The organism is Paenarthrobacter sp. YIM B13468 (genome assembly GCF_042788025.1).
Lineage (GTDB): Bacteria > Actinomycetota > Actinomycetes > Actinomycetales > Micrococcaceae > Arthrobacter > Arthrobacter aromaticivorans.
The window spans coordinates 1-115,343 of the sequence record NZ_JBHZPI010000016.1 but is presented as its reverse complement, the minus strand read 5'-3'; the positions used below and the strand labels follow the sequence as shown (position 1 = coordinate 115,343).

Genomic DNA, 115,343 nt, shown 5'->3' with positions numbered 1-115,343 from the left:
GCGCAGGTTGTCCCATGTCAGAGGCCCTACCGCCCAGCCCTCACCGACAACGGCGCCGAACGCGTTGGCGCCGGGGACAACAAGCGAAGTTACGTCGTAGGTGCTCACGGCCAGACGGTGCCGGTACGACGTCCACCCTGGTGCGAGAACTTCGTCTCCCACCCTTGTGCCGTTGACGTACGGGACCACGATACCGAGTGCCGTTACACGTAAAGTAGCGCGAATAGGACGTTCTGCAAGGTCGAATTCCCTCCGGAAGTAAGCTGCCGGATCATCAGCGTCCGAGGCTTTCGCCGGGCCGACAAAGGTACCGTGCCATCGGCGTATTTTTCCGTCACCTTGTTCGTCGCGGTCGGTGCCGGGAGGTTCCGTAACGTTGCTAGTCATCGAGAGCCTTTCTCCTGCTTCGCTGTGTGTCAGGCGCCCAGTAAGAAACGTTTGTTCTGGGTGCCGGAAATGGTTATTCAAGGAGGCGCGGACCGATGTCCGCGCCTCGATGGATTGTTATCTCGCCCCACGCACCCGGGCAGCAGTGATAGCAGCGCCGAGGCTGAGAAGGCCGCCAACGATGAACAGCGCGGTGTAGTTAGCCCCCGTACCGCCGACGGCCAGGACCAGGGGTGCCATGACGGGGCCCACAGTGCTGGCGAGGCTTCCCGAGAGGAAGTAGATGCCCATCCATTTGCCGTTCTCGTTCCCCTTCGGAACAACGTCTGCTGCGAGTGCCAGGTCTACCGAGTTGAAGGCTCCGATACCTGCTGACAGCACGACACCGCCAATGATGTAGGTGAGGAAGTCTGGGGAGATGGCAATCGCGATGGAACCAGCGGCGATCATTGCCGAGGACAGGTAGATAAATGGCTTGCGGCGCCGCAACCGATCAGACAGGTAGCCGCCGCCGAGGGTGAACAGGAGCGTCCCGAGAAGGCTGAGGCCGCCGACCGTTGCCATCTGCTGGCCTGCGGTCTCGGGTGTGAAGCCCATGCGGTCCAACAGGAAGTAGAACTGGTAGGTCGAGAAGAAGGAGAATCCGATATTGAGTGCGAACTTTCCCACCCAAACCCATGCAAAGTCCTGGTGCTTTTTAGGGTTGAAGGCGAGGTGACGGAAAATGTCCATCAGCGAACCGATGCGGGCTTCCTTGGGGGCAGGGGCATCGGGCACGGTCACCAGCCACAGTGCCGCCGCGACGGCAAACACTGCCACGGGCGCCAGAAAAAGGAGCAACAGGTTGCTCGTCAGGAAGCTGCCCGCCAGAGTTGCCACGACTCCGGCAACTGATGCTGCCACGCCGCTAAGGGAACCCAACCGGCCGCGCTGATAGTCCGGCACGCGTTCGGCGAGGGTAGGATTCAGGGCTGCGCTGATTGAGCCGGCGCCGAGTTGGGCGATGATCCATCCGATGATAATGACCCAGACGTCTGATGCTAGCGCGATGATGACGGCACTTACGAGTGAGAGCGCCAGACCCCCAATGAGGTAGGGCCGGCGACGTCCCCACCGTGTGCGGGTGGCGTCGCTGAGGACACCAAAAATTGGACCTGTCACGAGGCTAATGAAGCCGCCGATGCCAATAATGAGACCAAGAGTCGCCTCTTTGGTCCCGGGGTCTATCAGCTGCACTTTGTACGCGAGGCTGAACAATGTAGGCATGAGCAAGACAAGGAAAAACCCGAAATAGGTCAGCGCGAAAACGGTGGTGAACCACGCCCCGACCTTGGGGATAGCAGGCGCTTCTCCGACTGAATCCCGGGTTTCTGGGCGCTCTGCCAAGGCCTCGGCGGTGAAGCTCTGGGGTAACGAGCCCGGAACGACGTGGCTGGTGGATTCTGACTGATCTTTCATGACGGCTCCGTTGACATCCAAATTCGGGGGCGGCAACTGCCACCACCGGACTATATGAACATTGTAATTGACTCGTGTCAATAGCGTGCGGGAGGTCCCATGGATAGGGGACACCCCCGGTATGACACGTGGTATCGGCGGCACCCGTCGGGGGGCGCACCTCAGGACAAAGGCACACACGGAAAAGGCCTAACTCCCGGCGTCACCCTTACTTGGCTTCCCCTTTGGACCGCAGGGAGTTGCCCGGTTTGACATCACACCGCGCAGTCCGGTCTGGGGTCGCGGCGCTGGTGTTGTTCTTTGGGTGGGCTAAGTTTTGTTGGCTCCGGATGCTTGAAGTTCACGTTCACACCCGGGGGTGCCTGCGTTCTCCAAAGTTAGATAGGAAATGCGTTTGGCGACAATCGCGCCCGCTGTCGGCTCGATACCGAAGGTTCGTCCGGTGAAACCACCTGCTACTTCCGTTGACAGGTAACGACCGTCCAGGGTGGCAAGGATTTGTTCGTCTCCGCCCGCCGTCAGGATGGAAAGCTCAACAAGGTCCGGTTCGTGGGCTGGATAAAGCGGGTTTTCTCCCGGTTCACGAACCGTAATCCGCAGAGTGACATTGCGGCTGTCCTCTACGGCCAGGTGGCCCAGAGAGGCGATGGAGGGGCCGATAGCTGCAACGGCTTCGGCGCTCGTTTCATTAACCACGAGTCCGTACCAATGGGCACTATCGATTCTGAGAAGGAACCGGCAGGAACCGGTACTTACGTCGATGGTCGCTTCTGCAATCCACTCCCTATCGCGCGCCCTGGCCAGAAGCATGCCTTGAGGTTCATCTTCTTTAGGCGCATCGATCTTAATTCCGGCCGGCGTCTGACTTGAGATGAAGTCCTGGAGATGCACGTTCGGCGAAATCCACCGCTGATCCAATTTCCGGGAGTCAAAATTGTCAACGAAGGAGTGCGTAGGAGGCGTTGGCGTGAATCTCTCCTCATCAATAACGGGCCACCCGTCGATCCATGCAACGCCCGCCAGGAACGTTTCGCGACCGTTGACATGGAACATAGGGCTACGGCCCCGCGGCCGGACACCTAGATATACCACCGCCCAGGAACCATCCTCCAACTCCACCAAATCCGAGTGCCCCGTATTTTGCACAGGGTCACTCGTGCTGCGGTGCGTCAGGATGGGATTGCTTGGTGAGGGCTCAAAAGCACCGTCCAGGGTTCGAGATCGCGCGATGGTCGCGACGTGTCCCCGCTCAGTTCCGCCTTCGGCCAGCAGTAAATACCACCATCCATTCAGACGGTAAAGGTGCGGACCCTCAGGATGGGCCAGACCAGTACCCTGCCACAAAAGTCTGGGTTCGGACAGCATGACTCCGGTTTCTGGGTCAACAGGCACGCTCGCTATGCCCTGGAGGCCTGGAACAGATGACACCCACGTCAGGTGACAGAGGCCGTCTTCGTCCCAACACAAATCCGGGTCGATGCCGACAGCTCCCTCGACATAGACGGGATCAGACCAGGGGCCCTCAGGGTCTTCGGCTGACACAAGCAGTTGTCCCCGTCCGCACTCGAGAACGTTCGTGGTTACCAACCAGAACTTGCCGTGATAGCGAAGGGTCGTGGCGTAGACACCAGTGCTGGGCGGAGCCATACGAACATTAAGCTGACTCTCCCTGCTGAGTGCGTTAGTTATCGGCGTCCAGGTTGTCAGGTCGGCACTGCCGTGAATCGGAGCTCCTGGCGCAAACTCGAAGCTGGAGTTGGCGATGTAGTACATGCTGTCGCACCGGCATATTGAAGGATCCGGGTAGAAGCCGGCAATTATTGGCGTACTGCTCATGAAGACTCCTGGAAGTGATGGGAATTACATAAAAGCAGCTCTATTGTCGCGTGTCAACGATAATTGAAACGAATCATATTTGTGAAGCCCTTCGATGGTGCCCTGCCCGAAGGCTCCCCTCCTGCCTTTCTTCTGCCCAGGGGCCACACTGAGTTGCGCGCACACTCCGATCTGAACAAATTCAGGGGAAGGGCAGCCTAGGCCAGCTCACCCCGGTTCCGTTGACTGGAGGCATCAAGTCCTCTTTTCGGATAATTCGCGCTTCGACTGTGCCAGGTAGGACCGGTCGCCACCAGGACGTTTCCGGGCAATGGCTACCTGTCATCGGGAATTGCTGTTCTGTTTGTGCGCGCCGGGCTGTCGCATCTCTTCGCTTCACTTCTGGCCTTGAAGGTGGTCGAGTGCCTGGCCGAAGACGGAGACGATTCCTTCGATGTCGTCTGGTGTGGGGGAGCGAGGTGAGGAAAATTTGTCCCTTTCTGCTGTCCGTAGCGAGGGTGAGCTTCCCGTTCCGCGAGCACGGTGAACGGTCTTAGCACACCTGTACCGTGTAAGTTCCTGCCGGCTCTACCCGCCGGGCCAGTCCTATGTCCCGTCCGCAGAACTCCGAGAAAATCACTGGCCCAGCAAGGCTGAGTTACGCGCCGACTGCCGGCGACGTGGCCAGTTCTGCCATGTGAGGATCGAGCTCATCGCACCACGCGCGATAGCCGGCTCCAGTCAGGTGCAATCCGTCCAGTGAAAACCCGCGCCGAAGGTTCCCGTTGTCATCGGCGAGTGCTGGCCAAAGGTCCAAGTACTCCGCATCGTGCTGTCTTGCTACGACGGCGAGCAGGGTATTTGTAATCGTTATGCTTTGCCGCCAGCGGGGGCCGCGGGGCATGATGCTCTGAACATAGAGCCTTGTGCCGGGGGTGGCCGCCTGAATCCGTCGCAAGATGGCTGATACGTTGGCAGCAACCTCTTCCGGAGTGTATCTCAGCACAAGATCGTTGGTGCCTATCAATATGAAGACTGCACGCGGCGCATTGATTGCTGTGTCAGTCCTGGCGAGAACCTGCTCGGCAGTTTCCCCGCCGATTCCACGGTTGATGGTGTTTTGGTTTGGAAACCATTCATGCCATTCACCACCCTCAGTGATGCTGTCACCCAGCATGACCACAGAACTTGGCTGCGGCACCAGCTCCGCAAATTGTGTTCGCCGCATTTCCTGCCCTTGACCCATTTGCAGGCGGGAAATGTGAAGCGCGATCCTCTTGGCCAGTGTCATTTGCAGCTCTCCATTCCAGTGTGTGCCGCGCTCATCGGATAAACGGCCCTCGCAGCAGGGTCCGTATGTTGAGCAATAAGTGGAGCACGGCGAATTGTCACGCGTCAATGAGCATGATAAGCGATACATCTTGACTGATGGACTGTCGAGGGCCGGTCCTACGCGCTACCAAACGAGGGGTAAGTTCGAAAATGCGCGTGGAGCGGGGTGAACCAAAGATGAGCGCCAGTCTCCCACCTCCGAGAACTTTCGAACGCCGATAACGGATGTTCCGTAAAGCTAAGCAAGACGGGGGCTCATGGCATGTCGAGGTTGTTCTTGCAGGCGGTGGTTTTGTTGGTGTTCCATCCTGCGATGATGCCTGCGCCGAGCATGTGGTCGGTGAGCCGTGCGAAGCGGTATCCGGGGTCGGTGTCGAGGGCGAGTTGGAGGTATTGGTGGGCTTTGGATCCTCTGCCTTCCCACCAGTTGATGTAGCCGATGGTGGTGAGGATCGGCGCTGCGTGTTCTGGTGCAGTGAGGGTGTAGGTGTGGGTGAGGAGTTGTTTGGCCCATTCGATGCGCGACCAGTCCGGTGCTGTGGTGGTTTGGGCGAAGAGGATGCGTTCGGGCGGTTCGTCGATGCCGGGGATGTCTGCCATGAGCCGGTCGCGGATGTGCGGGAACTGGAAGTAGGCGATGAGCTTCAGGACGTCTTGGTCGGTGGGGTAGTCCTTGGTCTCCAGCATTGTGGTCCAGAGTTGGTGTCCGTCGTGGGTGGCATTCGCTGGCGGCCGGCTGAGGATGGTTTGTTTGTGGTGTTCGACGGCGGTTGCGTGCTCTTGCTTGTGGGTCGCCGCTGGGAGGAGCAAATGGTTCGAAGGTTCGATGGTGCTGCCGCGGTAGATGAATTCGGCGTTGACTTGTGAGTATTCGGTGGTGCTGAGGGGGATGGCGATGTCGGGTCCGGGTGGGGTGTCGTAGGGGGAGACAGCTGTGCTGGTGACGTAGATGCCGTCGCGGATGGTGATGCCTTTTTGGGCGAGGACTCCGGTGAGGGCGGCAATGGTCTTGCGGTGCGGACGAGCTTCTCCTGGTTCCGGGAGTTCATTGGTGTAGAGGGCGAAGACGATGCCGTTGGCTCGTTCATCCGTCGTGAGGTAGGCGGCGACTGTTCGAGCGAAGTGGACCTCCAAGCCGGGTTATTGGGGGAGGTCGATGCGGAGGGTCGCGCCGACTTTGTCGTTGTCGAGGGTGATACAGACGAGGCTCGCTGTGGGCCAGAAGCCGAGGGTGTGGCCGATGAAGCTGAGCATGTCGGCGGGGTCCTTGATGGTAAGCGAATTCATTGTCCTGTTCCCTTGTCCGTTGTCTCACGTGACTCTCAGTGGTGGCCGCTCGATGGGGACCAAAGTGCCGATCGCGGCGCCACCAATAGGCTCAGCGAAGCGTGCGGCTATTCAGAAAGCCCTACAGCGGATATGCATCTGGTAATTCATGCGGATCCATAGCCGCGGCACCATGACCGTGGACGGTCCAGGTTTCATGCGACGGCAAAAGGTCGCTGCCAGGGAAGGAGTCTGGCTGTCCAAACGCGCCAGGGCGTCGAACGCAACCCGGCGGGATGCGTTTAGTAGTCCCAGGCACTCACGGGACCTACGGGCAAGAGGTGCTGGTCGTACGGTGGCGCGACATATGCGCCGTTATCGGCGGCTCACCGAACCGTCAGGATTTATACGCTTGCCGAGTACGAGAAGTTTCCGGTGTTGATCCTCGAGGAATTGTTGCGTCACTTGTTGTTTGAGGAGGACGTGCGCGGCAGGACTGTTGGTCCAACAATCCGCTGATCGGCAGTCCGTTGACAAGACGTGAATAGAATTTCTACTTACGAGGCAAAGGCACGGTAGCTGCCCCGACAGTGTTGACCCCCTTCGGCGTACCGCTCAGGGCGGGACGTTGATCGTGGCTCCAACTAGACATAAAGCTCATGAAGGAAAACGGTTTCAGGATGATCCTGCGTGCTCCGATAGCGCGCGAAAGCCCACTGGGCCCCTTCGAGTCGGCGTTGGCCGCGGCGATGAAAGAAGTCAGCTCCGCCAACACGTACCCCGAGGCAGGCCATGGCCAACTTCGTCAGGAATTGGCCACCCATTTCGACAGTCCTTTGGAGCATGTGGCCGCCGGCGCTGGCGCAAGGAGCCTGATCCACCACTGTCTGTTGCCCTCCTTGATGAAAGAGCCAACATCGTCACTTCCGGCCCTACGGTCGCCGCATATGAGCGCGAGGCCCTGAAGCAAGAGGCGGTCGCGCCGCAGGTCCCGCTCAGGACCGACGGCGCGAGTAACCTCCTGGCCATGCTCTCAGCAATCAACAACAAGACACGGTTGGTGTACATCCGTAACCCCAACGACCCGACCGGGGCAATTGTTGGTCGGGATGACCTGCTGCGGTTCGTTGAGGTAGTCCCGGAGTCCATATGGATTGTCGTCGATGAGGCCTCCATGGAGTATATCCGCGAAGGGCACTTCCCCGACACGATCAAAGAGATTGAGTTCCGCCGCCCAAATCTCGTAACACTGCGGCCCTTTTCCCGTGCCTACGGCATGGCCGGGCTTCGCATCGGCTACATCGCGGGTCCGCCAGGACCAATTTCAGCCATCCAGAAGCTTCAGAGCACCGACCGGATCTCCTCCGTGGCTCAAGCTGCGGCGAAGGCAAGCCAGCAGGATAGGGATGAGCTTGAGCGAAGAGTGGAGCTGAACCGCCGCAGTCTTTTTGACCTGCAGCATGGTCTGGACGCGCTCGGGCTGGATTACTACCGGCCCCACGCGAACTTCGTGGAAATCCAAGAACCCCGACCCTATGGCCTACGCCAGAAGGCTGCCGTTCCGAGGCGTGCTTGCGCAGCCCTATGTAGGTGACCCGACGGGGGTGCGCATACCAGTCGGTACACCTTCGCAAGCAAACACAAAGCTTCTCGCCTTGGCCAGCATCCCGTCTGCCAGTTCCCCGGCCTCCGACGGCTGAAAATCGTCATCAAGCGGCAATCTGCCGGAAACTTCCAAATACCACTATGAACCTGTAGGTTTTCCTATACGAAATGAGATAGCATGATTTGCATCACATCGACGTGGCCCTTGGTGGGCGCGTCCCCACAAGGAAGGACTTGAGATGGCCATCAGCGACAAGACCGAGAATGACTCCCAGGAAACCGCGACCACTAAGTCGAGCGAGCATCCTGGCCGTCGAGGCCTGATCGCCGGCGCTGTAGCCGGTGCCGCTGTTTTTGGAGCGACGCGACTCATTCCCGTTGCGGATGGGGGATCCGGCGGGGGAGGGTCAAACGCCGCTGACAAGGAGGCACTGATCGATAAATGGCGCCGGACCAAGGAAGCGAATCTGGGCTGGGAGTTCTCAACGCCGTTGATGCAGTTCCGTAACTCGGCGGGGGAGCCGGACGGATTCAGCGTCGAGATGGTGAAGCTGATGATGGCCGACCTGGACAAGGACATCAAGATCAACTTCACCGAAATGCCCTTCGCGCAACTGGTACCCGCCCTGGCGTCGGGCAAGGTTGAGATGCTGGAACCAGTCACGAACCTGCCCGCGCGAGCCAACGAGGGACTGTTCGCCGACATTCCTGCAAACTACGCACCCATCTATGCTGTGCGCAAGCCGGGCAGCACGCTCGAAAAAGACGAACAGCTGAATGACCCTGCAATCAAAATCGCCGTGATCCAGGGCTCCTCTCAAGCTGCCATCGGCGCCCAGCGCTATCCCAAGGCCACCTTCGTCGCACTGGCGGACGCCACGGTCGCGATCGCTGAAGTAGCTTCCGGTCGGGCCGATGTCACGCTCGCGTCCATTTTCAATGTCATGAACGGCATTCGGAACAATCCGGGGCTGAGCGTTCTTCCGGGCGACCCTCTGTACGTTGACTTCAACACTTTCCTGCTGCCCCAGGGCGACGTCAAGTCGCAGATGTGGATTTCAAACTGGCTGCGCTACCAAGCCGCACGCGGAACGATCGCAGCACTTTGGAACAAGTGGGTTGGGGATGCGCTCCGGAGCGAATTCAAGCTCCCGGTCGTCACGGTTGGCCCGGGCGGCGCCCTCTCTCAGGTCTAGCCGGATCCCGGCAACCGAATAACCACTTAGGAAAAAATGCCTGATATGAAATGGGGCGAAGTCCTCAGCCGGTATGACCTGTTCCTTGCCGGGGCAGCGGTTGATATCTACATTGCCGTGGCCAGCTTTGTGCTTACTGTTCTCATCGGACTGAGCTTGGCCTCGATGTCCCGCGGAAACAAGTTCTCCAAAACGGTTTCCTACATCATCGTCCAGATAGTCCGCGGGGCCCCGTTATACGTTTTGCTGCTTTGGGTGTACTTCGGTGTGTCGCAGCTGGCCGGATTTAATATTCCTGCGGTGGCGGCCGCGATCATTGCCCTCGGGCTTGCCACCTCCGGCGTGACGGCCGAAGTCTTCAGGTCCTCCTTCCTTGCATTGGATAAAGGGCAGGCCCTGGCGGCAAAATCCTTTGGAATGACTCGATGGCAGGCGTACACGGCCGTGCTCTTCCCCCAGGCTATCCGGATAGCCCTGCCCCAGTTGGGCAACGTCTTCGTTATGCAGCTCAAAGGCGCCACCTACGCGGCCGTGATCGGCGTTGCTGAAGCTGTTTTCGTTGCCCAGGACATCTCAACCGGGCTGTTCCTACCCTTCGAGGCGTACGGTGCCTTGGCGGTAATCCTTATCCTCATGGCGTTTGCAGCGTCCTTCGTCTTCACCCTCACCGAAAGGAGGCTGCGGATCAAATGAGCGAATGGTTCGATAAACTCTGGGCCACCTGGGGTCCAGTCCTGGGGTCCACTGGAGCCATATCCGAAGGAATCTACGTCACTCTGGCAGTGACCTTCGCGTCGTTCGGCCTGGCTTGCATCGGTGGGCTGATACTCACTCTCATGCGGCAAAGCGGGTTATCTTGGCTGGAGAAGGTGGCCTTCACGCTGACGCAGGTCTTCCGGTCACTATCGGCCTACGTGTACGTTCTGTTCATTTACTTCGCCCTTCCGGCCTTCACGGGAGTGTCCATCCCACCCATTATGGCCGGCATCATCGGCCTCACCATCTTGAATAGCGCCTACATCGCAGAGATCCTGCGTTCGGCACTGTCCAGCGTCGGCCCAGGTCAGCGCGAAGCGGCCGCAGTTCTGGGCATGACCACCACGCGCACTTACACGGACATCATCCTGCCCCAGGGCGTGCGCGTCGCCATTCCCTCCCTCGTGAGCCAGCTGACGATCATCCTTAAAGACTCTTCGATCATCGGCGTCATCGGCGTCGCCGACATCATGTACCGGGCCAGCCACACAGCAGCGAAGACGTTCCAGTACTTCGAGTACTACACGCTGGTCGGGCTCATGTACGTGGTTGTCGTGTTCATCATGACGATCTTCAGTTCTTGGGTCGAACGGAAGCTTCGCATCCCGTGACCCTGCCCGACTAGCTATCAGCTTCCCGACAGCCAAACCGGGCCGTCGTGAAGCTTGAAACAAACCCACTGCCCTGTGTAGACCACATGTCACCATCAAATACGGAAGGTTCCCATGCGTTTTCAATCAAAGGTAGTCCTCATCACAGGAGCTGCCGGCGGCTTGGGGGAGGCCTCCACCCGGCGCTTTGCCTCCGAGGGCGCAAACCTGATTCTCACCGATCTGGATCAGGAAAAAGTGGAAACCCTCGCAGCGAAATGCCGGGCAGAATACGGATCCACCGTACTCACCTCCGCAGGCGACGTATCCGAGGAAACCGTAGTCAACGGGCTGGTACAGGCAGGACTAGAGGCCTTTGGGCGAATCGACATCCTGTTCAACAACGCAGGCATCAACCCAACGGGAAACGTCGTGGATACGCCCCTGGCTGTTTGGGATCTGACCATGAAAGTAAATCTCCGCTCGGCCTTCCTGATGACCTCACGGGTAATCCCCTCAATGATCGAAGCAGGAGGTGGAGTCATCGTTAATACGGCGTCCATTGCCTCCTTCAAGGCCTCCACCAACGAAGCGGCTTACAGCGTTTCGAAAGCCGCCCTGTTGCAGCTGACGAAAGTCACAGCACGTGACTTCGCAGACTTAAACATTCGGGTCAACGCCGTCTGCCCGGGAATCCTCGAAAACTTCATGGCCGACCGCAAGGTCATCTCCTCAGAGGAAATGATGGCAGAGCGCCGGGCCCGGGTACGCGAAATCGTCCCCTTTAAAAGGGAAGGCCGCTATGAGGAAATCGCCAATCTGGTTGCTTTCCTCGCCTGCGACGAATCTTCCTACGTCACTGGCGCCGCCTTCACGGCCGACGGCGGCCTCACAGTATGAAAGGGTCACAGGCCATGAACGATCCGCTGGTTAAGAACGGCGAAGAACTCCTCACCACCGGAACCGCCGCAGAGGGCGAAATAACTTCCGCGCCGGAGACAGCGCTAGACCCTGGCGCCACCCCGGAAGAGACGCCGATCATCTCCCTCCGGAAGGTCTCCAAAACCTACAACGCCGGCACTGCCAAGGAAGTCAAAGTCCTCAAAGGCATCAACCTCGACATCTACCCGGGTGAAGTGGTAGTTCTCGTCGGCCCCAGTGGCTGCGGCAAGAGCACACTCCTGCGCTCGATGAACCTCATCGCCCCGCCGGACACCGGGTCCATCACGTTCAAAGGCAAAACCTGGTCAAACAGCCAGATCGATTTCTTTGATTTCAAAGCCCGGAAAGCGGAGGCCCAGGCCCTTGCGCAATGGCGGATGTCCATGGGCATGGTGTTCCAGAGCTTCAACCTCTTCCCCCACAAGACGGTCCTCCAAAACGCCATGATTGGCCCCCTTCGGGCCAGGAACATCAACCGTGACCAAGCTGAACGGCTCGCACGGGCAGGATTGAAAAAAGTGGGCATGGACCAGAAAGCCGACTTCTTCCCCAGCGCCCTCTCAGGCGGACAAAAGCAGCGCGTGGCCATTGCCCGGGCCTTGGCCATGGAACCAGACGTCATGCTTTTTGACGAAGCCACCTCAGCCCTTGATCCTGAACTCCGCATCGACATTCTGGAGGAGATGAAGCAGCTTGCCGCCGAAGGAATGACCATGATCGTGGTCACCCATGAACTCGCTTTCGCACGCGAAGTCGGCAGCCGGGTCATCTTTATGGAGAGCGGTCAAATCGCCGAAGACGGACCTGCCAAAGAAACCATCGACAATCCCACACACCCCCGGTTCATCGAGTTCCTTCGGGCCCTCCACCACTAAGACGGGCGGCGGGCGGGCGCCAGTCCCGCCGACCAAGCAAAGGACAACACATGATCACTGTTAAGGACATCTCCAAGTCCTACGGAGACGTGGAAGTGCTGCGGAACTGTTCCCTGCAGGTAGAAAAGGGCGAAGTCGTCGTCATCTGCGGCCCCTCAGGCTCCGGCAAAAGCACATTCATCAAAACCCTCAACGGGCTGGAACCCATCAACTCCGGTTCGATCGACATCGCCGGATTCACCCTCAATCCTGGGAAAAAGGTTCCCCGAAAGCTCCACCTGGAAGTTGGCATGGTTTTCCAGCACTTCGAACTGTTCCCGCACCTGACCGCCGCGCAGAACGTCGCCCTGCCGCAGGTCAAGGTTCTCCGTCGAAGCAAGGCCGAGGCCATGGAACGCTCCGCCCAGCTTCTGGCACGCGTTGGTCTGCAAGCGCACAGCAGCAAGTACCCGCAGAACCTCTCCGGCGGCCAACAGCAAAGGGTGGCCATCGCCCGTACCCTTGCTATGGACCCCCAGGTCATGCTGTTTGACGAGCCCACCTCAGCCCTTGACCCCGAAATGGTTAACGAAGTGCTCGCCGTCATGACCGGTTTGGCGAAAGATGGCATGACCATGCTGTGCGTAACCCACGAGATGGGCTTCGCCAAAAGAGCAGCCGACCGGGTTGTCTTCATGGATCAAGGCAAGATCCTCGAAGACCTCCCGACGACCGATTTCTTCGAGAACTCCACAACCCAGCGTGCCCGGGACTTCCTGTCCAAGATTCTGGTGCTCTAAACGCTCAGTCCATTGACCACCACCCCGTTCGTGACCATACCTATTGCATACGATTTCATATCTTGTATGGAAGGGGTGGTTCGTGACAGTGGACCTTCCATTTTCCTCCCGATTTCATTATTGAAGGATCTCCTATAGGATTTCCAATAGCATGATGGTCGTCACGGCCCGGTGATCCAGACAACTATCTGCTTGGCCGTAATCAGCCGCGAAGGAGAACAAGCCCGATGAGATCCGCAACGAGCATGATGGTTTATCCGTCGACCTCGCAGCCATGGACGGGGGCGTGAAACCTATGAATCGCTTCTTCTACGATGTGGCGATTGCCGGTTCAGGCGGAGCCGCGCTCGTTGCGGCCTGTGCCGCGGCCGATCGTGGTCTCTCGGTCACCGTGTTGGAATCGACGCAGTTCCTCGGCGGGACGACTGCGCTCTCCGGCGGCCAGATGTGGATCCCGGGTTCTGCCGCCATGCGCAGGGCGGGGTTGGAAGATTCGGTTGATGAAGCCCTGCAGTACCTCCGGCGCCTGTCCCTGGGAACGACCTCTGAGGCTGCACTGCACTCTTTCGTGGTCAACGGCCCCCGGTTCATCGCTTACCTCGAAAACGAACTTGAAATGCCGATAGTCAGCATCGACCGTCCCGACTACCACCCCGACTGGGACGGGGCGGCCTGGGGGCGCTCCGTGGAACCGCTGCCGGTGACCACGGACGAACTTGGTGAGTGGCGTCATCGCGTCCGGACGTCGCCGACACGAGGTCCGATCACCGGCCCGGAGTCACGCACCGGAATCCCCGAACCTGTCCTTCGTGAACGCACAGCCAATGATGTGCGGACCCAAGGATCAGGGCTTGTTGCCGGATTGGTAAAGGCTGCGCTCCGCCGCGGCGTGGACTTCCAAGTTCAGGCCGCGGTCCGCGCCGTCAGACGAGAGGGCGGCCATTTCGTACTGGATACCGCCAAAGGGCAGATCAGCGCAGGCAACGTAGTGCTCGCCGCAGGTGGGTTTGCCCGGAATGCAGCCCTTCGCTCAGCATTCCTGCCACCAGTCGACATTGCTCCCACCGCAGCACCTGGCTCGCAGGGCGATGGGCTGAGGCTGGGCACCTCTTTGGGGGGTACCTTGCGAAGCATGTGCGAGGCATGGTGGACCGCTGCCGTGTCGATCGCCGGGGAATCCATCGACTCAGCCCCTTTGCACCGAAATGTTGTGCGGGAGCTGGCCTACCCGGGGTCCCTTCTCGTAAATGCGGCAGGGAAGAGGTTCGTCAATGAAGCCAGTTCCTATAACGACCTCGGCAAGGCCTTCTTCACGTTCGATCCCACCAGCCACCGATTCCCCAACCAACCAGCATGGCTGATCTTCGACTCCGCCTTCCGGAGTCGGCGCACAGTTGCCGGGGTAGGACCCAATGCGTCCCTTCCAGATGAGTTCATCCAAGCCGAAGATCTCCAAACGCTTGCACAACAGGCCGGCATCGACCCCAACGGGCTGATCACCACCGTCACCGAGATGAATCGTATGGCCGAAGCAGGCACCGATCAGCAGTTCGGCCGGGGTCATAATCCGCATGACGGGTTTAACGGCGACGAAGCACATCACCCCAATCCCTGCCTGGGTCCGATCGACCAAGGTCCCTTCTTCGCCGTTCCCGTTGTCCTTGGCGCCAACGGGACCAAGGGTGGTCTGGTCACGGACCATATCTCACGGGTCCTCGACCACGACGGAGTCCCGATTGAGGGCCTCTTTGCTGTCGGCGAAAACGCGGCGGCACTCATGGGTCCGGGATATGCCGGTTCCGGAGCGTCTCTGGGGCCAGCCCTAACGGCAGCCTTCACACTCGCCGAGCACTTGGGCAAGGGCCACTCCGCCCGAGACGACAACGACAGCAACAATTCAAAAGCCCGCCAGGCCACACGCTCCTGACGGGGCTGTAGCATCAGAAAGGAAGGCCATCCATGGCCACCCCAACCAACACTTTGCCTCGCCCCAAGCCGAGGATTATCTTTGCTGCGTGCTTCGGGCACGCTGTGGAATGGTTCGAATTTGGAGTCTACGGTTACCTCGCCACGGTGCTGGGTAAGGTCTTCTTCCCGAGCAGCGATCCGACCACCTCCATCCTGTCCGCGTTGGCTGTCTTCGGGGTAGCCTTTCTTGCCCGTCCTGTCGGAGCGGTCATCTTCGGCAGCCTGGGGGACAGGCTGGGACGCCGGGCGGTGCTTTCCACCACCATCCTGCTCATGGGTGGTGCCACCACTGCCATCGGCCTGCTGCCCACTTATGAAGCCATTGGAGTTTTCGCTCCGATTTTGCTCATTTGCCTCCGCCTGCTCCAGGGCTTGTCTGCCGGCGGTGAAACCTCGGGCGCGGCGGCCTTCCTGGCCGAGTCAGCCCCCAAAGGCCGCCGCGCATTGTGGACATCCAGCATCCAGGCAGTTGGCATCGTGGCCTTCGTCGTGGCTGCCTCCCTCGTGGCAGGCTTGACCGCCGTACTGGGTGAGGCCCAGCTGATGGCATGGGGCTGGCGGATTCCGTTCCTGCTCTCCCTGCCTTTGGCCGGCATCGGCCTTTACCTCCGCTTCAAGGTCGAAGAAACCCCCGCTTTCCAGGCTGCTGTGGCCAAGGAAGAGGGCGAACACCAGCGCGTTCCGATGAAGCAGCTGTTCGGTCATCACAAGAAGGCGCTCCTTCTTCTCATCTGCATCGTCATGGTGGAAGCCGTCGCGTCCTACGTAGCCAAGACCTATGCCTCCACGTACCTGATCTCCACCATCGGACTCAGCTCCGGCGCCGCGCTGCTGTCCACCTCGGTAACCCTGCTGCTGGCCGCCGCCATGATTCCGTTCTATGCACTCCTGAGCGACAGGATCGGACGTAAGCCTCTCCTCATCGGCGGCACCGTCGGCCTCATGGTCCTGGCCGTCCCCGCCTTCCTCCTGATCGGTTCCGGCAGCCTTGTCGGGGCAATTGTCGGCCAGATCATGGCCATCGTTCCCGGCACAGCCATCTCGGTAGCCGTAGTCGTTGCGCAGACCGAGCTTTTCCCGACCGAGGTCCGCTACTCCGGAGCTTCCCTGGGCTACAACGTTGCCTACGCCCTATTCGGCGGCACAGCACCCTACGTGGCGGCATTCCTCGTTGCTTCGACCAGCCTGAAACTGATGCCGGCGTTCTACCTGATCGTGATCAGCGCTGTCGGACTCATCGCGATGTGGAAGCTGCCCGAGACCTTCAGGAAGAACCTCATCGGCGCATCGGCTGAACCCGCACGCGTCCCAGCACATTCAAAGTGAGCCCGGACGCAACGATGCCGCACATGGGTGAGGCGAATGCCCCTAAGCAGACGGCCAGTAGAAACGAGCTTGTCGTGCTTGGCTCAGCTGGCGGCCCGACGCCAAAGCCAGGCCGACGGCCCGTCTCTCATGCCCTGGTGGTGGACCAGAACATCTCTCTCGTCGACTGTGGTAACGGAACCATCAGCCAGTTCGTTAGCGCCGGACTGGACCTTGGCAGCCTTCGCCGGATTCTGATCACGCACCACCACATCGACCACGTCGCAGATGTGGCCATGTTCCTGCACCTTGCATGGTCACAACTGCGTGCACCGGTCGAAGTCATTGGCCCACCACCGGTGGCCCGTCTTTTCGAACTGCACTACGAAGCGTTCGACTTCGATATCCAGTCGCGCATGAACGATGAAGGCCGCAGGCACCTGCGCGAGTTTGTGCGCGTGCATGAAATTACGGGCCCTGAAATCTTCGACGACGGCTCTGTCACGGTCACGGCCGCGATGGTTGAACACCCGCCTGTCGAGTTTGCCTTCGGGTACCGGATCGATCAGGCAGGACGGAGCGTTTGCTTCTCCGGCGACACAAGGCCTAGCGAATCCTTAAGCACCCTTGCGCGCGGATGTGACCTGTTGATCCATGAAACGACCTACCTCACAAACGCCACGGACTATCTCAGTGCTGAGCGGGCCACTCTCGTTTTGCCCCGGATGCGAAGCGTCCACAGCGATCCCAAGGGCGCTGGACAGGTCGCTGCCGCTGCAGGGGTCTCAGGGCTTCTGCTGAGCCCGGTAGGGACCTTCGGCCCTGCTTCGGACGAAGAGATCCTCGCCGAAGCAGCCGCCGAATTCACCGGCGAGGTCTGGGTCGGCCGAGACTTCCTACGCATCCCACTTCCACAACCAGGAGAAAAGTAATCCCATGACCACTTACAACACCGGCGGCGAGGCCGTCGTCAGCAGCCTCAAGGCCAACGGACTCACCACCGTCTTCGGGCTCCCCGGCGTTCAGAACGACTGGCTTTACAACGCCTTCTACGATGCCGGCGATGACATCCGCATCATCCACACCCGCCACGAGCAAGGTGCCGGTTACATGGCACTTGGACACACCATGGCCACGGGAAAGCCGAGCATCTGCAACGTCGTGCCCGGCCCCGGGGCGCTCAACGCGGGGGCAGCCCTCGCCACGGCCTACGGCCTGAACGCCAAGATGCTGTTCCTTACCGGTCAAATTTCTCAGAAAATGATCGGCCGGGAAATGGGAACGCTCCACGAAGTCCCCGACCAGCCAGGGATGCTGCGGTCGCTGACCAAGCACTACGACCGTGTCACCCATCCAGCTGAGGCCGGCCAGAAAATCGCCGATGCGATCCGTGCCATGAACTCAGGACGTCCCCGCCCGGCAGCGCTGGAAGTCCCCATGGACGTGCTCGAACAACGAGCTCCGGTCTCCGATACCGTCCCGGTGGCCGACGCGCCCGAGGACATCATCGACGAAGAAGGCATCGAAAAGGCCCTGAACATCCTCGCCGAGGCCAAGAACCCGATGATTTTCGTGGCCAACGGCGCCCAGGACGTCTCCGCGGAAGTCACCAGGCTCGCCGAGATCCTCCAGGCCCCGGTCGTTGGCTACCGCACCGGACGTGGAATCGTTGACAGCCGACACCCGTTGAGCGTCTTCCTCCCCGAGGCAAAGCCACTCTGGGCCGAAACGGACGTCGTCCTCGCCCTCGGAGGCAGCGCCCGTTCTGCTCTTCAGGGATGGGGCAAGGGCAAGCGTAAGCTCATCCGCATCGACGTCGACCAAACCGTCCATGGACGCTACGGACAGCCCGACGCGGCGATTACCGGCCGCCTTGAAGCGCACCTTCCGGTCTTGATCGAAGGTCTGGAAAAGCGGGGCATCCAGAACGCGGACATCACCGAACAGATGACACTGGTCCACAAGGAATGGAAAGAGCGCAGCGCCGTTCTTGACCAGCAGACGGCATACCTTGCCGTTATCCGCGAAGCACTAGGCGTCGACGGTGTCTTCGTTGACGAATTGACCCAGATCGGCTTCGCCAGCCGTATCCTGCTCCCCGTCTATAAGCCCCGTACCTTCATCTCCACCGGCTACATGGGCACGCTCGGTTACGGTTTTCCCACAGCTCTTGGAGCCAAGGTGGCCAAGCCGGACACCCGTGTGCTGTCCGTAACGGGAGACGGCGGTTTCATGTTCGCAGCAACCGAGCTGGCCACAGCGGTCCAGCACAACATCGGTCTGGTCACTGTCCTGTTCAACAATTCCCAGTACGGCAACGTCCAGCAGATGCAACGTGACCTCTACGGCGGCAAGGTGATTGCCACCGACCTGGTCAACCCGAACTTCGAACAGTTCGTCACGTCCTTCGGAGCGTCATACGGTCGTGCCACCTCCCCGCAGGAGCTTGGACCGGTCCTCGAAGATGCCTTCCGGTCCGGCCGGCCAACCGTCATCGAGGTCGTGGTGGGAAACATGACCAGTGTGGACCAGTTCCGGTGAGCAAGGCACTGAAAAGCCCACCAGCGCCATACCTGAAAGAGCTGTGGACAAAGCTCGAAGTTCTCCGCTGCGTCGTGGTCGTGGGCCTGCCCGGGACGGGTAAGAGCCTGCTGGTTCGGGAAATAGCCGCTGCCGCAGCCGCTGCCGGACGAAACAGCAGTCTCCTGCAATGGGACGTCTCCCGAGAGAGTTGGGACTCCCACCCCACCGCATCGGCACTCTTCCCTGAGATCGACGGCGTCACCCACTCGGGGATCCGCCTGGCCATGGGCTCCTGGGTTCGAACCACGGTGGGGAAGTGGTTCAGTAACCACGCCGGGCTTGAGCAACTGCTGATCGTGGAGGCCCCCCATATCGGAGGCAGGTTCTCTGAGCTCTCCCACATCGTCGATGACCAGGCTGAACAACCATTGGCAGGCGCAGAAACCCTCTTCGTCCTGGTGGCCCCAACCAAGGAACTGCAACTCACACTCAAACGCCAACGCGCCGCTGACATGGAAGCCGGGCAGGGCACTTACGAGAGCAACAACGCTTCCCCTGACCTTCTTGATGAACTGACTAACTCCCTTCGTGGTCCGGCAGGAGAGCTGGGTATCACCGGTTCAACCTCCACCGGGTATGACCCCGGTCTTTACGCCGGACTCATGCAACATGTCCTACGGCACCGGCATGTCCTGCTAGTCCAACCGGACGAGCTGATGGAAGTCACCGGATCCGTCTATTCCCTGGGGAACAGCTCGGAGAGGCTTTGGGCAACGGAGGAAGAGGTCAGCGCATCGCTTGACCCCGTTGCATCACTGTCTCCAGATGAACTGTTGCAGCGGACCGATTCCTGGTTCAGGTTCTAGCCAAATCCCGGAACAAAAGAAAGGTGGTACAGGCCGACCGGCCTGTACCACCTTTCTTCTTTGGCTTCGCTCGAGCTAGAGCACCCTGTTATCGGTCATGCTGCCGGACGGGAATTCAGCTTCTCCTGGACACGGCGGACCAGGACCAACGTGTGCTCTCGGCTGATCTCTTCGAGGCTGGCGTCAGCTTCCCCGTTTTCGATGGCGTCGATGATCCGGGTATGGAAACCAATGGTTTCCTTGCCCGCTGACAAGCCCAGGGTCTGAATGATGATGCCGCGTTCCCGGGCAAACACCAGGCTGCTGACCGTGTCCGTCCATTGGGACAGGCGCTGAAGCTCCTGAATAAGCAGCGCGTTGGGGCAACGGTCATGGATCATCTCATGGAACCGCCGGTTCAAGCTGGTCCAGGATTCGAAGTCGAATTCTTCCAGGGCACCCAGAAGGCTGTCGTTGGTCTCCCGTAATGCAGCGATCTCCTCAGCCGTCAGCAAGGGAGCCGCGGCGCGGGTCGCGTACGCCTCCATGACTGCCTTCATCTCCATAAGATTGAACCAGTGGGTCTTGTCCAGCTGCACGATGGAGGGACCGGAGTTCGCGCCGTACTCGACCAGCCCCTCGGCCTCAAGCCGCCTCAACGCTTCCCGGATCGGTGCTTGGCTGACCCCGATATCCTTGACTAGATTGTCAATGATCAGCCTCTGCCCCGCGGCGTACTGCGAGCCGACAATGCGGTTACGCAGGATTTCGTGGGCATAATCGACCTTGGACTGGGTGGCTGAGGCTGGTGCTGTAACTGACATGTCTCCCTCTCGGAGCGGTAACGACAACATTCGAGGCGTGGGGTGCGCCTTATCCCGCAACGGTCGGGGGAGTTCATAACAGCCCGCGATTCCGTATAGCTAATCCTATGCGATCGACTGAGGTTTAACTCACGCTTCCCCGAAGAAATGGCCTAGGCGCTTTGCTTGGCAGCGTTCGTAACCACCCGGTCGAGGGCGGCGATCGTTGCGCTGACTTGGTCGGGTGTTCCGACGGTGATCCTGACGCTTTCAGGGTCTCCCATGGCGTTTCCCGGGCGAACGATGACGCCTTCACCTTCAAGTGCCTTGGTGAATGCCTTGGCATCTCCGACCTTGACGTAGACGAAGTTGGCATGTGAATCCAAGGGTTCGAAGCCGAGGTCGCGGAGACCGTTCGTGAGAGCGTCGCGGCCCTGCTTGTTCAGGCCGACCCGGCGGACCAGTTCGGCTTCCTCGTTCAGGCTCGCCAGCGCTGCGGCCTGGGCGACGCTGGAGACTTCGTAGTTGCTTTGCACCTTCTGGACGGCACCGATGATTTCCGGGGAGCCAACGAGGTAGGCCACGCGCAAACCGGCCAGGCCGTATGCCTTGGAAAAAGTGCGGAGCGTGACGAGGTTGCGGCGCTTGAAAGCGGACTCCGCGACCGTGTCGGTGTATTCCTGCGACTGTGCGTATTCGAAGTAGGCCTCGTCCACCACAATAGTGACGTATTGCGGAACGTCCCGGATGAACTGGAGCAATTCGTCGCGGCCAACGATGCCACCGGTGGGGTTGTTGGGGTTGCAGACGTAGACGATGCGGGTGGCGTCGTTGATCAAGCCGAGCATGGCCTCGAGATCATAGCTGCCATCCGCACGGACCGGCGTGCTCAGCGTCTTCGCGCCTTGCTTCCGAGCGTCGAGTGCGTAGGCGTGGAAGGTCGGAGTGGAGAGCACAATGTTCGTGCCTTCGTCGAGCAATGCGACCGACAGGTGATGGATGAGTCCGATGCCCCCTGCACCGACAGCGACCTCGGTGATGTCAACGTTGAGCATCCGTGCCAGTTCAGCGCGGAGGGTTCGGAACCCCGACTCGGGGTAAAGGTTTGCTTTGGCCACCTGCTCCAGGGCCGCCTTTGCCGCAGAAGGGAAGGGGCCATACGGGCCCTCGTTAGCGGCCAAGCCCAGCAATTCCAGAACAGCGCCTTCCCCGGCTGCATCGCGGACGCTGCGCCCCGCACTGTAGGGCGGCAATCCATCAATGGCTGCCCTGATTGTCGGGCCGGATCCGTTTTCGGTGGCAGGGGTTTGCATATTTACCTATCCTAAGTTCTCCTATAGACTTTCCTATATGATTCTATACACGCTAGAGGAAAAGGGCAATGGCTGAAACTGCGCAGTTGAAAGGCATCTTCGTCGGCAACCACTGGCAGCCGGCCACTGGCTCGGACGTCATGGGCGTGTACAACCCCGCCAATGGCAAGCTCATCGGGGAGGTAGCCGCAGCGGGCACTGCAGATGTAGAGCGCGCGAGCCTGGCCGCGCTCGGGGCATTTCCGTTATGGAGCGCAACACCGGTAGGGGAGCGGGCTGCGATCGTCGCGAGGATCGCTGACGGTCTCGAAGCCAAGGCGGAAGAGCTGGCAGACGGCATTACCGCCGAAGTGGGCACACCCCGCCACAAATGCGTCCGCATGCAAGTGGCCCCCGCCGTGCACAGCTTCCGCAGCGCCGCGCGTCTCGGCCCGGAAGCCATGGTCACGGAGCAGCTGGATGCAACCCAGGTTCACAAAGTCCCGGTAGGTGTGGTCGCTTGCATCACCCCATGGAATTACCCGCTCTACCAGATCGCATCCAAGGTTGCTCCAGCGCTCGTGGCCGGATGCACGGTGGTGCTGAAACCCAGCGAGGTGGCGCCTAGCAATGCCGCAATCCTGGCCGATGTTGCTGCTCAAGCCGGTCTGCCGGCGGGCGTCTTCAACGTAGTCTTCGGGGACGGCCCAACAACCGGTGAGGCGCTGATCAGCCACCCTGCCATCGACTTCGTCTCCTTCACCGGCTCCACACGCGCCGGGGCAAGGATCGCAGGAGTGGCTGGCGGCTTTATCAAGCAGGTCTCCCTCGAACTGGGCGGAAAATCTGCCAGCCTGGTTCTCCCGGGAACCGACCTCGGGAATGCCGTCAGCAACACACTCGAAAAGAGCTTTCAAAACTCCGGACAAACCTGCGCCGCACTCACCCGGCTCTTGGTTCCATCAGAGGCACTGGATCAAGTATCAGCAACCCTCCGAGCGCGGGTGGCGGGCTATTCTGTTGGTAACCCTGAGGACTCCTCAACGGTATTGGGCCCTGTGGCCACGGCAGCGCAACGTGACAAGGTTCTTGCCATGACAACGGCTGCGAAAGCATCCGGGGCGGAAGTGCTCGCGTCCGGTCCCATATCCGGCGACCCAGAAGGGTATTTCGTTCCCGCCGAAGCATTCCTCACCGGCGCCAACGACGAACTCGCCCAGGAAGAGGTCTTTGGTCCCGTCCTTGCCGTCGTACCCTACGTGGACATTGACGAAGCGGTTGCCATTGCCAACAACTCACCCTACGGGCTCAGCGGCGCAGTTTGGGGTCCGACTGCCGAAGACGCCGGCAAGGTCGCAACACAAATCAGGACCGGGAGCGTCTCCATAAACGGCGCACCGACCCATCCCGACGCGCCTTTTGGCGGTTTTCGGATGTCCGGATTCGGCCGGGAACGGGGCGCCCACGGCATTGAAGAGTTCCTGACAACCCAATCAGTGCACTACTAGACCAACCAACTCCGATCCCACCCTTATGAGGAACCAGATGCGACCATACAGGCCACTCGCCGAGCGCTCGTTCCGGCAAGACGAGCGCTGTGATGACGATTGCCACTTCTGCACTGGCCCGGAGACGGACTAGGACTTCCGGGGCGAGGGGACTTCCCTCTCACAGGCCCCCCTTTCCCATCCAACCGGCAGAGAAGGCCCCGCAGGCCCTCGACGCCCTAACCCCAGGGGAATAATGAACGATAAAGACTCCATGGGCGTGGAGCTTAGGTTCCACGACCCGCTGGCGGCGCCGGCGGGGACTGGTTCCGCCCCGAGTTCTTCATTATCAGAGTCGGGCCATCACCGCACGAGAGCCGATCGTCGCCCAAGGCCTGCCGCACAGGGCGTCCCAGCACTGCGCTCACAAGCCCTGGCCGAAGTAGTTCAGGACCTGCAACGACTCATGAATGCCCGTGAGGGAGCCACCTTGGGCGACGGACGGCGAACGCGTCTTTCCACTGGAGCGCCAGTCATTCGCGCTGGGCGCGACGGGCACCAATGCCGGTCCTCGCGGCCAGACACTGACTTAGGGAAACACTGCATGCCAAGGCATGGACGGGACTTCTTGCAGCTACTTTCTACTCCCGTACTCTAAAAGCCGATAACCGTGATTCGGTCAACTGGCTAGTGGGTTATGCCCGCCTAGGGATTCGGCGCGTCGGCCACGGTGAACGGCAACTGCCGCCGTGGTCCGCTGGTGTCAGAATAATGCCAAATTCCGTTTCGCTGACAGTTGCTAGTCACTCTCGGTGCGGGTTGTTTCTCCGGTTGCCTGGGGGCGCACTTCTTCGGGGTTCACCAAGCTCGCGGAAGCGGCCATGGCAGCCCCTTCATTCTTGATCTCGCGGACCTCTGATTTGAAGATACGCATCGATTGCCCGATGTTGCGGGCCATGACAGGCAGTCTCGGGGCCGCGAAGAGCAGGACAGCGACGGCAATGATTGTGCCGATAACCCAGGGCTCAGCGAATAGTCGTCCCATTGTGAACTCCTTCGTTCATAGAAGCCGACGCCCCAGAGGGTCGTCGATTCAGGCAAAGGTAGCAGCAGCAACGATTACGTGTCGAGGCTTTGAAACTAGTTTCTGAAACTAGTTGCAAAGGTTCTTTGACTCCAGTAGATTCCCTGTGACCGGCATCACGGTTTGGCGAATACGCCCTTTTCCTTTGTTGAAAGTGAGAACATCGATGTTCCCTGACATGCGACGACGATCGATCCTGAAACTGGTGGCGGGCACCGCGGGCGCTGCCGCGGCGGGTTGGTTGTGGAGTGCTCCTGCTGCTCAGGCCGCTCCGAATCCCCGGGATACGACGGCCACCAACAAGTCCGGCGCGTTGGATGTGCTCGTTTTTGGAGATCCCGCCTCCGAAACAGCACATAAGGTAACAGCAAACCTTTCTGACATTGTCCCGGGAGGGTTGGGGCAGAACGCCCGCGTCCTTAACCCGGCCAGCGGCTTCTGGGGCGGCACGATTGCTGCGTCCATGGCCTGCAGGCCGAAGGGCGCAACGTACGTCACGATCAAACTGTGGGGTTCGGATCTTGGGGAAGAGATGGGCCGACTGCAGCTTTTCGTTGACGGAAAGCAGGTTGGGCATTACCACTTGGGTGCCGTTGACCCCTTGGACATTGCGGGCCACGATGCGAGAAGCCCGGGGCGTTTCTTCCTCCACACGCTCCCCCTTCCTGCCACAGCCACAGCTGGCAAATCCACGGTTAACGTGGAAATCCGTTCCATGGGATCCATAGCCGGGTACGCACAAACGGCGGATACGTATTACCAGGCAATGAAAGCACCAACCCGCGGAATCTACAGCCTGTACACGCACTCCGATCCGTTCTTCAACCTCGCCCTGGATGACGTGGTGGGTACCCGCCCACCGGAGACGCTCCGACCCACGCCGGGTAAGGAAATTCTGGATACCGTCATGGCGAAGGTCATTGCACAGGCTGACTCTGAGGCCGGCCGGACTGTTCCGCAGCTGGATTTGTGGTATCTGGAGTTCCTGGCACGCGCCTACGATGTTCAAGCCAGCAAGGCTTACAAGAATCCTGCGGTTCCGGCGCAGGTTGCCAGCAGCATGGACGCCATCTACTGGCGCTCCCGCACGGATCCGAAGATCATCCGCGACTCCACCCAGCAGTGGATGGGCTTGGGACGGCTGGGCCTGGTGATGCTTCAGCTCAAGGAACAGATTGTCAAGCTTCTGGATGAACCCGTCGCAGGTTCCCCGGGAGTCATCACCAACGCCGGCTTCGAGGCCGGAGGTGCCTTGCCCAGCGGCTGGAAGCAGACGATTTGGACAGGCAGCGGCGTGGCCTCCCGGGATACGACCGTTTCCCGCACCGGCGGCGCTTCAGGAAAGGTAACCGTGCCCGCTACGGGCGGCGTCGTGGGATTGGGTCCCACGGCCAGAATCCCTGTAGGCCCGGGAACATACTCATACGGAACATGGGTCAAGACAGAGGGCGTCAAAACCGGCGGCGCCTACTTGGATGTTTTGTTTTTTGATGCTGCCGGCAAACTCGTCGGGGGTGACAACAAATACTATGCAGCAGCCGGAACCAATGACTGGCACCAGGTAACGGCCAGCCTTGCCACGCCGGCCAATGCAACACAGGCCGAAGTGCAGGTCCGTGTTGACGGCGCAGGTACCGCATGGTTTGACGATCTGACTCTGCAAGTTCCCGCCGGTTCTGCTTTGGCTCCTGTGCTGCGGCGTGATGCCTGGGCAACGATGCTGTTGGAGAGTCGCGAATACTGGCGGCAGAACTTCCCCCAGTACACCAATCAGGCGATGATTTGTGCCATCGGTCTTTACCTCGCCGACCGGGGGCTGAGCCTCGTCGGTTCGAAAAATGCTTGGGGAGAGACCAAAGCCCGGGAGTACATATACCAGTCGGTCGGACTCAAGCCCTGGCTTGGCCCCGAGAACGCCGACGGTACGCCAAAGAAACCCCTTGGTGGCTCCTACTTCCAGGTTTCCAAGAAGGGTATTTCCCGCGAGCTGGGCTTCGCCGGTAACTACGGTGAACTGCAGGACTGGATTGCCCTGATGTTCGACGCTGTCATTGGCATCGGTGGTGTGGACGACCAGAAACTCCGCGAGCATCTCGTGACCATGACCAAATCCCGTATGGTTTTCCGTTATCCGGCTGTGGACAGTGACGGGTACAAAGCCGTTCGGTACGAAGCTATCGTTGGATGGCGTGACACCGAGTACCCCGGCCGCGTCGCGTACGACGAAGGCAATAAGTGGGATGGTCACGCCCTTAAGGTCGTGGCACTGCTGAAGGACCCCGATCTGACGGCTTATGCCCGCCAGTCCTTGGACGACAACCAGTTCTTCCACATTTTGAAGGACGGCTACGACATGGGTATGCAGGCCCGCACGTTCCTGCATTTCCTGAGCGCGGCTGATGACTATGCCTACGTCAGTGGCGCTCCGGCAAGCAAGGTCCGGCTGCCTATGATGCCTGACCAACCTGACTTTGTCTTCAGCGACGAAGAAAACGGTGTACTGGCAGTCAAAAACGGCAACGAGATCCTCTACGCCTCCCTGTATTGGCGCGCCAGATGGGGCGTTAACCGGCTGGCGCGCATACACCTTATTGGTTCGGACGGCATCGAACGTTCCGGGACGGTCTGGCAGAACGTGCAGTTCATCCCCGACGGACGGACGCACAAAGAACCAAACTGGGTTAACTGGGAGTTCGGAAACGCGGACATGCCCGGGATCCCTGGTGGCGGCTTCGCTCCTCCAGGACCGGCGTTGGAACAAGCGTTTGCAGGGCAGGAGCTGCCCCTGGCAGCGGCCCCAAGCGACGCCCCGACCATCCCGGTCGGCACGGAAAGCCCGTTTGCCGGCCGTGCCGATTTCTACGAGTGCACCTACGGTCCGTACTTGATCGCCATGAACACATCGGCCACGAAGTCCTACACGGTGACCCCTTCTCCAGAATTCGGTGTCGCTGTGAATCTTGTGACGGGACAGAAGGTCCAGCCCAACACGGCTTTGCAGGTTGCCCCCGGGACTACTTTGGTGCTGCGGCGCCGCTAGGGCTCAGGGTGCCCCGCGCAGACTCCTCCTCGTCCGGACGGGGCACCCCATTGCTAGGATCAACACGTGAAATCGACGATCACACCCGTACCCACCGCTGACGTGACCACTGCATCCAAAGCGCGCGGCCGCGGACCCATGCGTTCCGGTGTGGTGAACATGAAGGACGTCGCCGAGCGGGCTGGCGTGTCCACATCGACCGTGTCCCGCGTCATCGCGCAGAACCCTGCGGTCCACGAGCAGACCAAGGAACGGGTTCTGGCAGCAATGGCGGACCTCAACTATGTCGTGAATGGATTGGCTCAATCCATGCAGGGACGCGGAAGCCGGGCGGTCGGCTTCCTGGTAAGCCACATGGTCGGTCCAACCTTTGCAGATGTTGCACAAGGCGTCGAGGAAGAAGTCGCCAAACTGGGTGATCTTTTGACCATCATCACCACCCACGCAGATCCCTCCGGTGAAATGAAGGCCTTGCAGCAGATGCGCGAACAGCGCGCCAGAGCTGTCTTGCTGGTCGGGGCCAGTCCGACGGGCCAGGACTACGAAGAACGGCTGCGGAAATACCAGGAATTCCTGTCGGCGACGGACACGCAGCTGATCCTATGCGGACACCAACATGTGAGCTCTGTCCCGGGGCTGCAGAGCGTCGATTACGACAATATCGGCGGGATACGGGCGGCCGTCGAACACCTGGCGGCCCTGGGGCACCGGCGCATCGCCTACCTTGGCGCCGCTGAGGGCCACAGCACTGCTGAACAACGGCTTCGAGGATTCGAGCTGGCGATGAAGGACTCCGGCCTGGACCTCGACCCGGCCATCATCCCGGCGTCGACCTTCGAGGTGGAGCCTTGCGAAGCCGCTTTGGAGAACCTCGTCTCGACAGGGGCAGATTTCACCGCGGTCATAGCGGCACGAGATGAAATCGCGGTGCGGGCGCTGCGGGTCTTCAGGAACCACGGCCTGAGCGTGCCGGACGATGTTTCCCTGGTGGGTTTTGATGACATGCCCTTTATGGGCGATCTGACGCCTGCCCTGACAACGGTCCGGGTGCCCTACCGCGAACTCGGCAGACGAGCCGGGATGCTCATCACGGACAGCGGCCCGGATTCACCTCAAGTATTGCCGGTGGAACTGGTGGTCAGAGCCTCGACCAGCGCCCTCCACGAGTGATCAGCCGTCCCTGCCGGCCACTGACGGGCGGGTAGCGGAGTCTCTGAGAATGAGCTTGGGTGCGGCTACGGTGTCTTTGATGTCTCCGGCACCCGAAATCCGCTGAAGCAGAAGTGAGAATGCCCGCGCCCCAAGGCCCCCGAACCCAGGTTCCACGGTAGTCAGTGACGGCAAAGTGAATTCGGTGAACGGCTGGTTGTCCCACCCGACCAGCGACACTTGTTCAGGAACGTTGACTCCGCGGTCATGAAGCGCGCGCAGGGCAGCGTGGGCGAGCCCGTCGTTGGAACAAAAAACAGCCGTTATCTCCGGAGAATCGGCGATCCGGAGTCCTTGCTCGTAACCAGAGTGCACGGACCTCGTCGCAGGCAGCACTGGAGGCGGGGTCAGCCCGGCATCTGCCAAGGCATCAATCCATCCCTGATAGCGCCCGGAGAACTGCGTAAGCGGGAAAAGCCCCAGGTGATGCACGGTTGGATGGCCCAGAGCCAGGAGATATTCGGTGACGGCGCGACCGGCCGAGTACTCATCGATGAATGCGTAAGGGTGGCCCGGCTGGCCCTTGGAAAACCCGGACGCTGCGACCGCGGGAACGTGCGCGGGCAGTTGTCGCAACAATTCCGCGCCGGCCGGATCGAAGTCAATGACAATGGCACCGGCAACCTGCTGCTCCAACGCCGGGCCGATTGCCGCCAGCGCGTCATCGGGGTCAGGTGACTTCACCGTGGAAATGACGACAGAGTAGCCCGATTCACGTGCGGCCCGCTCAATACCTGCGATAGTGCGGGTATAACCGTAGAACTCGGTGCTGGCGGTCAGGATGGCAATCATTCGCCGCTTGCCTGATTTCAACGCCCGAGCGAGTGAACTCGGCCGGTATTGCAGTTCCTCGATGGCGTCAAGGACCCGCTGGCGTTTCTCCTCGCTGACAGGAATGTTCCCTGTTAGGACACGGGAGACGGTAGGCACGGAGACCCCGGCCAGTCTTGCCACATCGGCGATGACAGGTGCTCTTCCGTCACGCGGGCTCCTGGACCCCCCCGCCATGACGGCGCTCTTATTGCTTTCAAGCATGGCATGCCCTAACTTTCGGGACGCCCGGTTCGGGCAGGTCCTGAACGGGTGAAGTGATCAGGGACGTCGGTATCGTTATCTTAACGTCACGTCTGCTTTGCAGCCGTATGCGCACCGCAGACGGCTCGCGAAAGGTCATCTGGCAACCAGCCCAGTTGCGGTCAGCCATTCCCTGATCGTTTGAACAGTCCAATCCTCGTGCTCCAGATGAACAAAATGCCCTGGGCAAGGGGCCACACGAATCGTCGAGGCCGGAGAGATTGCGGCCTCAATAGCCGCTGCCTTTTCCGTCGAATAGATTGCCAAAACCGGACCGGGACGGTTCCGAAGCCACAGCCGCGCCTGCGGCAGAGGACCCAAGGCGTCCGGAGTCATGTACATGCCGTCGAAAGACTCCAGGAGCACGCGCCCGTCACTTGCCTCCAGGTCCTTTCGGATGGCTTCCTTGTCACTGGCCGGCAGGGTGGGGGAGTAGGCCTCGCTGAGGTCCCGCACCGCCGCGGCCGAACCCAAGGCGGCCAAGTCCCGGCGCCGCTGGGGCAGCCCCCGGCACTCCTCTTTATCAGCCCCGTACGCAGGATCGATGACGATCAGGCCAGCGACAAGATCCGGTCTGGCCAGCGCCAGGTGGGAGACAACACTGCCGCCCATGGAGTGGCCCAGGGCAATAATTGGGCCCGTCTCGCTGGCCAACTCGGCCAAGTCCTGGGCCATCTCGCTGATGCCATGCCTTCCCCGGACCGGGCCTGTCGCGCCGAATCCCCGAAGGTCAACGGATATCGCGCGAGTCATGTCTGCCAACGCCGGCTGCAGGCGGTCGAAAGTTGCGTGTGACGAGCCCCACCCGTGGACAAGAACAAGAGCTCTGCCTGTTCCCAGACTCTCAGTGTGGATCTTCATACAGGGCTCCTGTCGAGGTAGAACTACTGGACACCAGTTTATGATATCGATATCAAGTCATGAATCCCAAGGCTTGATACCCTTCGGCTCCATTCGCAGACCGACCTTGAACGAATGGGCGGGGGGTTATTGCGCGACAGGGAGGCAAGCCCTATTCTGATATCGATATCAGTGAGCGAGATCTCATCACCAAGAACTTTCCGCCCCGCCGAAATGGCGGCAGGAGGGGCAAGTTTCGCCAACGGGCCAAGAATCCGGGCTGGCTCCGAATGACCAAGGAGCGGGTCGCATATTGGCCGGCAAGAACAATCGAAGGGAGGGTGTCATGCGCAGAGGCGTGGCTACCCGCGACAACGATCTGACGGTTGACACCACACAGCCGCCCGCAGGGACTGTGATGACAGGTGTCGCCACCATCAAGGACCCGGGCCAACCGGCCAAGACGCGCGGACCGGCCCGCAAAGCCGGAAAGGGCTCTTGGGCCTTGCTGTTGTTGGCTGCACCAGGGATCATCTGGTTCTTCGTGTTCAGCTATGCGCCAATGGCTGGCCTGGTTGTAGCGTTCAAGAATTTTAGTGTGAGCAAGGGGATTTTCGGGAGCCCCTGGAACGGGCTGGACAACTTCAAGTACTTCATCGCCAGCGGTGATGCTCCACGGATTGTTACCAACACTTTGGTCTTGAATGTCCTGTTCCTGGCTGCGTCACTGGCCGCAGGGCTGTTGTTGGCGGTTATGCTCAACGAGCTCAGGGCCCGCTTTTTCAAGCGGTTCATGCAGTCAGCGATCTTCTTTCCCTACTTCGTTTCCCCGATCGTCATCAGCATCATGCTGCAAGTCCTGTTGTCAGGTGCCCAGGGAAACGGCGGGGCAGTCAACGATATGTTGGGTATTTTCAATCTCCCTCAGGTCAGCTGGTACACGGAACCTGGCCCTTGGCCCTGGATCCTCACCATCGTCAAAGTCTGGCAAATGGGCGGATACATGTCAGTGATCTTCCTGGCAGCAATCACCTCCATCCCTGAGGAAGTCTACGAAGCCGGCATGCTCGATGGCGCCAGTCGTACAAAGATGGCCGTATCCATCACGCTGCCCCTGCTTCGACCCACTGCGGCCATCCTTCTCGTCCTTGGCGTGGGGAGAATCTTCTACGGTGACTTCGGCACCATCTACGCGATTGTGGGCGATAACGGCACTCTGTTCTCGACCACTGACGTCATCGACACCTACGTTTTCCGTTCGCTGCGCACCATTGGTGACTTCGGCACCACAGCGGCCATCGGCCTTTTCCAGTCCATTGTCGGCTTCATCCTGATTACCGCTGCTGTCCTCGTGCAGCGCAAGTACTCCAAAGAGACGACGATCCTGTGACCAGCACACGCGCCAAGACGGCCCACCCGAATCCTCAGCCGGGACCGCTCCCGGAAAAACCAGCCACAACACAGGACTCCACTATGTCAGCACTCACCAGGACATCCCGAGTTTCGAACACCTCGAGCAAAACGGCCAAGCCCAAACCGGAACCCTTTACCGTTGCGAGCTACATCGGAGTCAGCCTCTTCGGGCTCTTCTCACTCATTCCGCTGTGGATGATCATCGCCGGGTCTTTCACCAAGGAATCCGTGCTTGCCCAAAAGGGGTACAGCTTCTTTCCCAGCGAATTCTCCCTGGAGGCCTACCAAGCGATCTTCGGCGGCACTGCTTTACTCAAGGGGTACGCGGCCACGCTGTTCATCACCATTGTCGGGACGGCTCTCTCTCTTTGTGCCACCGCCGCCCTCTCCTGGGTCATCGCACGACGCATGCCGCGGATCAGTCGACCGCTGACTGTCTTCGCCTACCTGCCCATGCTTTTCAGCGGTGGCCTGGTCCCGCTCTACCTGCTGGTCACCCAGGTCCTCAACCTGCAGAACAGCTGGTTCGCTGTGATTCTTCCGCACATGATGGCCCCATTCCTGGTGTTCGTTGCTGTCAGCTTCTTCCGGCAGCTGCCCGAAGAGATCCTCGATTCGGCCAAGGTGGACGGGGCAGGGGAGTTGCGGATCTTCTTCCAGATCGTGCTGCCGCTTTCCAAACCCATCCTCGCCGTCATTGGGTTGTTCTACGCCGTCGCGTACTGGAACGAATGGTTTACCGCGCTGCTGTTCATTTCTGATCCAGAGAAATATCCGCTGCAACTGATGCTGCAGAACCTCATCGCCAACGTCACCAGCGCCGCGCAACTGCCCAGCGCAAGCGCAGCAGCAGCTCCGATCTACCAACTGCGGCTCGCCCTGACCGTAGTCACCATCGGACCGATCCTTCTGGCCTACCCGTTCGCGCAACGATACTTCGTCAAAGGCCTGACACTCGGCGCCACCAAGGGCTAGGAACCTTTCATCTCCAGCTGTAAAAGCATCGCTTAACCAACTACAAAAGTCCCGCCCCGGGACGCCACAAAGGAGTGCAACATGTTCGAAAACAACCGATTCTCCCGCCGAGGCTTCCTCGGTTTGGCAGGCGGGCTTGGGGTAGCCATGGGCCTCGCTGCCTGCGGCACCTCAGGATCGTCCGCAGGAGGAGCTGTCAAGGGAACAACTTCCAAAGCCGTGCTGCCCAGCGCCGCACCTGGCAATTGGAAGGAAGTCCTCGACAAGGTCAACACCAAACTTCAGTCAGACCTCGGCTTCAATTTCGACGCCCAATTCATCAACTGGTCCAACTACCAACAGCAGGCGCTGCTGAAGTTCACCGCAGGAGAAGACTTTGACACCGCGCTGCAGGCGCTATGGCTCAACATGGCCCAACTGCAGCAAAGCGGATCGCTGACCGACCTGAGCCAGGAAATCTCCAAGTACAAGAACCTCAACGCGGCATTGCCCGAAAAACTGCTTGCATCCAACACCTGGGATGGCAAACTGTGGGGCATCCCGCAGGTCAACAGTGCAGCGCGAGTACAGCACTTCGCAATCCGCCAGGACCTCGCCGACAACCTCGGTTTCAGCACCATTGAAGACTACGACCAGCTTGAGCGATTCTTTTACGCCGTAAAGGAGAAGGGCAACGGCGTCGTGCCATTCGGCGCCAATGCCAGCAACACCAACCTCCTGGCCGTTCCCACGCCCACCGCAATGTTCAATGCCGAGTCCTGGGAAAACCCGGACACAATCGCCTTCGCGTTCAGCGGCAAGGGTGTGTTCTTCATCTTCGACAAGGACGCCAAGCAAAGCGGCTCCTCCAAGCCCGTGCCCTTTTGGGAAAACGCCGGCGTGGTCGACACTCTCCGCCGAATCCGCAAGTACCACCAGGACGGAATCATTAACGCGGATGCGCTCAACGCCGACGCGGCCACCATCAAGAGTCAATGGACGGCAGGAAAGTTCGCCACCACCTGGGCCATCACCGATGGCACCAGCAGTGCCGCTCTTCCGGCGCTGCAAAAGGCAGTCCCGGGCGCGGCTCTGGGCAACATCATGCCGCTCAAGGGCGGTCTGTCCGCAAAACCGAACCAGACATTCCAGGCTGACAACCTCGTAGTGGTCAGCTCCAAGTCGGGCAATCTTGACCGAGCCCTGCAGCTGCAGGACTGGCTCTCCATCAAGGAAAACCACGATCTCCTCTCCTACGGCGTCGAAGGCAAGGACTGGGAAGCAGTCGGCGACGACAAGTTCAAGCAACTCAGCGACTACTCATTTCCCGGCTACGCCCTGGCGTGGCGAACGTCGCTGGAGCGCAAATCTGCCTCCATCTCGGCCACGGAAGAGAAGATCTTCGACTGGGCCCAGAACTACGACAACTTCACCACCGACCCGTTCGCATCCTTCATCCCGGATGCGACCCCGGTCAAACAGCAGTTGGCGGCCCTGGCCAATGTCGTCACCGAGTTCGCCAACCCGCTCTACTACGGACTGGTCGATGTGGATTCCCAGCTGGACAAGCTGAAGAAGGCCGCAGACTCCGCCGGCCTTCCGGCGCTCCAGGCAGAAATGGAAAAGCAGGCCGACGCCTACTTGAAGAAGTCCTAAGCCCACTGTGGCCCGGGACGTCCCGGGCCACAGTACTTCTGCAACGACGTCAGCCAGGATCTCCCTAACCACAGCACAGCCCATAACGCCGGGAACTGCGCTGGGGAGCATGTCATCAAGTCTCCATGGAGAAGAAACCATGATCCGCAATCCAATCCTTCCGGGCTTCAATCCCGACCCGTCGATCATCAACGCCGAAGGCCGCTACGTAGTTGCGACCAGCACGTTCGAATGGTTCCCCGGGGTTCGCTTCCACACGTCCAACGATCTCGTGTCATGGAACCCGGCAGGGTACGCCCTTACCGATCCTGCCCAACTGGATCTTCGCGGCATACCCGATTCGGGAGGCATCTGGGCACCCTCCCTCTACTTCCATGGCGGCCGGTACTGGCTCCTTTTCACCATTGTCAGGACCGTTGGCAAAGCAAAGGACGTCGACAACTACGTCACTACCGCACCTTCACTTGAGGGGCCATGGAGCACCCCGGTGTACGTTGGTTCACGCGGATTCGACGCCTCGCTGTTCCATGCCGCCGACGGAAAGCTCTACCTCGTGGGCCTGCGCTGGGACCACCGCATTGGACATCCAAGTTTTGGTGGCATCCAACTTCAAGAACTCAACCCTGCCACCCTGGCCAGGATCGGCACGCCACGGATCATCTACCAAGCCGAGGAACTGACCGAAGGACCCAACCTCTACTTCCGCGATGGCTGGTATTACCTCCTACTCGCCGAGGGTGGAACTGGTTGGAACCACGGAATCCGTCTGGCACGATCACGCAACGTCTGGGGGCCCTACGAGGCTGATCACCAGCCCGTCCTCACCACCCGAGACCTTGACCCCATCGCCGTCGCACGGGACGGCAAAAACGGGGTCTCCTTTGGGTTCCACAAGGCCGGCCACGGCGAACTGCTCGTAACCGACGACGGCGACTGGTACATGATCCATCTGGCATCCCGACCGGTAGAGGCCAACGAGGGAGCCGTTTGCCCGCTTGGGCGCGAGACATGCCTTCAGCAGGTTCGATGGACCGATGATGGATGGCTCCGGCTGGCCCACGGCGGACATTGGCCCGCCCTGAATGTGCCCACTCCCGCAAGCACCAAGGGACAACCCCAGCCACCGTCCAGATATCGCAGCATCCTCTCACCGGCCACTCTTGGCCAGACCTGGCTGACGCTACGAGTCCCTGCGACCGACACCTGGAGCACCTGGGCCATAGACAATCCAGATAGCCAAGTTCTGCGCCTCACCGGCCGCGACACACTCCGCTCGCTAGATAAGCAATCGCTGGTCGCCCATCCCGTCACCGAACGGAACGCCCGTCTTCGTGCTGTTGTCCATGCCGACCCTCATGAGCCAGCCCACCGTGCAGGTGTCGCCGCGTACTACGACACAATCGGGCATGTCTTTTGGCATGTGACAGCCACGGACGAAGGAAAGAGGGTCCTTGCCGTCGAACGCCGTGACCATAACGGCGAATACGGGCAGATGCTGGGCTTCGACCCCGGAGAGAGCGGCCCCGTGCACCTGGAAATCACGTTCCACAAAGGAACCGTGAGCGCGGCTGCTTCCCACGACGGCGAACTCTGGCACCCCTTGGGCGAGCCATTGGACATCAGCTTTCTCAGCGACGACCATGCCGGACTACTTCGTTTCACCGGATGCTTCACGGGGATCGCAACGAGCGACGTGGCAGAACACTCATGGAGTGCCGAATACGAACACGTCGAGTTCATGAGCTGAAAGACAACCCCGGTAGCAGCATGACTCTTACTTCCAATAACAACCACGGACGCCATGGGCCGGCAGAACGGCACTCGATAAATGGGTTCGCCAGCACAGAAAGTGAAAAGGACGTCAATTGAGTGCAGTACAGCACAGCTCTGACACGCCAGGAGACCCCCGGTTCAGACCCAAGGTTGCCCTGGCCATGCAGGACATCGAGCTGCGGGACGCGCTGTTCTCCAAGCGACTGCGGGCCAGACTTGAAGCCGTGGCAGACTGCGACTTCAGCCATGTCATTCAAGACTTCTCTCGTGTCCAGGACGACTATCTTGAAGACGTTGATGTCCTGCTCACGGGATGGTTCTCACCGGTCATCGATAAAGAGGTCCTGCGCAGAATGCCGCGGCTGCGGCTGGTCACCCACGCTGGAGGCAGCGTCAAAGGCCACGTCATGCCCGAATGCTGGGAACAAGGGATCCGCGTCACCACGGCCGCCGAGGCAAACGCGCTGCCTGTGGCTGAGTTCACGCTCGGGCTAATCCTGCTCGCGGGCAAGTCAGCGTTGGCAGCAAGCCACCTCTACGTTCAGCGCCAGGCCAAGATTGACCGGGAGCTGGAGTTTCCAGGTACAGGGAGTTACGGCAGAGTAGTGGGCATCGTCGGGGCTTCGACCATCGGGCGCCTTGTTTTGGATCGTTTGCAGCCCTTCGACTTCGACGCGCTCCTCTACGATCCGACGCTTTCGGACGAACAAGCGCGAAGACTGGGCGCCACTCGCGTCCAACTCGACGATCTGATGGCAGGTAGTGACATCGTCTCAATTCACGCACCCGTCCTGCCCGAGACCATCAACATGGTCGGGCAGGCACAACTTGCAGCCATGAAAGACGGAGCGACACTGATTAACACGGCCAGAGGTGAACTGGTCGAATCCTGGGCTTTGCGACACGAACTCATCACGGGCCGAATTAACGCCTATCTTGACGTCACAAGCCCCGAGCCACTGCCCACGGGAGATCCGCTGTACGGGTTGCCCAACGTCCTGCTGACCCCGCACATCGCAGGCTCAATGGGGACCGAACTGCACCGCCTTGCCGCTTACGCTCTGGACGAGATCGAACTCTACGCGGCAGGCCTGCCACCGAAGTTCCCTGTTGAGCTGACCGACCTTGCAAAGATGGCATAGCGATGACTATTTACTGACGCGCCGGCGCTATCGGTATCCTCCGGCAGGCCCCGGTGCATGGAGCCGCTCGGCTCGCCGCTGACCTTGCGTCGCACGATCAACACCCCAGAAGACTAAAGCCCCACGGGCAAAGGAGACTACATGCAAATCACAGACGAGAAACTTCACTACGCTGCGCCGGTGACACCAAGCACTGGAACCTTCTCACCGCTACCGTTGACTGCGGTCCAGCTGGCGGGAGGCTTCTGGGGCGATCGGCAACAGTTGAACCAAGAGGCAATCATCCCCCACGGAACGGATTGGGTCACCCGTCTGGAATGGCTCGGCAACCTCGAAAAAGCGGCGACCGGCGAAAGATATGAACACCGCGGCCGCGAGTTCGCGGACTCCGAGGTGTACAAACTCATCGAAGCTATGTCCTGGGAGCATGCCCGCACCGGGCAATCTGACCTCGACGGGACATTGGAATCGTTCATCAACAAACTGGCAGCAGCGCAGGATCCAGATGGGTACCTCCACACACTTTTTGGCCGCCCCTGGCAGCAGCCCCGCTATTCCGATTTCAAATGGGGCCACGAACTCTACTGTTTCGGTCACCTTATTCAGGCTGCGGTCGCCAACTACCGTGCAACAGGGACAGAGAAGCTCCTGGCTGTAGCCATGAAGCTCGCTGATCACGTGTGCACTATGTTCGGTTCCTCGGGCCTCAACAAGGTGTGCGGTCATGCCGAAATCGAATCCGCCCTCGTTGAGCTATCCAGGCTCACCGGGGAGCGTCGCTACCTTGATCAGGCGAAGATATTCATCGAGCGCCGCGGTACAGGGACACTGCCACTTATTGAGTTCGGCCAAGCATACTGGCAGGACGACGTTCCCGTGCGGGCCGCCACAGTCCTTCGTGGTCACGCAGTTCGGGCGCTCTACCTGGCCGCTGGCGCCGTAGATGTAGCTGTCGAAACCAATGACCAAGAGCTGCTCAATGCCTTGAAGCAACAGTGGCATAACACTGTCGCCCGACGGACGTACATCACCGGCGGCATGGGTTCGCACCATATGGACGAGGCATTTGGGGACGACTTTGTGCTCCCCCCGGACCGTTCGTACTGCGAAACCTGCGCGGGCGTTGCGTCGGTGATGTTCAGTTGGCGGCTGTTGTTAGCCACCGGAGAGGCAAAGTACGCAGACCTCATCGAGCGGACACTCTACAACATTGTGGCGACGTCACCTGCCCCCGACGGCAGATCGTTTTTCTACGCCAACACGCTGCACCAACGAACCAGCGTAGGCGAGGCCCCGCTGAACGAAGACGGGGTGTGCATCCGAGGCGGATCAAGTGGCCGGGAGGCGTGGTTTGAGGTGTCCTGCTGCCCGCCGAACGTTGCCCGGACGCTGGCCAGCCTCGGATCCTACCTGGCTACATCGGATGAGACAGGCGTTCAGATCCACCAGTATGCTGCCTCCCGGATCCGTGCTGACATCATTTCTGGCCCCGTCGAACTTGCCATCGAGACGGATTACCCTGCCAGCGGCAGTATCAAAGTCACCATCGTCGAAGCACCGGCGACCCCCTTCACCGTGGCATTACGGGTACCGGACTGGGCCCACGGTGCAACCATTGCTGCAGGAGAGGGTGTGCAACGTGTGGCACCCGGAATGGCGACTGTGACCCGGTCGTTCCAACCCGGTCAGCAGCTGCTCCTCGAGCTGCCTATGGAGCCACGGTTCACGATGCCAGATGATCGGATAGATGCAGTCCGCGGCTGCGTGGCAATTGAACGAGGGCCAGAGGTTTTCGCATTGGAATCCGTCGATCTGCCTTCAAGCGTTGCGCTTGAAGACGTTCTGGTAGACGTCTCATCCGGCCTGACCTACTCCGATGGAACAGTCAACCTCACGTTGAGCACAGTGGTGCGAACGCCTGCACGACAGAGCCAATGGCCGTTCGCCTCAGAAACTGCCGCAAGCGCTGCCAACGAACGAATCGCTGCTGAAGTGCCGTTAGTCCGCTACCACTCCTGGGCGGAGCGGGGAGCCTCCACGATGCGGATCTGGATCCCTGCCCGGGCGTAGCAGTCGAGTTTGGACAGACCACCACTCCTACAGCCGATGAAGGACTTCCACACTTTCTCCGCAGAAAGGCAACCATGGCGCACTTCAACGCTGCAACCTTGCTCGCCGACGTTATTCGCGACCCCGCGGCTTTCCAGATCATTGCCAACCACATCCCTGAGCTGACAGCAAACCCCATCCTGCACACGCTGTACCACTACGAACTGGGCCTGATACTTGGCACAGAGGAATCCCTGCGCGACAACCCGGCGAAGAGGGATGAAATTCTAGCGATGATCGAGGCGTTGCAGCCCTCGCCATCGGTGGACCGGACAATAGCGCGGAAACCGCTCGCTGCCATCGAGGACTCTGGATCACCGGTCCTCGCCGGCCGCCACCCAGAGTACGCAGCCGAAGGACGGAAATGGGAGAAGTATGAGGTGCGACTTCACGGCCCGTCCCATGGCAATCCGTTTACAGACGTCGAACTGTCAGCGGAGTTCACCTCGGATAATCAAACGCTGACGGTTTCTGGCTTCTATGACGGCGACAGCACATATCGGATTCGTCTGCTCGTCCCCGCCGAAGGCGAGTGGACGTTCACAACCCGTAGCAACGCCAAGTCCTTGGACGCCATTTCGGGAAGCTTTACGGCAGCTGCCCCGCTCCCGGAATCACGCGGACTCGTCCGCGTGGCCGACACATTCCACTTCGCATACGACGACGGCACCCCGTACCTTCCGGTTGGCACGACATCCTACGCCTGGACCCACCAAGGCAGCGAACTGGAGGAGCAGACTCTGCTCACTCTTGCTTCCGGCCCCTTTAACAAGGTGCGAATGTGCGTGTTTCCCAAGTCGTACATGTTCAACGAAAACGAGCCTGAGATCTACCCCTACGAGGGGTCGTTCCAGGACGGATTCGACTATTTTCGACCCAACCCACTCTTTTATCACCGTCTGGAAGGGCGAATCGAACAACTTGAAGAGCTGGGCGTCGAGGCCGATCTGATCCTGTTCCACGCCTACGACAGATGGGGCTTTTCGCGCATGAACGCCACGGCGGATGACCTGTACGTCAAGTACATAACTGCCAGGCTGGCTTCTCACCGGAACATTTGGTGGTCCCTAGCCAATGAGTTCGACCTCCTCTTCGAGAAAACCGTCGAGGACTGGGAACGTTTTGCTGTTCTGGTGCAAGAGAATGACCCGAACAACCACCTCATCTCGATCCACAACTGCAGGGAGATGTATGACCACTCAAGGCCCTGGATCACGCACTGCAGCATCCAACGTATAGATGCCTACTTAACCGCCGAGATGACAACAACGTGGCGGCAGGAGTGGCATAAACCCGTAGTCATCGACGAATGTGCCTATGAAGGGAATATCGACCAAGGCTGGGGCAACATTACAGGTGAGGAAATGACGCGCCGTTGCTGGGAGGGCGCGGTGCGCGGGGGCTACGTCGGTCACGGGGAAACATACATCGCTCCGAACGACATCCTCTGGTGGGCCAAAGGTGGACGGCTGCATGGAACGAGCCCGGACAGGATTGGATTCCTAAAGCGCGTAATGGAAGAAAGCCCCAAAAAGCACCTTGAACCCCTCAAAGGTTACGGGGATGCACCCAGCGCCGGGATAAAGGATCAGTACGAATTGATATATCTCGGATTCAACCAGCCACGGTACCGACGCTTCGTAAAGCCCTCCGGTGTGCAGTTCGAGATCGACATCGTAGACACCTGGAACATGACAATTGAGACCCTCCCCGAAACTTATGAGGGTAGGTTCAGCATTGATCTACCAGGCCGGCAGTACATGGCCATCCGCCTTCGTGCCATAACCGAAGAACCCGCCAGCGGCAACGTTGATCCGCAAGCCTAGACGAAATGGGCGAGGCACTGTTGTAGTGCCTCGCCCACTGGTGTTCCAGACCAATCGGCTAACGGGTCTGCATATTCAGGACTTTCCTACCTGATGGTCCATTTCTGGTTGGTCTGGCCGTTGCAATTCCAGATCACCACCGGGGATCCGTTGGTTGTGCTTCCTTCTTTGACGTCGAGGCATTTGCCGGACTGCTGCCCGATAAGCTGCCGGGTCAAAGGACTGTAGCTCCACTTCTGGTTCGTTCCGCCAGTGCAGGACCATTGCTGCACAAAGGCACCATCGGCGACTGATTGTCCGCTCACATCGAGGCATTTCCCGGACGAGGCGTTGACGAGTTGCCCTGAGGCGTCGAGAGTCCACTTCTGGTTCGTGCCGCCGTCGCACGTATAGATGTCCACGACCGCGCCGTCCCGGGGATCGAACGACTTCAGGTCTAGGCATTTCCCTGATTGCGCGCCCAGGACTGCCTTGGCCTGCGGTTGCTGCTCGGCAACGAGCTGCCATTCCTGTGAACCATCGGTCGCAGAGTTCTGGAGTGTCAGCGGTGAGCCGGCTGTGGAACCGGTCAGGTAGACGTTCGTGTTCTTCGCTGCCTGGAAGCGGTAGTAGCCGTTGCCGTTGTCAATGACGTTCCAACTGCCTGACGCTTTGTTGTCCACCCATTGTCCGATGCGTTGCCCTGTCGTCGCGTTTCCGGTCCAGATGGAGGCCTCGCGTCCGCCGGATTTATTCAGGAGTGTCTTCTTGCCGTCGGCTTTGGTGACCATGTGCCAGTACTGGGTATCGGGGTTCTGCGCCGCGCCTGTCGGTTCAAGGACGACGTCGGGGACGTCTGCGTTGCCGATGTTCGCGTCATTGGTGTTGTTTCCCGTGCCCATCACTTGGCCGGTTTTGCGGTTTACCACCCTGTAGTAGGTGCCATCGGATTTTCCGAGGTCCACCTCGCCGTAGCGAATCGCGGCCTGGCTGCCGGCGCCGCCCCAGCTCGCCTGCAGTATGACGATCCGGCCGGTGCCGTTCACGTATTGAAGGTTGCGGGTGTATCCGGATCCGACCGGTGTCTGGTACTCCGTCCAAGCGCCGTCGCTGCGACCGCTGTTATTGACCCACACGTTTCCACTGCCCGCGGCGTTGTAGGCAATCCGCCCGTCGGGGAGGGTGACTAGAACGGGACTGCCGCCTTGAGCCAATGAGTGGGAACCTGCGTCTACCGGTAGTCCGGTGATCTCTTCGCCGTCGAAATCGCTGGCAGAGCGGAACTGCAGGGGGTCATCGGCAATCTTGAACCTGACGTTGGTTCCGCCGCCCCAGTATTCGTATGTCAGTAACCATTTGCCGTCCGTGGTCTGGGCGATCGTGGTCATCCCGGGGCGTCCGCCGCCGATCTCGGTCTTGCCGCTGCCCATGTTCTGCGTGGACCCCGAGACGTCCACGACGGGCGCGCTCCAGGAAGCGCTGGTGCCGTCCCAGGTCTTGTGGACAAGAATCTGACCCTCCGAGTCCGGGGCCGCGGCGTTGTTCGGGTCAAGGATCGGCACGCCGGTGACCGGATCAAAGCCCAGATAGTCATTCTCGTCGGAATAGTAAGCCACGAGCTTGCCGGCATGCACCATCAGAAACGGCTCCCAGATGGGGTCAACCTGCCGGGCCGTGTTCTCCGCGGCGATATTCGTTCCGGTCGCACCAGCGCTGCCGCCCTGCCATCCAGCCGTCGCGATGACGTTCAGGACGTTCCACGTCATTCCGCCATCGGTGCTCGAGAAGAGCGCGAGCGCCATGTCCTTGCGGTCTCCGTCATTTGTCGGCACCCAGTTCGGATCGGCGGCCTTGTGCTCTTTGTAGTAGGCGTCCTCACCAGTCACGGTGCTTGCCAGCAGGAGAGTACCCGCCGTGAGGTTTCCAACATCCTGCGGCAGCGTGTAAAGGTAGGGGCTCGCCCAGTTGCTGGTGTACTTGGCGAACTGAGGGTCGCTGGAAAGGTAAGCCGGTGCCTTGACCTCTGACAGCGGCTGCCATGACGTTCCCTGGTCATCGCTCTTATAGACGGGGAGCGTCTGTCCGGTAGCCCCTTGAGACTCGGCAACGACGGTTGACTTCTCAAACGTCGCCACCAGACGCCCGCTCGGCAACTGGGTCGACTTCACATAAATGGCACAGTTGCCGCGACCTTTAAGGCAGGGCTGATCGGCGGGAACCTGGTACATAACCCCGCCCTCGGGTGCGTAGGCCTGGGCACTGATCGCGGGCAGGTACAAAAGTGACACTGCGGCAACGAAGACTCCAAGAGCCTTCACCAGCCTTCTTTCCTTCATAGCCCCTCCTTTGGGGTTGGTGGCAACTGTTTGGCCCCGCCTTGGTGTATTCACCGATTTCGCGGATTCCGAGGCGCCGTTGTACACGGCGACGATCGGGAAGGTGGGGATGCGTTCATGGAGCCTTGTGTTTCGTTGGCACCATGAAGGACTGTGAGGAACGCTACAAGACAGTGTTACCGGAAACAAGAGTCTGCAGAACTTTGTGCCACTGAAGGCATGGCGTCCCATTCGATGCGATGTTTCCGGTAAACTGGCTGCGATACGCTGAACCCAAGGTTTCGGCTCAGAGGCCCGGAAGGGTCCGATGTTTCTGGGGGTTACACATGGAGTTGGATTTGCCCAAAGACCTGGAGCAACCCGGTCTCGATCCGTCCAAGCCCGCAACAATCTACGATGTGGCCCGCTTCGCCGGCGTGTCACATCAGACGGTGAGCCGTTTCCTTAGGGGCTATGAAGGAATACGCCCCGAAACCCGTGACAGGGTCATCAACGCACTCCAAGAACTGGGCTACAGGCCGAACCTTGCTGCCCGCTCATTGACGACCGGCCGATCCCACCGTATTGGTGCTTTGACGCACGAGATTGACCAAGTCGGCCCCAGCAAGATTGCGCAGGGGGCCAGTCTTGCCGCCCGTCAGGCAGGGTATTTGCTGGACATCGTGACACTCGACATGAGTAACCGTGACGCGATTAACGAAGCCTTGGAGTTGATCATGCAGCACGATCTGGCCGGTGTGCTGGCGCTTTCATCCACTGACGAGATGACTCAGGCCTTCGAAGCTGCCGACTTCCGAGTACCGGCATACGTAGCTGCCGAGAGCGATGACGCCCGCGGAGGGCATCCCTCCGAACTTTCTTCTGTAGGGCTGCCCGCACTGGTAGGGCACCTCGCAAGCTTGGGTCACGAGCGAGTGCTGCATATCGCCGGGCCCACCACTTATTCCGCGGCACGCAACCGCGTTCGGGCTTACCAGCGGGCAGCTGCGGAGTGTGGGATGAGCTCCCAGGGTGTCCTCGATGGGGACTGGTCGGCCAAGTCCGGTTACGACGCCATCATGGCCTTGTCGGGTCCGCTCACGTTTACGGCTGTTGTGGCCGCAAACGACCAAATGGCGTTAGGTGCAATCCTTGCGCTGACTGAACGCGGTTATCGTATTCCCGACGACGTCAGCGTCACGGGCATTGATGATATCCCTGAAGCAGCCTACTTCGCGCCGCCGCTGACCACACTCAGGGTTGACTTCGCGACCCAAGGCCGCATCGCCGTCGAACAACTCCTGGCACGGATAGAGCACCGTGTGCTGCCGCACAGTCCGAGCCTCCCGTCAAGTCTGATCGTTCGGAAATCGACAGGTCCGGCAAAACGCTGAAGCAGAACGATTACCCTCCAGCCCCGAGCGCCCATTGCTATGCCCGAACTTCTGGGCTCCCTCGCGGGCTGAGGAGATCCCACGCTGCACACGGCCATCGGCCGGAGCGTGTAATCAGCTTGATTGCCGGTAGACCATGCGATGTCTCAGGGTTCGTTTGGCTTCCATAGCACCGGGGGAGATCTTTCCGTCAAGGAGGTCCTCGACAAGTTGAACAGTTGTTGCCCCAACCTCGTTGAAATCGAGCGATAGTGTGCTGAGTTCCGGCGTCAACAACTCACCTATAGCTATGCCGTCCATTCCGATGACGGAGCACTCTCGCGGAACCGATTTACCGGCGGCGGCGATGGCTTTCATTGCGCCAATGGCCATGACGTCGTTGAAGGTAATGAGGGCATCCGGAAGAAGATTCGTTTCCATGAGGGAGGACACCGCCGTTCGTGCGCCCTCCGCAGAGCCTTCGGCATTGAGGAAGGTTACGGGAACACCAATTTCACCTGCTTGCCGAGCGAACGCTTGTGCACGGACCGACAGTCCTAAAGGGGGAGCGGAATCGAGGTAGGAAATTCTCGTTCGTCCCTGGCTGATGAGATGGCTGAGCGTGAGCTGGGCCGCATGGACGTAGTCAAAGGACACTTCTCCGGCGGCACCGGGGTACTCCGGGTGGTCCAAGAGGACCAGCGGGCGCCTTCCCAAAACCCTTTGGCAGGTCGCAAGTCCGCTGCCTGACCATCCGATGACTGCGTCAACCTGTGGTGCGATTTGCTCGATTGCCAGCATCATAGTGTCTGGATCGGAAGCGGACTCGTTGAGCGTGATTTGCCAACCTCGTCGGGTGGCGTGGTGGACAACGCTGGAAACGACGGCGGGGAAATAGGAGTTTGTTAATTCGGGCACCACCATACCGACGCACGTCCCGGCACCTTGCACAAGCCCTTTGGCAAAGCGGCTTGGTGTGTAGCCGAGTTCTTCGGCGAGCTTGCGGATCCGGTCTTTGGTGTGAATGTTAATGCCCGGCATGTCGTTTATCGCCCGGGTAACAGTCTGCGTTGACACGCCACCTTCTCGGGCAACGTCCTTGATGGTGACGCGGCGGTTTTTGGAATCGGGGGAGGGCGCCATCATTTTGACGGATTGGGTGGGAGTTGGTTCTTCAACTGGGGGACGGCCCGTGGTTTTGACACCGATGCATGTATTGCCGAAGCAAGCTGTTCGGCCTCAACGAGGCAACATGACTGTCCAGCCGCCGTCTTCATCGTGGCGACGGCGGCTGGCGGTACCGTGTCTGGTAGGGGATTCACGAAACTCATGTTCGGGTTTTCAAAGCATTCGTTGTTGCGTTATTCCATAGGGGACCTGGTCAGAGAGTTGCACGGTGTATCTGCCGGGAGCGTGGCGGGTGACGAGAATTCCATGGGTTCTGGTGTGCAGGGCCAGAGCTTGGAGTGACTGGTGGGCATTGTCGAGTTGTTCGTCCAACGCCGCAGGGTTGGTTACCTTTATGTCGATGGTTGCTGGTGCAGCCGTCATGGGTGATTCCTTTCTATTCTTTGACGCCGCCTGTGGTGAGGCCGGCTTGCCAGTAGCGCTGGAGGACCAGGAAGGCGATGATCAGGGGCACGATGCTGACGAGTGAGCCGGTGATGACGGTGGAGAACAGGGCTTGGGCTCCGCCTCCGGCTGCGCTGGCGGCCTGTTGCTGGGCGAGTCCGACGGTCAGCGGGTATAGCGATGAGCTGTTGAGCATGATGAGGGGGAGGAAGTAGTTGTTCCAGGTAGCGACGAGCGCGAAGAGGAAGACTGTAACGACGCCGGGACCCAAGAGCCTGAAGCCGACCTGCCAGAAGATCCGGAATTCACCGGCTCCATCGACGCGGGCGGCCTCGATGAGTGAATCCGAGATAGCGTCGGCGGCGTAGACGCGCATGAGGTAGACGCCGAAGGGGCTGACCAGGGAGGGCAGGATGACGGCCCAGGGGGTATTCGTGAGTCCGGCCGTGTTGAAGAGCAAGTAGGTGGGCAACGCCAGGGCAGTCAGGGGGATCATGATCGCGCCGAGGATGATGCTGAAGAGCAGTTTGTCGCCGGGGAACTGGTACTTCGCGAAGGCGTATCCGGCTGCTGTTGCCAGGATGGAGGCGATGACGGCGCTGACACCTGCGTAGAGCACTGTGTTGATGACCCATTGCAGGAACAGTCCGTCCCGTACCGTGAAGACGGAGACGAGGTTGTTCCAGAGTTCAAAGGTCTTGCCGAACCAGAGTCCGAAGGTGGAGAACAGGTCCGCGTTGGATTTGGTGCTGGCAACGATCAACCAGAACAGGGGGAGGATAAAGTACAGGGCGCACAGCCACAGCAGCACCGTGAGGAGCGTACTGCGCTGGCTTTCCCGGGGGCGGAGCTTTTTGCGGGGTGCCGGTGTCGTCGGGGGTGCAGGTTCGTTGGTGGTGTCTGATGTGATGTGCATGGTTGTCATTTGCTGGCCTTTCGCTGCCGTCGTTCGCCGCGCTGGGTCTGCAATTGAACGACGTACGAGACAATGGCGATGACGATGCCAAGAAGGAACGCGATCGCGGCAGCATAGTTGACGTCTTGGTTGACGAACGCCAGGTTGTAGGCATAGAAGTTTGGGGTGAAGCCGTTCGTGACGGCGTTGGGTGCTATGGCGTCCAGCAGGCTGGGTTCGTTGAACAACTGGAACGTGCCAATGATGGAGAAGATGACGGTCAGGATGATGGCTGGTCGGATGGCGGGGATCTTGATGTTCCAGGCAATGCGGAATTGACTGGCCCCGTCGATTTCCGCGGCTTCGTAGAGTTCCCCGGGGATTCCGCGCAGCGCCGCGTACATGATGATCATGTTGTAGCCGACGAACTCCCAGGTGACGATGTTCATCATCGAACCAAGGATCGATTGCTGGCCCAGGAAGTTGGGCGATTCGAGGCCGAAACTGTGGAACAGTTGCGCGAAGGGGCCGAAGTCGGGACCGTACAGGTAGCCCCACATGAGGGTGGCCACAACTCCCGGAACGGCATAGGGCACAAAGTAGAGCAGACGCAGGGCCTTCGAGCCCCGGGCCCTGCCACTGTCCAGGGCGAGGGCAAGGAACAGGGCGACTGCCAGCATGATGGGAACCTGCACGAGGAGGAAGACGCCCATCCGGCCGATCCCTGCAAGGAACTCAGGGTCGGTGAGGGCCTCGACGTAATTTGAAAGCCCGGCGAAGGAAAGCCCACCGATGAGTTGACTCTTGAACAGGCTCAGGTACCCGGCGTAGCCGAGGGGGATGACGAGCATCGCGATGAACACGATGAAGAACGGGAGAACGAACAGGTAGGCCGCTGTGACCTGGGTGCGGCGGCTGGATGTGGATCGCCGGACGGTGGATCCTGCGTTCCGGGTGGCCGGGATGATGGTGTCGCTTGCCACTGGAATCCTCTTGTTGGGGCTGATTTGGGAACCGGGAAGCGGGGACAGGGTCCCGCTTCCCGGCAGGGTGTTACTTGACGGTGAAGCCTTGGTCCTTGGCGTAGGAGACGAGCGTTTCCTGCCATTTGTCCAGGGCGGTGTTCAGGTCGCCCTTGGCGCCGATGGCCGTGCCGACAATTTCATTGAACTGCGAGTAGGCGTATTCGGTGAAGGGAAGCCATTGGAAGTCGGTGTCTACGGTGTTTGAGATCTGCCCGAACAGCTTGTTGACCTGCTGGCCGCCGAAGAACGCGACCTTCTGGTCAGTGTAGGAGGAGTCTTCCAGCACGCTCTTGGCGGCGGGGAACAGGAACTGCTTGGTTGCGAACATCTTGGTGGATTCTTCATCGTGGTTGATGAACTTGGCCAGTTCGGCTGCGGCGATCGGGTTCTTTGTGGTCTTCAGCACGGCGTCAGAGGAGCCTCCCCAGTTTCCGGAGACCTGCTCACCTGCGCTCCACTGCGGCAGCGGGGCTGCGGCCCATTTTCCGGCGGTGTTTTCAACCGTGCCTTGGAGGAAGATCGGCGCCCAGGCTGCGGTCAGCCAGCCGGCGTACTTATCACTGGCCAAACCTTGGTAGTACTGGTCGTTGAAATCTGCGTCCACCGAGATGAGGTCCTTCTGGATCAGGTCCTGCCAGTAGGCGAGCACCTTTTTGGCCTCGGCGCTGTTGACGTTGATGCCGACCGTTTTGTCACCGTCATAGCTGAACGGCTTGACGCCCGCCTGCCACAAGAGCCCGATCACCTGAGCGGGGTCGTTGGTGGGCAGGTTCGAGATGTAGGAGCCGGTCTTTTCTTTCACGGCCTTCGCGTCGGCCGCGTACTCTTCGTAGGTTGCCGGTGCTTTGGTGATGCCCGCCTTTTCAAGGATGTCGGTCCGGTAGAGGTTGCCCATCGGTCCCACATCCTGGGGGACGGCCCACACGCCCTTGTCGTTCGAGACTTGCTTCCAGGCCCAATCCACGTAGTCACCGGATATGTCGTCTGCCCCGTACGGGCGGAGATTCAGCAGGGAGTTCGTGAGGTTGAATGAGGGAATGTACTGGTATTCAAGCTGGATCACGTCAGGGGCACCGTCGCCGGACTGCAGGGCGGTGCGAACCTTTTGGTAGTGCTCCCCGCCCTGTCCGACGTTCTCGACTGTGACGTCGATTTGGGGGTACTTTTTCTCAAACAGGGCTACTTCATTCTGGACGTCCGGAAGCCAGGTCCAGAACGTGAGCTTTGTCGGGGTGCTCATGGCCTTGTCGAAGTCCTCCTGCGACATGGCCGTGGCTGACTGTGCGGGGGATGTGCCGGCTGGGGAGCAGCCGGTGATCATGAATCCGGTGATACCGGCCAGCACGGCCATGGCCGCCGCTGTTTTTGACGCCTTCTTCATCGTGGCTCTTTCTTTGGTTGTTGGTGGATCAATGATCCGGATACTCACCGGCTGACGAACGTGCTGGTGCCCCACGCGTCAAGTGAGAGAATTGTGCCCGCCTCGTGGCTGATGCCCGAGACAGGATCGAAGACGGGCAGGGCCAAGGTGATCTCCTGCTTGTCCCATCCCCAGTTGAAAACGAACCATGCACGGCTCCCTCCGGCCACCGTGCCGGAGGACACATACAAGGGCAGCTTGACCTCCCCGGCAAGTTCAGTGGCGACGGGAGTCGGTGCCGCCCAGGCAAAGATTCCCCGTGCCAGTCCCGGAGAAGGAACGCAGCCGACCATAGTGACCCGGCCACTGCCCTGGGACATCGTGGTGACGGCCGGGAAATCGCCGAACCTCGGATGGTCGTATTGGGCGAGGACGCTCGCGCCTTCGGATCTCAACCCGTCAATCCAGGCCTCCGCCGAAGCCGATTCGTCCAGGACCAGCCCGTTGGGGCTGGGGACAACGCGGACAGCACCGTCCAGGTTCGAGTACTCCTCGTACCAGACCCCTGCGAGGTCGTTGAGCTTATCCGGTGCTACTGCGACCCGCGCCCGGGCTTCTTCGTCGGCGTAGCCGGTGCGTGGTCCGATGATGAGGTGCCCGCCTTCTTTGACGTAGTCGCGCAGTAGGTTCAGGTCCTCGTCGGTGGTGATATAGATGCCGGCGGCAACAAGAATCGGAAACTTGCGGGCAAGCTCCGAAGCGCCGATGGCATGGGATTGACTGATGTGGAGGATGCGGACCTGGCCCCCGGCGCCAATTACGCCACGGTGAAAAGCGTCCACGATGCGTTCGTAGGATTCCTCATCAGGGGCACCGTTACGGTGAAGGGGCGGCATGTACTGCATCGCGTAGCGGCTGGGGTTCGACCACAGGATCGCTACGTCGGCGTCTGGTTCGTAGCCGTCGAGTGCCAGCCCGATTTGCTTGAGTTCGGCGCCGATTTCCGCCACTTCGGTGTAGACCCTGCCTGGCTTGAGGCTGTGGGGCAGTAGCCCGCCCCAGTACGTTTCGGTGCCGTAGGGGAGTGTGTGCCAGTGCCAGTATTCGACCATGGCGGCGCCCCGGGAAATAAGTGCGAAGGCAGACTGTTTCAGTTGCCCCGGGTAGGACGGAAAGTTCTGGTCTGCCGTGCCGATGGACTGGGCGTTGGTTTCCGTCACGAGGTACCGGGCTTGCTTGGATGAATACATCCGGTCCGCTTGGCGGAACAGCCCCGCGACGCCCGTCGTGGTCCAGTAATTCGGCTGCGCAAGCTGCTCGTGCGCGTCCAAGTGGTCCTGCATGCCGTAGTACGGGTTGCCGGCCCCGATGTTGAGATTGGAGAACAACTGCTCGTCATCCAGCGCCCGGCGCGGGTACTGAAGACAAGTGGTGACAAACTGTCCGGGGAGGGCATATTCGCGGACCAGCCCTGCCTGCCAGGAAATGAAATTGGTGGTCAGCTCCGCCTGGAACCGCCGCCACGCCAGGTCGTACTGCGGGAAAGTGTTTCCGTCCGGCCGCCACAACTCTGACCAATCACCGATCCGGTGGGACCAGTACGTCAAACCCCATTCCCGGTTGAGGGTCTCGACGTCCTGGTACCGTGCCTTCAACCATCGTAGGAAGCGCACGAAAACACCGTGGTTGTGGAAAATCTCCAGTCCAGGTTCGTTGTCTACCTGGAAACCTACGACTGCTGGATGGCCAGCGTAGCGACCCAGTACGGCACGGATGACACGCTCAGCATGGAACAAGAAGCCGGGATGAGTGTAGTCAACCTCCTGCCGGGCGCCCCACGCTATGGGCTCTCCGGAGCGGCGCTCCGCCGCGATTTCAGGGTGTGCCTCCTGCAGCCAAGGCGGAACCGCGTAGGTCGGGGTCCCAAGGACGACCTTGATGCCGCGCTCTTGGGCGGCATCAAGGACCGGAGCCAACCACTCAAGATCGAATTCGCCGTCACGGGGTTCCCACGTTGACCACACCGATTCCCCTACACGGATGACATTAATCCCTGCGTCGTGCATCAAATCGAGGTCTTGGTGCAATCGATCCGTGCGGTGGTACTCAGGGTAATAGGCAACACCGAACAGCAGTCCGGACGGTTCGTAAACTGAAGGGCGAAGGTTCATTGAGACGTGTACTCCGTTGTCGTGCTCGAAAGGTATGTGAGGTACGTTACGGGAGGATGTTACCGGAAACAAGGCTATTTGGAATTTTCTGTTACCGGAAACAAACATCGCGCTTCCGCGGCGATGTTGCCGGTAAAGTAGTTTCAGTACGCACGAGACCGAACGTCTCGGCACCAAGGCCCGGAAGGGCGGATCAGGGGGCCCGTATGGAACTGGAAGTGCCTAAAGGCATGAATCAAGCTGGATCCGAAGACCCAACTGACCGTTCTGATGTCGACCCTACGAAGACCCCGACGATCTACGACGTGGCGAGGCTGGCTGGGGTCTCCCACCAGACGGTCAGCCGCTTCCTGCGGGGGTACCAAGGAATCCGACCCGAAACACGGGAAAGGGTCCTAAAGGCCCTCCATGAAGTGGACTACCGGCCGAACCTTGCTGCACGCTCCTTGACGACCGGCAGATCCCACCGCATCGGTGCCCTGACCCATGAAATTGACCAAGTGGGTCCCAGCAAGATCGCCCAGGGTGCCAGCATTGCCGCTCGCGAGGCGGGCTACCTGTTGGACATCGTCACGCTGGACATGAGCAACCGGGACGCCATCAACCAGGCCCTGGAGCTGATCATGCAGCATGATCTCGCCGGCGTCCTGGCGCTGTCATCAACCGATGAAATGACGCAAGCTTTCGAAGCGGCGGACTTCCGTGTACCCGCGTACATAGCTGCCGAGGAAGATGACGCCCGTGGTGGGCATCCATCCGAGATCACGTCCGTGGGACTGCCTGCCCTGTTGAGCCACCTCGCAGGCCTGGGACATCTGCGGCTGCTGCATATAGCCGGGCCCACTGCGTGGTCAGCCGCGCGGAACCGCGTCCGGGCTTATGAGCGCGCTGTGGCAAAGCACGGACTGGGCTCCCATGGCGTTTTGTATGGCGACTGGTCGGCCAAATCCGGGTACGACGCCATCATGAGCCTCAAAGGGCCCCTTCCTGTCACCGCTGTGGTCGCCGCAAATGACCAGATGGCTCTGGGTGCGATGCTTGCGCTGACTGAACGCGGCTACCGCATTCCCGAGGACGTCAGCGTGACCGGCATTGACGACATCCCCGAAGCGGCCTACTTCGCGCCGCCGTTGACCACACTCCGGGTTGACTTTGCCACCCAAGGCCGCAACGCTGTCGAACAGCTCCTTGCCCAGATCGAGCACCTCGTACTTCCTCCCAGACCAGCCCTGCCATCCCGCCTCGTCGCCCGGAAATCAACGGGCCCGGTAGGGCGGAACTTATCCGACTTGTCCGGGCAGTAAAACTAAAAACCCGCTGGCAGGCGCCTCAGCACCGCAGGCTCTCCCACACCGCCGCCCCGCTCGCTACATGCGCAGCGGAAAACTGAACAAGGAGCATGGACATGACCCTCGAAGCAGCAGGGCTCCCACCCCTGACCTGGACGAGCGTCGAAGGTCAAGCGGAGTACGAGCCCACATCTGCGACGCTGACCCTGACAGCTGCGCCGGGAGTCGATTGGAGTAACGATTCCCTCGGCGGGCAGCAGCAACATCGGGCCTCGGCACTTGGCTTCACCGCGCCAACATCTTTTTCGCTGTCCGCCAGGGTCAGAGTGGAGGCACCCCGGACGACGTTCGACGCCGGGGCGCTGAGCCTGTGGGTGGATCAAGACCACTGGGCCAAGCTCTGTTTCGAGCATTCTCCCCAGGGCGAGGCGATGGTGGTCAGCGTTGTAACAAACAACTATTCCGACGACGGCAACTCGACTGTTGTCGCAGAGCCATGGGTCCACCTCCGCGTGAGCCGGATAGGGCCAGCCTGGGCCTTCCATTACTCCGCCGACGGCAAGATGTGGAGCTTCGTCCGCTTGTTCAGGTTGGGCACGCCAAACCACGTCCATGTCGGGTTCCTGTCACAAGCACCACTGGGCGGGAGTTGTGTGGCGACGTTCGACATGATCCACCTGACGAGGCAACCACCCTCCAACCTGCGGGACGGTAGCTAGCGTCGCGGCCGGGATAGCGAGGACTTGTCCACATTCGAGTAGGCGAGGCACTGTTTCAGTGACTCGCCTAGCCCGTGGCTCAGTTTATTCGTTGATGATTTTCACATCCATAGCGCTTCTACCTGATGGCCCATTTCTGGTTGGTCTGGTTATGGCAGCTCCAGATAATTACACGTAAGCGCGTCCGGAACTGGCTTGTGTTGGATTTACCTGTCCGGCTGCCCCCGGCTTCCTCGCTGCAGCTTGGCTCGGACGAACTGCAAATGACAATGCGCTCGGCATGCCGATCGCTATCTGAAGCAGGCAAGCATTGGCCTACAGCTGACGTGGAAAAACGTAGAAAGATCCTTCAGGACGAGTTAACGCAGCAGCTTCCACTCCCGTGCTCTGAATGCCGATAATTATCGTTTCGTCAGTTAGTCGATAGCGATCGCCTTAGGCTACTCGGATCTATCCTCATCGACTCTCGCGTTGGTTAGGCCCACGATCACTTCGATTAGAGCGGGACTGTCCGATAAACGGTGTGTGGGCTCCGGCGGTTTTCATTGTTTGATGCTTCTTTCGAACCGTCCGGCGAACGTTATGGCGAACGCGTTGAGCGCGGGCTTCCACCTCATGGTCCAGCGTGCTCTTCCGCCGCCCGTTGGATCAAGGGATCTGGTGACCAGATACAGGCATTTCAGGGCAGCATTCTCGTTCGGAAAGTGACCTCGGGCCCTCACGGCCCTGCGGTAGCGGGCGTTGATCGATTCGATCGCGTTCGTCGTGCAGATAACCCTCCGGATCTCGACGTCGTATTCCAGGAACGGCACGAACTCCGCCCAGGAGCACTCCCAAAGCCGCACGATTGCCGGATACCGTTGTCCCCACTCTGCCGTGAATTCAGCGAACCGGTCTTTGGCTGCCTGCTCGGACGGGGCGGTGTACACGGGTTTGAGTGCCTTCACGATGCCGTCGCGGTGTTGGCGGCCGGCATAGCGGAAGCTTTTTCGGATCAGGTGAACGATGCATTGCTGCACGATCGTGCGTTCCCATGTGGTCGTGATCGCTTCCGGCAAGGCCCTTGAGCCCGTCGCAGACAGCGATCAACACATCTTCCACACCCCGGTTCTTCAACTCGGAGAAGAACTGCAGCCAAAACCGGGCACCCTCGCCACTGTCACCGGCCCAGATACCCAGGATGTCCCGTTCCCCGTTCGCGGTTACTCCCATGACGACATAGAACGGGGTATTGCGTACCTGCCCGTCACGGACCTTGACCACGATCGCGTCAACGAAGAGCACCGGATAAACCGGATCCAGCGGCCGGGAGGACCATTCGGCCAGTTCGGCTGCGACTTTCTCCGTGATGCGGCTGATGGTGTCTTTAGAAACTCTGGCCCCTAAACCTCCTCGAAATGCGCGGCGATTTCCCCGGTAGTCAGCCCACGTGCCGAGAGCGAGAGCACGACCTCGTCGATCCCGTCCAAAAGCCGTCTCCGTTTCGGCACGATCATCGGCTCAAATGACCTGTCCCGGTCCCGGGGCACCTCAATCTCAACCGGGCCGATCTCGGTCAGCACGGTTTTTGATCTCGTGCCGTTACGCATGTTCGCGGCGACCGGTTTCTGGCCATGCTCATGCCCGAGGTGCTCGGTCAGTTCCGCGTCCAGTGCCGCTTCCAGGACGTTCTTCGTGAGCTGGTTCAGTAGTCCGCCAGGGCCCACCAGGCTCACGCCCTGTTCCTTGGCCTGCGCGAGCAACCGCTCCGCAAGCTCCTTCTGGTCAATGATTTCTCCCGTCACAGGATCGATCATCATCCCTGTCATCTCGGTCGCGGATTCTGACACGGCCGTCTCCTTCGGATCAGGCCGAACCCCACACACCGTTATTCAGACAGTCCCGTTTCTGCTGGCGAAACCGGCGTCGTTTGCCGGAACAGCTTCGCCGTGGCGTTTCGGCGTTCGAGGATGTCATGGCAACCAAGATCGGGCAGCTCAAGCCAGGTTAGGCGTGCGATGTTTTCTGCTTGTTGTACATGAGGAAGCAGATCGCAGCAGCGCGATCAAGGGCATTTCCAGAACCCTAGTAGTGACTGGTGAGTTGGTCAGAGAGACGTCCAGGCCGACGTCGGTGAAAGAGCGGTCGTTGGAGTTATCGGATTAAGTCATGTCGGGAGTGTTTGAGCGAACCATAGAAGTGTGAAAGGAGGTGGCACTATGGAGGATTCTTGCCCCCGTCCGGCCCTTGAAATTCCACTACATCTAGCCCTCGATTCGGGGCGGCTACCCGTCCGCTGCGCCGTCTGGGACGTCCTGCGTGGCACTGGTTCCATGGAAAAAGAGGGTGTGCACAATGTGCACACCTTTCGCCTCGGATTGCCTCGTACAAGCGCCGGGCTGGCCCGGATTCCGCAGGTTTCCGCGACTTCCCAGCAATATCAAGGCCGGGAATCGCGTTCGAGTCCCACCTCGGGCACGGCATAACCCCTCGTCAGAGGGGTTTTTGCTTTTAACTGTTGACAAACGTTGACAAGTCCCGCTGACTTGTTGTTCCGGCTGGTGCCTGGCCGCCGGAATCGGCCTGTTCAGTTTGGATGTGGGAGCGGGGTTGGCGTCCTGGCTGGTGGGCGCTCCGCTGGCTCTATGCTGCGGTCATTCGAGTTCCTTCTTTCGGTTCTGTCCGGTAGGTCTGGGGCGGCCTACACCTGTTCATGGGCTAGGGGATTAGGTACGACATGACTTCCGCAGATTTCCATCTCGTCGGTTTCAGCCATGAGATTTCCGGCATAGCACGGCGCCGAATACTTGCTTTGTCGGGCCAAGAGAGGTGTGCACGTTGTGCACACTTAAGTCTGTTTTGTTTCTGACCACGGTCTGCTCTCTTTCTTGCCTTCATGTGTTCATTTCGCCCGCCGGATTCGGCGACATGACAAGGCAAGCACCCATGGTGCTGTCCCGGCGCTTCGTCTCGTTCTTGGTGAGCAGCTGCATTCCAGCGACGAGGGTGACGGGGCTGTGCTGTCTCGAGACCGTCGGGCTGTCAGGTTTGGGTGTGGTTCAACGTGACGGGATTGGCATCTTTCGCATAGGGATCACGGCGGGCCCTTGGCTCAATCCCATCAGGGTAGCGGGCGCGGCGCTATGTCGGGCCCAACCGAAAGACTAGTCACGCCACAACGCAAGGACTGCCGCTGAGATGCCATCGTTCCCAACGGGTCTCGGGCGCCTCTCACGTCACAGTGCGTCCAGCCAGTAGCGGTCACGGGCCAAAGACCTGAGTGTGAGCGCCTCCTGCGGCACCCGAATGCCGGAGCGCAGCATGTCGGCGGCTTCCAGCATCAATCTTGCGTCCTCAAGCCATCCGACGAAGGCGCCAGTCTGTTCAGCGGTGAGGGGTGGCTGGCCGCCCTGGCGTATGCCACTGCCCAGCAGGGCGCGATACAGATCGAGCGCCGGGGTAACGGGCGGCAGCCTCTCTCGTGCCGCGGTTTCGGCGGTATTGCGAGGGATGCGCAATCCGGCGGCATCTAGATCGCCAAAGTACCGCACACGCTCCAGGCCGGGCAGGTCGCCGACCGACCGCACGGAAGCCTCGAACGCGCCTCCGGCGCCCCATGCAACGTGGCCGACGGGCCCCGGATTTGGCGCCAGAACAGTACGAATGCTGTGGAAGGTGTTGTCGTTCTCGACCACCAGCAGTACGGGCCCGTCTCCGATTCGAACGACGGGCAGGGGTGGGTGGGTGCGGAACGTTCGCAGCAGAGTGAGGCTGAGCCGTTCCGGCGCGAACACATTCGTGGTCAGGAGGCCATCGAGCGCCTTCTCGTGCCCGAGAACCTCCAGCGATCGCTCGCGCAGCGGTATGACGTCGGCTTCGCGGCCGTGGTCTCGGAGCCAGTTGTTGACCAGGCGGAGCTGGGCGACCTGCCCCAAGGTCAGGCGGGTGCGCAGCACCCAGGCAAGTTCAGGGCGCCAAGCGACGGTGCGGGCGAGTGCAGCCGCGGACTCAGAGGGCGCCGGCGGCGCCAGCGTGAGCCTGGACGGCAGGTGTGGCCAGGCGTGGATGTCCTGCTTCTTCGATGGAGTCACCAGCCCGGCTGCCGCTAGCTGCTCGATGGCTTGCGCGAGCCCAGCCCGCCGGTCGGGCCGTCCGGCGGAAGCGGGGTCGGCCGTGGCCCACAAGGGCCACAGGTCCGTCAGGGTTACTGTCCGCCCAGTGACACGCTCAAGCAGGGTCCCCAGCCGGACGGCGCGCGGGCTCAGTTGCACTGCAGTGCCATCTCCCGGCTGGCCGGGTTGACGACTGTCCCTAGCGGTCACGGCATCTCCATCGGCTCATCGGCGTCGCGCACTTCGCGGGCAGGAGTGGCCGGGTGGCGGTGGACACGGGTCGCGGTGACGGTGCCTGGCGCGGACGGACCGCCGTTCTGGTCCCCATTGGCGGCAAGTTCGCCGTCAGAGTATGGGGCTGGCAGCTTGCGGCGCATGACCTCGGCGACCCGAATGTGCTTCAGCCCGGCGCGCAGGTCGGCGTCGTTGCGCAGGCGCACCCACAGCGGGAACGCGGCGAGCACCCGGTCATCGGAGATGCCTGTCGTGTAGATCAATTGGACACCCAGAGAGCGGGCGACGGACTGTTGCAGGTCGATCAGGTAGGAGGCGTTCGCGCGCCCGATCGGGTTGTCGAGGAAGAGAACGCCGGAGTGCTTGGACCGCATCTGGCCGCGTTCGTTCGCGGCGAGAGCAGCCAGAGTGCAGTACAAGACGATGGCTGCAGTCAGCTCCTGCCCGCCCGAGAACACATCGTTCATCTCCTCGATACTGACCCGTTCGTCGCGGAGCACGGAGTCTGGCTTGAGGACGTCTACGGTGAACCCCGTTGGAACCGAGGCGTTGAGGGCGTTAAGCAACAGCGCCATCCCGTCGCGGCGCATACTGCGGGACTGTGTGCCGACAGCGCGGGAAGCGTACTCACTGGCGACCCGGTCGACAACCTCTCCGACGCGCACGCTGATCGCGGTGCGGTCCGGCTCGCTGAACGCGATCCGCAGGAACGGGCGTCCGCCCCATTCAGCGAGGTCCTCAGGTAACCGGGACAGTTTGGTGGCCCGGCGTAGGGTCTTGAGGGCCTGGTCGACCAGCGCGCTGAGCCGGTCGACGATGGTCTTGCGGTGCCTGTTGGCGTTCTCCAGGTCGCTGGTCAGGGTCGCCAGTCGAGCCTGGAGAGAGATGGACCACTCGGCAGCACGTACCGGGAGCGTGTTCCGGTTCGACTCCAGTATGCTGCGCCGCGCCTGGGTGGCCAGCGATTCATACCGGGCCAGGCTGGCGTACGCGACCAGCTCCTGGGCTGCGTCCGCGAGCTCGTTACGGCAGCTCTCGAGCCGGTCCTTGGTGTCACGCAGTCTGTCGACCGCGACGGATGCAGCCTGCTGGGCAGCGGCCTCGTCGGCGGTGTACGCCGTCGCAGCAACGCCTGCTGGGACACCCTCAGGGACTCCTCCCAGGAGGGTGACCAGTGGCAGCAGCGCCTCGTTGATGCCGCGGGCGGCGTCGTCAGCTGCCCGGCGCTGCTGCTCGAGCTTGCTGACGATGCCGGTCGCTTCGTCGAGGCGCTGCTGAGCCTGCCGGGACTCCTGCTGCGCTTCGACCTGGAGCTCACGGCCATGCCTGGGGTTGGTGGGCTGCCATTGTTCGCCAAGGCTGGTCCACGATCGCCGGCCAGGCTCGGTCGGAGAAGCATCCAGAACCGCCTGTTCCAGCTGCCCGGCGCGCTTGCCGAGGCGGTCGGCTTCGGCCCGCAACGTCGAGACGGCGCGGCGTGCGTTGTCGGCGCCGACGCTCCACGACGCACGGTCGGCACCCGCTGGTGTCGCGCGGAGCCGTTCGGCCTCGACGACGTGCCCGGCGTCGCGCAGGGCAAGCGCAGAGCGCTTTGACTGGACCTTCTCGGCGGCCTCCTCGGCGCGGCGGCGCAGGTCGGCGTCGACGGCTGCGGCCAGGTAGGTCTGCTGGGCTGCGGCTGCTGCCGCCCGCAGGTCAGCCAGTGACGTCGTCGGAACTTCCTGCGAGGGCTGCCCGCTTGTTGAGGGCACTTCGTCACGGGCGGCCCGGTGGCGTCGAGCCTGCCCACGTGCCTGCTCAGCCAGACGGGCGTGTTCCTCCTGTGTCTGCTGGGCACGTTCACGGCGGTCGAGTGCGTCGCTGGCGGCTGCGTTTTGCCGGTGGACCTCTGCCTCGTGCTCTGGTAGGAGCTGCTGCACCTGGGCGGCGGACTCGACGAGGTAGGCGAGGCCCTCCAGCTTCGCAGCGCGTTCTGAGGCGCGCCGCTCTTGGCCCGCTATCTGCTCGACGTCGGAATCCGCCCGCTCGTGATCGGCAGTGGCCGTCTCCAGGTCTCCCTCGGCAGCGTCGAGACGCTCCTGCGCGGCGCTTGCGCGAGTGGCGGCGTCGGCTGCAGTCTCGCGGAGCTTGGCAAGGTGTCCCGGAGGGTTCGAATTCCGCCATCGGTCGAGGTCGCTGCATGCGGTGGTTACTATGCCCAGCTGCTCGGCGCCGAACTGGAGCTGCTCGCCTCGGCGGGTCATCTGCTCGCGCAGTTCCTCGCGCCGCTGGGCGGCGGACTCCTCGTCGAACAATGCCGGGGTCGGGTCTACCACGAACACGTCCGAGCACTCGTCTCCGTCCCGCACGGCGGGTGCGTCGACCTCTGAGATGCTGGCGTTGATGCTGAGCAGATCGGCGCCGGACCCGACCGCGACTGCCGCTGCCGGAAGCAGCCGCGCCTCGGTCAGGGCCTGACGTGCTGCGGGCATCTGGTCGCGGTCGATGACCACCACCCCGTCAGCCAGGGCGGGGTGTTCGGCGATCAGCTCAATGCGCTGTGCGGCCGGAACGGCCTCGTGCAGATAGCGCCAGCCGGCGTGCGCGACGACGCTGGCGGCGTCCAGGACCTCCAATGCCCGTTCGACTTCTTCGCGCGGAGGGAGCAGCCCGCCCGTGCCGAGCGCCTCGACAACCCGTGCATCCTCGCGCTGGGCTGTCCGCGACTCATCGAGGTGCTCGGTGTGGTCCACGATGTCGCGGGCGAGCTGGGCAAGGAGTCGGTCGCATGACTCCTCGAGCTCATCGACGCTCAACGCGTCACCGGACTCCGGTCTGTTGTCCTTGGTGGGGGCGGACTCTGCTCCGGCGGCCTCTGCGAGCACGGTGAGATGGCCCAGTCGCGTAGCCTCGTCCTCGACTGCGCGCAGGTCACGGGAGGTGCTGTCGGCGGCGGCGGTTCTGGTCCGGAGCTCCTTCTCGGCTTCCTTGACCGCGCCCGTGGCTCGTTTCACCTTCGTTTCCGCGGCGGCGGCTTTGTGCTTGGCCTCGGCGAGGCGCGTGACGATGGTGGCGTGGACGCCTTGGGCGGTCTCCACGACGTTGGGCACCTGCCCGGGCGTGGTCCCGGCTGGCACCAGCCCGGCAGCGGCCTCGGCGGTGAGCCTATCAGTCGCCGCGCCAACCGTCTGGACGGCCGCCCGGTGCCGCTCACTGGCGGCGGCGGCGGCCCCCAGCGCACGGCTGCGGGCAGCATCGGCGTCGGCCGCTGCCTGCTTGGCGGCGGCAACTTGGGCGTCGTTGTCGGAAGCCTCCCGGTCACTGGCATCGGCCTCGGCCAGGTACTTCGCAAGCAGCCGGCCAGCGGCTTCGTCGCGTCGTGCCAGCGCGGGCGCGGCGTCATCGTCGGCGGCCGCGACCTGCTTGGCCAGATCGTCGGCGGTCGCGATGGCTTGGTCACGTTCCTCAATGGCGGCGATGGTCTGCCATCCGTGCAGCTCCAGGTCGGCGGCAATGAGCTGCTCCTTGGTGTCTGTCGCCTGCGTCTCGGCTTCGTCAAGCTCGAGCTGGAGCGTCTGGCGGCGGACCTCGTTGAGGAGCGCGCGGGCGGCGTCACGCTCGGTAGACCGGGTGACGACGGCCGTCTGTGCGGCTGCGTATTCTGCGGACAGCTGGGACACGTTCTCCCGCTCGAACCGCAGGCGCAGGTCGAGCTCAACGGCCAGGGTTTCGGCGCCACGGAGAGCGGCTGCCGCGTCGTGTGCGGCCTCCTGGTGGGCGATGTACGCGACTGAGAGCGGGTCCAGGCAAGCGATGACCCCCTCGAGGAAGTCGCGCTCTAGCAGCATCTGCTCGCGGTCGGCGAGGTTCGCTGCCCACTGGCTGAACGTCTCGGCGACCGAGGAGGCGTCCTTGGGATCGGTGACGGTCGTCAGCAGCCAGTCGACAAACTCCCTGGAGGAGGCGTACTTGAACGCCTTGGCGGCTTCGCCCTCGTCGACGTTCATCCGGCGCTGGATGTCGAATAAGTCCGGTTCGATACCGCGCTCGCGCAGGTGTGCGCGCCACCGACCCTGGTCGTCGCCGAGCCAATTTAGCTCGGTGGTCGCCTCGAGCCGGTCTACTTCCTGCACGGCCTCGCGGAACCCTTCGAGCCGTCGTCGGTGCCCGTCGTGAGCGACGGGAAGCGTCTCGAGGTCTAGTGATTGGCTGGGCCGGAAGGAGTACCAGGCCTCGGCGACCGGGTACTTGTCACCGCTGCGAGTTCGCCGCTGGTATACCTTGGCGGTCACGAGCCGTTCCCCGGTGGTCACGTGCATCCATTCCAGCGCTACATGGCCGGTGTCGCCGTCGAGGACGAACTTGTCGAGCGAGGCGCCGCCGACGGTGTTGCGGCGCCCGGGCAACACCACGCTGAACAGCAGCTTGAGCAGGACCGACTTGCCGCCGCCGTTCTCCAGCAGCAGCAGCGAGAAAGGCGAAGGCCGCCGCGTGAGGGCGTCGAACAGGCTCCGCGGAGGGACTTGCTCCCCGAGGCCGGACAGGTCAATGGTGACATCGGAGTAGCGGGCACCGCGGGGGCCGATGCTAACTAGGCGAGCTCGGTTCAATTCGTACATGGTGGCGTTCAGCTCCCGGAGCGGATGTTGCGGATCGTCGCGATGGATGTGGCAGTACATGTGGTGGTCACAGCTGGCTCACCGTCTGGTCGGTCCACTCGACGGGCGTAAGCGTTCCGGTGCCGTCGGTGATCTCGGTGATGCCGAGGGAGAGTAGCTCGGCGAACATGCGGCTGCCGGCCTCGGCAACCTGGATGCGGTACCGGCTGGTGGTGGCGTAGGTGCCGCCGTCCTCTTCGCTGCGCTTGACAAGCATGCCTTGGTCGGCCAGGAAGGTGAGAGCTTTGCCAACTATGCCGATGGTCGAGGACGCCACCCGGCGTCCGTCGCCGGAGCCGGGTGTCGCGGCACGGCGCTGGTAAACCCGCCAAGCTGTTTCCAGATCGGGGGTATCCGCTGACGGATCGACGTCGTCGCCGGCTTCGGCGGCGGCCTCACTGAGGCGGCGGCAGGCTTCACGGACAAACGCCTCGACGCCGTTGACGGTGACGCGGCCCACGTAGGCAGGGTTGGAAAGGTCGGCGGGGCGAGGATAGGCCAGGGTGGCGGCGCCGAGATGCGCGAGTGCGTGCAGGACGCGTTCTGCGGCCTTGCCTTCCCCACCGGAGCGGCGGGCGTAGCCAGTCATCCGGACTGCGAAGACGCTTTCCTCGCTGCTGGCGACGACGAGACCGTGCCGGTCGTCCGCGTCTAGGATGACGAGATCCAGCCCCAGGCAAATGGCTTTGACGAGTTCGGCGAACCCGTCATCATGGTGGAACCGGCGGACGAGTTCGGCGTAGGTTTCGTCGCGCGCTGGGCGCAGCTTGGGGCGCAACGCAAACGCCACCAAACGGGAGGCATCGGCGACGGCCCCGACGGAGCTGGCAGTGGTCTGACCGGTTGAGCTCATGGTGCGTTCTCCTGGATCATGTTGCTGTTCATGTTCCCCTCCGGTTTTACGTTCGTGGGGCCGGCATCAATGGTCTCGGTCCCATCGCTGGCCCAGTGGCTGCCGTCGGCGGTTTCGAGGACGATAGGTTGAGTGTCGCCGGACCGGGTCTGGAGGACCTCGGCGCGGGCGACCAGGAGATCGGCGCCGGCGAACGCCGGGTCCTGGAGCACGGTCCCGTCATCAAGGGCGATTAGCACAGTTGCGTCGTGGTGGCGTCGTGCGACACCGATCTCCTGCGCAGCCAGGGCAAGGACTCGGACCACGACCAGCAGCGGCAGGTCTTCAGCGTCGGGGTCCTCGGACTGACGTGCGCGTGCGTCGGCCAGCAGCCCGGACAGGCGCTGTGGCGCAGCGGGGTCGAGATCCAGGAGGGATGCAAGATGTTCGTAGCTAGCGCCTGGGAACCGCGGCGGTTCCTCGTCGAGCTCGATTTCGGGATCCTCGATGAGGCCGCCGAGGGGGTCTCGTTCGGCCGGCGGCGTGATGAGTCCTTCGAAGAGGTCGACCAGACGCAGCGCGTGCGGGACGATGAGGCCGGCGGCAGGGCTGAAGAAGCGCAGCAGGGGCACGTCCGCTTCAGCGACGGGACGGGTTAGCACCGGCTGGAGCAGCTGGGCATGCAGGTCAAGGGCGGCCCGGATCGGTCCGGGGGCGAAGGTCTGGCGGTCCTGTTCGGCACGGAACCGGCGGCCGGCGGTCTGGAGGCCCGCTTGGAGCTGGTCGTGGCGGCGGAGGCAGTCACTTACGAGGTCGACCAGACGCGCTGCGTGCGCCTTGCGGGCGGGGGTGTCGGCGGTGTCGCGGACTTCGGTGAGGTTGACCAGAATGGCGTTTTCGGCCCGATAGCGGCCTTCGATGTGGGCGAGGGCTTCGTCGATAAACGCCGGCATGGCCTGGGCCCAGTCGACGTTACGGACATCACGGCTGGTGGCCTCGAGCCGTTGCCGGAGCATCTCGCCGTACTGGATGGTGCGGTAGCGGGCGTTTTGCGCCGCGGCTTGTGCTTCGCTGAGCCGGCCACGCTTTATGAGGATATCCAGGCGGACGTCGGCAGCTATATGCGCGGCTTCGAGGTCAACCTCGAGCGCGCCGACGAGGACATTCACAGCTTCGTTCGACGCGCGCAGGTAGAGGTCCCCGTCGAGGCCGCGCGTCTCCTCAAGCAGCTTGAAGTCGAAGGTGCGGCGCTCGTACCCGCCCGGCCCGGTCAGGCCATATACGGTGCGGAACCCGCGGTCAGTAGATCCGACGTTGAGGAGGTTCTCCAGCACCCAGCTCGCAACACGCTGATGTTCCGCGAGTGCGCGGTCTGGAGCTTGTGCGGTGACACCGGCGGCCAGATCTTTCAGCACGGACACGGGGCGGGCACCGGTGTCGAAGTCCATCGCGATGGTGACTAGGTCGATGGCGTGCAGCGCGAGCTCGGCCATCTGGTACACGGTGTAGTCGGCTGACTGTACTTGGGCCTTGCGGGCGTCAAGATCATGCAGCGGTGCCGTCGTCGCAAGCGCTTTCACCCGCTGGGCGAAGCCGGCCGAAGTCAAAGCCCTATCAGAGATAAGGTCACTTGCGGCATCGTCAAACGGGCGGCCTGGCTCGAATTCGACTTCCATACAGGTCAGGGTAACGGCGAGCGGTGACATTATGGGCCGAGTCACAGGGAGCCCGCTAGTTCTGACGCGGAAGGTAAGCGATAACGGAAGGTCAGTATACTGGTGATGACCCGCTTGTCCCGGTCCAAGTGGTGCGGCTCTCCCAGGTGAACCTTCGGGCCAATAGCGGCCCCTCCTTCAGAAGGAGGGCGATGGGCTGACCAAAGATGTAGTCCCTTTATACCGGCTGACAGTGCGAGTTGTGCCTTCGGAGATGGCTCTTTGAATGACTTGCAATGCATATGCCTTCAAAGTCATAATTGCCTATGGAACTTTTCTGGCCGGACAGCTTTGACGAGCAGCTGGACCGACTCGAAGAGGAGGCCGAAAGCGGTGATGAGAGGGCTAAGGCTGTATTCGAATATGTAGCCGCAGAGATGGACTATCTGCGGCGCCTGAGCGCACCACCCGCCGAAGAGACTCCGACACTCAAAACGGTGCGTCAGGCGAAGAGGTACCAAGTATGGCGGGTTTCTCACCCGTACCATCACGGGATCGCCGTCCGATTGATCGTCTGGTTTCCACCCGATGAGAACACAGCGGTGGTGGCCCTGTTTTCAGGTGATAAAGCCAACATGGGCGATGTCTTCTACGACAGTGTGGGAAGCAGAGCTGACCAAATAATCGATCAATGGATCAGAGAAGGGGAGGTTGATGAAAATGGTGAGGAAGACATTTAGGAAGGGCGATGACCGGCTCGGACGTATCCTGGCAAAGCCGGGTATGACAGAACGCGTAGCCGAAATTCGGGAAGCTTCCGCACGCGAGGACCGTATTTACGCCCTTAACCTAGCCACAATTCGCAAGGCCGCAGAACTGACACAGGATGACTTGGCCCAGAGGCTTGGAATAGATCAGAGTGTTGTTTCGAAGACAGAGCGCCGCGAAGACATGCTTCTGTCAACGCTTATGGACTATTTGTCAGCCGCGGGCGTAGAAGACGCAAAGATGGTGGTGCACGTTAACGGCCGCGAAATTGAACTGGACCTCCGCAGTCTGCAGCATCAAGTGCAGGGCTGAGAACGTTTGCGGAAGGACCCGGCATCGCCATCCGGAGGGGACTCCGCATAGTCGAGCTTGCTTCCGGTGATGTGGCCACTGCTCGCGCGGCTGGGGGAGTGCGGCCGGTCTCAAGAGTCACGTGAATGGGGCAAAAAGGAAGTGTGGACAGTAATGATGAAATTGGTTGTGTCGCGGCGTGGCTCTAAGTGTGGCTGACGCCCTGTGAGGGGTTTGTCTTGACATTGATCTGTCCGCCGCGACACGACCGCACTAAACGCGGCGGCCAGGTGGACATGACCTTATAGGAGCCTGTTCCGAAGAGTCCCATTACTGTCTTGTCTGCCCACCCGGCCGGCGTGCCCTTTTCTCATCGCATGCAAAGGTCAGGGCAGTTTCATCATGGCAAACGAACATCTGGAAGTCATCGCCGGGATCGACACCCACGCCGGTACCCACCACGTCGCCCTCATCACCGACACCGGCCGGCACCTGGCCGACAGGCAATTCCCTGCCGCGGGGTCCCGCTACCAGGGCATCATCGAGTTCATCGCAGAGTTCGGTCCGGTCCTCGCCGCCGGCGTGGAAGGGACCGGCAGCTACGGTGCCGAACTCTCACGCGTACTCGTCCGCGAGGGCATTCACGTCGTCGAGGTGATGCGCCCGAACCGGCAGGCCCGCCGGCTGCAGGGAAAATCCGACCCGCTCGACGCCTATCAGGCCGCCGAATCGGTATTGTCCGGCCACGCCGGCGCCACCCCGAAATCCCGGGACGGAGCCGTGGAATCGCTGCGGGTACTGCGCGCCGAGCGCGCCACCGCAATGCGCGCCCGGGTCGCCGTGATGGCCCAGGTCAAGGCGATCCTGGTGACCGCACCGGAAACGATCCGCGCCAGATACCGGGCCATGACCAGTCCCGCTTTGATGGCCGCGCTGGAAAAGACCCGGCCCGCCGGACCGGCCTCCGAGCCACTCACCAGCACCGCGACCGTGCTCAAACGCCTCGCCGTCCGCTACCGGCACCTGCACCAGGAACTGGCACTGATCGACGCCGAACTCGACGCCATCCTCGCCCTCCACGCACCGATGCTCCGCGATCTCCAGGGCGGGCACCGACGTCGCCAGCCAGCTCCTCGTAACGGTGGGAGACAACCCCGAACGCGTGAGCTCCGAAGCGAAGTTCGCCGCACTGGTCGGCGTCGCCCCGATCCCCGCATCATCGGGAAAGACCGCCCGTCACCGGCTCAGCCGCGGCGGCGACCGGCAGGCCAACAAAGCCATCCACCGCGTGGTCCTCGTGCGGATGAGATACGACGCCAGGACCAGGGCCTATGTGGCCAGGCGACACCAGGAAGGCAAGAGCACCAAGGAAATCATGCGCTGCCTCAAGCGCTACGTCGCCCGGGAAATCTACGACCAACTCCTCCACCCGCGACCCGGCCCCGACGCCGGAACACTCCGGACGGTACGCACGACCAAGCAGCTGACCCTTCAGCAAGCCGCCGACGCCCTCCACGTCTGGCCCACCGCACTGTCCCGCCTCGAACGCGGACTCACCCACGACAACGACTTCCACCAACGCTACGAAACCTGGCTCAACTGCCAGTCCCCGGCAACCGTGCACATGCCGGATCCCGGGTTGGCCCGCGTGCTGCCTGCCTGACCATGGCCGCGCAAGCCCCGGGGTCAAGGGCGGCCGCATGGCCGTCGCGCAGCGATCGCAGGAGCGACCCTTGAGGCCGGAGCGGCGGCCACGGTAACCTGCGCGGCCGCGTGGCTCAACAACCGTTGACAACAATAGGAGCATCAATGTCCACACTTTGGGCTTCGGTCTCAGTCGTACGTTGGCCGGACTGGCTCGGATTGGCGATGTTTCAGGTGTTCCCAGTGTTGCCAAGGCCTTGAATGCAGTTTGAGTCCCACCTCGGGCACGGCATGACCCCTCGTCAGAGGGGTTTTTGCTTTAATGTGTGTACAAAGCTTGACATTTCCCTCTGTTTTGAGGTCCCGGGTGGTGCCTGGCCGCTGGGTTCGGCCTGTTCAGTTTTGGGTGGGGGAGCGGGTTCAGTGCCTTGGCTGGTGGGCGCTCCGCCAGCTGGGTTTTGGGGTCATTCAGCCCTCCTTTGCGGGTGTTGCGGTGGTTGCTGTTGGCCGTTCACTGCTTCATGGTTGTCGCGTGTGCCGATGACATGACTTTCACGGAAATTTTTGAAGAGTTTTTCCGGATCCGGTTCAACGATGCTTCCTGCCGCCTGCCGACTCGTCGTGTTTGTCCGGCCAAAGGTGGTGGGTACAGTGTGCACGTTTAAGTCTGCTTTGTTGGTGGCCACGGTTTGCTCGCTTTCTTGCTTTCACGTGTTCATTCCGCGTGCGGTCATCGGCGGCATGACTAAGCGCCAAAGCTCAGAGGCTGGGGTCGGCACTTGGTCCCATGTCTTGTTAGCAGTTGCATCCGAGCGACGGTGGGCGGCGAGGCTTTAGCTACCTTTCGTCAGCTACCTTTCGTCGCGGTCGACTTGTCAGCTTAGGGTCTATGGCCTTGGGCGTAAGCCGCCCAGATATCGGCGACATGCGCGCTAGTCTGACGCTATTTCGGAGGGGATCTGACGACAGGTTGAGGTGTAGTGCGGCCTGACGCTAGCACCGAATCGTGCTGGCCCCTGTGCTGCTATCCATTCGCTGGCGAATCGCAGCCCGCGAATCAAGGGCTGATGGGAAATCCGTGCTTGTGCTCGAAGGGCGCGACCGCCTCGGCGGGCGTACCTGGTACAGGAAGTTCAAGGGAACAGATCAGGGAGTCGAAATCGGCGGAACCTGGATTGCCCCCGACCAGCAGAAGTTCGTGCAGGCGGAGTTGGAACGCTATAAGGTACAGACCTTTCAAAGCCCGGTAGCATCAAGCTTTGGCTGGGGCCTCGACGGCGAGATGCTGAACACTGGATTTCCGATCCCAGCCGACGAATGGGCGGCGCTGGAGCATGCCATCGTACAGATTGACAAGGATGCCGAACGAATCCGCTTTTACGAAGCACCCCTCGGGCAGACTGGCCTGGAAGACTTGGACATCCCATTCTCGGCATACGTCGACGCCCTCAACGTCCCGGCCAAGACGCGGGACTTCCTTCTTGCGTGGCCTACGTTCTACTTCGGGGCTTACCCTCAAGAGCTTTCAGCCCTTCACGCTATTTCCTGGGTGAGCGGTTTCGGAAGCTCCGTGGGGTGGTACACCCTGTTGTCCGACAAATTTGTGGGAGGAACGAAGAATCTTATTGAGCACATCCTCCACGAAGCGAATGCTGACGTGCGGTACGGCTCTGCAGTGGAATCGATCGTGGACGAAGATTCGCAAGTGCGGGTCCTCACCCAAGATGGCCAGACAATCCTCGCAAGGTCCGTCATCGTAACTGCTCCTGTCAACACCTGGGAACGAATCAACTTCGTACCCGAACTGCCCCAAGCCCACCGGGCCATGGCCACCGAGAAGCAGGCAGGGCAGTCCGTAAAAGTCTGGGCACTCGTGCCCAAGTTGGAAAAGGACTTTTACGGCATCGGGATGGACACTACGTTCAAGTGGATTGCGTCGGAATACACAACCGATGACGGGACCTACCTGTGCTGCTTCGCCAGTGCGGAAGCAGACATTGACGCAACAGACATGGATGCCGTTACCAACGCCGTGCGCCAATTCCTCCCTGAAGCAACGGTCCTCGCACTGGACTCGCACGACTGGAACAAGGACGAGTTCTCTTTGGGAACGTGGATGGCCTACCGGCCGGGCCAGGTCATGAAATACTCCAACCAGCTTCAAGTACCTCACGGGCGCGTTCACTTCGCCAATTCTGATCTGGCGTCCGGATGGGCCGGTTGGATTGACGGTGCAATAGAATCCGCATTCACGGCAGCAAATGCCTCAAACGACCTGTTAGCCTCCGAAAGTGCTCACATTCCGGATGCTCCAGAGAAGGCAAAAGTATCCAAGTCGTGAGCACAACGTAGGTCACTACGGCTCCGGTATTTATGCTTATCTACTGCATTTCCCATTTAGGGGAAGAGAACCCGGATCAGATTCTTCACCTGATCCGGGTTCTCGACCTTAGTGACATCCAGGGGAAGTATTAGATTCCGTGTCCCCTGCTTCTCGCTAGCCCTTGAGGCAGGGAGCTCGGGACACAGAAGACGTGAGTGTGACGGCCGGTCCAGGTTTGACGGTTTTGTGGGCAGAATGGGCTCATATGCGGCAGATACGTGATGTCCAAAGCAAACGAGTGACCTTCTGAGCCACTTCGAGGCAAAGGAAATTGAAGGCACCCCACCACGGCGGAGCTGGAACGTGGCACCGACCCAGAAACGTGCCGATCGTGGCAGAGCGTTTGGATGAGGGCACAATCGACAGGCGTCTGCTGATAGCCCGCTGGTGCCTGATTCCTTCCCGGGCAAAGGACGCCAAGATCGGCTCCAAGCTAATAGATGCTCGTAGCGAATCAATCTTGGAGAAGCCGTCCTTCCGTTCTGCTGCCAGCGGTCAGTTTAAAGTTGAAGTTGACAACCACGAATGGCAAGGTCGAAGCCGACAACACCAACGGGAGGACAAACCCTTCACGGGCCTATGGGCTCAGGCGTGTGTAGGCTCGTTATACCGAGTGCGTAGTAGACCGCGACAGAAGTGGGCGTTTCCCTCGATTGAGATTCGTGTTGCCTTGGCGAACCTTATTTGAACTGCCAGGTCGGTGGTGTCCCAGGGGGAACCATCGGCGTTGACGAGGAGGAACGCGTTGTCGTCTATGCTGATCCCGAGATCGCTTCGGCGCCGCACCAGAGCTTCTCGTTCCTGCATAGGCGGCACATCCTTGAGCCGAATCGACGGCAGCAATTCTGGGACGACCGCATAAATGGATACGAGTCTCGCGATCACGCGCTCAAGGGATGCGAGGTGGGCCTTCGATCGGAAGATGGCGCGAAGGTCGTCCAGGCCGCTTGATGCTTCGTCCGGGTAGGCGTCGGCAAATCCGACTCCCGCGGCCACAGCCGAGTTGATGCGCTCGGAGTCAGCATTACCCTCAAGCTCAACCCGAGTGGACATTTCGGGAAACTCCGTCCGCAAGGCATCAGCGGAATCGGCCGCCATCATGAACGCGAAGTTAGGGGAGCAGAAGGCCGTCGGTAGTCTGAGGGTGGCTGTGACGACCCTGCCGTCCGTCTCTACCTTCCCGACGAATCCGAGGGTCGTGAGCGGCTCATCCAGTTCCGGGTCAGTGACGGTGGAAAGTGCCCGCCATGCTCGGTCTTCGATCAAGCCAAAACGCGTGCTTGTCGCGGTCATTTTTCCAGCGCGCCCACGGGTTCGGCTTCGGTCGTTGCGGGATTCAAGCGGAGGTGCTCGGGCACCTCTATGTGCGGATAGAGTGCGGCGGCGTTGAGGCCCAGAATCTTCTTCTTCTGTGCCACCGTGATCTCGCCGTATTCGCCCTGCATATCTTCCGGAATCTGGAAGTCGACGAACTTCTCCACCAGCCACTTGGGCTGCCAGAGGGCATAGTCGGAACCGAACAGGATCTTGTCCTCACCGATCCAGTAGAGGAGCTCGCCGATGATCTGAGCCCAGTAACGCGGTCGGGTATGGATGAAGGGCATCGCGACTGCGAGTCCTCCATAGACATTGGTCTCCTGCGTCGCGATCCAACAGAAATCCTCGAGTCTGGGAAGGCCGACGTGCTCGACGATGAAGTTCAGATCCGGGAAATCAGTGGCGCAGTAGTCGATGTCAGCGACGTCGAACGAGTCGCGGTCGAGTGGCTTTATTGTCGGTCCCTTGTGAACGTGGATGTTCTTGATCCCGAGCTCCTGGCACTTCTCCAGATAGCGGTAGGTTTCGCGGTCGCTCATCTTGAACCCGCGGCTCTCACCATGCCACTCCGCCGTATAAACCTTGACGCCCTTTAGACCGAACTCGTGGGCGGCGTCCTCCAAACGGCCAAGCCCTGCCTCACCAAATCGAGGATCGAAATTATGGTTGTAGGTGAGGCGCTCCGGCGACCGGCGAGCCATGTCCTGAGCAAGGTCGCGACTGAATCCGTTCTTGTAGAACGCTGGGAGTGCCGCCGGGTTGAAAATCGCGTGATCGACGTAACCATTTTCGAAGATGTCTGTCATGAAATTCTGTTCGGTGTACTTCTGATACTTGCGGAAATCCCACACGTACTCCTCGGGAGAGAGGTTTCGGTGGTAGGCGTAGAAGCACTCAATGAACTCCGCTCCGTGAATGTTCCGCTGGTTCTCGTCCGAGCCATCCCACATGTGGACATGGGAGTCCACTACGAAATAATCTTCCCCGTCTTTGGAGTACATCTCGACCCTCGTTCTCTATCCCGCGACAGCTGCGTCGCGGTATTGAATACTGCATGTCAAAGGCAATCTACCAATCATATGTTTGATACTGCAAGGCACATCTGAAGACATGCCCGGCTATATCCTGAAATGTGGCCCCAGATTGGTTCAAAACTGGACCCGTCAAAGGGGCGCTTGCTCCGGAAGGGCGGGTGGCAAGCCCCCGCTAGCCAACCAACCACTTGTTTGTTAGCGTGGTCACCACGTGATCGACAGTGAGGTAGGAAAATGAAGGCGCTTCGTCTCCACAGATATCAGCAAGCACCCTCGATGGATGAGATCGACGAGCCAACGGTCTCTGGTCCCTGGGATGTGATCGTCGAGATTGGCGCGGCAGGCGTCTGCCGCACGGATCTACACATCATCGAGGGTCAATGGGCAGAGATCCAGAAACCCGATCTGCCATATACCCTCGGGCATGAGAACGCCGGTTGGGTGCGGGAGGTGGGCAGCGCCGTCGACAATGTAAAGCCGGGAGACCTGGTGATTCTGCATCCGCTCGTGACCTGCGGGCTCTGCGCCTCATGCCGCATCGGACAGGACTCGCATTGCGAGCGTGCAAGCTTCCCCGGCATCAACGCAGACGGCGGTATGGCCGAGCTGATCCGGACAAACGCCCGGGCAGTGGTCAAGTTGGACCCTTCGCTCACCCCCAGCAAGGTGGCGGCCTTGGCGGATGCCGGCCTAACGGCCTACCATGCGGTGAGAAAAGCCGCCCCCGGGCTATTCCCCGGCTCGCACGCCGTTGTGTTCGGCGCCGGTGGGCTGGGCCACATCGGGGTGCAGGCTCTGGCTGCGATCACTAGCACCGAGATCACCGTAGTGGATCGGAGTGAATCGGCTCTTGAGCTGGCGAGGACACTGGGGGCCCACCATACGATCCTCGCCACAACGGACGACGCGGTGAGGAATGGAGTGCGGGATATCACCGAGGGCGGGGCGCATGTCGTGTTCGACTACGTCGGGGAGTCGGGCGCAGAGAAGATTTCTCCGCAGCTGCTGCGCAACCAGGGATCGCATTACGTGATCGGCTATGGCGGGGCAATCGAGCTACCGACCATCGAGGTCATCTCGAAAGAAATCAGCGTGGTAGGGAATCTGGTCGGCACCTACACAGACCTGGTCGAGCTGATGACTCTTACGGCCAAGGGTCTCGTCACCCTTCACACCTCGGAGTATCCGCTCGATGCCGCTCTTGATGCGCTGGACGATCTTCACCGCGGGCGGGTCGTTGGACGCGCCATTCTCGTGCCCTAGACGACTGGCGGGTGTGCCAGGCGCGCCGAGTGCATGGCTGGGGTGTCTGTTCTTAACAGTTCATCTGTTGTAGTTGGCTGTTGCTGTTCCCGGCGGGTGCCCCGCCGTCGTTGTTGGTGTGGGGCGGCCTGCGGTCATCGAAGACCTCGGAAGTAGCGCTCGGTCGCCCGTCGGGCGGCCTAGCGGCTGGCGAGACTGTATTCGCTGCGGGAAGTGGCATCAGCATCAGAGTCAGGTGTTACTGGCCATTTCTTAGCGCGTCCGGGTAAGGGAGGCACGGTTGTGGTCGGTCATAGTCCAGCCGATGACCATGCGGGTGTGCAGGTCGATGACGGTGGTCAGGTAGCGTCAGGCCTCACGGGTGCGCAAATAGGTGATGTTTCCGATGGGCTTCGTTCCGGCGGCATCAGAGGCAAGGGGTGGAGTCCTGGCTGAAGGTGGTCCAGAAGGCCTTCTCCGGGTCCGATGGTCCGTGCGGTGGCAGAAGATCCCGACGGAGGAAGCGAGGGTTTCAGCGATGCTGACCAGTGGAGAGCCACCGGTCAGCATTTTCGTCGAAGACCGCGTCCCTGTACTGGATGGGTTTGCAGGCGTCCTGGGCTGTTCCCGCGATCGGCCGTGTGATGGTGGGTCTATGAGGCTGCGATGGAAATCACGGCGCCGGCTTTGGCCGCGGTGCGTCCTTAGAACGCCGAATCGGGACCAAAGGAGCGCGTTCAGCCCGAGCGCTCCGGAATATCCGTAGCCCGAGCCCCGCTTCTGGTATTCGTGGACTTCGACGATCGTGGCGTCCACCTCCACCAGTGTATATCCGCCCGTGCCGGCCTGAAGCCGAGGGGGCCCGGGCCGGCCAGGTTCAGCAGAACCTGGAGTCGACCGCATCCAGTTGGCGGAAGTGCCCGCAGGTGACGGATCGTAGGAACGAGCCCGCGGTCGAGAGCGCATAACGGGCCTGGAAGAGCCTGCGCACCTCGCCGTCGTCGGAATTGCACCCGCGGTGGTCCCGACAGAGCGGCCCTGAGCCCGAATAGTTCGAAGTACAGGAAGCGTGTCGGCAAGTCCACTAGGCGGTTTGGTGTCGGAGATCGAGTTGGTCCGTGTGGCCAAAGGGGACTGCACTGCTGAAAGCGACAATGAAGTGCCCATCGCCAAGCCGGGTCAGTAGGATGCCATGCGTCCGTTGCCCCTTGGCGCTGTCGATCATCTGGTCGACCGCAGCGGCGAGGCAACGGTCCATTGAGGCCCTGTCGTGGACTCTAATTTCGATGGGTTCCAGCTCTTGGACGGTCATTCCTGGTCTCCTTAGTGGTTGGTAGCAGCCGCAGGCGATACTGGGCCAGCCTTGTGCCCCATGAGGTGTGCCCCATCGCGGGAAATGTAGTCCCGCTCTAGGAACCGCCCCGTCCGCCCGAGAGAACCGTTGCGGGGTTCATATGCGTCATCTGGTACAGATCGTCGTCAGAGATTCCCGCTTCCTTCAGGTGATCGATAACGGTGTTCGGCACGTACGCCAAGTTCCAATCCGGAAGATGCTCGGCGAAGTAGTCACCTGAGATGACATCGCTCCAGGTGACTGAATCACTGGAAAGCACCATCTTGGATGCGTAGCCGAGGCGACAGAGCTCGGCCACAACCTCTACGCGTTGGGAGGTTGTCAAAGTGGCACGTCCTGGCATGGTGTAGCCGAACCTGTCCATCCCGAGATACGAGCCCCGGTCTGCCAGAGCTGTGAGATAACTCAGGTCCGTACTGTCGCCGCAGTGTCCGATTATCACGTGACGGAGATCGACACCTGCGTTGGCAAAGACGTCCTGTTGCTGGAGACCCACCTGGTTGCCCGCGTGAGTGTGGGTACAGATCGGAGCACCCGTGCGCAGATGAGCGCGCGCCGCCGCCAACAAAAGCCGTGTGTTGTTTTCGTCCACAACTGGGTCGGAGCCGGTCTTGATGATTCCCGCTTTGATCTCGGTTCCATCCATGCCCACTTCGATGTCGTGAACGAACAGATCGGCCAGCCGGTCTGGATCGATACCATCCGCAGCATCTCCAACCACTCCCTGCAGATAGAGCGGCAGCGGTTCGTGAGGGTGCGCCCCGGTAGCGGCGACGATGTTCACATCGGTGAGGCGGGCAACTTCCGTCAACAGCGACAGATCCCGTCCCATGTTGGGCGTTGTCATGTCCACGATCGTCTTCACACCGAGACTTTTCGCCCGAGAGACCTTGGCTGCAACGGCCGCGACGGCAGCATCGCGGTCAAGGAGGTGCGGCCATCGCTCGTACATGCCCACTGACAGCATGAACAGATGTTCATGCATGAGGGTGAAGCCAATTGATGCTTCCTCGGCGGTACCGCTTACCGTGTGGATGCTCATGACAGCCCGAACGGCTGGGATCCGGGGGAGGGGCAGAGCCGGGTCCGGTCGACGCGGGAAATGAGTCTTAGAGCTGTGATGAACACTGCTATACCTTTCTGTTCTGTCCAATATTGCGGGTGCAGGGGTTGGAGAGCGAACCAATGCCGTCGATGGTGGAGGTGAGACGCTGGCCCGCTTCCAAGAAGCGGGCGGGATTGCGCGCAGCTCCGATTCCACCGGGTGTTCCCGTAGCGATAACATCACCGGGGACGAGCGTAATGAATTGACTGATGTATGACACGATCTCTGCGGGGTTGAAAATCAGCTTTGAGGTGCTCGACTTCTGCACGACATCCCCGTCGACGTCACATCGCACTTCCAAGTCACGTGCGTGGTCGATTTCGTCCGGCGATACGAGGTGTGGTCCGATCGGAGTCGACGACTCGAAAGTCTTTCCCTGAAGATACTGCGACGTTCGAACTTGCCAGTCGCGCATAGAGACGTCGTTGACGACTGTATACCCGGCGATGGCATCCCAACTCTTTTCCGGGGGGGCACTGCGTACCTGCCGGCCAACGACGATGCCGAGCTCAATTTCCCAGTCGACCGCGTCGGAAGCATCGGGAAGCACCAGCTCATCGAACGCGCCGATGAGGCTCCGCGAGTACTTGGCGAAGAGGGTGGGGAATTCCGGGATCATTTGTCCAGTCTCGGCTGCGTGGTCTTGATAGTTCAGGCCGACGCAGATGATCTTCTCCGGATTCGGTACAACAGGCGCGAGATCCACCTGGTGTTCATCGAGCACGAGACCTATGTCGGTCTCTGCGGTCTTCCGCCAGTCCCCGCTCGATTCCAGGACGCTTCGAACGTCCGAGTACGGGAGTACGTAATATAGCCCGTTCTCTACTCGGGCTGCCGCGGTGCTGCCTTCTAGCCTGATCGTTGCAAGTCGCATGACTGCTCTCCTCATGATTGTCGCAAGCCAGCACCAGGGCTGACTTACGGGGTGGACCACTCAGGCAGAGGCCAGCCGAACGCGTGTCAGCTGCTCGGGGGTCGCCGTCAGGTTATGTTGTTAGTGCTGGTTTCTACCGGAGTCGATGGCGCATGACCTTCCCGCCAACATTTCGGGGGAGAGCCGACGTGAACTCGATTCGACTTGGCTGCTTGTAGGAGGCGAGCTGCCGTCTGCAAACAGCCTCGAGTTCGCCCAGAGACGGCGATACGTCCGAAGCCCGAACGACGTATGCGACGGGTGTGGAACCCCACTTCTCGTGGTGGACGCCGACGACGGCGCATTCGATGACGCCCGGAATCTGAAGCAGGACACGCTCGATCTCGCTCGGATAAATGTTCATGCCGCCGGAGATGATGAGATCGGTGCGACGGTCCAGTACTTCGATGTACCCCTCCTCGTCGATTCTGCCGACGTCGCCAGTGTGATACCAGCCATTGCGAAATGCCTTCGCTGACGCCTCTTCGTTGTTCCAGTACCCGTCAGCAAGAGAGCCGGAGCGGACGATCAGCTGACCGACGGAACTGCCGTCGTGAGGGAGCTTGTTTCCGTGTTCGTCGATGAGTCGGACGACGGTCTCCGGTACGGATCGGCCGGTCGATGAGAAGATTCCTGGTCGGCGCTCTGAGTAGTCCAACGCCGATGTGGCAGCCACGAGTCCTCCCGAGTTTTCCGTCATGCCCCACCCCTCGACCAAGCGGGGGCCGATGGCGTCCACGAGGAGTTCCAGGTGTTCCTCTGGTGCCTTGGCCGTGCCGTGGAGCAGACTCTGCAGCGATGGCAGCGTTAGCCCTTGCTCGCGAACAATGGTGCAGAAGTCGACGATCGGCGGACCAGGCAGAGTAGTGAATGTCGCGTGGTGCCGATCGATCGCATCAACGAGTCGCGGTGTGTCGAAATTGCTCATGAGGATCGTCGTGCCACCTACTGCCAGATGGGGCAACACATGGGCGGGAATACCCGCGGATGACGATAGTGACAGCGCAAATATCTGGGTGCTGCCGATGCTGTAGCGGTTTGCGACTTGATTAGTTTGGACGATCGAGCGAAGTGAACGATGGGTCAACCTGGCTCCCTTAGCGAGACCTGTGGTGCCGCTTGTGTAGGCCAGAACAGCCAGGTCGTCGGGAGCAGGGCTGATTGGCGTTGGAGGGGTCGGCTGTCCGGAAGCGCGAAATCCCTCGTACCCGCGTGTGGCGGCATCGCGATTGGCCCCTGTCGTCACCGTCAGCCGAATGGAGTCGCGGTTTTCGAGTGCCTCGACCCGCTCTGCCGTACTGTCGTCGATGAAGAGAGCGACTGCTCCGGAATCGTCGAGCATGTGTTGTGCCTCGAAGGATGTGTGCCGCACATTGCATTGGACGACCACCATACCGGCCTTCAGGCAGGCCAAATATGCCTCCATATAGCGGATGTCATTTTCCATCCAGATCGCTACACGATCCCCGGACGAAATGCCCGCGCCCAGCATCGCGTTCGCAATGCGGTTGGTGTTGTCATCGAGCTCGGCGTAAGTGACGCCGATTCCATCCAGCATGCGGATCGCAATGCGGTTAGGCGCCCGTTGAGCACCAATTCGCACGAGAGAGCCGAGGTTGTATGCGGCGGGGTTAAGGAGTGTCTGTGTGGTGGTCATCGTTGCCCTCCGAGCATTGGTCCTGGTGTGAAAGCGATCGAACGAATGCGATGATCCGATTTCCGCGTCAAGCAGCATGTTGGTCGAATGCAACCATCATGTACCCCGATCGCCTCCCGATCGAAGATAAAGTCCGCCCACTTGCCAGCTTGGGCCTGCAATACGGTATGCTACCAAACAAACGATCGATTTGTAGAGCTCGCGAGTAACCAAGTGTTCGCGGGCCTGGCTGTAAGCGAAAGGTGGCACCATGACGACCGTGAATAATGATGTCTGTGCAGGCGACGCGGACTTAAGCGATTTTGCGCTGCGTGCCGAGGAATGGCTGCAGACTGCGGTGCCCGTTGAGTGGCGGGAGTCCCGAGGTGCTCTCAGCGGCGAGGAATCAGATGCAATCCGGCGCGAGTGGGACCTTCAGCTGTGGCGCGGAGGATTTGCGGGGATAGCTTTTCCCAAAGATTTTGGTGGCCAGGGCCTAGGTCTGGCCGAGGACGTGATATTTCACGTGCTTGCAGCCAAGGCGCAGGCTCCCGACGGCTTCTCGCGCGTTGGCAAAACGCTTGTTGCCCCCATGGTGGTTCGCAGCGGAACCGACTGGCAGAAGGAACGCTATCTTCCGCCCTTGTTGCGCGGGGAGGAATTGTGGTGCCAAGGCTTCTCCGAGCCGGACGCCGGATCTGACCTTGCTGGCGTGCGGACCCGCGCAGTGCGAGACGGTGACGGCTATCGAATCACCGGGCGCAAGACCTGGACCACGTTTGCCCAGCACGCCGACCGAATATTTGTTCTGGCAGTCACTGATCCCGATGCACCGCGCTACAAGAACCTGAGCATGTTCCTTGTGGACATGCGCGCACCGGGCGTGTCCATCAACGACATCCGGCAGATTTCCGGCGCCATCCACTTCGCAGAGACACACTTCGACGGCGTATTTGTTGCGGAACGAGATCGTGTGGGGAATGAAGGTGACGGGTGGAAAATAGCCATGGAGTTGCTCGGTGATGAACGGGGTGGCTCCGAGGCTGCTGCCCGGTATGTCGAAATCAGATCCGATTTGGACCTGCTGTTCCGCACCTGCGGCGATCGGCCGGAATTGGCGAACGCACTGCAGGAACTGGACGAGCGCACCGAGACTCTACGCTGGCATCTTGCCAAGGTGATTGATCTTGAGGGCATGGGTGGTGAGGCATTCGCGCGGGCAGTATCAGTCCTCAAGGTTCTATGGAGCGAGCTATGGCAAGTCGTGGCGCGGGTGGGTTTCGAGGCTCACGTTCCTGCCGACAGGGAGCATTGGCGCTACCAGTTTTTCGAGTCGAAGGCTGTATCAATTTACTCAGGCACGAATGAGATTCAGCGTAACCTCATTTCGGAACGAGTTTTGGGGCTGCCGCGATGAACGTTCTCATTGATACAAAGGCCGGAGAAATTGGCGAGCTTGCGTCTGAGGCGATAAGCGACATCATCGAACGGGCCACCGCTGGAACAAGCATCACCGCCTACGCCGAAGGCGAATCGCCTTTGTCGTGGAACGCGCTTGAGGAAGGGGGGTGGGACCTCGTTGGGATCCTTGACGATGGGGAAGGAGCTCAACTGCGAGATATTGTCGCCATCGCTCAAGTATGGGGAACTCGCCTGATCCCCTTACCGTACCTGGAAACTGTGATCGCTAAACGTCACTCGGAGATAGCCCGAAGTTGGGACGGTCCCGTGTCCTTCGCGTTACCCACTTCGACCCTCGGGCCTGGAAAGCAGCGGTATGTCCCATTTGGACAGTTCGCAGGCCTGCGTGTGGTTACAGCCCTTGGCGGCGATTCTGGTCAACTCATTGAAATTCCGGAAGGTCGCCCAGCCGGACTGGATCTTTGTGCTCGTGGTCTGGAAGTGGATGTGATCCTGACTGATTTCTCGGAAACTGCAGCTCGGGAGCTCGCCGTCGTCTATGCAGCCAGCTCAGTTGGAGCTGCGAGGCGAATGCTTGAACTCGGTGTCACCTTCGCGAAGGAACGCCAGCAGTTCGGTCGACCTATCGGCTCGTTCCAGGCAGTCAAACATCATCTGGCAGATGCGTTGATCGCCGTAGAAGAGGCTGACACCGCAGTCATTCGAGCAAGTCGGACCACTGAAGGCGTACGGCAGACTACGGAGTTCGTCGTCAAGCGCTGTATTGATGCGGCCGAACTCGTCCTCCAAGTGCACGGTGCACTGGGGTTCACCTGGGAGATGGGTCTGCACTACTACCTGCGCCATATGCTCACGGCACAAGAGATTGTCGGTGGATTACGCAACTGTCCGTGAACTACGCGTTCGGGGTTGCTGAATCCACGAGCGACCCCGAACAGACCCCGATCGCTAATCTCTGTAGGCCTTCGTGGCAGGACCCGGACCGTTGACGGTCAAGCATTACCTTTTTACGATAATACCAATCGGTTGTTTGATTAGTTCTTAATGCCGATGAACTGTGAACCTGAAGGGTGTAATTCTTGTTCCCCTTCTTACTGCCTGTTGTGGCCACCTTGGCCCGACTCCGACTGGCTCTATTATGCGACTCAGTCAAGGGCACCATCTCAACCCGGAGACGGGTTCCGACCTTTGCGAGTCACCTGTGTCATATGAATGCATACTTCTAGAGCACGATGGCCCAGTTGCGTGGATCACACTCAACCGGCCACAACGTCTCAACGCGATGAACGATCAACTGTTGACCGATCTCGACAGTGCGCTGCAGAGCCTGCGGGGTACGAAGAATCGGGTAGTGGTCATACGCGGCGCCGGACGTGCCTTCTGCGCCGGCTACGACGTGTCCCCAGATTCCGAAGAGATAGGGTACGCCTCAGCACGCGGGCCCGTGGGTGACCGCGACAGGCTGCTGTCCAATATCGAATTATGGACCCGAATCTGGCGCCACGAGCAGCCGGTCATCGCGGCAATCCACGGGCACTGCATTGGCGGCGGCACCCAATTGGCATCCTTATGCGACATAACGATCGTCGCCGATGACGCATCGATTCAGTCATCTCCCTCCCTGCCGATCGGTGGCGGATATCTTTCCCCTCTCTGGGTGCACCTGGTGGGACCGAAACGCGCGAAGCTGATGTCCTTCGATGCAGGTCGACGCATCTCGGGCACGCAGGCCGTGGATTGGGGTTGGGCCACCGAGGCAGTCCCCGCCGATCAACTCGAGACTTACGTGCGCGAGTTGGCCTATTCGATTGCAAGGACGCCGGGTAACCTCCTCCGGCTAAAAAAGGAGGCGATCAATCGAGCGGCCGAAATGGACGGACTGTTGAGCTATGCGCGGACGGGTGCTGAGACCGATGCACTGCTTCACCTCACTCCGGAGGTGGCTCTCGCCCAAGCCTGGATCAAAGAACTTGGTCTCAAGGGCGCGATCCAGCGGTTCCGTGACGACGGTCTGCCTGATATCGAAGACGCGCAGTGAACATACTGCCACCCTATTCGGACCTTCCGAAACTTGGGGGACTCGACATCAGGCATTCCTGGGACGTTTTGTCCTCGCCCATGGGGACGCTTTCGTTCGTTGAACCGGAGGACATCGTACGGGCGGGCAAGCTCGTCTCGGCCGGCGCTACAATCCCTCTGAACCTCCCCATCAACGCCTTCGATCCACCGCTGTTCGGGCGGGCGCCCATTGGCCATACAGTGCTGCAGCCGACCGGTAATGAGGCCGAGGACCTGATTGATTCGTTCAACCCGCAGGCCTCTTCTCAACTCGACGGCCTTGCGCATGTTCGTGCCCGTGAGTTCGGGTACTTCGGCGGACTCCTTGAACTCGCAGAAGCCCGCGAGCGAATCGGTATCCAGCATGTCGCATCGCGAGGTATCGCAGCTCGCGGTGTCCTACTGGATATCGCTGAAAGCGATGGCGGGGAAGGCCTCACACCATTCGACGGGCGTATGTACGACACCAAATTGCTCAACGACGTGGCCGATGCGCAGGGGGTCGAGATCCAATCAGGCGATGTTCTGCTCATTCGGACGGGGTGGGCGCCAGGGTATCTGCAGCTGCCGGCGTCCAATCGGAGGCCCCCCTCGAGCTGGAACGGCCTGAGAGCAGATGAGGCCATGGCTGCGTGGCTGTGGGATCACCGAATCGCCGCGGTGGGAGCAGACAACCCCGCTGTGGAGTGCGCGCCCGGCGCCCGTGATATTGGTTCTCTGCACCGTCGTCTGCTGCCCGCACTCGGAATGTCAATGTTCGAGCTACTTGACTTGGAAACGCTTAGCGAAATGTGCAAGCGCCTGGGGCGATGGGAATTCCTCTTCGTCTCTGTACCCCTGCATCTCAGCGGAGGGGTCAGTTCGCCTGCGAATGCGATGGCGATCCTCTGACTAAGTTGAACTCCCTAGCCCGCGGCAGATCTGCACGGTGCTCAACATCTGGAAAGTACATCATGCCCGTTGAAACCTCGTGGTCTGGGTCGACAGCGATCCTGACACTAAATAATCCGCCCATGAATACTGGAGACGCAATTCTCCGCCGCGACCTTCGGGACGCTCTTCTCAGCGCTGCGGCTGTTGCGGACCTCGACGGCGTGGTCATTGAATCGTCGGGACGCCACTTCTATGCGGGGTCAGACATCGGTGAGCTTGATCATCCAATCGAGGAACCGCAGCTGACGGCTGTTATCACCCTTATCGAGGCGATGCCGGTGCCCGTTGTCGCGTCAATCAACGGGTTTGCACTTGGCGGAGGGCTCGAGCTCGCGCTCGCCTGTGACGCACGCATAGGGGACACTAGTGCGATAGTGGGATTCCCCGAGGTGACACTCGGCATAATCCCCGGAGCTGGAGGTACCGTCCGGGCTGGACGTCTCATCGGGCCTGCCTCTGCGATTGATCTCGTCGGATCTGGGCGGCGGGTTGACGCCAGGGAGGCAAAAGAACTGGGTATCCTCGACCGGGTCGTAGAGCCTCGCAGGCTGCGCGATACCGCCATCGAATATGCATCCACCATGGGCACTAAGCGGCGGGTTCGAGACCTACCTGTTCCCGCGTTCGATCCGGCGGTGATAGAAGACGCGGCTCAACGCGCTGCAACGCGCGCACGGCCGAATGTGCTCGAAGCCATCGCCATGGTGCGCCGCGGCCTAACTCTGGGACCGGACGAGGCGCTTTTGGAAGAGCGTGCGATTTTCGACAGACTTCGACGTACTGATGAGGCAGCGAATCTTCGCTACTTGTTCTTCGCCAAGCGGACGGCCGTCAGGAGCCTGCGCGCCTCGACGAGTGAACGGAGAATCGATCGGATCGCAGTGGCCGGGGCGGGCACTATGGGTGCGGCGGTTGCGCGGCTCCTTAACGCTTGCGGATTTTCCGTTATCGTTTTCGATCTAAATGCGACTGCCCTGGAGCGAGTTGGTGCAACGAGCGCGATTGTGACTACGGACCGGCTGCAGGATCTCGCCGATTCGGACGTCGTTATTGATGCGATCTTCGAGGACATGCAAGTTAAGCGGCAGTTCTTCACGGATCTGGAACCACTGGTATCCGATGAAGCTATATTCGCCAGTAATACGTCCTATCTCGACCTCGATCAGATTGCCAGTGTTCTCAATCGTCCGGAGCGGTTCGCCGGGTTCCATTTCTTCAACCCGGCTGATCGTAACCCGTTGATCGAGGTGGTGCGCACGGCGTCGTCGAGTGCGGAGACCATCGAAGTACTCGCGGGGTTGGCGCGCAAACTAGGAAAGACGGTGATTCCAGCGCGTGTGGGTGACGGGTTCGTTGCCAATCGCGTGTATGCAGACTACCGCTGTCAAGTCGAGTTCTTGATGGAGGAAGGTGCGAATCCGCAGGAAATCGATGCAGCGATGCGCGACTTTGGCCTCCCGATAGGTCCTTTCGCGGTTGGCGATATGTCCGGCCTTGATATCGCCTGGGCGCGCCGGAAGCGCCTCGCGGCGACCCGCGACCCTCTTCAGCGCTATGTCGTAGTTCCCGATACACTCTGCGAACTCGGCCGCTTCGGCAAGAAGACGGGTGCAGGGTGGTATAGCTATGCGGACGGTGCGGCTCGAGGGACCCCCGATTCACAAGTCGCGGCCATCATAGATGCGGCTCGTGCTGAAAAGGGAATTACTCCGCGGGCGATAGCTGCCCGGGACATCCAGTTGCGGGTGCTCGGATCTATGGTGTGCGCGGCGGCGGTCGTGCTGCGGGCCGGCGTCGCTGACCGGGCCAGCGACATCGACATCGCTTTAACGGAAGGATTCGGATTCCCGCGTTGGCTGGGTGGCCCGCTCCGCTACTTTTCCAGCTTCAAGGACGACGACGTCGTTCGTGTCCTCAAAGCGGTCTTTGAATCCGACCCGATTGCGTTCGCAATTGCCGAACCCGCACTTCTGGGCGAGGTGCCACAGGATATTCGCGTTGCTCTGGACGCTGTCCGGGCTCCGAATCGCTGATTTCTACGCCGCTGAGGCTTAGCCACACGATGCTGGAATCGGGAGGGGAGTTGCTCGGCGAAGAAGGATAGGGCCATATAAAGGCCCAAGGTCGGCAAAGTATGGAACTGTCGTAATTTTGATGCTAATCTAACAACCAGTCGTTTGATGAGCCGGTATTTCCCGCTCTCGCGAAACTACAAAAGACATCGGTGTCTAGCTCCGTGGAGGAAGCGCACATATGGAAACCTTTGACGTTATCGTCTCTGGCTACGGTCCGACCGGGCAGGCTTTTGCATCTTTGCTCTCTCGGCTTGGTCATCGTGTTTGTGTCATAGAAAGGTGGCCCTCCCTGTATGGCCTTCCCCGGCTATGCACCATCGACGGCGAGTCCGCGAGGATCGTCCAGGCTGCCGGCAACATCGATGAGGCACTTCGTGACTCGCACCAACTTAGGCGCACCCTGCTCCTGAATGAGGACGAGCAACTCATTTTGAAGATGGATCACGATCGCATCACCACCAGCGGTTACCCGAGCCATATTTCGATGTATCAGCCGCATATCGAGGACGCCATGGACGCGGCGGCCCGTGAGCACGGCGCTACCGTCTACCAAGGATGGGAAGTGCAGTCTTGGACCCAAAGCGAAGATGGTGTCACGGTCGAAGCGCGGCAGACCGGGTCCAATGATCCCGCAGACACCATGACTCTCCAGGCAAAATACCTTATCGGCGCGGACGGAGCACGAAGCGCCGTCCGGGAAGCCGCTGGCATCGCGAGGGAGGGCTCCGATTTTCGCAGTGCCTGGATCTGCGTCGACGCCGTGCGCAAACGTACTCTGCCGAAATTCTGGGGCCTGTCGGAAGACATGCGGGAGTCGGTTATCATGGCGGCACCCGAGGGCCGGGCGTTCGCGGTTATCCCCATTGGTGACCGACGGCTTCGATTCGAGTTCTACGCCGACCCGGCGAGCGCGCACGACGAGCGGATGGGCTTCGATGCTGGCTATGAGGTGCTTGAGCGCGTGCATGGATTGACGCGGGACGATGTCGAGATCTACCGGACGGTGCTCTTTCCCTTTGAGAGCAGACTCGCCCGCACGTGGAGGAAGGGGCGGGTTCTGCTGGCGGGGGACGCCGCCCACACCATGACGCCGTTCCTTGCCCAGGGAGCCTGTTCCGGATTGCGCGACGCGGTGAATCTTTCGTGGAAACTTGATCTTGTTCTGCGCGGCGCGAGCGATCCTTCATTGCTCGACATGTACTTCGTCGAGCGCTTTCCGCAGGTCAGCGAGGTGGTTGCCGTATCCGAGCAAATCGGAGCTTGGGCGATGGAATTGGATCCGGTGAAGGCTCGAAAACGTGACAAGGACTTGCTTGATGGAGCTGTGTTGCCGCCGCCGCCACCAGCCGCCGACATCGATGAGGGAATCCTCTTCAAGCATGACATTGAACCGGCAGTGGGCCAGCTCGCCCCCCAAGGACGTGTGTCCTTTGGTGGGCGTGAAGGAAAATTTGACGACGTCTTTGGCTGGGGGTTCCAACTCATCGTGCGGGACGCGGACGTCTCCAGAAGCTTCTCGGACGAGGACCGTGCGTTTCTCGAGGCGATTAACTGCTCCGTCGTCGGTGTCGGTGACGTAGAGAGAAACGGCGTGGCAGTCGACGTCGACGGATCGTATGCCGCCTACTTCGACGAACACCGCATCGTGGGAATTCTCGCTCGGCCGGATTTCTACGTCTTCGGAGTTATGCACGAGATCGAGGACGCGGCTGTCGTCGTCGGCGAGCTGCGCCGGCAGCTGAGTGGATCGCACGAACAAGCGGTGCACGAAGCAGCGCACGCCGGCTAGCCGCCAAAAGTTATTCGACACTACGAAGGAGACAAAAGCTTATGTCCAATCTGAAGTCTGCGCTCTACTACGATCCGACCGCGATGTTCGAAGTCGACAGCCGCGACGTCGAATACCTCAATGTGGACGGAGTGACCCTCGTCGCTACGGTCTTCCAGCCGCGGGGCCAGGGTCCGTTTCCCATGCTCATCGACGTCCACGGCGGCGGGTGGCGTCTTTTCAGTCGCACACGACAGCGTCCTATCGATCTCGAACTCGCCTCGCATGGCATCGTGGTCGTATCGCTCGATTTCCGCCAAGCGCCCCCGACGTCGACATTCACCCGCGTCGATGGTCCTTATGCCCCCTATCCGGCTACATTCAGCGACGTCAATTTCGGCATCCGATGGTTCAAGGCACACGCCGCAGAGTTCAACGCAAATGCCGAGGGTGTCGGTGCCCTGGGGGTCTCCAGCGGTGCACACAACGTTCTTATCAACGCAATGTTGGGGCACGAGGCACCCTTTACGGCAACGACTCTTCCCAATGCGGATTCGGTCGATGCCAGTCTCGCGTACATCGTCTGCTCCGGATCCCCAGTCGACCTGGTCGACATGATGGTGGACGCGAATGTCACCGAAGCTGCTCCCGGTATCGAGGTGGGTGAACCTGACTTCTACGGCTTGCACGAATACTTCGGAGGCGTGAAGGAGGTCACTGCGCTGAGTCCGTTGCACATCGTCTCTTCGCGCACGGACATCGCCACTCCGCCATTGCTTCTCATTCATGGCGATGCCGACGATATGGGAGGCGTTTCGACAGACCGTCAGGTAGCCTTCGCTGGCGCTTACGCCAAAGCTGGCGGGATCGTGGAACTCGCGATCTACCCCGACGCGCCGCATATCTTCCTCAATCGGGGTCTCGCTCCCGAGAGCGAAAACCTCGTCAGGGCCCTCGCTGGGATAGCAGGATTCATTCAGCGCCAACTGGCCTACACCGACCAACCATTCAACCCTGTCGCCGGTTCGGCTACGGATACCGTCTAAAACCAATAGGAGTAACTGCTCATGCTTATCGCCGACATCGGACATATCGCCTTCCGCGTCCCGGACGTCGATGTCTCTGTCAAATACGTCACGGAAGTACTCGGGATGCTCGAAGTTGAGCGCATCGGAGATACCGCGTACGTAACTCAAGGAAGCCCCTACCCCTCCGTTTGGCCGCAGTGCAACCACCACATCATGGAGTTCATTGGCGGATCCGAGGGACCGGAGTTCGACCACATCGGTCTCATCGCCCAGGATCAAGCTGCACTGGACGAGATCCGTGCGCGAGCCATCGCGATCGGGGCGACGATTGACTCTTCTGTTACCAGTGAGCCCGGAATTCCGGAACTTCTGCGCATTATCGCACCCACTGGACACGTCATCGACACCTATGTGGAGATGGAACAGGTCGAACGCGACTACCAACCCAAGGGGGTCATGACACACCGGCTGGCACACGCGTTCATGTGGACCCAGGATGTTAAAGGGTTGGTCGAATTCCTTATCGACGTATTCGGATTCAAGGCGTCCGACTGGATCGGGACACCCGAAGATCCCTACATCGGCTTCCTGCGGTGCCACCTTGAGCATCACACGATTGCGGTTGGACGCGGACCGATCGAGGGCGTTCACCACTACGCCATGGAAGTACCCGGCACGGCTGACCTCGGACGCTTGGGCGACCAACTCGCGCGCTCGGGTCTCGGATACATGTGGGGACTTGGACGGCATGGTGGTGGGGACAACATCGCGAGCTACCATGTAGCACCCGATGGGTTGCTCGTAGAGGTATACGCGGACATGCAGAAGATCGCCGGAGATGGATGGAAGCCACGCCACTGGAGCGTCGAGGACCCTCGCGGCGGTAACCTCTGGGGCGAAATGCCCGGGGATTTTCAGAAGCTCATGGCCCCGCACGCACCGATCGCCAAGCGCTAGCCTTGCCGGTCAGGGGGCGAAGCCGGATGAATGAAACTACGACCCGATATGGGGGACATGTCGTCGACCAACTCGGGGTGGCTCCGGGATGGTCTTGGACGCAGGTCGCTCCTCCAAGCTCGCTGGTCGGTGCAAATGGACTGGTGTTCGGGCCGGATGGAGACCTCTATGTCGCTGAAGGGCATGGAAGCGAGATAAGTGCGATCAACACTCGTGACGGGAGTGTGCGGAACATCAGTCGTTCTGACGACCCCATCGAGTGTCCTGACGACCTCGCGTTCGGCGCGGACGGCACGATGTACGTCACCGAGTTTGCTCTCGGAAGGGTCAGTATGCGGCATCCAGGCGGTGAGGTTAGCGTTCTGGATGCCGACGTGCCGTCGGCCAACGGCGTGACGACCCATGGTGACAGGGTATTCGTCGATGAGTTTCGTCCGGGCGGACGCATCATGGAACTCTACCCCGACGGACGTGAGCGAAGGGTGATCGCCGAGGGCGTCGATTGGCCCAACGGCTTAGCGGTGGGACCCGACTACCACCTTTACTACCCATCGGTCTTCGCAGGGGAGCTGTGGAAAGTTGGCATCGACGCAGGTTCACCCGAGCGCGTAGCCTCCGGATTAAGCAGTCCAACCGCGGTCAAGTTCAGCCCTGAGGGCGAACTCTATGCATCACTGGCTGGAGGCGATGTGCTGCGGGTGGACCCGCGGTCGGGTTCAACCGTCGTCGTGGCATCCCTGCCGCAAGGAACCGACAACTTGGCGTTCCGCAGGGACGGCTGGCTGTTCGTATCCAATCAGCTCAACGGGAGCATAGTCGGAATAGACCACGACGGCGCGTCGGCGGTCCTTATCAGTCCTGGTCTCGTGGGTCCGTTCGGGATCGACGTCGCACCAGACGGCACAATCTGTGCTGCAGACGCTCTGAGTTACGCGGTCTTGAGACAAGATGGCGTCATCGATCGACCAGCATCTGTAAGTATCCCTGGTTTTCCAGGGGTCTTGCGTTCAGTCACGTATCTCAGCGACGGACGGCTCGCCCTCGGAACGACAGCCGGCGGCATAGCGGTCTACCGTCCGGGAAGCGACGCGCAGTTTCTGGCAAAAGGAATCAATGGGCTGATGGGAATCACCAGCACCCGAGACGGTGCGATAATCGCCGCGGCATCGGAGAGCGGTGAGATCCTGCGAGTCGATACTACCGGCGTGGCCGTTCTCGCAACGGGCCTTGCGCGCCCTATGGGCGTCGCGGTGACTGAGGATGGGGGAGTGATTGTGTCCGAGTCAGGGTCAGGACAACTACGATATTTCAATCCGGACGGGTCCTCGAAATTGCTGCTAACGGGCCTTGGTGAACCTCACGGCGTCGCCGCTTCCGGCGACGACGCATACGTGATCGATCGCCAAACGCGGGAGCTGCATCATGTAGCGCTCAGTGGTCGTATACCGAGCTCGGTAATCGCGAATAACGTCCCTGTCGGACCCGCCGCTGGAGTGGGCGAGACCATTGTCGCCGGACTCCCGGGGCTCGCTCCCGGTCCATGGCTTCCCTTCGCCGACCTGGCCATTGCTCCGGACGGTTCCGTCGTGGTGGGTTGCGACGGGTCAGGCGGCATCATCGCAGTCAAACGCGAACCTGAAAAGTCGAGTGTCGATTGAAACGAATGGAGAAGCTATGACGTCGAACCTGTTGACTGGACGAGTTGCGCTCGTTACCGGTGCGGGTGAGGGAATCGGGCGCGCTTCCATGCTCGCACTGGTGGAGCACGGAGCGAACCTAGTGGGCTGCGACGTGGACGAGGACGCCCTCGCGGAAACCTGTCGCCTTGCCAATATCCTTCGGCCGGGCTCGTCCCGATACATGCGAGGAGACGTAACCAATCCTGACGACGTCGGGGCGGTCGTTGCCTTTGCTGTAGCCGAGTTCGGAAAACTTGACGTCGTCCATGCAAACGCTGGAGTTTCCCAGCCAGCCTCAGTTGCCGGCGATATCCCGCTGAATCTGTGGAGGCGTGTGCTCGAGGTCAACCTGACAGGTCTGTTCGTGACATTTCAGGCGGCGGTACCCGAACTCGTGAAATCGGGAAGCGCGTCCTTTATTGCGACAGCATCGGGACTTGGCGTCGTAGGCGCACCGGGGCTCGCCGCCTATGTCGCGAGCAAGCATGCTGTGCTTGGATTCGTTAAGTCTGCCGCCCTTGATTACGCCCAGAGTGGGCTTCGCGTCAACGCCGTAGCTCCTGGCATGACCGACACGCCGATGCTCTCGTCGTCTACCACCGCCGAAATACGATCTGACATGGCTGCCTCAATCCCTGCTGGCCGTTTCGGAACGCCGGATGAGATCGCAAACGTTGTTGTCTGGCTAGCATCTGAGCTTTCCAGTTACGTCGTCGGTACCACGATTGTGGCCGACGGGGGAAACTCGATCTGCTGAACCAGTCCGCTATGCTTGTTTAGCAAACAAGCGTTTGGTAGACTATGTTTCTAGCCAAAGTTGGGAGCGCATATGAAGATCGTCGTCTTGGTCAAGGACGTCCCGGATACCTATGGGGATCGAAAGCTAAATCTGGAGACGGGACTGGCTGATCGTGACACAGTGGAAATGGTCATGGACGAAGTCTGTGAGCGTTCGCTCGAGGTCGCGTTGAGCTATGCAAGAAAGAATGCAGGGACTGAGGTAGTGGTGCTTTCCATGACTCCGTCGGGGGCAACTGCCACGGTGCGGAAGGCTTTGGCGATGGGGGCGGCCTCCGCCGTTCAGGTGGTCGACGATGCGCTAACGGGGGCCGACCTGGGGCTGACAGCTGAGGTACTCGCGGCAGCACTCACCCGAATCGGGTTCGATCTGGTGATCGCGGGAAATCAGTCCACAGACGGTTCGGGTGGCGTGATCGCTGCCATGATTGCCGAGTTGTTGGATACGCCACAGCTCTCGTCGTTGAGCTCGGTTGCCATATCAGAAGGTGCGGTGTCCGGCCTGCGTGCCTCAGACGGCGCGTCCCTGCAGGTGTCCGCCGAAATGCCGGCGGTAATCTCCATCACTGAGGCCCTGCCGGAGGCGCGATTCCCGAGCTTCAAGGACATCATGTCCGCCAAGAAGAAACCCATCGAGACGTTGTCGCTGAAGGATCTCGGCGTCAGTGCGGAAGATCCAGAAGCATCCCGGTCGATTGTGATTGCCCTATCGGAGAAGCCTCCGCGCGCCGGGGGCACGAAGATTGTCGACATGGGCGACGCGGGCGAGCAGCTTGCGGATTTTCTCATCCAGAACCAGTTGACTTAAGGAGATCGAAATGGTTGCATACGCGGAAGATGCGATCCTGGTGTATCTCGATGTGACGCCGACGGGCGAGCTCGCCCGTTCCAGTGCAGCGTTGCTTGGGGCCGCCGCCGTTGTCGGCACCCCAATAGCGCTGATTGTGGCCGACGGGACCGAGCTTGCCTCGGACGCCGCGGCGTTGGGTGCGGCTTCAGTCTTGGTCGCCCCTATTGGCGCCGGACTCACCGTACCCCTGGTCGACGCACTGGTGGCTGCGGCAGGCCTGGTTCGTCCCGACGCCATCCTCGTGTCCAACTCGATTGAAGGACGCGATGTAGCCGCCCGATATGCAGCACGCACCCGGTCGACGCTCGCCGTGGATGCCGTCGGTCTTGCACGAGACGCAGAGGGGATCGTCATCCAACATTCGGTGTATGGGGGCGCCTACAACGTCGAGTCTGCGGCCACTTGGGGTACGCCTGTAATTACGGTACGCCAAGGCGCCATTGAGGCGCGGGCCGAGGCAATGCCACCGGCTGCGGAGCAACTTGTGGTGCAGCCATCGGGGCGGCGCTCGGCGTCGATCGGTTCGGTGGACATCGCGGTGGTCGCCACGTCCCGCCCGGAATTACGGGGAGCGGTCTCCGTAGTGTCGGGTGGTCGGGGACTGGGTTCGAAGGAACAGTTTGTGCTCGTGGATCAATTGGCCGACGCCCTTGGTGCCGCGGTCGGCGCGTCGCGGGCCGCTGTTGACGCGGGTTACGTGCCGCAAGCACATCAGGTGGGCCAGACCGGTGTCTCGGTGTCGCCCCAGCTTTATGTCGCACTGGGTATATCGGGGGCGGTCCAGCACAAGGCGGGAATGCAGACAGCCAAGACTATCATCGCGATCAACAAGGATGAGGAGGCACCCATTTTCGAGATTGCGGATTTCGGTGTCGTCGGCGACGTATTCACCGTAGTGCCGCAATTGATCGCGGCTTTGCAAGCGCGGAAGGTCTAGAGCCCATGGGGATGTATAGGGGAGTTACACGCCGTGGTCTGCGACGGCGCCTGGGTGGTGAGCCATGGCCTATCTCTGTGTCGGCTCCTGAGCGCGGCCAGGCCGAGGGGAATGCGGGGGCTGAAGAGCCTTTTGAACGCTTGGCGGCAGGTTCCGCGGCGTCGGTAGACTCCCCCGTCGGTATTTCATCGACCGCTGTTGTGTCGACCACCGGCTCGGCAGTCCTTGCCCCCCGCCGCGGGCTCCCACGCGTTTCCGGAGGCGAACCCTGGCCTTCCGTACCCCACGTCATCCCCGAAATTCCGGGATTACTCGAGACAAATTCAGCGATCGCAGACAAACCGGCACCGAAACCGTCTTCGGTAGTCGAGGCCGTCCAGGGGTCAGTCAGTGAACCGGTCGCCGGTCCGACACCGCTGCGTCGGGGGCTCCCGCGAGCTGTCGACGGCGAGCCCGCGATGGGATCCGCACCGAAGCCTAATGCGTCGCCCTTGCTGGCCCCCCAAGCGCCGAAGACCGTCTTCGACCACCCTGCTGCGGCTCCAACAGAATCCGTCGATGCCGTGCCAGCGGTACCGCACAAGCCGGGAATGCCTACCTTGGGTGTGTTGCCGGCGCCATCGTCGAGCAGTAAGGCCCCGCCATCCGAGCCGAAGCGCCGCAGATCCCGCACAGGTGTTCAGTGGTGGCGGTCGGGCCTTCTAGGTGGCGGTGGGATGCTTGTTGCCATGGCAGCGCTCGTGCTTGCAGCACGATGGTTCGTCTCGCTTGATGATGTACAGGATTTCCTGACAACTTATCCGGGGGAGTCGCGTCTGCCGGATACTGCGTCGGTGGGGATTCCCGGCTGGCTGGGTTGGCAGCATTACTTCAATACGTTCTTCATGGTGCTGATCATCCGTACCGGATGGCAGGTGCGCACAGATAAGCGTCCACGCGTGTTCTGGACGCCTCGATGGTCCATGAATGGCGGAGGCAAGGTCAGCCTTTCGCTGTGGTTTCATCAGTCCCTTGACCTCTTGTGGCTGATCAACGGCCTTGTCTTCGTCGTCCTGCTCTTCGCGACTGGCCAGTGGATGCGGGTTGTTCCTACCGGCTGGGATGTCATTCCGAACGCTGGCTCGGCAGCGCTACAGTACGTATCCTTGGACTGGCCGACCGAGAACGGATGGGTCAACTACAACAGCCTGCAGGTGCTCGCCTACTTCCTGACTATCTTCATTGCTGCACCGCTGGCCGCCATCAGCGGTGTACGCATGTCAGGCTTCTGGCCCAAGAACGCTTCCAGGTTGAATAAGTTCTACCCGCTCGAATGGGCGCGCGCGGTGCATTTCCCAGTGATGCTCTACTTCGTGGTTTTCATTGTCGTGCACGTCACTCTGGTCATGGCGACGGGTGCCCTTCGCAACCTTAACCACATGTACGGCGGGCAGGATGCCGTGAACTGGTTTGGGTTCTGGGTATTCTTCGGTGGTCTCGTGCTGATCGTTGTCGGATGGTTCGCCGCGCGGCCCCCAGTGCTGGCGCCCGTAGCCCAACTCTTTGGCAAAGTCAGCGGGCGCTGAGCGCGTCACAGATTTGCAAAATCAAATCGGCGGGGGCGTGATCGCACATGGCTGGTTCTTCCTTGCGACCGGTCGGAGACCGGTGCCGCTCGTTGTGGTCGAGGAACGAACCAACTGCATCTCGCTAAGACCTTCGCGCATCAGTTTTACCGAAAGTCATAAGACGCGAGCCGTTCTCGGTGCGTCTGCACGGCACGAGCTGTGCCCGAAATAGAAGGAGAGAATGATGAAAGCCTGGCGCTTTAGCGATACGGATGCCCCACTCGAGTTGGTCGATTTACCGAACCCCGAACCCAAAGCGGGGGAGGTGCTCATCGCCGTGGGTGCCTGTGGTATCTGCCACTCCGATGTCGGGCTGTTCGAAGACAGCAAATGGCTTGGCATGATGAATGTGCCCGTCGTCCCCGGCCATGAGATCGCGGGTAAAGTTATCGCTCTCGGTTCAGATGTCACGGGGTTCTCCAAGGGGGACCGCGTGGTTGTGTGGTCGATTGGGGAGCTCCACGGCTACCTGAGGAATGGTGGATTCGGACAGTATGTTGTGGCGCGCGCCGAGAATCTGGTTCGCATTCCCGATGGCGTTGCGCTGGAGCGAGCTGTGTTCGCGGAACCTGGGATGACCGCCCACGCGGGCATTGTCGGTGCTGGCCAGGTTAAGAGTGGGCTACGCGTTGGGATCATCGGGTTCGGGGCGCTTGGACGGATGGGTGCGCGCATCGCTGTGCTAAGCGGTGCCGAGATTTACGTCGCCGAAGTAAACCAGGACGTGTGGGAGGATGCTCGAGAGATCGGTGCGCGCCGAGTGGTGCGCGACGTGTCCGAATTGGCGGACCTGGAGCTGGACGTCATCGTTGACTTCGCTGGGTTCGGGTCTACTACGTCAGGTGCGATCGGTGCTGTCCGTGAGCGCGGACGAGTTGTTTTGATTGGAATGGGCCGCTTGGAAGCGACGATCGACACCTATCAACTGGTATCGAAGAACGTCACCCTTGTGGGCAGCGGTGGAGGCAGCAAAAGGGATATGGAAGCTGTGCTCGCTTGGATCGCTTCCGGTGACATCGAGCCAGTAATCTCCCCCACCGACTTCGAAGGTATCCCGGACGGGATACGCCGGCTCGCCAATGGGGAAGTTACGGGGCGCCTCGTCGCGGTGTACTGAGCCCCGAACCCTGAGTCGTTGGGCACATCGACCGGCACTTTGTGAGATAGCCGCCAAACGTACGGTAGAAGAGATGCTCATTGAGGCTCTCGGCTTCCCGAAGTCATCACCACTGGAAGTGAAATCACGTTCTGAAAGGAAAGAATAATGAACCCAGATCGACAGAAAGAGCGCATCCGCGAGTTCATCGCAGCACTTGACCGAAATGCTACAGCAGACTTGGCCGACATGATCGCAGCAGATTTTCAATTTGAAATCATCACCTCTGCACCCGGAAGCTCGCAAAAAGTGGACAGGAATCAATTTCTCGAAGTAATGCCTGGCGTGCTTCGCGAAATGTTCCCCAACGGTTTCAACTACACCTGCGGCCAAGCTTTGGCTGACGGCACCCACGCGTCGATGCAGGGCTCATGCGAAACGGTGACAGGGTCGGGAAAGCGCTACTCCAATCGCTATCACTGGTACTTTCGCTTCCAGGGCGACAAGATCAATCTCTTCCGCGAGCATTTGGATAGCTACGCAGCCTTTGAAGCCTTCCAGTCATAAGGCCATGACTACTGGGTTCACGATGTCGCCGGTCCGAGACAAATTCGGGGTGCAATGCAGCCGTCTACGTGGCCATGCGTCGGCTGGCTTCCGCGCTCTTGGCCTTGTTGCCGGGCAGCACGGTTCTCTCTGCTGCCCGGTACGCGGTGATCTCAACACGCGTGGGACCAGCCCATAGTAATTCGATCGTTTGTTTGACAGGAGATTGCCACTTCTGTAAAATTGAGGATTCTACATCCTGTTCGGGAAAACGTCGAGAGGAGAATGGCTTGGATGATGTCCAGCGGCTGATCGCAGTGGAAGAAATCAAAAGACTCAAGTCGCGGTACTTTCGAGCGCTCGACAAAAAGGACTGGGACGCGTTTGCCGCGAACTTTACTGACGACATCATCTTCGACTTCACGGAGTCGGATACTGGCCAAGATGTCGACGAACTCGTTCAGCATGTCTACCGGGTTGAAGGCGCCAAGGAAGCAGCGGCGTGGGCCAGGGATGCCCTCGGTGACGCCGTAACGTCGCACCACGGCCACATGCCGGACATCGATATTTTGGATGATGAGTCAGCCATCGGTACGTGGTCGTTGAACGATCAGATTTGGTTTCCACCCGGCTCGGAATTTCGCTTCTCCAAACTGGAGGGCTACGGTCATTACGAGGAGACCTACAAAAGGGTGGACGGGGCTTGGAAGGTCGCTAGCGCCAAATTCATTCGCCACCACGCGGTCTGGACCGTGAGGGGAGATGACTAGCTGGAGTTTCAACCTGCACCTCATCACGGCAGTCTCGTAACTGACAAACGGGGGTAGTGGCACTTCGTTGATGTTCCTGGCGAATCTGCCTGAAGCCATAATCTTGATAATTCTCCGCGCAGCCAGTCGCGTGGAGCTGATCCTAGGAGGAATATGCCGACCGTCAAGACTACCCAAGGCGTGCCAGAGAAAGCCGCAAAAACGCGCGAACGCTTTAACCGGGACGACAATGTGATCGCTGCAGCTATCTCGGTCATGTCCGATAAAGGTTACGCATCGACGTCGATCCAGGAGGTCGCGGAACGGGTCGGCGTTCTTAAGGGCAGCCTCTACCACTATTTCAGCTCCAAGGAAGAGCTTCTCTACCGCATCCTGGAAGAGTCCCACGAGCAGTCGAGGGAAATTCACCGTGAAGTGATCGAACTCGACTTGCCGCCGCTGGAAACCCTCCTCCTCTACGTTCGCAGGCTAAGTGTGTGGTACTTGGCGAACGTCGAGCGCGCGAACATCTTCTTCACGGAGATGAAGCACTTGACCGGAGATCGGCAGGTGGCGGCTGCAGGTTGGGGCCGCGCGTTCGAACGTGACATCAGCGATCAGGTGGTCGCTGGTCAAGCCGACAGAAGTATCCGCAACGACATCGATCAGCGCCTGCTGACGCGCTTCATACTCGGCGCTGTAAATAACGTCAGGTTCTGGCCGAGCCGGCGTTCGAGCCGTCAGTTTGACCACGATGCCATTGTTGATGCGCTCGTCGCTCTTGTCGGCGACTCTATCCGAGCCTCTTAGCTGCGAGAGTCCCGACATTCACTTTAGTCTTAGGGCGACTGCCCGTCTTCAGCAACTCCGTAAAACAGCGACGGGACCCACCCCCTTTTCAAACAACTGTAGGGTAGAGTATCGCCTTAGCATACGCTGAATGGGCTTCATTACCTGGGCTGTGGAGAGGACCTGTCGGGATGAGTAGCGTAGAGGATTTGGTGGACTTCGCAGTCGCTCGAGGTGAGGATGGCTACGAGGAAGCACGTCGGGGGATTGTGTGGCAGGAGAACGTCCCTGACCGTTTTCCTGACGTGATTGTGAAAGTCAAGAATCAAATAGAGGTTGCCCAGGTGGTCCGATGGGCCGCAGCCAATAATATGAAGGTTTCCGCGCGATCTGGTGGCCACGCCTGGGCCGCCTCGAGTCTGCGTGACGGAGGCGTGCTCATCGATCTCTCTGCTTTGAACTCGATTGAAGTAGATGTTGAATCACATCTGGCCCGTGTAGGGCCGGGAACCAAGGGAGAACAGCTGAACGGAGCTTTGGCTCCCTATGATCTTTTCTTTCCCACGGGCCACTGCCCTTCGGTGGGTCTGGGCGGTTTCCTGCTGGGTGGCGGTTACGGCGTGGCAGGGGGTAAGCGCGAGTCGTGCATGAGCGTACGTGCGATCGACGTCGTCACTCCACAAGGCGAACTAATTCGCGCTGACGAGACCCAGAACGTTGACTATTACTGGGCAGCACGTGGTTCGGGCGCCGGATTCTTTGGCATTGTTACAAGCTTCCATCTCGAGGTCTATCCACGGCCCAGTGTGGGGATGAACTTGTCCCTCACGTTTCCGTTATCGCGCTGGGAGGAGGCGCTGCGATGGAGCCTGACCATCTCGGACAAGCTTGACAACGATGTCGAGTTATACCTGCTGATCGGCGGCTACCCCGACAGTGAGGACCCTTCGGTTATTAACCTCGGAGTATTGGTTGCGGCAACCATCTTTGCCGACAGCGAAGAGGCCGCTCGTGCCGCTCTTCAGCCACTCAAGGATTGCCCGGTGGCGGAAGCTGCCATTGGTGAAGCCGCGCCTACTTCTATCGAAGAGATCTACGCGCTTAATGACCTCATCGACCCGCCTGGTTACAGGTATGCCGTCGATAACATGTGGACAAGTGCGGGAATCGATGACCTTATTCCCCAGCTGGCGCCTATCATCGACAACCTGCCGTCACCAAGGTCATATCTTCTGTGGTGGCTGTGGACCGCTGACGACGAGGAGACCGCTGCCGTTTCCTCTCCTGGGCCCTCGTTCTATTCCGCGTACGCGATCTACGAAGACGCTGCGGACGATGAGAGAGCCATTGCGTGGGTAACTGAGAACATGCGGGCCCTTGAGCCTTGGTCAAATGGGGTGCAGCTCAACGACGAGAACCTCGGGCGTCGCTATTTCCGACCGCTTTCAGAGCCGAAGCTCAAGAAGCTGAAGGAACTCCGCGACAAGCACGATGGGTCGAGGCGGTTCTTCAATTTTCCCGGTTTTGAGTAGCCAATACCGTACTACGCCGGCGTCCTCGTGACCAAGCACCATAAAGACGTTGCCACTGATCTCTGAACTCCTCGACCGCTAAGGGGACGGGAGGCCTCATATCGGCGTTGACCCCGGAGTCCCGTGTGGATGACGGCTGTCTTGAACTCCGTGAGGACGCTTGTGCGCGGGAGCGGGGAGCGCAGAACGCCGGACGATTCCGGTATGGAAATGGGCAGCGCTGGCGCCGTCAAAGGCTTCCGTTAAATGAGAATCGCCAGTGTATATCATCCCGCCGAATGGCGGATTCCATGCCTAGCCAGGCGAGGCGGAAACATTACCGCGCTTACAACCAGGTCAACGACGTTGAGCATGAAGCTGGGTGCCTGTCGGCGCAGGAATAAACGATTTTGCGTAATAGCTCAGAAGTAGGGTCCCGAGAATCTGTCGCAAAATTTAACTACCGTACGATTGTTTGATACATCTTTCAATGCTAACTTGTGCAAAGAGCCTGGCAGGACACAACAGCAAGGGAGCTGGAAATGTCCTCGACTCTGGTGTGCACGGCAGCGGTCCCGCAGGGCGCTGGCTTCAGTAGGACGAGCACACATGGTGCGGACGCGCCGCTGCCGCCCGTAGCGCGGTACCGAGTCAGGCTTGGGAAAGTCATCCAAAACCGGAGCGGGCTGGAATAGGCGCGAAGTGACTCCGGCGGCGACCCTCTCACGGCAACTTTTAACTACTCATAGATTGGAAGCAAGATGAGATTCACGAAAGCGCGGAGGCTGTCTACGGCCATCGCAGTGATGGGAGTGCTGGCCATGCTGGTGGTGGGCTGCTCGTCAGCATCACCTGAGGCTGCAAATATCGGTTCATCCTCCGGCGGCGCCGGCACTGCGGATTTTCCGTCGCTCGCCGAACTCTACAAGGGCACCTCTGCAGAACCGCCCTCCGACGGACCGGCAGCCGCAAAGGGCAAGTCGGTGTGGGTCATCAATTGCGGTTCACCCTGCAACTCGGGTGCGGAGGCTGCCAAAGAAGCCGCCAAAGCGTTGGGTTGGGACTACAACTACGCGGACGGAAACCTGAACATCGCCGGCGGGTATGCCACCGCGATTCGCACAGCGTTGGCATCCCACCCTAATGCCCTCTACATCCAAGGCTTCAGCTGCACGGTCGCGCAGCAGCCCTTGCAAGAGGCGAAAGACCAAGGTGTCCCTGTCATCAGCGTTGACGGCGTGAACTGCAATGGTGCCGACGGAACCCCCTTGTTCACTGTCCCGAACGCCGTCAATAAGTCCGTCGGTGACAATATCGAGGAATTTTGGAAGGACAACGGCAGGAGGGCTGCATGGTACCTCATTGCAGCAACCAAAGGAAATCTACGAGCTATCTCAACTGATGGGCCGGATCCGCTTGAACATGCGATCGCCGAAGGGTTCCAGGAAGAGATCGCAAAGTGCTCGGGATGCAAGATTCTTCAGTCGATAAATTCCCCGGGGACAGACCTCATCCCAAACGGTCCGTGGATCCAAAACTTCAGGACCTCACTCGTGACCAACCCCGACGCCAACGGCGTGTTCCTGCCGTTTGACTTCATGTACGGCACGCTTGGCGGAGCCGCGGCGATGAACGAAGCGGGCAGTAAGGCAACCATGGCCGGAGGGCTCGGCATCGCCGAGGCGACTGAACTTGTCGGCAACGGAAAACTAACGTGGCCCGGCGCCGCAGACGACACTTTCAAGGGGTGGGCTGCGATGGACAACCTCAACCGGTACTTCAATGGGGTGGCTGCGGCCCCTCAGGGGGTGGGGCAGGCGGCCGTGAACACAGATAACCCGGACGCCATTCCGCCAGCGGGCAAGCCGTATCAGGTGCCGTTTGACTACAAAGCCGTCTACAGGTCGGTTTGGGCCGGGAATTAGCCAAATCATGATCCAGGGTAGCCGAGTGCTACGGGTTGGTAATCCTACGCCCGGTTTCCTGCAGGCAAGGAGTCCGAGGCAACTGACCTGGGGACGGGCTGCTACGCCAGCAGAAGGGATGGTCTGGACATGGGCCGCACGTATGTAGTCACCGGGGCCGGTTCGGGTATAGGTAAGGCCACCGCGGACCGCTTGCTTACACAGGGAGCGACCGTCGTGGGAGTGGATCTGCGGGGCGCTGATATCCAGGGGGATCTGTCGACGGCTACCGGCCGGGGGGCGGCAGTGAAGGCTGCCGTCGATGCAGCGTCTGGCTCCGTGGATGCGGTCATCGCCTGTGCGGGAATCGCGTTACCGAAGCCGTTGACGGCTTCTGTGAACTATTTCGGCATGACGGAGTTCCTTACTTTGATCCGCCCCGTTTTGGCGCAGGCGTCAGCCCCGCGTGCCGCACTCGTCTCCTCCGTGTCGTGTATCCACCCGAATCACCCGCAATTGGTGGACGCGTTGGTGGCTGACGATGAGGGCGCTGCGCTCAAGATTGCATCCAACATGACGCTGGATGAGGGCTCGGCGAATCTCGTTTATCAGTCCACCAAACGCGCGATATCTCTGTGGCTACGTCGCGAGGCCCCAACCGCTGTCTGGGCAGGCGCCGGCATTCCGCTCAACGCCGTGGCACCTGGTCTGGTAATGACCCCGATGACGGCAGGGTTGCTCGGTACGGCTGATGGCGCGACCATGATGAACGCCATAGTGCCGACTCCGCTGAACAGCCACCAGCCGCCAGAATCAATTGCGGATCTGCTGATCTGGCTTACGTCTGAGCAGAACAGCCATATGTGCGGGCAAATGCTCTACTGCGACGGCGGCGCGGAGGTGGTGTTGCGCGGAACAGATGCGTACAGCTGGGCAGACGCAGCAATGAGCACAACCTTTGCAGAAATCTCCGCGATGGTGTCTCCCTGACTAGCGCGTCCTCTATTCAGTTACTGGTTCTTCAATCCAACAAACAATTGATGGGAACACTATGTTGCAGATGCCATATCATGCCGGATTCATCGTTGCCGACATCCGCGAGGGCATCCGAGATCTCGAAGAACGTCTCGGATACCGATTCAACGAACCCACCCAGGTGAAAGCTCAGGACATGGAGGACCGCGTTAGCGGATCCAGAGGCCCGATGGATCTGTGGATTGCCTATACGATCGACTCTCCGTTCCGGCTGGAGGTTATAGAAAGTACGGGCGTGGGCATCTATGGGAAGGACTTCCTTGGGTTGCATCACTTGGGAATTTGGGAGCCCGACCCCACTGGGCGCTTACGAGCATTGGAGGAAGCCGGCGATCCCGTGGATGCTGTCTTCCGCGAGGAGGACGGTTCTGTATCCATCATCTATGCGCGGTCGGCCAGCGTGCCCGGGGCGCGGGTCGAATACGTCGCCGATGCTCAACGGGCTTCCTTTGAGCATTGGTTCGATACAGGCAGCTTCGCCTGAACCTGTTCTTGTCGTTTTGCGGTAGACAGCGTGGGCCACGGGGACGCCATCAAGAAGAATCCGGCCAAGGTGCTTGCGCTTAGCGACAAGCGAATCTACCATACAGTTGGTAGATGAAACCTCGCGAAAGTGGCTGAGGCGATTCAATTTGGATTACAGCGCATGGTAGCCAGTCTCAGAGAGGAGACATTGTGTTCGACGCAAACTTTGATTTCGTGGTGATCGGTTCGGGAGCTGGAGCCTTCGCCGCAGCCATTGCAGCCCGCAAGCAGGGAATGAAGACGCTGATCCTGGAAAAGACCGATAAGGTCGGTGGCACTTCCGCCATTTCAGGTGGTGCTGTGTGGATTCCAAATAACCACTTACTCCACCGGGCAGGACAAGGCGATAGCCGCCAGGACGCGCTCACCTATATGAATGCTGCAGTCGGACCGGAGACGCCGGCGACGAGCATGGACCTTCGGTTGGCATTCCTCGATAGTGGTCCGGAAATGGTCCAGTTCCTCGAAGCCGAGGGCATGCGCTGGCGGGTCATGATTCCGTATCCCGAGTACTATTCATCGTTGCCCAAGGGCGATGTCAAGGGGCGCTCTTTGGAGGTGGACAGCTTCGACATGAGGACGCTTGGGCCTTGGGAGCAGCGTGTCCGCGGAGCCCAAGGCATGCCGGGGCTTGTGTTGTATAACACCGAAGCCCGCGACTTTTTGATGATTCGGCGAACAATTCGTGGCTTCTATACAGCCGGCAAGGTTGGCCTTCGGTCATTCATTCAGAAGATCATCGGCCGGCACACGGCTGCCGTGGGACAGTCGCTCATCGGTCAACTGCTGAAGATCACGTTGGACCGGGGGGTCCAGGTCTGGCCCTCCAGCCCTGTAGGCGAGCTGATCGTCGAAGGCGGGAGCGTCGTCGGGGTCGTGGCGGACCATAACGGCAAGAAGATGCGGATCGGCGCCAGCCGGGGTGTACTGATTGCTTCAGGAGGCTTCTCGCGGAACACGGGCATGCGCCAGGAGTTCCAGCAGGGCCCCGTTGACCTCAACTGGAGCCTCGTTCCTGAAGGTGCCGACGGAGATTTCTACCAGTGGGTGACTGAACTTGGTGCGGAGACAGCGCAGATGGACCTCGCTTGGTGGATGCCGACGATGATCGATGACAAGGGTGTGACGCGGTTCAATATCTGGGAACGATCGCATCCCCACGCGATTGTTGTCGATTCGACCGCTCAGCGTTTCGTGAGTGAATCCACCGGATACCTTGAGTTCGGTGCAGCGATGGAGGAGCGCAACAAGACGGTTCCTGCCCTGCCGTCGTGGCAGATCATCGATAGTCAGCATCGCCGCTCATACCCATTCGCCTATATGCCCCCCGGCGTGACTCCCCAGTCGGCGATCGATGGAGGCTTCCTGATTCGCGCGGACACCATCGAGGAGCTTGCCAACAAAATTGGTCTCGATCCTCGGGCCCTCCGCACTACTGTTGATCGCTTTAACGGGTTTGCCAAGACCGGCATCGACGAGGACTTCAACCGCGGCTACAGCGCCTTTGAGCGGCACTACAGTGATCCGCGTCAGAAGCCGAACCCAACGCTCGGGACGATAGAGTCCGCGCCGTTCTACGCCATTAAGATCGGGCTAGGGGACCTCGGGACAAAGGGTGGCGCGATCACCGACTGCGACGGCAGGGTGCTGCGTGAAGACGGCACGACGATCCCGGGGCTTTATGCGGTTGGCAATGCCACGGCGTCCATGCTCGGGGACTCCTACCCTGCGGCCGGTGCAACCATTGGAGCAGCAATGGTGTTCGGTTATCGGGCTGCCCTCGCGGCGGCAAATTCGGCGCCTTAAGCCAAGAGTTGCGCGTGCAGGTGGTCCGGTCGCGCCGCGCAACCCCACCAGCTGCGCGCCCTCCGTCTTGCGCCCCAGGACCTCCAAGGACTCCCTTGGCGAGTAATTCATAAGAAAAATACCGGTTAGCCGATGTCAAACGATCGGCCGGTTGGTAACATTAGTGGACGTTAGTCGGGCCTGTGCGGGCGACGGAATGACGTCCAGACAACAGGCCGGGCAATGCCGCCCGGCATACGAAAGGATTCCGATACTCATGACCTCAGATCAAAACGTCTCCACCCGAGGACTCGGCACGGCCGTCGTCATCGGTGCAAGCGTCGCGGGCTCCAGCGCCGCGGCGGCGCTCTCGACCAGGTTCGGAGAGGTGATCGTCATTGATCGCGACACTCTCCCAGCCGAAGCCACTAAACGACGGGGCGTACCCCACTCGGGTCAATTCCACATCCTTAGCGCGGGCGGCAGGCTGGACCTTGAGGCGATATTTCCCGGGCTAACCGATGATCTGACGGCAGTCGGTGTGCCGTATGCCGATCCGACCGCGGTCTTCCGGTATGGGTCGAAGTTTGGCTGGTTTCCGAGGCACTCTTCCGACATGCGCATCCTGCTTGGCACGCGACGCTACCTTGAGTGGTATCTCCGGGGCCGCGCTGCCAAACTAGGCAACGTGACGTACATACAGCGTACTCCCGCGAAGGGCCTCGTCATCGAGGACGGCAGGGCTGTCGGCGTTGAAGTTGAGGACCTCGACACCAAAGAGCTCCGAGTCATTCGCGCCGACCTCATCGTGGACGCGAGCGGGCGCCCGTCAATCGCCCCCGATTGGTTTGCTGAGGCCGGTTACGCGAAGCCTGTCGAGACGGTCATCAACGCACGGTGGGGCTATGCCACTACCTATGTTCGCGTACCGGAGGGCTTTGACCCGGGGTGGACTGCCCTTTACGTCGGGCCCACCGTCAGCGGCGAAGGCTACGCGGCAACGCGCGGCGCATCCATGTGGCGCCAGGAGGATAACCTCATGGTCGTCACAGCGCAGGGGTGCGCCGGTGACTTGCCGCCGAGCGACGTCGAGGGTTTCCTTGACTTCATCTCCAGTTTTGGTTCGTCAGAGTTCCGAGATCTGATCGAGCAGTACGGCCGGGTGAGCGGCATCGAGGCCTGGCAGAACACCTCCAACCGGCTCCGTGACTGGTCAAACCTTAAAGAGCGTCCCGAGAACTTCGTGGTCGTCGGTGATGCGGCGGCAGCTTTCAACCCCATTTACGGACAGGGGATGACCGTCGCGGCACGCGGCGCACGAACGCTGGACTCTTCGCTCACGGACTTCCTTCAAGATTCCGCGCCGGAATCGGGTCTGGATGGTTTCGCCGAGCGCTTCCAGAACGATCTTCAGGCCGTCATTGAGCCGTCCTGGATGTTCTCAACTACTTCTGATTACGGCATCCCGGGGGTGGAAATCAACGGTGTAACCCAGGAGTCGTCCAAGTCACCGGAATCCGAGTACGCCGACCGCGTGATCGCCCTCGCAACAGAGGACGAGTCGATTTCGCTCAAGTTCATGGAGACGATCAACATGGTGCGGTCTACAGAATGGCTGGGCGACGAGGCTCTCCGGGATCGTGTGCTCGGGGACTGGGATCGTCTCGGATCCCTTCGCCGCTCTGATGTTTCAAGCAACGTTTGAGAGGGGACAGTGATGATGGAGTTCCGACCCTTTAGTGTCGACGTTTCCGACGAGGTCCTTGCTGATCTGGATCGTCGTCTCGCAGGCACCCGCTGGCCCGACGCTATCCCCGGCTCCGGCTGGACCTACGGCGCGGATCTCGGCTACCTGCGGGAACTCGTAACGTATTGGAAGGACCATTTCGACTGGCGCGCCTTCGAGAAGCGGTTCAACGCCTTCCCGCAGTTCACCACGATCATCGATGGGCAGCATGTCCACTTCCTTCATGTGAAGTCGCCGGAAGCTGAAGCTAAGCCACTGTTGCTACTGCACGGCTGGCCCAGTTCTCCGCTGGAGTTCCTGAAGGTAATAGGACCACTAAGCAATCCGGTTGCGCACGGCGGGCGTGCCGAGGACGCTTTCGATCTTGTCATCCCGTCGGTTCCGGGTTTTGCCTTCAGTGGGCCGACGACTGAGGCCGGCTGGCATCCGGGCAGGATCGCCGACGCGTTCGCTGAGCTCATGACGGGACTTGGCTACGACACGTTCTTTGCCCATGGCGGCGATTTCGGCTCGGTGCTCGCGGGTCAGTTGTCAGTTCGTCATCCCGACCGGGTTGCTGGACTACATGTTACGTTCCTGGTTACAGGTGGCCTTCGGCCGGAGGATGGCGACCCGACGGCGGAAGAGGCGCAATTGGCTGCCGACCAGGCCGTATACAACATGGTAGAAACGGGCTATTTGGCACTGCAGGCGACCAAACCACAGACTATCGCCTATTCGCTGGTCGACTCCCCGGTTGGACTCGCGGCATGGATCGTCGAGAAGCTCAACACTTGGACTGACAATGGCGGCGTCCTTGAGTCAGTACTCAGCAAGGATGAGATCCTGGCCAACATCATGACGTATTGGGTCACCGCGACCGGTGGGTCGTCGGGCCGGCTCTACTTCGAGACCGGCGCCGCAGGGATGATGGGTCCCTCATCAGAGCGGGTCGAGTCGCCCGTTGCCGTGGCAATCTTTCCGCACGAGCTCTATCGCGCAACGCGGCGGGTGGCGGAGCATCATTACAACGTTGTGCGGTGGACTCCGCAAGCGAAGGGCGGTCATTTCCCGGCGTTGGAACAGCCACAACTCCTGGCTACCGATATTCGAGAGTCGCTCCGTGCAATGTCAGGCGTGCCTGCCGAGAGGAGCGTCGGATAGGGCGGAAGTTTCTCTCTGCCTGTATGTAGTATTTCGTGCGGAACACCGGCGCGGAGCGATCAGCTCCGCGCCGCTGTTCTTTCAGGGACCGGCCACCGCGTAGTAGGTCCGCGACGAGCCGGATCACCCAGCCGCGGGCAAGCCCACTAGCCTTCGGGGGCCTTCAGCTTGGGGCCCTGTGATCCTGCCCCATTGTGGGATTCTGGGCGGCGCCGTCCGCTCTCAAGGGAAAGAGCCCAGGCCAGGTTCTTCGCCGGCGTCGGGACTAGCCAAGGTGACCGACTGCCGCCAATCCCTACCCGCGCCACGGGTCTAATCAACCAAATGAATGGTAGACTAAGGGTACTCAAGCGCAAGCGATTGCGTGACCCCACCGCCAGCTCGCCGGGACGTGCTCGCCTCCAGGCGGCCAGAGAACGTGCGACGGCCCAAACGATGAGGACATAATAATGACGCAGATCACGTATGTGTCAGTCGATGACACCGAGCACACAGTAAACGCCACGGACGGTGAATCCCTCATGCGGGCGGCCCTCCAAAACGACGTGCCTGGGATCGTTGGAGAATGCGGCGGGGAACTCACCTGCGGAACGTGCCACATATACGTTTCCAACGAGTGGAGCGACCGGGTCGCCCCGCAATCGGAGGGCGAGCGTGAGTTGCTTTCCATGATGGATGATGTGAGGCCCGAGAGCCGGCTCGCGTGCCAGATCCGCGTCCACCCCGACATGCATGGCTTTACCTCGCGAATCTCTGATCACCAATGAGCGGGGAGTCTTCTGCTGGCGGACCCCGGTCCTACGATGTGCTTATCGTCGGTGCCGGGCAAGCCGGAGTGCAGACAGCAATGTCTCTTCGCCAGGGTGGATTCAGCGGTTCCATAGCAATAGTGGACGCAGAGAACGAATTGCCATATGAGCGACCGCCGCTTTCGAAGGCGTACCTCCGCGGCGATGCAGAGGTGGGAGAGTTCCGCTTCAGGTCCGCCGATTACTGGACAAAGAACTCAATCGACTTGATCTCCGGTATGACCGTTGAATCTGTCGATGTCGAAGCGCACGAGGTCCTGACTGGTGTGGGTCTACGGATCGGCTACTCGCACCTCGTCTGGGCGGCCGGCGGGCGGGCGCGGAGGCTCACCGTACCGGGAGCAGACCTTTCCGGCGTCTTTAGCTTGCGCAATCACGCTGACGCTGAGCGGTTGCGGGGGAGCCTCGTTGGTGCACGGAACGCCGTTATCATCGGTGGAGGTTACATAGGCCTGGAAGCTGCGGCAGCGCTCGTTCAGCGAGGTGTTAGCGTGACTGTTATCGAAGTGCAGGAACGCCTGCTGGCACGTGTAACCTGTGCTGCGGTCTCTGACTTCTACTCAGACCTCCACAGGGCTTCCGGCACCACAGTTCTGCTTAGCTCGGGCGTTGAACAGATTCTCGGCGAACACGACCACGTAGCAGGAGTGCAACTCAGCGACGGCCAGATCTTGCCTGCCGACTTGGTTATCGTCGGTGTCGGTCTGATTCCGAATGTCGAGCCGCTTGCAGCGGCCGGCGTCGTCTGCTCTAACGGCGTCGAGGTAGATGGTGACTGCCGCACCTCGGTTCCTCACATCTTCGCTGTCGGGGACTGCGCCAACTACAAGAGTCCGTTCGCCGGTGGGATACGCGTTCGTCTGGAATCCGTGCCCAACGCCGTCGAGCACGGTAAGGCCGTTGCGAGCGCGATTCTATCGACGCCTAACGAAGGTATGACTCCACCGTGGTTCTGGTCACATCAATTCGACACCCGGCTGCAGACGGTGGGTCTGCAGGCTGGCCACGACGAGGCAATCCTTCGAGGCGAGCCCGGGCAGTCCAAATTCAGTGTCATCTACCTTCGCGGTGGCAGGGTCGTCGCTCTGGACTGCATCAATTCAATAGCGGACTTCGCGCAGGGGAAGCTCCTGGTCGCGCAAGGCACGCCAGCGACCGCCGAGGAGCTTGCCGACACCTCGATCCAGCTCAAGAGCTTGACGACAAAAGTGCCTTAGAACTGTTGCGGAAGGCGCAGAATATGCAGCGGAGCGGTCGAGCGCCGGCATCATACTTGGGCCCAAATTCGCTATTAGGTTGAGGGAGCCTGTACGGCGGTATGCCGGTGTGGCGCGCAGAGTGCCGGGCCGGCGTTCCGCCAAAGGCGCATGGGGGACGAGGACTCTGGTGTACGTGTCCTTGAGGACAATCGGCCCATGGCGCTGGCGGGAAGAGTATTTGTTTCGCATTCAATGTGAACAGCACTACGAATCTTGAGCGAGCCTTCCGGGGTCGCAGCGGAAGCTGCGACCCTTCTTTTCTGCCTGCCCGACTACCGCGTTATCTCCACCACCGCCGCTGCAGGCCAGCGGGAGGTCTTCCCGCCGCTGAGGGGTATTCCTGCGAGGAGCGGGCGTGCGAGAGACATCGTCCGCGGATCCTGGGCATTGACGGGCATCGCTCCCGGTCCGTGCGCTATTTCCCGGACCCGTCAACGAGAGCACGGACCGGGTCCGAACCCTGGATGACTACCATCGTGGATCTGGACACCAGCCCGGCCAGTGGGACACAACTAACGACATATCCGCTCGGCTCGAGGTTCCGGAAGCGCTCCGATTGTGCTGCGGGCAGGCTGCAAAGATCCAGTTCCCGTCGTCGCCGTTCGGACTTCTCGCCTCGGGAGAAGGCGGTATTGATGGTCAGGGATGACTCGCAGGAGGCAGCGCGGGCCGTTAACCCTGCTGCTGGTTCGGCTACGAGGAGTGTTGCCATCGGCTTGCCCCTAGGCTGCGCGTTCGGCTCCTGAAACTAGGTCTCGTGCGTACAGCCCGGTTGAAGCCTTAACGCTGCCGCCGGTCTACCGCCTGTGCTGGAATGCTGGTGTGCGGCGCCAGGAGGGACCCTCCGTAGAGGCAACAGCCGCTTAGGTGGCCTTCGCAGACTGACCGACAGCGACCGTTTGTGCTGATATTTCGTCCATAAAGAAGCCCTTAACGATCCCTGCGGCCCACTCGATGGCGAGATCATCACTGATGCTCCAGTCGCTCGCGTCGTGATGGCAGACGTCACCGAAGCGTTCTGCGCCCAACTCGGCGAGCAGGCTGTCGATGATGACACTGCCTTGCGCGAAGGTCTTGAGGTAGGTCTTGTCGCCCCGGCCGAAAACAGCGTATCTCAAGCCCTTTAGATCGGGCCGCGCGGATTCGAGCGCATCGTGAAAGGGTTGCGCACCCATGGGCAGTTCGCCCTCCCCATATGTTGAGCAAATGACGAAGAGGAAAGCCCCGTCGGTCAGAGTTGCGACATCAACGTCAGCCATACTTTCGATCCGCGCTTGGAACCCTTCAGGGAGCGACTCCGATATGTCTTCTGCGGTAAGTTCGCCACCACCCGATTCCGATCCAAAGATGATGCGAATGTCATAAGTGGTCTGGGTCATCATTAGTTCTTCTTTGCTCTCGGCGTGGCTATTGACAGGGGGTTATGTATGATTCGGACCGCATCAAGAGGTTCACCAGCGGAGTAGACACCGCCGAAGACCTTGACGCCAGAGGACGCCAACGTCGCATCGTAAGTAATTGAGCCGTCCACTTCGACCCGCTCAACGAGTTCGGCGACAACCGTTTGGCTCCCTGCAGATCCGGAGTATTGTCCCGTGATGACACTCAGTAAGATCTGGTCGTCGCCGCGTTGAATACACGGGTCCGCGAGTATGACGTTAAGCAAACCGCCGTGGGCAGTGAACTGAACGTCGCCCTCAAACTTCATTTCGCCATGCCCGGTGGGCGGGAGAAGATCGACTCCGACTGCCGCAGGGAACAGGAACTCACTACGTGCCGTGGAGGCAGCTCCACCGCCAACGGTGGCCTCCGCACCAGGCTGCATAGCGAGATACCGCCTGAAGCTTGCTTTGATGCCCCACAGGCAAGCGAGCGAATCCACAGCGACACCTTTCGACGGTGGCCAATTTCAACGTCCTCGAACTAAGGACCATGGCAATAACCATTTGATTATTTCAACCAACCGACCGGTTGTCAACGGGAACGCTCGACGCTTTCGTATCCCTGTCAATCGGCGGAAAATGTTGATCGACGTCAACTTGCCGCAATGAATGCCAAGGCGATTTATAAACCGGCCAGTTGTTTGATTGGCTGCTTGATGCTAGCTTTCTAGCAGGCGTCAGAAGTCGCTACGCGGTGGGCTAGTGATCGGGCGAAACGACCCCCATGTGACCTCACGCCGCTCATAGTGCGTAGATAGGAGTCCTAGTGTTTGGTGTTGATATCCCTTCCGCTCCGGCTGGAAGCGGAGCGCTCGACGGCGTGACGTTATCCGCCGTCTTAGTAGGTATGCCATGACTATTGTCATCGCCGGAGGAGCCCTTGCCGGCCTTCGAACGGCCGAGAACCTCCGCGCCGGAGGGTGGACCGACCGGATCGTAGTTGCTTCTGACGAACGGGAGATGCCCTACAACCGACCGCCTCTCTCGAAGGAATTGCTCTGGGGGACGATGGAACGCGAGGACTTGACTTTCGCCCTTAGCGACAGCGTGGCCGATGTCGACTGGCTACTAGGATCTCCTGTGGTGAAGGCCGACCTCGAGTCCCGTGTCCTGACCTTGGCCACGGGTACTGAGCTCAGCTTCAGCGGCCTCGTGGCCGCAACCGGAGTTTCATCGCGACGTTTGTCGGCACCGGGCCCGGTACAGGGGCGAACCGTACTTCGCACGCTCGAAGATGCGGCTGCCCTTCGAAGTGCCTTGGTCCCTGGTGCCCACGTTGTCATCTTGGGAGCGGGCTTTATCGGATGTGAGGTGGCGGCGACTGCCCGCAAACTCGGCTGTGAGGTCGACGTGGTCGCAATGGACCCCTGCGCGATGTTCGTTCCTCTGGGAGAAATGGTAGGCGGCGAAGTTCAGCGTAGACACGAGGCGATCGGTGTGCGTTTCCATATGTCGCGGACGATTTTAGCGACTGAGGGCAACGGGCGGGTTGAGGGTGTGGTGCTCGACAACGGGCAACGACTTCCCGCTGACATCCTCCTTGAAACGATCGGATCCGTACCTAACGCTGGCTGGCTCGATGGAAACGGTCTTGATCTCACCAACGGAATTCTCTGCGATGCTCAGATGCGTGCAGGAGGCAGACCGGGTGTCGTTGCCGTAGGCGATGCAGCGCGCTTCGCGAATCCGGTCTTCAATGCCCCTCCACTTCGTATCGAGCACTGGCAGACAGCCATTGACACTGCCCGATTCGCAGCGCGAACTCTTCTCTACGACCTCGGAGTCACCCGGGACATTCCGCCGGCAGTCGCCCTAATGCCTTGGTTCTGGTCGGATCAAGGCGACGTGCGCCTGACGTCTTACGGAATGCTCGGGCTCGCTGACGAAGTCGAGATTCTCGAGGGTGACCTCTCCGCCGAATGCGCAGTCGCCTATAGACGAGCTGGTGCACCAGTGGGTGTTGTCCTTGTCGGCATGAAGGAACGAGCGGCGCGTTTCAAGCGTTGGCTGACCGACGAGCGTAAGGCGCTCTCGATGTCGGCATAGCGCCTTGCAATAGCGGCCAAAAGGTCCGCGTAGCCCCAACTGGCGGGGCCGGACCTTTTAGGCAGCTTTTGCCGGAGACGGGAACACACAATGCGGGTTTTTTGGCGGTACCCCAGCGGGGGAGATCCTCGCTGAGGTACCGCCCTTTGCTTCCAACCAGGCCACTACCGTCGGGTTGAGCGTATAGGTTGCGGGCACCAGTTCCTCGGCCCGGAAGCGCTTGAGATGCTCCCTCGAAGCTGCGGGCCCTTGGTCGTGCAAGGACCCGCAGCGTTCTTAGTTGTTCCAGGTGAAGAAGCCTTTGCCGGTTTTGCGTCCTAGTTCGCCGCGTTCTACTTTGTCCCGGAGTATTTGTGGTGGCGCGAAGCGGTCACCCAGCGTGGAATGCAGGTACTCCGCGATGCCCAGACGAACATCCAAACCCACGATGTCGGTGGTCTTGAGCGGCCCGGTGGGGTGTTTGTACCCAAGGACCATCGCGGCGTCGATGTCCTCCGCTGATGCCACACCCTCTTCGACCATGCGCATTGCCTCCAAGGCAATAGCGACGCCCAGCCTTGAGGACGCGAAGCCGGGCGCGTCATTAACGACGACGGCGGTCTTGCCGAGTGCGACGGTCCAGTTCTTCGCCGCTTGGGCGAGTTCGGGCGAAGTCTCTTTGGCCAGCACCACTTCGATGAGGGTGGAGGCGGGCACCGGGTTAAAGAAGTGCAGCCCCACGAAGTTTGCGGGGCGGTGCAATTCGTTGGCGAGCCCTGTGACGGACAGGGATGAGGTGTTGGACGCGAGGTAGGCATCGGCGGAGAGGTGTTCCTCCACGGCTTTCAGTGCCGTGACTTTGAGCTCGTAGTCCTCGGGCACGGCTTCTACTACGAGGCCGCAGTGGATTAACGATTCGTAGTCCGTGGAGGTGCTGAAGCGGGCCATCGCTTCCTCAGGGCTCCCGTGAAGGGTGCCGCGGGCAGCTGATTTCGCCACAGCCTCCGCGACGCGGCCCTGCGCCCCGGCCGCTGCCTCATGGTCACGTTCAATCACCACCACCGTGGCGCCCTTGGTGAGGAACGCGTGCGCGATGCCTGCACCCATCCGGCCACCGCCCAGGACTCCAACGACGTGGGGGATAGCGGGAACTGCTGTCATTTTTCGGTCCTGTCTTGCGTGGGAGCGTCAGTATCTTGCGAAGCTTTCGCCGACTTTTTATCGAGGAAAGCCTGCATTCGATCGAATTTGGCCTGGGATTCGAACAGAATCCCCTGGGCAAGGGTGTCGATCAGTGGGTGTGCTTCGGCTGGAGCGTGGAACACCGACTTGGTAATGCGGACCGCAAGGGGGTCCTGGCGGCCGATCCTGTCAGCCAGATTGTGCGCGGCCTCCATGAGCTCAGGGGCCTCGTGAATCTCGGTGATCAAACTGATCCGCAACGCTTCCTCGGCCCGCAACACGGTACCGGCCAGGAGGATTTCCTTGGCTTTTGGTTCGCCCACAAGCTCCTTGAGCCGCCAACTGGCACCGGCCGCAGCAAGGATTCCCAGGCCTGTTTCGGGGTTGCCAATCCGCACACTTGGGGTCCCGATGCGGAAATCTGCCGCGTAGGCAAGCTCCGCACCGCCGCCCAGGCAATAGCCGTCCAAAGCTGCGATGACGGGCATCGGCAGCTTGGCGATGCG

At 60.5% G+C, this 115,343-nt stretch carries 92 protein-coding genes and 5 pseudogenes (1 of these 97 running past the window's edge); 60 read left to right on the top strand and 37 right to left on the bottom strand.

Features of this window, described 5'->3' with window-relative positions; all coding sequences use genetic code 11:
- From ACFX4T_RS16050 to ACFX4T_RS16030, 5 genes and pseudogenes are all read right to left on the bottom strand, one after another.
- Positions 1 to 387 carry the beginning of a glycoside hydrolase family 78 protein gene (locus ACFX4T_RS16050; protein WP_377652640.1) on the bottom strand. The gene continues 2,148 nt to the left of window position 1, outside the view, so 387 of the gene's 2,535 nt are visible here — the first part of the coding sequence; it begins with the start codon at positions 385 to 387; its stop codon lies off the left edge, out of view.
- A gap of 117 nt (positions 388 to 504) precedes the next feature.
- Entirely contained in the window at positions 505 to 1,845 is a 1,341-nt protein-coding gene (locus ACFX4T_RS16045; RefSeq protein WP_223948853.1) for an MFS transporter, read from the bottom strand.
- Positions 1,846 to 2,154: 309 nt separating this feature from the next.
- Entirely contained in the window at positions 2,155 to 3,681 is a 1,527-nt protein-coding gene (locus ACFX4T_RS16040) for a family 43 glycosylhydrolase (protein WP_377652639.1), read from the bottom strand.
- 637 nt (positions 3,682 to 4,318) lie between these two features.
- On the bottom strand, positions 4,319 to 4,951 hold the full coding sequence (locus tag ACFX4T_RS16035; RefSeq protein WP_223948855.1) for a GDSL-type esterase/lipase family protein: 633 nt from the start codon (positions 4,949 to 4,951) through the stop codon (positions 4,319 to 4,321).
- Positions 4,952 to 5,247: 296 nt separating this feature from the next.
- Positions 5,248 to 6,246, bottom strand: a pseudogene (locus ACFX4T_RS16030) (DUF4192 domain-containing protein).
- A 646-nt stretch (positions 6,247 to 6,892) separates the two neighbouring features.
- Between ACFX4T_RS16030 and ACFX4T_RS16025 the strand changes: the two are divergent.
- The 12 genes from ACFX4T_RS16025 (at position 6,893) to ACFX4T_RS15970 (ending at position 19,663) form a co-directional block, all read left to right on the top strand.
- Entirely contained in the window at positions 6,893 to 7,852 is a 960-nt protein-coding gene (locus ACFX4T_RS16025) for an aminotransferase class I/II-fold pyridoxal phosphate-dependent enzyme (RefSeq protein ID WP_223948856.1), read from the top strand.
- A gap of 250 nt (positions 7,853 to 8,102) precedes the next feature.
- Positions 8,103 to 9,059 carry an ABC transporter substrate-binding protein gene (locus ACFX4T_RS16020; RefSeq protein ID WP_223948857.1) on the top strand — a complete coding sequence of 319 codons (957 nt, stop codon included), beginning with the start codon at positions 8,103 to 8,105 and terminating at the stop codon, positions 9,057 to 9,059.
- A 36-nt stretch (positions 9,060 to 9,095) separates the two neighbouring features.
- Complete coding sequence (locus ACFX4T_RS16015) at positions 9,096 to 9,752, top strand: amino acid ABC transporter permease (protein WP_223948858.1); 657 nt, start codon at positions 9,096 to 9,098, stop codon at positions 9,750 to 9,752.
- The gene (locus tag ACFX4T_RS16010; RefSeq protein ID WP_223948859.1) at positions 9,749 to 10,426 is read left to right on the top strand and encodes an amino acid ABC transporter permease; all 678 of its coding nucleotides are present in this window, start codon (positions 9,749 to 9,751) and stop codon (positions 10,424 to 10,426) included. The genes ACFX4T_RS16015 and ACFX4T_RS16010 overlap by 4 nt, the downstream gene beginning before the upstream one ends.
- Positions 10,427 to 10,540: 114 nt before the next feature.
- Positions 10,541 to 11,305, top strand: coding sequence for an SDR family NAD(P)-dependent oxidoreductase (locus ACFX4T_RS16005; protein WP_223948860.1), 765 nt, complete (start codon positions 10,541 to 10,543; stop codon positions 11,303 to 11,305).
- Between the two features lie 14 nt (positions 11,306 to 11,319).
- A complete protein-coding gene (locus ACFX4T_RS16000) occupies positions 11,320 to 12,222 on the top strand; it encodes an amino acid ABC transporter ATP-binding protein (RefSeq protein ID WP_223948861.1) in 903 nt (300 codons plus the stop codon).
- Positions 12,223 to 12,272: 50 nt separating this feature from the next.
- The gene (locus ACFX4T_RS15995; RefSeq protein ID WP_223948862.1) at positions 12,273 to 13,001 is read left to right on the top strand and encodes an amino acid ABC transporter ATP-binding protein; all 729 of its coding nucleotides are present in this window, start codon (positions 12,273 to 12,275) and stop codon (positions 12,999 to 13,001) included.
- A 295-nt stretch (positions 13,002 to 13,296) separates the two neighbouring features.
- The gene (locus ACFX4T_RS15990) at positions 13,297 to 14,928 is read left to right on the top strand and encodes an FAD-dependent oxidoreductase (RefSeq protein ID WP_223949273.1); all 1,632 of its coding nucleotides are present in this window, start codon (positions 13,297 to 13,299) and stop codon (positions 14,926 to 14,928) included.
- A 32-nt stretch (positions 14,929 to 14,960) separates the two neighbouring features.
- Positions 14,961 to 16,295, top strand: coding sequence for an MFS transporter (locus ACFX4T_RS15985; protein WP_223948863.1), 1,335 nt, complete (start codon positions 14,961 to 14,963; stop codon positions 16,293 to 16,295).
- Between the two features lie 23 nt (positions 16,296 to 16,318).
- On the top strand, positions 16,319 to 17,206 hold the full coding sequence (locus ACFX4T_RS15980) for an MBL fold metallo-hydrolase (RefSeq protein WP_223948864.1): 888 nt from the start codon (positions 16,319 to 16,321) through the stop codon (positions 17,204 to 17,206).
- A gap of 4 nt (positions 17,207 to 17,210) precedes the next feature.
- The gene (locus ACFX4T_RS15975; protein ID WP_223948865.1) at positions 17,211 to 18,815 is read left to right on the top strand and encodes a thiamine pyrophosphate-dependent enzyme; all 1,605 of its coding nucleotides are present in this window, start codon (positions 17,211 to 17,213) and stop codon (positions 18,813 to 18,815) included.
- On the top strand, positions 18,812 to 19,663 hold the full coding sequence (locus ACFX4T_RS15970) for a hypothetical protein (protein ID WP_223948866.1): 852 nt from the start codon (positions 18,812 to 18,814) through the stop codon (positions 19,661 to 19,663). The genes ACFX4T_RS15975 and ACFX4T_RS15970 overlap by 4 nt, the downstream gene beginning before the upstream one ends.
- Before the next feature lie 95 nt (positions 19,664 to 19,758).
- On the opposite strand, the gene ACFX4T_RS15965 is transcribed toward ACFX4T_RS15970, so the two are convergent.
- Positions 19,759 to 20,466: a GntR family transcriptional regulator gene (locus tag ACFX4T_RS15965; protein ID WP_223948867.1), complete on the bottom strand. Its 708-nt coding sequence runs from the start codon at positions 20,464 to 20,466 to the stop codon at positions 19,759 to 19,761.
- A gap of 152 nt (positions 20,467 to 20,618) precedes the next feature.
- The gene (gene hisC, locus ACFX4T_RS15960; RefSeq protein WP_223948868.1) at positions 20,619 to 21,758 is read right to left on the bottom strand and encodes a histidinol-phosphate transaminase; all 1,140 of its coding nucleotides are present in this window, start codon (positions 21,756 to 21,758) and stop codon (positions 20,619 to 20,621) included.
- 68 nt (positions 21,759 to 21,826) lie between these two features.
- Here hisC and ACFX4T_RS15955 point away from each other — a divergent pair, with 68 nt between their 5' ends.
- Positions 21,827 to 23,245, top strand: a complete 1,419-nt coding sequence (locus ACFX4T_RS15955) for an aldehyde dehydrogenase family protein (protein WP_223948869.1) — start codon at positions 21,827 to 21,829, stop codon at positions 23,243 to 23,245.
- A 403-nt stretch (positions 23,246 to 23,648) separates the two neighbouring features.
- On the opposite strand, the gene ACFX4T_RS15950 is transcribed toward ACFX4T_RS15955, so the two are convergent.
- On the bottom strand, positions 23,649 to 23,783 hold the full coding sequence (locus ACFX4T_RS15950; protein ID WP_263426281.1) for a hypothetical protein: 135 nt from the start codon (positions 23,781 to 23,783) through the stop codon (positions 23,649 to 23,651).
- Between the two features lie 240 nt (positions 23,784 to 24,023).
- Positions 24,024 to 24,269 (bottom strand): twin-arginine translocase TatA/TatE family subunit, encoded by a 246-nt coding sequence (locus ACFX4T_RS15945; protein WP_223948870.1) that lies wholly within the window; start codon positions 24,267 to 24,269, stop codon positions 24,024 to 24,026.
- Positions 24,270 to 24,486: 217 nt separating this feature from the next.
- Between ACFX4T_RS15945 and ACFX4T_RS15940 the strand changes: the two genes are divergently transcribed.
- Both ACFX4T_RS15940 and ACFX4T_RS15935 read left to right on the top strand, forming a co-directional pair.
- On the top strand, positions 24,487 to 27,348 hold the full coding sequence (locus ACFX4T_RS15940) for a hypothetical protein (protein ID WP_223948871.1): 2,862 nt from the start codon (positions 24,487 to 24,489) through the stop codon (positions 27,346 to 27,348).
- Positions 27,349 to 27,414: 66 nt separating this feature from the next.
- Entirely contained in the window at positions 27,415 to 28,518 is a 1,104-nt protein-coding gene (locus tag ACFX4T_RS15935; protein ID WP_223948872.1) for a LacI family DNA-binding transcriptional regulator, read from the top strand.
- Here the strand turns inward: ACFX4T_RS15935 and ACFX4T_RS15930 are convergent, their stop codons facing one another.
- On the bottom strand, positions 28,519 to 29,592 hold the full coding sequence (locus ACFX4T_RS15930) for a LacI family DNA-binding transcriptional regulator (protein ID WP_223948873.1): 1,074 nt from the start codon (positions 29,590 to 29,592) through the stop codon (positions 28,519 to 28,521).
- 135 nt (positions 29,593 to 29,727) lie between these two features.
- Complete coding sequence (locus ACFX4T_RS15925; protein ID WP_223948874.1) at positions 29,728 to 30,492, bottom strand: alpha/beta fold hydrolase; 765 nt, start codon at positions 30,490 to 30,492, stop codon at positions 29,728 to 29,730.
- A 325-nt stretch (positions 30,493 to 30,817) separates the two neighbouring features.
- Between ACFX4T_RS15925 and ACFX4T_RS15920 the strand changes: the two genes are divergently transcribed.
- The 7 genes from ACFX4T_RS15920 to ACFX4T_RS15890 all read left to right on the top strand — a co-directional run bounded on the left by ACFX4T_RS15920 (position 30,818) and on the right by ACFX4T_RS15890 (position 41,344).
- Entirely contained in the window at positions 30,818 to 31,861 is a 1,044-nt protein-coding gene (locus ACFX4T_RS15920) for a sugar ABC transporter permease (RefSeq protein WP_223948875.1), read from the top strand.
- A gap of 83 nt (positions 31,862 to 31,944) precedes the next feature.
- Positions 31,945 to 32,859: a carbohydrate ABC transporter permease gene (locus ACFX4T_RS15915; RefSeq protein ID WP_223948876.1), complete on the top strand. Its 915-nt coding sequence runs from the start codon at positions 31,945 to 31,947 to the stop codon at positions 32,857 to 32,859.
- Between the two features lie 81 nt (positions 32,860 to 32,940).
- Positions 32,941 to 34,494: an ABC transporter substrate-binding protein gene (locus ACFX4T_RS15910; protein ID WP_223948877.1), complete on the top strand. Its 1,554-nt coding sequence runs from the start codon at positions 32,941 to 32,943 to the stop codon at positions 34,492 to 34,494.
- Positions 34,495 to 34,633: 139 nt separating this feature from the next.
- On the top strand, positions 34,634 to 36,241 hold the full coding sequence (locus ACFX4T_RS15905) for a family 43 glycosylhydrolase (protein ID WP_223948878.1): 1,608 nt from the start codon (positions 34,634 to 34,636) through the stop codon (positions 36,239 to 36,241).
- A gap of 118 nt (positions 36,242 to 36,359) precedes the next feature.
- A complete protein-coding gene (locus tag ACFX4T_RS15900; RefSeq protein WP_223948879.1) occupies positions 36,360 to 37,409 on the top strand; it encodes a hydroxyacid dehydrogenase in 1,050 nt (349 codons plus the stop codon).
- A gap of 141 nt (positions 37,410 to 37,550) precedes the next feature.
- Positions 37,551 to 39,479 (top strand): glycoside hydrolase family 127 protein, encoded by a 1,929-nt coding sequence (locus tag ACFX4T_RS15895; RefSeq protein ID WP_223948880.1) that lies wholly within the window; start codon positions 37,551 to 37,553, stop codon positions 39,477 to 39,479.
- Between the two features lie 74 nt (positions 39,480 to 39,553).
- Positions 39,554 to 41,344, top strand: a complete 1,791-nt coding sequence (locus ACFX4T_RS15890; protein ID WP_223948881.1) for a DUF5605 domain-containing protein — start codon at positions 39,554 to 39,556, stop codon at positions 41,342 to 41,344.
- Positions 41,345 to 41,430: 86 nt separating this feature from the next.
- On the opposite strand, the gene ACFX4T_RS15885 is transcribed toward ACFX4T_RS15890, so the two are convergent.
- Positions 41,431 to 43,659 (bottom strand): RICIN domain-containing protein, encoded by a 2,229-nt coding sequence (locus tag ACFX4T_RS15885; RefSeq protein ID WP_223948882.1) that lies wholly within the window; start codon positions 43,657 to 43,659, stop codon positions 41,431 to 41,433.
- A gap of 326 nt (positions 43,660 to 43,985) precedes the next feature.
- Between ACFX4T_RS15885 and ACFX4T_RS15880 the strand changes: the two genes are divergently transcribed.
- Positions 43,986 to 45,032, top strand: a complete 1,047-nt coding sequence (locus ACFX4T_RS15880) for a LacI family DNA-binding transcriptional regulator (protein ID WP_223948883.1) — start codon at positions 43,986 to 43,988, stop codon at positions 45,030 to 45,032.
- Between the two features lie 114 nt (positions 45,033 to 45,146).
- Here the strand turns inward: ACFX4T_RS15880 and ACFX4T_RS15875 are convergent, their stop codons facing one another.
- From ACFX4T_RS15875 to ACFX4T_RS15850, 6 genes are all read right to left on the bottom strand, one after another.
- Positions 45,147 to 46,157 (bottom strand): LacI family DNA-binding transcriptional regulator, encoded by a 1,011-nt coding sequence (locus tag ACFX4T_RS15875; RefSeq protein ID WP_223948884.1) that lies wholly within the window; start codon positions 46,155 to 46,157, stop codon positions 45,147 to 45,149.
- Positions 46,158 to 46,352: 195 nt separating this feature from the next.
- The gene (locus ACFX4T_RS15870) at positions 46,353 to 46,562 is read right to left on the bottom strand and encodes a hypothetical protein (protein WP_223948885.1); all 210 of its coding nucleotides are present in this window, start codon (positions 46,560 to 46,562) and stop codon (positions 46,353 to 46,355) included.
- Between the two features lie 13 nt (positions 46,563 to 46,575).
- A complete protein-coding gene (locus ACFX4T_RS15865) occupies positions 46,576 to 47,508 on the bottom strand; it encodes a carbohydrate ABC transporter permease (protein ID WP_223948886.1) in 933 nt (310 codons plus the stop codon).
- On the bottom strand, positions 47,505 to 48,461 hold the full coding sequence (locus tag ACFX4T_RS15860; RefSeq protein WP_223948887.1) for a carbohydrate ABC transporter permease: 957 nt from the start codon (positions 48,459 to 48,461) through the stop codon (positions 47,505 to 47,507). Before ACFX4T_RS15860 ends, ACFX4T_RS15865 begins: the two co-directional genes overlap by 4 nt.
- 70 nt (positions 48,462 to 48,531) lie before the next feature.
- The gene (locus ACFX4T_RS15855; RefSeq protein ID WP_223948888.1) at positions 48,532 to 49,884 is read right to left on the bottom strand and encodes an ABC transporter substrate-binding protein; all 1,353 of its coding nucleotides are present in this window, start codon (positions 49,882 to 49,884) and stop codon (positions 48,532 to 48,534) included.
- 44 nt (positions 49,885 to 49,928) lie between these two features.
- Positions 49,929 to 52,034 (bottom strand): beta-galactosidase, encoded by a 2,106-nt coding sequence (locus ACFX4T_RS15850; protein ID WP_223948889.1) that lies wholly within the window; start codon positions 52,032 to 52,034, stop codon positions 49,929 to 49,931.
- A 206-nt stretch (positions 52,035 to 52,240) separates the two neighbouring features.
- On the opposite strand from ACFX4T_RS15850, the gene ACFX4T_RS15845 reads away from it, so the two are divergent.
- On the top strand, positions 52,241 to 53,338 hold the full coding sequence (locus ACFX4T_RS15845; protein ID WP_223948890.1) for a LacI family DNA-binding transcriptional regulator: 1,098 nt from the start codon (positions 52,241 to 52,243) through the stop codon (positions 53,336 to 53,338).
- Between the two features lie 101 nt (positions 53,339 to 53,439).
- Entirely contained in the window at positions 53,440 to 54,042 is a 603-nt protein-coding gene (locus tag ACFX4T_RS15840) for a DUF1349 domain-containing protein (RefSeq protein ID WP_223948891.1), read from the top strand.
- A 542-nt stretch (positions 54,043 to 54,584) separates the two neighbouring features.
- On the opposite strand, the pseudogene ACFX4T_RS15835 reads toward ACFX4T_RS15840, so the two are convergent.
- The 3 genes and pseudogenes from ACFX4T_RS15835 to ACFX4T_RS15825 form a co-directional block, all read right to left on the bottom strand.
- A pseudogene (locus ACFX4T_RS15835) lies at positions 54,585 to 55,841 on the bottom strand (IS256 family transposase).
- A gap of 1,416 nt (positions 55,842 to 57,257) precedes the next feature.
- Positions 57,258 to 58,343, bottom strand: coding sequence for a Wadjet anti-phage system protein JetD domain-containing protein (locus ACFX4T_RS15830; RefSeq protein ID WP_223948892.1), 1,086 nt, complete (start codon positions 58,341 to 58,343; stop codon positions 57,258 to 57,260).
- Entirely contained in the window at positions 58,340 to 62,353 is a 4,014-nt protein-coding gene (locus ACFX4T_RS15825; protein WP_377652635.1) for a hypothetical protein, read from the bottom strand. Before ACFX4T_RS15825 ends, ACFX4T_RS15830 begins: the two co-directional genes overlap by 4 nt.
- 198 nt (positions 62,354 to 62,551) lie before the next feature.
- On the opposite strand from ACFX4T_RS15825, the gene ACFX4T_RS15820 reads away from it, so the two are divergent.
- On the top strand, positions 62,552 to 62,941 hold the full coding sequence (locus ACFX4T_RS15820) for a hypothetical protein (RefSeq protein ID WP_377652634.1): 390 nt from the start codon (positions 62,552 to 62,554) through the stop codon (positions 62,939 to 62,941).
- Between the two features lie 91 nt (positions 62,942 to 63,032).
- Here the strand turns inward: ACFX4T_RS15820 and ACFX4T_RS15815 are convergent, their stop codons facing one another.
- Complete coding sequence (locus tag ACFX4T_RS15815) at positions 63,033 to 63,857, bottom strand: hypothetical protein (protein WP_377652633.1); 825 nt, start codon at positions 63,855 to 63,857, stop codon at positions 63,033 to 63,035.
- Positions 63,854 to 65,512: a hypothetical protein gene (locus ACFX4T_RS15810; RefSeq protein ID WP_223948896.1), complete on the bottom strand. Its 1,659-nt coding sequence runs from the start codon at positions 65,510 to 65,512 to the stop codon at positions 63,854 to 63,856. The genes ACFX4T_RS15815 and ACFX4T_RS15810 overlap by 4 nt, the downstream gene beginning before the upstream one ends.
- Before the next feature lie 305 nt (positions 65,513 to 65,817).
- Between ACFX4T_RS15810 and ACFX4T_RS15805 the strand changes: the two genes are divergently transcribed.
- The 4 genes and pseudogenes from ACFX4T_RS15805 to ACFX4T_RS15790 all read left to right on the top strand — a co-directional run bounded on the left by ACFX4T_RS15805 (position 65,818) and on the right by ACFX4T_RS15790 (position 68,213).
- Positions 65,818 to 66,231, top strand: coding sequence for a hypothetical protein (locus tag ACFX4T_RS15805; protein ID WP_223948897.1), 414 nt, complete (start codon positions 65,818 to 65,820; stop codon positions 66,229 to 66,231).
- Positions 66,206 to 66,571, top strand: a complete 366-nt coding sequence (locus tag ACFX4T_RS15800; protein WP_377652632.1) for a helix-turn-helix domain-containing protein — start codon at positions 66,206 to 66,208, stop codon at positions 66,569 to 66,571. Before ACFX4T_RS15805 ends, ACFX4T_RS15800 begins: the two co-directional genes overlap by 26 nt.
- A gap of 381 nt (positions 66,572 to 66,952) precedes the next feature.
- A pseudogene (locus ACFX4T_RS15795) lies at positions 66,953 to 67,360 on the top strand (transposase); the annotation flags it as partial.
- A 331-nt stretch (positions 67,361 to 67,691) separates the two neighbouring features.
- Complete coding sequence (locus ACFX4T_RS15790; protein WP_263426292.1) at positions 67,692 to 68,213, top strand: transposase; 522 nt, start codon at positions 67,692 to 67,694, stop codon at positions 68,211 to 68,213.
- A 445-nt stretch (positions 68,214 to 68,658) separates the two neighbouring features.
- On the opposite strand, the gene ACFX4T_RS15785 is transcribed toward ACFX4T_RS15790, so the two are convergent.
- The gene (locus tag ACFX4T_RS15785) at positions 68,659 to 68,880 is read right to left on the bottom strand and encodes a hypothetical protein (RefSeq protein WP_223948899.1); all 222 of its coding nucleotides are present in this window, start codon (positions 68,878 to 68,880) and stop codon (positions 68,659 to 68,661) included.
- A gap of 320 nt (positions 68,881 to 69,200) precedes the next feature.
- Between ACFX4T_RS15785 and ACFX4T_RS15780 the strand changes: the two genes are divergently transcribed.
- Both ACFX4T_RS15780 and ACFX4T_RS15775 read left to right on the top strand, forming a co-directional pair.
- Positions 69,201 to 70,535: an NAD(P)/FAD-dependent oxidoreductase gene (locus ACFX4T_RS15780; RefSeq protein WP_223948900.1), complete on the top strand. Its 1,335-nt coding sequence runs from the start codon at positions 69,201 to 69,203 to the stop codon at positions 70,533 to 70,535.
- A 364-nt stretch (positions 70,536 to 70,899) separates the two neighbouring features.
- Positions 70,900 to 71,265 carry an SOS response-associated peptidase family protein gene (locus ACFX4T_RS15775; RefSeq protein WP_377652631.1) on the top strand — a complete coding sequence of 122 codons (366 nt, stop codon included), beginning with the start codon at positions 70,900 to 70,902 and terminating at the stop codon, positions 71,263 to 71,265.
- Here ACFX4T_RS15775 and ACFX4T_RS15770 read toward each other — a convergent pair.
- Together ACFX4T_RS15770 and ACFX4T_RS15765 are read right to left on the bottom strand one after the other, a co-directional pair.
- Positions 71,163 to 71,870 (bottom strand): iron-sulfur cluster assembly protein, encoded by a 708-nt coding sequence (locus ACFX4T_RS15770; RefSeq protein WP_223948902.1) that lies wholly within the window; start codon positions 71,868 to 71,870, stop codon positions 71,163 to 71,165. The two genes, ACFX4T_RS15775 and ACFX4T_RS15770, sit on opposite strands and share 103 nt — an antisense overlap.
- Entirely contained in the window at positions 71,867 to 72,895 is a 1,029-nt protein-coding gene (locus ACFX4T_RS15765) for an amidohydrolase family protein (protein ID WP_223948903.1), read from the bottom strand. The genes ACFX4T_RS15770 and ACFX4T_RS15765 overlap by 4 nt, the downstream gene beginning before the upstream one ends.
- A gap of 309 nt (positions 72,896 to 73,204) precedes the next feature.
- Between ACFX4T_RS15765 and ACFX4T_RS15760 the strand changes: the two genes are divergently transcribed.
- On the top strand, positions 73,205 to 74,191 hold the full coding sequence (locus tag ACFX4T_RS15760) for an NAD(P)-dependent alcohol dehydrogenase (RefSeq protein ID WP_223948904.1): 987 nt from the start codon (positions 73,205 to 73,207) through the stop codon (positions 74,189 to 74,191).
- Between the two features lie 267 nt (positions 74,192 to 74,458).
- Here the strand turns inward: ACFX4T_RS15760 and ACFX4T_RS15755 are convergent.
- From ACFX4T_RS15755 to ACFX4T_RS15730, 6 genes and pseudogenes are all read right to left on the bottom strand, one after another.
- Positions 74,459 to 74,575, bottom strand: a pseudogene (locus tag ACFX4T_RS15755) (IS3 family transposase); the annotation flags it as partial.
- 321 nt (positions 74,576 to 74,896) lie between these two features.
- Positions 74,897 to 75,167, bottom strand: a pseudogene (locus ACFX4T_RS15750) (IS1380 family transposase); the annotation flags it as partial.
- Positions 75,168 to 75,254: 87 nt separating this feature from the next.
- Entirely contained in the window at positions 75,255 to 75,482 is a 228-nt protein-coding gene (locus ACFX4T_RS15745) for a hypothetical protein (RefSeq protein ID WP_223948905.1), read from the bottom strand.
- A gap of 97 nt (positions 75,483 to 75,579) precedes the next feature.
- A complete protein-coding gene (locus tag ACFX4T_RS15740) occupies positions 75,580 to 76,566 on the bottom strand; it encodes a phosphotriesterase (RefSeq protein ID WP_223948906.1) in 987 nt (328 codons plus the stop codon).
- A gap of 88 nt (positions 76,567 to 76,654) precedes the next feature.
- Positions 76,655 to 77,503: a fumarylacetoacetate hydrolase family protein gene (locus tag ACFX4T_RS15735; protein WP_223948907.1), complete on the bottom strand. Its 849-nt coding sequence runs from the start codon at positions 77,501 to 77,503 to the stop codon at positions 76,655 to 76,657.
- Positions 77,504 to 77,636: 133 nt separating this feature from the next.
- The gene (locus ACFX4T_RS15730; protein ID WP_223948908.1) at positions 77,637 to 79,199 is read right to left on the bottom strand and encodes a class I adenylate-forming enzyme family protein; all 1,563 of its coding nucleotides are present in this window, start codon (positions 79,197 to 79,199) and stop codon (positions 77,637 to 77,639) included.
- A 250-nt stretch (positions 79,200 to 79,449) separates the two neighbouring features.
- Here ACFX4T_RS15730 and ACFX4T_RS15725 point away from each other — a divergent pair, with 250 nt between their 5' ends.
- The 26 genes from ACFX4T_RS15725 to ACFX4T_RS15600 all read left to right on the top strand — a co-directional run bounded on the left by ACFX4T_RS15725 (position 79,450) and on the right by ACFX4T_RS15600 (position 110,146).
- Positions 79,450 to 80,595: an acyl-CoA dehydrogenase family protein gene (locus tag ACFX4T_RS15725; protein ID WP_216923316.1), complete on the top strand. Its 1,146-nt coding sequence runs from the start codon at positions 79,450 to 79,452 to the stop codon at positions 80,593 to 80,595.
- Positions 80,592 to 81,494: an acyl-CoA dehydrogenase family protein gene (locus tag ACFX4T_RS15720; protein WP_223948909.1), complete on the top strand. Its 903-nt coding sequence runs from the start codon at positions 80,592 to 80,594 to the stop codon at positions 81,492 to 81,494. Before ACFX4T_RS15725 ends, ACFX4T_RS15720 begins: the two co-directional genes overlap by 4 nt.
- 244 nt (positions 81,495 to 81,738) lie before the next feature.
- Positions 81,739 to 82,638, top strand: a complete 900-nt coding sequence (locus ACFX4T_RS15715; protein ID WP_223948910.1) for an enoyl-CoA hydratase-related protein — start codon at positions 81,739 to 81,741, stop codon at positions 82,636 to 82,638.
- Positions 82,635 to 83,549 carry a cyclase family protein gene (locus ACFX4T_RS15710; protein WP_223948911.1) on the top strand — a complete coding sequence of 305 codons (915 nt, stop codon included), beginning with the start codon at positions 82,635 to 82,637 and terminating at the stop codon, positions 83,547 to 83,549. The genes ACFX4T_RS15715 and ACFX4T_RS15710 overlap by 4 nt, the downstream gene beginning before the upstream one ends.
- Positions 83,468 to 85,624 (top strand): 3-hydroxyacyl-CoA dehydrogenase NAD-binding domain-containing protein, encoded by a 2,157-nt coding sequence (locus ACFX4T_RS15705; protein WP_377652628.1) that lies wholly within the window; start codon positions 83,468 to 83,470, stop codon positions 85,622 to 85,624. The genes ACFX4T_RS15710 and ACFX4T_RS15705 overlap by 82 nt, the downstream gene beginning before the upstream one ends.
- 220 nt (positions 85,625 to 85,844) lie before the next feature.
- On the top strand, positions 85,845 to 87,455 hold the full coding sequence (locus ACFX4T_RS15700) for a bifunctional 3-(3-hydroxy-phenyl)propionate/3-hydroxycinnamic acid hydroxylase (RefSeq protein ID WP_223948913.1): 1,611 nt from the start codon (positions 85,845 to 85,847) through the stop codon (positions 87,453 to 87,455).
- 41 nt (positions 87,456 to 87,496) lie between these two features.
- Positions 87,497 to 88,480, top strand: a complete 984-nt coding sequence (locus tag ACFX4T_RS15695; protein WP_223948914.1) for an alpha/beta hydrolase — start codon at positions 87,497 to 87,499, stop codon at positions 88,478 to 88,480.
- Positions 88,481 to 88,501: 21 nt separating this feature from the next.
- On the top strand, positions 88,502 to 89,419 hold the full coding sequence (locus tag ACFX4T_RS15690) for a VOC family protein (protein ID WP_216923329.1): 918 nt from the start codon (positions 88,502 to 88,504) through the stop codon (positions 89,417 to 89,419).
- 26 nt (positions 89,420 to 89,445) lie between these two features.
- Positions 89,446 to 91,077 carry an SMP-30/gluconolactonase/LRE family protein gene (locus ACFX4T_RS15685; protein ID WP_223948915.1) on the top strand — a complete coding sequence of 544 codons (1,632 nt, stop codon included), beginning with the start codon at positions 89,446 to 89,448 and terminating at the stop codon, positions 91,075 to 91,077.
- A 16-nt stretch (positions 91,078 to 91,093) separates the two neighbouring features.
- A complete protein-coding gene (locus ACFX4T_RS15680; RefSeq protein ID WP_223948916.1) occupies positions 91,094 to 91,855 on the top strand; it encodes an SDR family NAD(P)-dependent oxidoreductase in 762 nt (253 codons plus the stop codon).
- Positions 91,856 to 91,927: 72 nt separating this feature from the next.
- Positions 91,928 to 92,704 (top strand): electron transfer flavoprotein subunit beta/FixA family protein, encoded by a 777-nt coding sequence (locus ACFX4T_RS15675; RefSeq protein WP_223948917.1) that lies wholly within the window; start codon positions 91,928 to 91,930, stop codon positions 92,702 to 92,704.
- A 10-nt stretch (positions 92,705 to 92,714) separates the two neighbouring features.
- Positions 92,715 to 93,683 carry an electron transfer flavoprotein subunit alpha/FixB family protein gene (locus ACFX4T_RS15670; RefSeq protein WP_223948918.1) on the top strand — a complete coding sequence of 323 codons (969 nt, stop codon included), beginning with the start codon at positions 92,715 to 92,717 and terminating at the stop codon, positions 93,681 to 93,683.
- Between the two features lie 728 nt (positions 93,684 to 94,411).
- Positions 94,412 to 95,248, top strand: coding sequence for a cytochrome b/b6 domain-containing protein (locus ACFX4T_RS15665; protein ID WP_223948919.1), 837 nt, complete (start codon positions 94,412 to 94,414; stop codon positions 95,246 to 95,248).
- Positions 95,249 to 95,471: 223 nt separating this feature from the next.
- Positions 95,472 to 96,407: a zinc-binding dehydrogenase gene (locus tag ACFX4T_RS15660; protein WP_223948920.1), complete on the top strand. Its 936-nt coding sequence runs from the start codon at positions 95,472 to 95,474 to the stop codon at positions 96,405 to 96,407.
- Positions 96,408 to 96,554: 147 nt separating this feature from the next.
- Positions 96,555 to 96,953: a nuclear transport factor 2 family protein gene (locus ACFX4T_RS15655; RefSeq protein ID WP_223948921.1), complete on the top strand. Its 399-nt coding sequence runs from the start codon at positions 96,555 to 96,557 to the stop codon at positions 96,951 to 96,953.
- A gap of 269 nt (positions 96,954 to 97,222) precedes the next feature.
- Positions 97,223 to 97,702: a nuclear transport factor 2 family protein gene (locus tag ACFX4T_RS15650; protein ID WP_223948922.1), complete on the top strand. Its 480-nt coding sequence runs from the start codon at positions 97,223 to 97,225 to the stop codon at positions 97,700 to 97,702.
- A gap of 153 nt (positions 97,703 to 97,855) precedes the next feature.
- Positions 97,856 to 98,491, top strand: coding sequence for a TetR/AcrR family transcriptional regulator (locus tag ACFX4T_RS15645; RefSeq protein ID WP_377652626.1), 636 nt, complete (start codon positions 97,856 to 97,858; stop codon positions 98,489 to 98,491).
- A gap of 170 nt (positions 98,492 to 98,661) precedes the next feature.
- Positions 98,662 to 100,002: an FAD-binding oxidoreductase gene (locus tag ACFX4T_RS15640; RefSeq protein WP_223948924.1), complete on the top strand. Its 1,341-nt coding sequence runs from the start codon at positions 98,662 to 98,664 to the stop codon at positions 100,000 to 100,002.
- A 740-nt stretch (positions 100,003 to 100,742) separates the two neighbouring features.
- Entirely contained in the window at positions 100,743 to 101,906 is a 1,164-nt protein-coding gene (locus ACFX4T_RS15635; RefSeq protein ID WP_223948925.1) for a substrate-binding domain-containing protein, read from the top strand.
- A gap of 129 nt (positions 101,907 to 102,035) precedes the next feature.
- Positions 102,036 to 102,875 carry an SDR family oxidoreductase gene (locus tag ACFX4T_RS15630; RefSeq protein WP_223948926.1) on the top strand — a complete coding sequence of 280 codons (840 nt, stop codon included), beginning with the start codon at positions 102,036 to 102,038 and terminating at the stop codon, positions 102,873 to 102,875.
- A 70-nt stretch (positions 102,876 to 102,945) separates the two neighbouring features.
- Positions 102,946 to 103,404 (top strand): VOC family protein, encoded by a 459-nt coding sequence (locus ACFX4T_RS15625; protein ID WP_216923366.1) that lies wholly within the window; start codon positions 102,946 to 102,948, stop codon positions 103,402 to 103,404.
- A 191-nt stretch (positions 103,405 to 103,595) separates the two neighbouring features.
- Positions 103,596 to 105,251 carry an FAD-binding protein gene (locus ACFX4T_RS15620; protein WP_223948927.1) on the top strand — a complete coding sequence of 552 codons (1,656 nt, stop codon included), beginning with the start codon at positions 103,596 to 103,598 and terminating at the stop codon, positions 105,249 to 105,251.
- A 256-nt stretch (positions 105,252 to 105,507) separates the two neighbouring features.
- Positions 105,508 to 106,935: an NAD(P)/FAD-dependent oxidoreductase gene (locus ACFX4T_RS15615; protein WP_223948928.1), complete on the top strand. Its 1,428-nt coding sequence runs from the start codon at positions 105,508 to 105,510 to the stop codon at positions 106,933 to 106,935.
- Between the two features lie 12 nt (positions 106,936 to 106,947).
- Positions 106,948 to 108,120: an epoxide hydrolase family protein gene (locus tag ACFX4T_RS15610; protein ID WP_223948929.1), complete on the top strand. Its 1,173-nt coding sequence runs from the start codon at positions 106,948 to 106,950 to the stop codon at positions 108,118 to 108,120.
- A 449-nt stretch (positions 108,121 to 108,569) separates the two neighbouring features.
- A complete protein-coding gene (locus tag ACFX4T_RS15605) occupies positions 108,570 to 108,887 on the top strand; it encodes a 2Fe-2S iron-sulfur cluster-binding protein (protein WP_223948930.1) in 318 nt (105 codons plus the stop codon).
- Positions 108,884 to 110,146 (top strand): NAD(P)/FAD-dependent oxidoreductase, encoded by a 1,263-nt coding sequence (locus tag ACFX4T_RS15600; protein ID WP_223948931.1) that lies wholly within the window; start codon positions 108,884 to 108,886, stop codon positions 110,144 to 110,146. Before ACFX4T_RS15605 ends, ACFX4T_RS15600 begins: the two co-directional genes overlap by 4 nt.
- Before the next feature lie 457 nt (positions 110,147 to 110,603).
- Here the strand turns inward: ACFX4T_RS15600 and ACFX4T_RS15595 are convergent, their stop codons facing one another.
- From ACFX4T_RS15595 to ACFX4T_RS15585, 3 genes are all read right to left on the bottom strand, one after another.
- Positions 110,604 to 110,900 (bottom strand): hypothetical protein, encoded by a 297-nt coding sequence (locus ACFX4T_RS15595; RefSeq protein ID WP_223948932.1) that lies wholly within the window; start codon positions 110,898 to 110,900, stop codon positions 110,604 to 110,606.
- Positions 110,901 to 111,051: 151 nt separating this feature from the next.
- On the bottom strand, positions 111,052 to 111,570 hold the full coding sequence (locus tag ACFX4T_RS15590; RefSeq protein WP_223948933.1) for a flavodoxin domain-containing protein: 519 nt from the start codon (positions 111,568 to 111,570) through the stop codon (positions 111,052 to 111,054).
- Entirely contained in the window at positions 111,570 to 112,070 is a 501-nt protein-coding gene (locus ACFX4T_RS15585) for an HtaA domain-containing protein (RefSeq protein WP_223948934.1), read from the bottom strand. The genes ACFX4T_RS15590 and ACFX4T_RS15585 overlap by 1 nt, the downstream gene beginning before the upstream one ends.
- Positions 112,071 to 112,482: 412 nt before the next feature.
- On the opposite strand from ACFX4T_RS15585, the gene ACFX4T_RS15580 reads away from it, so the two are divergent.
- On the top strand, positions 112,483 to 113,676 hold the full coding sequence (locus ACFX4T_RS15580) for an NAD(P)/FAD-dependent oxidoreductase (protein WP_223948935.1): 1,194 nt from the start codon (positions 112,483 to 112,485) through the stop codon (positions 113,674 to 113,676).
- A 276-nt stretch (positions 113,677 to 113,952) separates the two neighbouring features.
- Here the strand turns inward: ACFX4T_RS15580 and ACFX4T_RS15575 are convergent, their stop codons facing one another.
- Both ACFX4T_RS15575 and ACFX4T_RS15570 read right to left on the bottom strand, forming a co-directional pair.
- Complete coding sequence (locus tag ACFX4T_RS15575) at positions 113,953 to 114,816, bottom strand: 3-hydroxyacyl-CoA dehydrogenase family protein (protein ID WP_223948936.1); 864 nt, start codon at positions 114,814 to 114,816, stop codon at positions 113,953 to 113,955.
- Positions 114,813 to 115,343: enoyl-CoA hydratase/isomerase family protein (locus tag ACFX4T_RS15570; protein WP_377652625.1), on the bottom strand; the 531-nt coding region annotated here is incomplete at its 5' end. The genes ACFX4T_RS15570 and ACFX4T_RS15575, both read right to left, overlap by 4 nt.

What these genes read in the sequence shown, in the direction of transcription:
- ACFX4T_RS16000 (WP_223948861.1), top strand. Translation starts at nt 11,320, where the DNA reads ATGAACGATCCGCTGGTTAAGAACGGCGAAGAACTCCTCACCACCGGA.
- ACFX4T_RS15920 (WP_223948875.1), top strand. Translation starts at nt 30,818, where the DNA reads ATGCGCAGAGGCGTGGCTACCCGCGACAACGATCTGACGGTTGACACC.
- ACFX4T_RS15610 (WP_223948929.1), top strand. Translation starts at nt 106,948, where the DNA reads ATGATGGAGTTCCGACCCTTTAGTGTCGACGTTTCCGACGAGGTCCTT.
- ACFX4T_RS15745 (WP_223948905.1), bottom strand. Translation starts at nt 75,482, where the DNA reads ATGACCGTCCAAGAGCTGGAACCCATCGAAATTAGAGTCCACGACAGG.
- ACFX4T_RS15705 (WP_377652628.1), top strand. Translation starts at nt 83,468, where the DNA reads ATGGGAATTCCTCTTCGTCTCTGTACCCCTGCATCTCAGCGGAGGGGT.
- ACFX4T_RS15815 (WP_377652633.1), bottom strand. Translation starts at nt 63,857, where the DNA reads ATGAGCTCAACCGGTCAGACCACTGCCAGCTCCGTCGGGGCCGTCGCC.
- ACFX4T_RS16035 (WP_223948855.1), bottom strand. Translation starts at nt 4,951, where the DNA reads ATGACACTGGCCAAGAGGATCGCGCTTCACATTTCCCGCCTGCAAATG.
- ACFX4T_RS15735 (WP_223948907.1), bottom strand. Translation starts at nt 77,503, where the DNA reads ATGCGACTTGCAACGATCAGGCTAGAAGGCAGCACCGCGGCAGCCCGA.
- ACFX4T_RS16005 (WP_223948860.1), top strand. Translation starts at nt 10,541, where the DNA reads ATGCGTTTTCAATCAAAGGTAGTCCTCATCACAGGAGCTGCCGGCGGC.
- ACFX4T_RS15855 (WP_223948888.1), bottom strand. Translation starts at nt 49,884, where the DNA reads ATGAAGAAGGCGTCAAAAACAGCGGCGGCCATGGCCGTGCTGGCCGGT.
- ACFX4T_RS15865 (WP_223948886.1), bottom strand. Translation starts at nt 47,508, where the DNA reads ATGACAACCATGCACATCACATCAGACACCACCAACGAACCTGCACCC.
- ACFX4T_RS15880 (WP_223948883.1), top strand. Translation starts at nt 43,986, where the DNA reads ATGGAGTTGGATTTGCCCAAAGACCTGGAGCAACCCGGTCTCGATCCG.
- ACFX4T_RS15675 (WP_223948917.1), top strand. Translation starts at nt 91,928, where the DNA reads ATGAAGATCGTCGTCTTGGTCAAGGACGTCCCGGATACCTATGGGGAT.
- ACFX4T_RS15605 (WP_223948930.1), top strand. Translation starts at nt 108,570, where the DNA reads ATGACGCAGATCACGTATGTGTCAGTCGATGACACCGAGCACACAGTA.
- ACFX4T_RS15985 (WP_223948863.1), top strand. Translation starts at nt 14,961, where the DNA reads ATGGCCACCCCAACCAACACTTTGCCTCGCCCCAAGCCGAGGATTATC.
- ACFX4T_RS15630 (WP_223948926.1), top strand. Translation starts at nt 102,036, where the DNA reads ATGGGCCGCACGTATGTAGTCACCGGGGCCGGTTCGGGTATAGGTAAG.
- ACFX4T_RS15995 (WP_223948862.1), top strand. Translation starts at nt 12,273, where the DNA reads ATGATCACTGTTAAGGACATCTCCAAGTCCTACGGAGACGTGGAAGTG.
- ACFX4T_RS15695 (WP_223948914.1), top strand. Translation starts at nt 87,497, where the DNA reads ATGTCCAATCTGAAGTCTGCGCTCTACTACGATCCGACCGCGATGTTC.
- ACFX4T_RS15725 (WP_216923316.1), top strand. Translation starts at nt 79,450, where the DNA reads ATGACGACCGTGAATAATGATGTCTGTGCAGGCGACGCGGACTTAAGC.
- ACFX4T_RS16040 (WP_377652639.1), bottom strand. Translation starts at nt 3,681, where the DNA reads ATGAGCAGTACGCCAATAATTGCCGGCTTCTACCCGGATCCTTCAATA.
- ACFX4T_RS15580 (WP_223948935.1), top strand. Translation starts at nt 112,483, where the DNA reads ATGACTATTGTCATCGCCGGAGGAGCCCTTGCCGGCCTTCGAACGGCC.
- ACFX4T_RS15660 (WP_223948920.1), top strand. Translation starts at nt 95,472, where the DNA reads ATGATGAAAGCCTGGCGCTTTAGCGATACGGATGCCCCACTCGAGTTG.
- ACFX4T_RS15955 (WP_223948869.1), top strand. Translation starts at nt 21,827, where the DNA reads ATGGCTGAAACTGCGCAGTTGAAAGGCATCTTCGTCGGCAACCACTGG.
- ACFX4T_RS15825 (WP_377652635.1), bottom strand. Translation starts at nt 62,353, where the DNA reads ATGAACGTCGACGAGGGCGAAGCCGCCAAGGCGTTCAAGTACGCCTCC.
- ACFX4T_RS15640 (WP_223948924.1), top strand. Translation starts at nt 98,662, where the DNA reads ATGAGTAGCGTAGAGGATTTGGTGGACTTCGCAGTCGCTCGAGGTGAG.
- ACFX4T_RS15845 (WP_223948890.1), top strand. Translation starts at nt 52,241, where the DNA reads ATGGAACTGGAAGTGCCTAAAGGCATGAATCAAGCTGGATCCGAAGAC.
- ACFX4T_RS15870 (WP_223948885.1), bottom strand. Translation starts at nt 46,562, where the DNA reads ATGACGGCTGCACCAGCAACCATCGACATAAAGGTAACCAACCCTGCG.
- ACFX4T_RS15805 (WP_223948897.1), top strand. Translation starts at nt 65,818, where the DNA reads ATGGAACTTTTCTGGCCGGACAGCTTTGACGAGCAGCTGGACCGACTC.
- ACFX4T_RS15875 (WP_223948884.1), bottom strand. Translation starts at nt 46,157, where the DNA reads ATGATGGCGCCCTCCCCCGATTCCAAAAACCGCCGCGTCACCATCAAG.
- ACFX4T_RS15685 (WP_223948915.1), top strand. Translation starts at nt 89,446, where the DNA reads ATGAATGAAACTACGACCCGATATGGGGGACATGTCGTCGACCAACTC.
- ACFX4T_RS15770 (WP_223948902.1), bottom strand. Translation starts at nt 71,870, where the DNA reads ATGACCGCGACAAGCACGCGTTTTGGCTTGATCGAAGACCGAGCATGG.
- ACFX4T_RS15625 (WP_216923366.1), top strand. Translation starts at nt 102,946, where the DNA reads ATGCCATATCATGCCGGATTCATCGTTGCCGACATCCGCGAGGGCATC.
- ACFX4T_RS15885 (WP_223948882.1), bottom strand. Translation starts at nt 43,659, where the DNA reads ATGAAGGAAAGAAGGCTGGTGAAGGCTCTTGGAGTCTTCGTTGCCGCA.
- ACFX4T_RS15680 (WP_223948916.1), top strand. Translation starts at nt 91,094, where the DNA reads ATGACGTCGAACCTGTTGACTGGACGAGTTGCGCTCGTTACCGGTGCG.
- ACFX4T_RS15980 (WP_223948864.1), top strand. Translation starts at nt 16,319, where the DNA reads ATGGGTGAGGCGAATGCCCCTAAGCAGACGGCCAGTAGAAACGAGCTT.
- ACFX4T_RS16010 (WP_223948859.1), top strand. Translation starts at nt 9,749, where the DNA reads ATGAGCGAATGGTTCGATAAACTCTGGGCCACCTGGGGTCCAGTCCTG.
- ACFX4T_RS15915 (WP_223948876.1), top strand. Translation starts at nt 31,945, where the DNA reads ATGTCAGCACTCACCAGGACATCCCGAGTTTCGAACACCTCGAGCAAA.
- ACFX4T_RS15910 (WP_223948877.1), top strand. Translation starts at nt 32,941, where the DNA reads ATGTTCGAAAACAACCGATTCTCCCGCCGAGGCTTCCTCGGTTTGGCA.
- ACFX4T_RS15670 (WP_223948918.1), top strand. Translation starts at nt 92,715, where the DNA reads ATGGTTGCATACGCGGAAGATGCGATCCTGGTGTATCTCGATGTGACG.
- ACFX4T_RS15665 (WP_223948919.1), top strand. Translation starts at nt 94,412, where the DNA reads ATGGCAGCGCTCGTGCTTGCAGCACGATGGTTCGTCTCGCTTGATGAT.
- ACFX4T_RS15945 (WP_223948870.1), bottom strand. Translation starts at nt 24,269, where the DNA reads ATGGGACGACTATTCGCTGAGCCCTGGGTTATCGGCACAATCATTGCC.
- ACFX4T_RS15925 (WP_223948874.1), bottom strand. Translation starts at nt 30,492, where the DNA reads ATGAAGATCCACACTGAGAGTCTGGGAACAGGCAGAGCTCTTGTTCTT.
- ACFX4T_RS15965 (WP_223948867.1), bottom strand. Translation starts at nt 20,466, where the DNA reads ATGTCAGTTACAGCACCAGCCTCAGCCACCCAGTCCAAGGTCGATTAT.
- ACFX4T_RS15930 (WP_223948873.1), bottom strand. Translation starts at nt 29,592, where the DNA reads ATGCTTGAAAGCAATAAGAGCGCCGTCATGGCGGGGGGGTCCAGGAGC.
- ACFX4T_RS15655 (WP_223948921.1), top strand. Translation starts at nt 96,555, where the DNA reads ATGAACCCAGATCGACAGAAAGAGCGCATCCGCGAGTTCATCGCAGCA.
- ACFX4T_RS15575 (WP_223948936.1), bottom strand. Translation starts at nt 114,816, where the DNA reads ATGACAGCAGTTCCCGCTATCCCCCACGTCGTTGGAGTCCTGGGCGGT.
- ACFX4T_RS15730 (WP_223948908.1), bottom strand. Translation starts at nt 79,199, where the DNA reads ATGACCACCACACAGACACTCCTTAACCCCGCCGCATACAACCTCGGC.
- hisC (WP_223948868.1), bottom strand. Translation starts at nt 21,758, where the DNA reads ATGCAAACCCCTGCCACCGAAAACGGATCCGGCCCGACAATCAGGGCA.
- ACFX4T_RS15810 (WP_223948896.1), bottom strand. Translation starts at nt 65,512, where the DNA reads ATGGAAGTCGAATTCGAGCCAGGCCGCCCGTTTGACGATGCCGCAAGT.
- ACFX4T_RS16020 (WP_223948857.1), top strand. Translation starts at nt 8,103, where the DNA reads ATGGCCATCAGCGACAAGACCGAGAATGACTCCCAGGAAACCGCGACC.
- ACFX4T_RS15740 (WP_223948906.1), bottom strand. Translation starts at nt 76,566, where the DNA reads ATGAGCATCCACACGGTAAGCGGTACCGCCGAGGAAGCATCAATTGGC.
- ACFX4T_RS15895 (WP_223948880.1), top strand. Translation starts at nt 37,551, where the DNA reads ATGCAAATCACAGACGAGAAACTTCACTACGCTGCGCCGGTGACACCA.
- ACFX4T_RS15800 (WP_377652632.1), top strand. Translation starts at nt 66,206, where the DNA reads ATGAAAATGGTGAGGAAGACATTTAGGAAGGGCGATGACCGGCTCGGA.
- ACFX4T_RS15700 (WP_223948913.1), top strand. Translation starts at nt 85,845, where the DNA reads ATGGAAACCTTTGACGTTATCGTCTCTGGCTACGGTCCGACCGGGCAG.
- ACFX4T_RS15600 (WP_223948931.1), top strand. Translation starts at nt 108,884, where the DNA reads ATGAGCGGGGAGTCTTCTGCTGGCGGACCCCGGTCCTACGATGTGCTT.
- ACFX4T_RS15975 (WP_223948865.1), top strand. Translation starts at nt 17,211, where the DNA reads ATGACCACTTACAACACCGGCGGCGAGGCCGTCGTCAGCAGCCTCAAG.
- ACFX4T_RS15990 (WP_223949273.1), top strand. Translation starts at nt 13,297, where the DNA reads ATGAATCGCTTCTTCTACGATGTGGCGATTGCCGGTTCAGGCGGAGCC.
- ACFX4T_RS16015 (WP_223948858.1), top strand. Translation starts at nt 9,096, where the DNA reads ATGCCTGATATGAAATGGGGCGAAGTCCTCAGCCGGTATGACCTGTTC.
- ACFX4T_RS16045 (WP_223948853.1), bottom strand. Translation starts at nt 1,845, where the DNA reads ATGAAAGATCAGTCAGAATCCACCAGCCACGTCGTTCCGGGCTCGTTA.
- ACFX4T_RS15905 (WP_223948878.1), top strand. Translation starts at nt 34,634, where the DNA reads ATGATCCGCAATCCAATCCTTCCGGGCTTCAATCCCGACCCGTCGATC.
- ACFX4T_RS15590 (WP_223948933.1), bottom strand. Translation starts at nt 111,570, where the DNA reads ATGATGACCCAGACCACTTATGACATTCGCATCATCTTTGGATCGGAA.
- ACFX4T_RS15760 (WP_223948904.1), top strand. Translation starts at nt 73,205, where the DNA reads ATGGATGAGATCGACGAGCCAACGGTCTCTGGTCCCTGGGATGTGATC.
- ACFX4T_RS15690 (WP_216923329.1), top strand. Translation starts at nt 88,502, where the DNA reads ATGCTTATCGCCGACATCGGACATATCGCCTTCCGCGTCCCGGACGTC.
- ACFX4T_RS15595 (WP_223948932.1), bottom strand. Translation starts at nt 110,900, where the DNA reads ATGGCAACACTCCTCGTAGCCGAACCAGCAGCAGGGTTAACGGCCCGC.
- ACFX4T_RS15890 (WP_223948881.1), top strand. Translation starts at nt 39,554, where the DNA reads ATGGCGCACTTCAACGCTGCAACCTTGCTCGCCGACGTTATTCGCGAC.
- ACFX4T_RS15720 (WP_223948909.1), top strand. Translation starts at nt 80,592, where the DNA reads ATGAACGTTCTCATTGATACAAAGGCCGGAGAAATTGGCGAGCTTGCG.
- ACFX4T_RS15940 (WP_223948871.1), top strand. Translation starts at nt 24,487, where the DNA reads ATGCGACGACGATCGATCCTGAAACTGGTGGCGGGCACCGCGGGCGCT.
- ACFX4T_RS15715 (WP_223948910.1), top strand. Translation starts at nt 81,739, where the DNA reads ATGCGACTCAGTCAAGGGCACCATCTCAACCCGGAGACGGGTTCCGAC.
- ACFX4T_RS15645 (WP_377652626.1), top strand. Translation starts at nt 97,856, where the DNA reads ATGCCGACCGTCAAGACTACCCAAGGCGTGCCAGAGAAAGCCGCAAAA.
- ACFX4T_RS15850 (WP_223948889.1), bottom strand. Translation starts at nt 52,034, where the DNA reads ATGAACCTTCGCCCTTCAGTTTACGAACCGTCCGGACTGCTGTTCGGT.
- ACFX4T_RS15840 (WP_223948891.1), top strand. Translation starts at nt 53,440, where the DNA reads ATGACCCTCGAAGCAGCAGGGCTCCCACCCCTGACCTGGACGAGCGTC.
- ACFX4T_RS15635 (WP_223948925.1), top strand. Translation starts at nt 100,743, where the DNA reads ATGAGATTCACGAAAGCGCGGAGGCTGTCTACGGCCATCGCAGTGATG.
- ACFX4T_RS15765 (WP_223948903.1), bottom strand. Translation starts at nt 72,895, where the DNA reads ATGTACTCCAAAGACGGGGAAGATTATTTCGTAGTGGACTCCCATGTC.
- ACFX4T_RS15615 (WP_223948928.1), top strand. Translation starts at nt 105,508, where the DNA reads ATGACCTCAGATCAAAACGTCTCCACCCGAGGACTCGGCACGGCCGTC.